At 44.9% G+C, this 115,343-nt stretch carries 97 protein-coding genes, 8 tRNA genes, 3 rRNA genes and 1 other annotated feature (2 of these 109 running past the window's edge); of the genes, 15 read left to right on the plus strand and 93 right to left on the minus strand.

All coding sequences use genetic code 11. The annotated features are described in order from the left end of the window. Window positions 1-621, plus strand: partial view of a tyrosine-type recombinase/integrase gene (locus MKZ16_RS25355; RefSeq protein ID WP_076105453.1) — the 3' portion only. Its footprint begins 600 nt before the window's first position; 621 of the gene's 1,221 nt are visible here — the last part of the coding sequence; the start codon falls outside the window, past its left edge; it ends in the stop codon at window positions 619-621. Window positions 622-688: 67 nt separating this feature from the next. On the opposite strand, the gene MKZ16_RS25360 is transcribed toward MKZ16_RS25355, so the two are convergent. Then, complete coding sequence (locus tag MKZ16_RS25360; protein WP_036677599.1) at window positions 689-1,108, minus strand: Rrf2 family transcriptional regulator; 420 nt, start codon at window positions 1,106-1,108, stop codon at window positions 689-691. 294 nt (window positions 1,109-1,402) lie between these two features. Between MKZ16_RS25360 and mnmA the strand changes: the two genes are divergently transcribed. Next, complete coding sequence (gene mnmA / locus MKZ16_RS25365) at window positions 1,403-2,524, plus strand: tRNA 2-thiouridine(34) synthase MnmA (protein WP_076105478.1); 1,122 nt, start codon at window positions 1,403-1,405, stop codon at window positions 2,522-2,524. 363 nt (window positions 2,525-2,887) lie between these two features. Here the strand turns inward: mnmA and MKZ16_RS25370 are convergent, their stop codons facing one another. The 20 genes from MKZ16_RS25370 to MKZ16_RS25465 form a co-directional block, all read right to left on the minus strand. After that, entirely contained in the window at window positions 2,888-5,872 is a 2,985-nt protein-coding gene (locus MKZ16_RS25370) for a glycoside hydrolase family 48 protein (protein WP_081393423.1), read from the minus strand. 32 nt (window positions 5,873-5,904) lie between these two features. Continuing rightward, window positions 5,905-8,637: a glycoside hydrolase family 9 protein gene (locus MKZ16_RS25375; protein ID WP_076105452.1), complete on the minus strand. Its 2,733-nt coding sequence runs from the start codon at window positions 8,635-8,637 to the stop codon at window positions 5,905-5,907. Window positions 8,638-8,929: 292 nt separating this feature from the next. Then, window positions 8,930-10,780, minus strand: a complete 1,851-nt coding sequence (locus MKZ16_RS25380) for an oligopeptide ABC transporter substrate-binding protein (RefSeq protein WP_036677608.1) — start codon at window positions 10,778-10,780, stop codon at window positions 8,930-8,932. Window positions 10,781-10,799: 19 nt separating this feature from the next. Then, on the minus strand, window positions 10,800-11,705 hold the full coding sequence (locus tag MKZ16_RS25385) for an ABC transporter permease (protein ID WP_051490985.1): 906 nt from the start codon (window positions 11,703-11,705) through the stop codon (window positions 10,800-10,802). Between the two features lie 27 nt (window positions 11,706-11,732). Then, window positions 11,733-12,695: an oligopeptide ABC transporter permease gene (gene opp4B / locus MKZ16_RS25390; RefSeq protein ID WP_036677612.1), complete on the minus strand. Its 963-nt coding sequence runs from the start codon at window positions 12,693-12,695 to the stop codon at window positions 11,733-11,735. Between the two features lie 4 nt (window positions 12,696-12,699). Continuing rightward, complete coding sequence (locus MKZ16_RS25395) at window positions 12,700-13,635, minus strand: ATP-binding cassette domain-containing protein (protein WP_036677615.1); 936 nt, start codon at window positions 13,633-13,635, stop codon at window positions 12,700-12,702. After that, on the minus strand, window positions 13,622-14,638 hold the full coding sequence (locus MKZ16_RS25400; RefSeq protein WP_036677618.1) for an ABC transporter ATP-binding protein: 1,017 nt from the start codon (window positions 14,636-14,638) through the stop codon (window positions 13,622-13,624). Before MKZ16_RS25400 ends, MKZ16_RS25395 begins: the two co-directional genes overlap by 14 nt. A 380-nt stretch (window positions 14,639-15,018) precedes the next feature. Then, on the minus strand, window positions 15,019-16,323 hold the full coding sequence (locus MKZ16_RS25405) for a replication-associated recombination protein A (protein WP_076105451.1): 1,305 nt from the start codon (window positions 16,321-16,323) through the stop codon (window positions 15,019-15,021). A 295-nt stretch (window positions 16,324-16,618) separates the two neighbouring features. Continuing rightward, on the minus strand, window positions 16,619-16,900 hold the full coding sequence (locus MKZ16_RS25410) for a CD3324 family protein (protein ID WP_036677625.1): 282 nt from the start codon (window positions 16,898-16,900) through the stop codon (window positions 16,619-16,621). A gap of 391 nt (window positions 16,901-17,291) precedes the next feature. Then, a complete protein-coding gene (locus MKZ16_RS25415; RefSeq protein ID WP_076105450.1) occupies window positions 17,292-19,475 on the minus strand; it encodes a UvrD-helicase domain-containing protein in 2,184 nt (727 codons plus the stop codon). Between the two features lie 957 nt (window positions 19,476-20,432). Beyond that, entirely contained in the window at window positions 20,433-21,731 is a 1,299-nt protein-coding gene (locus MKZ16_RS25420) for an NCS2 family permease (RefSeq protein ID WP_076105449.1), read from the minus strand. A 239-nt stretch (window positions 21,732-21,970) separates the two neighbouring features. Further along, a complete protein-coding gene (locus MKZ16_RS25425) occupies window positions 21,971-22,726 on the minus strand; it encodes a tRNA threonylcarbamoyladenosine dehydratase (protein ID WP_036677632.1) in 756 nt (251 codons plus the stop codon). 61 nt (window positions 22,727-22,787) lie between these two features. Further along, on the minus strand, window positions 22,788-24,572 hold the full coding sequence (gene aspS, locus MKZ16_RS25430; RefSeq protein WP_038572979.1) for an aspartate--tRNA ligase: 1,785 nt from the start codon (window positions 24,570-24,572) through the stop codon (window positions 22,788-22,790). Between the two features lie 55 nt (window positions 24,573-24,627). Beyond that, window positions 24,628-25,881 carry a histidine--tRNA ligase gene (hisS, locus tag MKZ16_RS25435; protein WP_036677635.1) on the minus strand — a complete coding sequence of 418 codons (1,254 nt, stop codon included), beginning with the start codon at window positions 25,879-25,881 and terminating at the stop codon, window positions 24,628-24,630. Between the two features lie 192 nt (window positions 25,882-26,073). Further along, window positions 26,074-26,211: a hypothetical protein gene (locus tag MKZ16_RS25440; protein WP_155288182.1), complete on the minus strand. Its 138-nt coding sequence runs from the start codon at window positions 26,209-26,211 to the stop codon at window positions 26,074-26,076. A 367-nt stretch (window positions 26,212-26,578) separates the two neighbouring features. Next, window positions 26,579-27,028 carry a hypothetical protein gene (locus tag MKZ16_RS25445; RefSeq protein ID WP_036677637.1) on the minus strand — a complete coding sequence of 150 codons (450 nt, stop codon included), beginning with the start codon at window positions 27,026-27,028 and terminating at the stop codon, window positions 26,579-26,581. Between the two features lie 48 nt (window positions 27,029-27,076). Beyond that, on the minus strand, window positions 27,077-27,586 hold the full coding sequence (locus tag MKZ16_RS25450; RefSeq protein WP_076105448.1) for a type 1 glutamine amidotransferase domain-containing protein: 510 nt from the start codon (window positions 27,584-27,586) through the stop codon (window positions 27,077-27,079). Between the two features lie 150 nt (window positions 27,587-27,736). Beyond that, window positions 27,737-27,892, minus strand: coding sequence for a hypothetical protein (locus MKZ16_RS25455; protein WP_155986531.1), 156 nt, complete (start codon window positions 27,890-27,892; stop codon window positions 27,737-27,739). A 132-nt stretch (window positions 27,893-28,024) separates the two neighbouring features. Further along, window positions 28,025-28,468: a D-aminoacyl-tRNA deacylase gene (gene dtd / locus MKZ16_RS25460; RefSeq protein ID WP_036677641.1), complete on the minus strand. Its 444-nt coding sequence runs from the start codon at window positions 28,466-28,468 to the stop codon at window positions 28,025-28,027. Window positions 28,469-28,489: 21 nt separating this feature from the next. Continuing rightward, on the minus strand, window positions 28,490-30,670 hold the full coding sequence (locus MKZ16_RS25465) for a bifunctional (p)ppGpp synthetase/guanosine-3',5'-bis(diphosphate) 3'-pyrophosphohydrolase (RefSeq protein WP_036677643.1): 2,181 nt from the start codon (window positions 30,668-30,670) through the stop codon (window positions 28,490-28,492). Between the two features lie 313 nt (window positions 30,671-30,983). Here MKZ16_RS25465 and uraA point away from each other — a divergent pair, with 313 nt between their 5' ends. After that, entirely contained in the window at window positions 30,984-32,297 is a 1,314-nt protein-coding gene (uraA, locus tag MKZ16_RS25470; RefSeq protein WP_038572987.1) for a uracil permease, read from the plus strand. A 242-nt stretch (window positions 32,298-32,539) separates the two neighbouring features. Here the strand turns inward: uraA and MKZ16_RS25475 are convergent, their stop codons facing one another. From MKZ16_RS25475 to MKZ16_RS25500, 6 genes are all read right to left on the minus strand, one after another. Then, window positions 32,540-33,058 carry an adenine phosphoribosyltransferase gene (locus MKZ16_RS25475; protein ID WP_036677647.1) on the minus strand — a complete coding sequence of 173 codons (519 nt, stop codon included), beginning with the start codon at window positions 33,056-33,058 and terminating at the stop codon, window positions 32,540-32,542. Window positions 33,059-33,202: 144 nt separating this feature from the next. Next, the gene (gene recJ / locus MKZ16_RS25480) at window positions 33,203-35,605 is read right to left on the minus strand and encodes a single-stranded-DNA-specific exonuclease RecJ (protein ID WP_076105446.1); all 2,403 of its coding nucleotides are present in this window, start codon (window positions 35,603-35,605) and stop codon (window positions 33,203-33,205) included. A gap of 29 nt (window positions 35,606-35,634) precedes the next feature. After that, the gene (locus MKZ16_RS25485; RefSeq protein ID WP_036677651.1) at window positions 35,635-36,585 is read right to left on the minus strand and encodes a cation diffusion facilitator family transporter; all 951 of its coding nucleotides are present in this window, start codon (window positions 36,583-36,585) and stop codon (window positions 35,635-35,637) included. Between the two features lie 143 nt (window positions 36,586-36,728). Further along, entirely contained in the window at window positions 36,729-37,631 is a 903-nt protein-coding gene (secF, locus tag MKZ16_RS25490) for a protein translocase subunit SecF (protein ID WP_052097271.1), read from the minus strand. After that, window positions 37,621-38,871 (minus strand): protein translocase subunit SecD, encoded by a 1,251-nt coding sequence (secD, locus tag MKZ16_RS25495; RefSeq protein WP_036677653.1) that lies wholly within the window; start codon window positions 38,869-38,871, stop codon window positions 37,621-37,623. Before secD ends, secF begins: the two co-directional genes overlap by 11 nt. Window positions 38,872-39,092: 221 nt before the next feature. Beyond that, on the minus strand, window positions 39,093-39,344 hold the full coding sequence (locus MKZ16_RS25500; RefSeq protein ID WP_036677655.1) for a post-transcriptional regulator: 252 nt from the start codon (window positions 39,342-39,344) through the stop codon (window positions 39,093-39,095). 196 nt (window positions 39,345-39,540) lie between these two features. Between MKZ16_RS25500 and spoVB the strand changes: the two genes are divergently transcribed. Continuing rightward, window positions 39,541-41,139 carry a stage V sporulation protein B gene (gene spoVB / locus MKZ16_RS25505; RefSeq protein WP_076105445.1) on the plus strand — a complete coding sequence of 533 codons (1,599 nt, stop codon included), beginning with the start codon at window positions 39,541-39,543 and terminating at the stop codon, window positions 41,137-41,139. A 4-nt stretch (window positions 41,140-41,143) separates the two neighbouring features. Here the strand turns inward: spoVB and MKZ16_RS25510 are convergent, their stop codons facing one another. Further along, on the minus strand, window positions 41,144-41,908 hold the full coding sequence (locus MKZ16_RS25510; RefSeq protein WP_076105444.1) for a DUF421 domain-containing protein: 765 nt from the start codon (window positions 41,906-41,908) through the stop codon (window positions 41,144-41,146). 226 nt (window positions 41,909-42,134) lie between these two features. Between MKZ16_RS25510 and MKZ16_RS25515 the strand changes: the two genes are divergently transcribed. Next, window positions 42,135-42,527 (plus strand): TIGR04086 family membrane protein, encoded by a 393-nt coding sequence (locus MKZ16_RS25515; protein ID WP_036677660.1) that lies wholly within the window; start codon window positions 42,135-42,137, stop codon window positions 42,525-42,527. Window positions 42,528-42,636: 109 nt separating this feature from the next. After that, window positions 42,637-43,461, plus strand: coding sequence for a phosphatase PAP2 family protein (locus MKZ16_RS25520; protein WP_038572997.1), 825 nt, complete (start codon window positions 42,637-42,639; stop codon window positions 43,459-43,461). Window positions 43,462-43,556: 95 nt separating this feature from the next. Here MKZ16_RS25520 and yajC read toward each other — a convergent pair whose 3' ends face one another. The 11 genes from yajC to MKZ16_RS25575 all read right to left on the minus strand — a co-directional run bounded on the left by yajC (window position 43,557) and on the right by MKZ16_RS25575 (window position 56,421). Beyond that, the gene (yajC, locus tag MKZ16_RS25525) at window positions 43,557-43,877 is read right to left on the minus strand and encodes a preprotein translocase subunit YajC (RefSeq protein WP_036677664.1); all 321 of its coding nucleotides are present in this window, start codon (window positions 43,875-43,877) and stop codon (window positions 43,557-43,559) included. A gap of 50 nt (window positions 43,878-43,927) precedes the next feature. Continuing rightward, window positions 43,928-45,064: a tRNA guanosine(34) transglycosylase Tgt gene (tgt, locus tag MKZ16_RS25530; protein WP_036677666.1), complete on the minus strand. Its 1,137-nt coding sequence runs from the start codon at window positions 45,062-45,064 to the stop codon at window positions 43,928-43,930. 21 nt (window positions 45,065-45,085) lie between these two features. Then, on the minus strand, window positions 45,086-46,114 hold the full coding sequence (gene queA, locus MKZ16_RS25535) for a tRNA preQ1(34) S-adenosylmethionine ribosyltransferase-isomerase QueA (protein ID WP_076105443.1): 1,029 nt from the start codon (window positions 46,112-46,114) through the stop codon (window positions 45,086-45,088). A gap of 9 nt (window positions 46,115-46,123) precedes the next feature. Continuing rightward, entirely contained in the window at window positions 46,124-48,223 is a 2,100-nt protein-coding gene (locus MKZ16_RS25540; RefSeq protein ID WP_076105442.1) for a SpoIID/LytB domain-containing protein, read from the minus strand. Between the two features lie 32 nt (window positions 48,224-48,255). Next, window positions 48,256-49,263: a Holliday junction branch migration DNA helicase RuvB gene (gene ruvB, locus MKZ16_RS25545; RefSeq protein ID WP_036677672.1), complete on the minus strand. Its 1,008-nt coding sequence runs from the start codon at window positions 49,261-49,263 to the stop codon at window positions 48,256-48,258. A 36-nt stretch (window positions 49,264-49,299) separates the two neighbouring features. Beyond that, window positions 49,300-49,917: a Holliday junction branch migration protein RuvA gene (gene ruvA / locus MKZ16_RS25550; RefSeq protein ID WP_036677675.1), complete on the minus strand. Its 618-nt coding sequence runs from the start codon at window positions 49,915-49,917 to the stop codon at window positions 49,300-49,302. Continuing rightward, window positions 49,914-50,417, minus strand: coding sequence for a crossover junction endodeoxyribonuclease RuvC (gene ruvC / locus MKZ16_RS25555; RefSeq protein WP_036677679.1), 504 nt, complete (start codon window positions 50,415-50,417; stop codon window positions 49,914-49,916). The genes ruvA and ruvC overlap by 4 nt, the downstream gene beginning before the upstream one ends. Before the next feature lie 244 nt (window positions 50,418-50,661). Beyond that, complete coding sequence (locus tag MKZ16_RS25560; RefSeq protein ID WP_036677682.1) at window positions 50,662-51,387, minus strand: BofC C-terminal domain-containing protein; 726 nt, start codon at window positions 51,385-51,387, stop codon at window positions 50,662-50,664. Window positions 51,388-52,133: 746 nt separating this feature from the next. Next, window positions 52,134-54,260 carry a CocE/NonD family hydrolase gene (locus MKZ16_RS25565; RefSeq protein ID WP_081393420.1) on the minus strand — a complete coding sequence of 709 codons (2,127 nt, stop codon included), beginning with the start codon at window positions 54,258-54,260 and terminating at the stop codon, window positions 52,134-52,136. A gap of 11 nt (window positions 54,261-54,271) precedes the next feature. Further along, window positions 54,272-55,432, minus strand: a complete 1,161-nt coding sequence (locus MKZ16_RS25570) for a membrane dipeptidase (protein WP_076105441.1) — start codon at window positions 55,430-55,432, stop codon at window positions 54,272-54,274. Between the two features lie 14 nt (window positions 55,433-55,446). Continuing rightward, complete coding sequence (locus MKZ16_RS25575; protein WP_076105440.1) at window positions 55,447-56,421, minus strand: ornithine cyclodeaminase family protein; 975 nt, start codon at window positions 56,419-56,421, stop codon at window positions 55,447-55,449. Window positions 56,422-56,604: 183 nt separating this feature from the next. Between MKZ16_RS25575 and MKZ16_RS25580 the strand changes: the two genes are divergently transcribed. Beyond that, window positions 56,605-57,540, plus strand: a complete 936-nt coding sequence (locus tag MKZ16_RS25580) for an aldo/keto reductase (RefSeq protein ID WP_076105439.1) — start codon at window positions 56,605-56,607, stop codon at window positions 57,538-57,540. 448 nt (window positions 57,541-57,988) lie between these two features. Here the strand turns inward: MKZ16_RS25580 and MKZ16_RS25585 are convergent, their stop codons facing one another. Further along, window positions 57,989-58,915 (minus strand): IS3 family transposase, encoded by a 927-nt coding sequence (locus tag MKZ16_RS25585; protein ID WP_143766647.1) that lies wholly within the window; start codon window positions 58,913-58,915, stop codon window positions 57,989-57,991. Then, complete coding sequence (locus MKZ16_RS25590; RefSeq protein WP_036683594.1) at window positions 58,864-59,181, minus strand: transposase; 318 nt, start codon at window positions 59,179-59,181, stop codon at window positions 58,864-58,866. Before MKZ16_RS25590 ends, MKZ16_RS25585 begins: the two co-directional genes overlap by 52 nt. Before the next feature lie 173 nt (window positions 59,182-59,354). On the opposite strand from MKZ16_RS25590, the gene fabV reads away from it, so the two are divergent. Both fabV and MKZ16_RS25600 read left to right on the plus strand, forming a co-directional pair. After that, a complete protein-coding gene (fabV, locus tag MKZ16_RS25595; protein WP_036687496.1) occupies window positions 59,355-60,545 on the plus strand; it encodes an enoyl-ACP reductase FabV in 1,191 nt (396 codons plus the stop codon). 162 nt (window positions 60,546-60,707) lie between these two features. Then, window positions 60,708-61,628, plus strand: a complete 921-nt coding sequence (locus MKZ16_RS25600) for an aldo/keto reductase (protein WP_038573011.1) — start codon at window positions 60,708-60,710, stop codon at window positions 61,626-61,628. A 210-nt stretch (window positions 61,629-61,838) separates the two neighbouring features. Here the strand turns inward: MKZ16_RS25600 and MKZ16_RS25605 are convergent, their stop codons facing one another. Together MKZ16_RS25605 and MKZ16_RS25610 are read right to left on the minus strand one after the other, a co-directional pair. Next, window positions 61,839-62,621 (minus strand): hypothetical protein, encoded by a 783-nt coding sequence (locus tag MKZ16_RS25605; protein ID WP_076106581.1) that lies wholly within the window; start codon window positions 62,619-62,621, stop codon window positions 61,839-61,841. Next, the gene (locus MKZ16_RS25610; RefSeq protein WP_179090041.1) at window positions 62,618-63,559 is read right to left on the minus strand and encodes an ABC transporter ATP-binding protein; all 942 of its coding nucleotides are present in this window, start codon (window positions 63,557-63,559) and stop codon (window positions 62,618-62,620) included. The genes MKZ16_RS25605 and MKZ16_RS25610 overlap by 4 nt, the downstream gene beginning before the upstream one ends. Before the next feature lie 156 nt (window positions 63,560-63,715). Between MKZ16_RS25610 and MKZ16_RS25615 the strand changes: the two genes are divergently transcribed. From MKZ16_RS25615 to MKZ16_RS25625, 3 genes are all read left to right on the plus strand, one after another. Continuing rightward, window positions 63,716-64,453 (plus strand): LytTR family DNA-binding domain-containing protein, encoded by a 738-nt coding sequence (locus MKZ16_RS25615; RefSeq protein ID WP_076106576.1) that lies wholly within the window; start codon window positions 63,716-63,718, stop codon window positions 64,451-64,453. After that, a complete protein-coding gene (locus MKZ16_RS25620) occupies window positions 64,446-65,735 on the plus strand; it encodes a sensor histidine kinase (protein WP_076106574.1) in 1,290 nt (429 codons plus the stop codon). Before MKZ16_RS25615 ends, MKZ16_RS25620 begins: the two co-directional genes overlap by 8 nt. Before the next feature lie 400 nt (window positions 65,736-66,135). Continuing rightward, entirely contained in the window at window positions 66,136-66,765 is a 630-nt protein-coding gene (locus MKZ16_RS25625) for a glycoside hydrolase domain-containing protein (RefSeq protein WP_076098986.1), read from the plus strand. A 364-nt stretch (window positions 66,766-67,129) separates the two neighbouring features. On the opposite strand, the gene MKZ16_RS25630 is transcribed toward MKZ16_RS25625, so the two are convergent. The 35 genes from MKZ16_RS25630 to MKZ16_RS25800 form a co-directional block, all read right to left on the minus strand. Next, window positions 67,130-68,932, minus strand: coding sequence for a M56 family metallopeptidase (locus MKZ16_RS25630; RefSeq protein WP_339192193.1), 1,803 nt, complete (start codon window positions 68,930-68,932; stop codon window positions 67,130-67,132). Window positions 68,933-68,949: 17 nt separating this feature from the next. Next, window positions 68,950-69,339: a BlaI/MecI/CopY family transcriptional regulator gene (locus MKZ16_RS25635; RefSeq protein WP_076106572.1), complete on the minus strand. Its 390-nt coding sequence runs from the start codon at window positions 69,337-69,339 to the stop codon at window positions 68,950-68,952. 344 nt (window positions 69,340-69,683) lie between these two features. Next, window positions 69,684-70,691, minus strand: coding sequence for an iron ABC transporter permease (locus MKZ16_RS25640; protein WP_076098983.1), 1,008 nt, complete (start codon window positions 70,689-70,691; stop codon window positions 69,684-69,686). Further along, entirely contained in the window at window positions 70,688-71,737 is a 1,050-nt protein-coding gene (locus MKZ16_RS25645) for an iron ABC transporter permease (RefSeq protein WP_081382417.1), read from the minus strand. The genes MKZ16_RS25640 and MKZ16_RS25645 overlap by 4 nt, the downstream gene beginning before the upstream one ends. Continuing rightward, window positions 71,724-73,709 (minus strand): AraC family transcriptional regulator, encoded by a 1,986-nt coding sequence (locus MKZ16_RS25650; RefSeq protein ID WP_076106570.1) that lies wholly within the window; start codon window positions 73,707-73,709, stop codon window positions 71,724-71,726. Before MKZ16_RS25650 ends, MKZ16_RS25645 begins: the two co-directional genes overlap by 14 nt. A 345-nt stretch (window positions 73,710-74,054) precedes the next feature. Beyond that, window positions 74,055-74,136: transfer RNA gene (locus MKZ16_RS25655), tRNA-Leu, on the minus strand. Between the two features lie 19 nt (window positions 74,137-74,155). Further along, window positions 74,156-74,232: transfer RNA gene (locus MKZ16_RS25660), tRNA-Arg, on the minus strand. A 10-nt stretch (window positions 74,233-74,242) separates the two neighbouring features. Next, window positions 74,243-74,317: transfer RNA gene (locus MKZ16_RS25665), tRNA-Gly, on the minus strand. 36 nt (window positions 74,318-74,353) lie between these two features. Then, a tRNA-Lys gene (locus tag MKZ16_RS25670) sits at window positions 74,354-74,426 on the minus strand. Window positions 74,427-74,440: 14 nt separating this feature from the next. Then, window positions 74,441-74,518: transfer RNA gene (locus MKZ16_RS25675), tRNA-Asp, on the minus strand. A gap of 25 nt (window positions 74,519-74,543) precedes the next feature. Then, window positions 74,544-74,620 (minus strand) — tRNA-Met (locus MKZ16_RS25680). Between the two features lie 89 nt (window positions 74,621-74,709). Further along, window positions 74,710-74,785, minus strand: a tRNA-Val gene (locus tag MKZ16_RS25685). Window positions 74,786-74,874: 89 nt separating this feature from the next. Beyond that, window positions 74,875-74,949, minus strand: a tRNA-Glu gene (locus MKZ16_RS25690). 619 nt (window positions 74,950-75,568) lie between these two features. Beyond that, a 5S ribosomal RNA gene (rrf, locus tag MKZ16_RS25695) occupies window positions 75,569-75,685 on the minus strand. A 129-nt stretch (window positions 75,686-75,814) separates the two neighbouring features. Next, window positions 75,815-78,740: ribosomal RNA gene (locus MKZ16_RS25700) — 23S ribosomal RNA — on the minus strand. A 262-nt stretch (window positions 78,741-79,002) separates the two neighbouring features. Continuing rightward, window positions 79,003-80,560, minus strand: a 16S ribosomal RNA gene (locus MKZ16_RS25705). Together the 16S, 23S and 5S rRNA genes form the textbook arrangement of a ribosomal RNA operon. 453 nt (window positions 80,561-81,013) lie before the next feature. Beyond that, the gene (locus MKZ16_RS25710) at window positions 81,014-82,702 is read right to left on the minus strand and encodes a LysM peptidoglycan-binding domain-containing protein (protein ID WP_076105517.1); all 1,689 of its coding nucleotides are present in this window, start codon (window positions 82,700-82,702) and stop codon (window positions 81,014-81,016) included. A 304-nt stretch (window positions 82,703-83,006) separates the two neighbouring features. Beyond that, window positions 83,007-83,888: a branched-chain-amino-acid transaminase gene (ilvE, locus tag MKZ16_RS25715; protein WP_036685189.1), complete on the minus strand. Its 882-nt coding sequence runs from the start codon at window positions 83,886-83,888 to the stop codon at window positions 83,007-83,009. Window positions 83,889-83,892: 4 nt separating this feature from the next. Then, the gene (gene pheA, locus MKZ16_RS25720) at window positions 83,893-84,780 is read right to left on the minus strand and encodes a prephenate dehydratase (RefSeq protein ID WP_076105518.1); all 888 of its coding nucleotides are present in this window, start codon (window positions 84,778-84,780) and stop codon (window positions 83,893-83,895) included. Continuing rightward, the gene (thrB, locus tag MKZ16_RS25725) at window positions 84,777-85,754 is read right to left on the minus strand and encodes a homoserine kinase (RefSeq protein ID WP_036685186.1); all 978 of its coding nucleotides are present in this window, start codon (window positions 85,752-85,754) and stop codon (window positions 84,777-84,779) included. Before thrB ends, pheA begins: the two co-directional genes overlap by 4 nt. A gap of 59 nt (window positions 85,755-85,813) precedes the next feature. Continuing rightward, window positions 85,814-87,100 carry a homoserine dehydrogenase gene (locus MKZ16_RS25730; protein WP_036685184.1) on the minus strand — a complete coding sequence of 429 codons (1,287 nt, stop codon included), beginning with the start codon at window positions 87,098-87,100 and terminating at the stop codon, window positions 85,814-85,816. Window positions 87,101-87,133: 33 nt separating this feature from the next. Further along, window positions 87,134-87,571: an ACT domain-containing protein gene (locus MKZ16_RS25735; RefSeq protein ID WP_036685183.1), complete on the minus strand. Its 438-nt coding sequence runs from the start codon at window positions 87,569-87,571 to the stop codon at window positions 87,134-87,136. A gap of 158 nt (window positions 87,572-87,729) precedes the next feature. Next, a complete protein-coding gene (locus tag MKZ16_RS25740) occupies window positions 87,730-89,091 on the minus strand; it encodes a hypothetical protein (protein ID WP_076105519.1) in 1,362 nt (453 codons plus the stop codon). Between the two features lie 66 nt (window positions 89,092-89,157). Continuing rightward, window positions 89,158-89,934, minus strand: coding sequence for a hypothetical protein (locus MKZ16_RS25745; RefSeq protein ID WP_076100998.1), 777 nt, complete (start codon window positions 89,932-89,934; stop codon window positions 89,158-89,160). A 14-nt stretch (window positions 89,935-89,948) separates the two neighbouring features. Then, window positions 89,949-90,695 carry a hypothetical protein gene (locus MKZ16_RS25750; RefSeq protein WP_076105520.1) on the minus strand — a complete coding sequence of 249 codons (747 nt, stop codon included), beginning with the start codon at window positions 90,693-90,695 and terminating at the stop codon, window positions 89,949-89,951. 10 nt (window positions 90,696-90,705) lie between these two features. Further along, on the minus strand, window positions 90,706-92,028 hold the full coding sequence (locus tag MKZ16_RS25755) for an SPFH domain-containing protein (protein ID WP_076100995.1): 1,323 nt from the start codon (window positions 92,026-92,028) through the stop codon (window positions 90,706-90,708). A 210-nt stretch (window positions 92,029-92,238) separates the two neighbouring features. Beyond that, window positions 92,239-93,549 (minus strand): GTPase ObgE, encoded by a 1,311-nt coding sequence (gene obgE, locus MKZ16_RS25760; protein ID WP_076105521.1) that lies wholly within the window; start codon window positions 93,547-93,549, stop codon window positions 92,239-92,241. Window positions 93,550-93,564: 15 nt separating this feature from the next. Next, window positions 93,565-94,305 carry a Spo0B domain-containing protein gene (locus tag MKZ16_RS25765; protein WP_076105522.1) on the minus strand — a complete coding sequence of 247 codons (741 nt, stop codon included), beginning with the start codon at window positions 94,303-94,305 and terminating at the stop codon, window positions 93,565-93,567. A gap of 243 nt (window positions 94,306-94,548) precedes the next feature. Next, complete coding sequence (rpmA, locus tag MKZ16_RS25770; protein ID WP_036685171.1) at window positions 94,549-94,860, minus strand: 50S ribosomal protein L27; 312 nt, start codon at window positions 94,858-94,860, stop codon at window positions 94,549-94,551. Between the two features lie 17 nt (window positions 94,861-94,877). Continuing rightward, a complete protein-coding gene (locus MKZ16_RS25775) occupies window positions 94,878-95,213 on the minus strand; it encodes a ribosomal-processing cysteine protease Prp (RefSeq protein WP_036685168.1) in 336 nt (111 codons plus the stop codon). A gap of 12 nt (window positions 95,214-95,225) precedes the next feature. Further along, window positions 95,226-95,537: a 50S ribosomal protein L21 gene (gene rplU / locus MKZ16_RS25780; protein WP_036685166.1), complete on the minus strand. Its 312-nt coding sequence runs from the start codon at window positions 95,535-95,537 to the stop codon at window positions 95,226-95,228. A gap of 14 nt (window positions 95,538-95,551) precedes the next feature. After that, window positions 95,552-95,638 (minus strand) — a sequence feature (ribosomal protein L21 leader region). Further along, a complete protein-coding gene (locus MKZ16_RS25785; protein ID WP_155288184.1) occupies window positions 95,553-95,720 on the minus strand; it encodes a hypothetical protein in 168 nt (55 codons plus the stop codon). It overlaps the preceding feature by 86 nt. Next, window positions 95,701-96,942: an Rne/Rng family ribonuclease gene (locus tag MKZ16_RS25790; RefSeq protein WP_038573035.1), complete on the minus strand. Its 1,242-nt coding sequence runs from the start codon at window positions 96,940-96,942 to the stop codon at window positions 95,701-95,703. The genes MKZ16_RS25785 and MKZ16_RS25790 overlap by 20 nt, the downstream gene beginning before the upstream one ends. 54 nt (window positions 96,943-96,996) lie before the next feature. Then, entirely contained in the window at window positions 96,997-97,839 is an 843-nt protein-coding gene (locus tag MKZ16_RS25795) for a M50 family metallopeptidase (protein WP_076105523.1), read from the minus strand. Next, window positions 97,832-98,728 (minus strand): M23 family metallopeptidase, encoded by an 897-nt coding sequence (locus MKZ16_RS25800; RefSeq protein ID WP_076105524.1) that lies wholly within the window; start codon window positions 98,726-98,728, stop codon window positions 97,832-97,834. The genes MKZ16_RS25795 and MKZ16_RS25800 overlap by 8 nt, the downstream gene beginning before the upstream one ends. Window positions 98,729-99,042: 314 nt before the next feature. Here MKZ16_RS25800 and MKZ16_RS25805 point away from each other — a divergent pair, with 314 nt between their 5' ends. Together MKZ16_RS25805 and MKZ16_RS25810 are read left to right on the plus strand one after the other, a co-directional pair. Further along, window positions 99,043-99,426: a transposase gene (locus tag MKZ16_RS25805; protein WP_076105525.1), complete on the plus strand. Its 384-nt coding sequence runs from the start codon at window positions 99,043-99,045 to the stop codon at window positions 99,424-99,426. A 244-nt stretch (window positions 99,427-99,670) separates the two neighbouring features. After that, on the plus strand, window positions 99,671-100,195 hold the full coding sequence (locus MKZ16_RS25810) for a hypothetical protein (RefSeq protein WP_076105526.1): 525 nt from the start codon (window positions 99,671-99,673) through the stop codon (window positions 100,193-100,195). A 950-nt stretch (window positions 100,196-101,145) separates the two neighbouring features. On the opposite strand, the gene MKZ16_RS25815 is transcribed toward MKZ16_RS25810, so the two are convergent. From MKZ16_RS25815 to MKZ16_RS25865, 11 genes are all read right to left on the minus strand, one after another. Next, window positions 101,146-101,364 carry a transposase gene (locus MKZ16_RS25815; protein ID WP_081393425.1) on the minus strand — a complete coding sequence of 73 codons (219 nt, stop codon included), beginning with the start codon at window positions 101,362-101,364 and terminating at the stop codon, window positions 101,146-101,148. 271 nt (window positions 101,365-101,635) lie between these two features. Then, on the minus strand, window positions 101,636-102,106 hold the full coding sequence (locus tag MKZ16_RS25820) for a transposase zinc-binding domain-containing protein (protein WP_076105528.1): 471 nt from the start codon (window positions 102,104-102,106) through the stop codon (window positions 101,636-101,638). 144 nt (window positions 102,107-102,250) lie between these two features. Further along, window positions 102,251-103,045: a septum site-determining protein MinD gene (gene minD, locus MKZ16_RS25825; protein ID WP_036685156.1), complete on the minus strand. Its 795-nt coding sequence runs from the start codon at window positions 103,043-103,045 to the stop codon at window positions 102,251-102,253. Between the two features lie 5 nt (window positions 103,046-103,050). Beyond that, window positions 103,051-103,710, minus strand: coding sequence for a septum site-determining protein MinC (gene minC / locus MKZ16_RS25830; protein ID WP_036685154.1), 660 nt, complete (start codon window positions 103,708-103,710; stop codon window positions 103,051-103,053). Between the two features lie 79 nt (window positions 103,711-103,789). Then, window positions 103,790-104,320, minus strand: coding sequence for a rod shape-determining protein MreD (mreD, locus tag MKZ16_RS25835; RefSeq protein WP_080742577.1), 531 nt, complete (start codon window positions 104,318-104,320; stop codon window positions 103,790-103,792). Next, a complete protein-coding gene (gene mreC / locus MKZ16_RS25840; RefSeq protein ID WP_036685152.1) occupies window positions 104,320-105,198 on the minus strand; it encodes a rod shape-determining protein MreC in 879 nt (292 codons plus the stop codon). The genes mreD and mreC overlap by 1 nt, the downstream gene beginning before the upstream one ends. 62 nt (window positions 105,199-105,260) lie before the next feature. Next, complete coding sequence (locus MKZ16_RS25845; protein ID WP_036685150.1) at window positions 105,261-106,295, minus strand: rod shape-determining protein; 1,035 nt, start codon at window positions 106,293-106,295, stop codon at window positions 105,261-105,263. 38 nt (window positions 106,296-106,333) lie between these two features. Next, complete coding sequence (gene radC, locus MKZ16_RS25850; RefSeq protein ID WP_036685147.1) at window positions 106,334-107,023, minus strand: DNA repair protein RadC; 690 nt, start codon at window positions 107,021-107,023, stop codon at window positions 106,334-106,336. Between the two features lie 25 nt (window positions 107,024-107,048). Further along, complete coding sequence (locus tag MKZ16_RS25855; protein ID WP_036685146.1) at window positions 107,049-107,645, minus strand: Maf family protein; 597 nt, start codon at window positions 107,643-107,645, stop codon at window positions 107,049-107,051. 34 nt (window positions 107,646-107,679) lie between these two features. After that, the gene (locus MKZ16_RS25860) at window positions 107,680-107,925 is read right to left on the minus strand and encodes a DUF4321 domain-containing protein (RefSeq protein WP_036685144.1); all 246 of its coding nucleotides are present in this window, start codon (window positions 107,923-107,925) and stop codon (window positions 107,680-107,682) included. Window positions 107,926-108,124: 199 nt separating this feature from the next. After that, the gene (locus tag MKZ16_RS25865) at window positions 108,125-109,363 is read right to left on the minus strand and encodes an SPOR domain-containing protein (RefSeq protein ID WP_076105529.1); all 1,239 of its coding nucleotides are present in this window, start codon (window positions 109,361-109,363) and stop codon (window positions 108,125-108,127) included. 216 nt (window positions 109,364-109,579) lie between these two features. On the opposite strand from MKZ16_RS25865, the gene MKZ16_RS25870 reads away from it, so the two are divergent. Continuing rightward, the gene (locus MKZ16_RS25870; RefSeq protein ID WP_038573038.1) at window positions 109,580-110,566 is read left to right on the plus strand and encodes a diaminopimelate dehydrogenase; all 987 of its coding nucleotides are present in this window, start codon (window positions 109,580-109,582) and stop codon (window positions 110,564-110,566) included. Window positions 110,567-110,658: 92 nt separating this feature from the next. Here MKZ16_RS25870 and MKZ16_RS25875 read toward each other — a convergent pair whose 3' ends face one another. The 4 genes from MKZ16_RS25875 to murC form a co-directional block, all read right to left on the minus strand. Beyond that, the gene (locus MKZ16_RS25875; protein ID WP_036685141.1) at window positions 110,659-111,846 is read right to left on the minus strand and encodes a glycosyltransferase; all 1,188 of its coding nucleotides are present in this window, start codon (window positions 111,844-111,846) and stop codon (window positions 110,659-110,661) included. A gap of 338 nt (window positions 111,847-112,184) precedes the next feature. Then, window positions 112,185-113,342, minus strand: coding sequence for a GGDEF domain-containing protein (locus MKZ16_RS25880; protein WP_076105530.1), 1,158 nt, complete (start codon window positions 113,340-113,342; stop codon window positions 112,185-112,187). Window positions 113,343-113,375: 33 nt separating this feature from the next. Continuing rightward, window positions 113,376-114,542 carry a GGDEF domain-containing protein gene (locus MKZ16_RS25885; protein WP_036685138.1) on the minus strand — a complete coding sequence of 389 codons (1,167 nt, stop codon included), beginning with the start codon at window positions 114,540-114,542 and terminating at the stop codon, window positions 113,376-113,378. Between the two features lie 208 nt (window positions 114,543-114,750). Next, a protein-coding gene (murC, locus tag MKZ16_RS25890) for a UDP-N-acetylmuramate--L-alanine ligase (protein ID WP_036685137.1) crosses the window boundary here: on the minus strand, window positions 114,751-115,343 show its end. Its footprint extends 784 nt past the window's final position; 593 of the gene's 1,377 nt are visible here — the last part of the coding sequence; its start codon lies off the right edge, out of view — the gene reads right to left on this strand; its stop codon occupies window positions 114,751-114,753.

A 115,343-nucleotide genomic window follows, 5' to 3' on the forward strand; every position in this document is an offset into this window, starting at 1 on the left:
GAGTTGAAAGCTTTTCTTCAATTGTGTCGGTTCATACTCACTATTAACTTTTGGGCCTTGTTCGTCGTATTGGCCTATACTGGATTGCGGATCAGCGAAGCCGGAGGTCTTCAGTGGGAAGACATCGACATGGATAAGCGAACAATTGATATAAACAAGCAGATTTATGGTACAAGCGTCCGTACCTACATCTTTATACCCCCAAAGAATGACCAAAGTGAAAGGGTAATAAGTTTTGGAGATACCGTGGCTAAAGCTCTTGAGTTGCTGAGAGGTTGGCAGCGCGAAGAAAGAATTTCTGCTAAGAATTTTAATCCAAATGATGATTTTGTCTTCTGGTGCTCAACTATGCCAGGATATCCAATCCAAATTACGTCCATTCCTAGAATAATGAAAGCAGTACTCGAACAAGCCGGGCTACCTACCCAACTTACGCCTCATAGTCTACGTCATACACATGTTTCCCTACTCGCATCTAATCCGCGTGTAGGATTGACTGAGATCCAAGCCCGTATTGGTCACAAAAGCAATTCCAAAGTAACCGAGTTGATCTATCTCCATGTAACAAAGCAACGACAATACGAAATTGCAGATGACTTCGAATGGGCAATGAATCAATAAAGTACGGGTAATTTGCGGGTAACAATTTTCAAAAATCCCTTTGAAATCAACGGAACTTTAGCTCCTGTTAAATATAGAACATGTAATTGTCAGCCAAACTCTCTTCTTTGTAGTTAATCAAATCATAAAGTGTTGTGGAATCCAGCACATCGGCAATGCTGTCACGAATACGCAACCATAAATCCCGTTTCGCTGCATCGTCCTCTTCCGTGAAGTCTACAGGAGAGATAGGGCCCTCCAGCACACGGATGATATCACCGGCAGTGATAGCGTTCGCCTCACGCGACAAAATGTATCCGCCATATGCTCCACGAATACTTTTTACAAGCCCTGCATTGCGCAGAGGAGCAATTAGTTGCTCCAGATAATGCTCGGAAAGACCATTTTTCTCAGCGATACTCTTAAGTGAAGTTGGTCCTTCACCAAATTTCAGTGCAAGCTCCATCATAATTGTTAGTCCGTAACGACCTTTGGTTGATATTTTCAAAGGGGCACCTCTTTCAGTTTAATGTCTGATTATTGTATACTATTGATTCGGCAAGTCATTTTGATTGTCATATCAAGGTATTCCGATAATTACTCTCAGTTTATGTTATCATATCCGAAGTCACAAATGAAATGGTAAACGAAACATTTTACGAGAATGTTCACCCCAGGTGGACATTTTGTTGTTTCCAGTCTCTTATTTCAGAGGTTTAGAGTAGACAGGTATGTTATAATACATTTTGAGCCGGGTGTTCCATGAATGACCGGTATTTTGGGTACAGAAATGGTGATTACGATGACAAAAGCAAAACAAGACACCCGTGTCGTCGTCGGCATGTCCGGAGGGGTCGATTCCTCCGTCACGGCGCTTCTGCTCAAGCAGCAGGGCTATGACGTCATCGGCATCTTCATGAAGAACTGGGACGATACCGACGAATTCGGAGTATGTACGGCCGAAAGCGATGCAGAGGATGTTCGCCGCGTATGCGAGCAGATTGATATTCCTTACTATACCGTTAATTTCGAGAAGGAATACTTTGATAAGGTATTTTCTTATTTTCTCGATGAATATAAGGCCGGCCGGACGCCAAATCCTGACGTCATGTGCAACCGCGAGATTAAGTTTGGAGAATTTTTGAACAAAGCTCTTCAGCTTGGTGCCGATTATGTCGCAACTGGACATTACGCACGTGTTATAGAAGAAGATGGTGTGTACAAGCTGCTCCGCGGCGTAGACAACAATAAGGATCAAACCTATTTCCTGAATGCACTGGGGCAACATCAACTCTCTAAAACAATGTTCCCTATTGGACATCTGCCGAAACCTGAAGTGCGGAGAATTGCTGAAGAAGCAGGACTTTACACTGCCAAGAAAAAAGATAGCACAGGCGTCTGCTTTATCGGCGAGCGCAACTTCCGCGAATTCCTCAGTCAATATCTCCCGGCACAAGCTGGCGATATGGTTGACATAGTAACTGGAGAGATCAAAGGCCGCCACGACGGACTTATGTATTACACGTTAGGCCAACGCCAAGGCCTTGGTATTGGTGGCTCTGGCAACGGCGAACCGTGGTTTGTAGCTGAGAAAGACCTTAGCCGCAACATTCTTTATGTAGTACAAGGAGACAAGCACCATAGCCTGTACTCTACTAGCCTGATTGCTTCCGGTGTTAACTGGATTGACGGTCAAGAGCTTGGGCAAGAGCCGCTGAAATGCACCGCCAAGTTCCGGTATCGCCAGCCAGATCAAGGCGTGACCCTTACAGCGCGTGAAGATGGAACAATAAATGTAGCCTTTGATGTTCCACAAAAAGCTATCACACCTGGTCAAGCCGTTGTCTTCTATCTCGGCGAGCAATGTCTCGGCGGCGGAACGATAGAATACGCGGAGAAGGTTGTTCCTTCAGCACAAGTGTGAATGTAAGCCAAGCTTCTATAAAAGCCTATCTACAAGTAATCGTAGTAACTCACAATATCTAACTAACATACCAAAAGCACGAAATAGTTGTATTTAATACAGCTATTTCGTGCTTTTTTATTTCTTTTTGGGTTTTAGTTGTATATTGTACAGTTAAACTGAGCTTATACCTCAATAAATACCCATATACTGATAAATAGTTGTATGAAGTGCAACTAAATTACGTTGGCGCGGCTAGGGTGTATTTTAGTTGTAAAAAATACAATTAAAATGGATATGAAGCCACATTTAGTCGCAGTCGCTAACTAGCCAATTACTAAAAAAAGCCCCAGCCAAATGGCTAGGGCTTCCCTTATTTAGACTTTAAGGCTCAAGTCCCCATGCTAGATCACCATTCAAATACAACGGCACATGATTCCATTCCGTGTACGATGTTTTGGCAGGATCATAAGAGTAGTCTCCAACCTCGTTGTAATTGCTCCAATCCGTTTTGTTGACCCGGATCTGGATATCACCCGTGTTGGCTCCCGGTGCAAGACTGCCTGCACCTGCGCCGAAGGAGATTTCTAAATAATAATCCGCTCCAGTTTTGGCAGGGTCCACCTTCACGAATGTTCCCTGTATATTACTTCCACCGATGTTAGCATAGTCAACATTAAATTGTTGAGGTTTATCGCCATCAATCGTGTAATAATACCGCAGCTTTACATCGCTAAGCGCTACAGCCGTATCCCCATTGTTAACAATTTGCAGCTGCGGGCGGAACTGATTATCTCCCGGATTGGTATCACTTGTCCGGTATTTCACCAGCAAATCTCCTTGTACCGGAATCGGCACATCAATAGGCTTGGCGTGAACCTCAAGCGAATTTGGGCTCTCTCCAACCACGTTGGAAGCACTAACTACGTAGTAGTAATCCGTACCGTTAACCACTGAAGCGTCATTGTAAGTCGCCTGAGTGACAACAGCCACATCGCTGTAAGGGCCACCAGTTGTCGCAGCTCTTTTCACAGTGTAGCTAGTAGCTCCAGTTACGTTGTTCCAACTAAGATCTACAACTTTGTTACCAGCGACCACACTTGGTTTGGAAGGTGCTTTTGGAGCTACTGGCTCAGTAGGCACACTGCTGTTGATCAGTCGATCGTATTCAGCATAAGCAGTTGCCATATCTACTTGCGACCAGAAGCGATGATAGGTAAATTCAGGGGCTCCATTGTCCCAAGTTTTAGTCACTTTATTAAAAGAAGTATTGTATTTGTCCAGCAAATATTGCCACTTGGAGTCATTCACGATATTTGGACGGATATCGGTATAGCTTGCGTATACCCCGTTTCCGCCTTTAGCTGGATCGGAAGGCACTGTAGATGAACCAGGGATCGTATTTCCTTGGCCGAATGTACCTGTCCAACCGCTTGGAAAATAGACTTCTTTAGTGAAATAGCGAGAATAATCTCCACGGCTTTCGGTAGTTGCAATACCAATTCCATCGTTATAACCCCATGCCGTGTCTAACAAAGATTTAGCCAGTACCTGAGCCTCTCCTCCCAGAGTACTGTAGCTGCCATGTTCAGCTTTGGTGCCAGCCGCATAGAAGGTAAGTGCCTTAATATAGCTGCCCAGTACACCTGTATCTTGGCTTGGACTCTTAGTTACGGCTTTCAGGTTACTGTTTGCTGCAGAACCACTGAAGCCATTCCACGTATTAGGTTGTCCTGTCCATTCCACATTACCTGGAATCCAGAACTCTCCTGGTGCAGAGACTGTTGCCACTTGTGGGTTGTCTCCTCCAAGAATTCGATTACCTTGACTGTTCAGGTAGTAACCTTCAGCATCCGTAACTGGACGTTTGTTGGCAAAGGCATAATCTTTAGACCAATCTACCCAATTTTCTATAACTTGTTTTGCCATTTGAAAGTTTTCAGATGTAGTGTCTCCGTTAGAAGCAAGGATATAGTACAGCTCTGCTACCCGCTCCACACTCCATGCCTGCATCCCGAACCAGTTATTGGATGGAGGATCGTGGTAGACTGGAGCTTCGTCATATGCCATGCCATAAAAAGTACTGGTTCCGGCTGGATAAGCCTTGTAGGCGCCTTGATAACTATTGGTCGCTCCTCCGGCAATTGCCCCTTCAGAGGACTGCAGCCAAGTATAGAATTCCAATTGACGTTTCAGAGAATTTTCCCAATCCTGTCCAGCTGTAGCTGATGACGGGATCAGACCACCATCCGAATCAGAAAGTGCGTAGGCAGCCACGACATTCTGATACCCTTGGTGGGCATGGCTCGCCCCGATTCTCCAAGCCCAGTTTCCTGTAGCTCCAAGTCCACCGCCCCATGCGGTATACCAAGCCAGAAGATATTGATTGGAATCTTTGCCAGTCCCGGCATCAGGTGTGCCGTCAGTAGCTGCACTTCCTACTTTTTGGAAGTATTTATCATACATACCGTACCGCAGGAAATCGCCCATTTTCTTAGCTTTATTCAAATACACTGTATTGTTGTAGCCGAGCTCTTTAGCCCAGTACATTGCTTGTACTGCCCGTGCATCGGCATCTGTAGCATTCGTGTAACGCCATTGAGCGGAAGGCACGTTAGCTTCTTTTGTGAACAGGCTCATGAAGCCTTCGTTTGCTTTTCCGAACGTTTTGTCATCTTGAGACGGGTGAGGGACCGCCTCCCAAACGGACTCTTGTTCACCCCGTTGGAATGTATTCACATAAGCGGCTGTATGCGTAGGATTCAGCAAGTTGCCGAAGCCGTACCAGTTGTCCACGTCTACCAGCCAGTGCATCAAGTAGGTCTGGTTGTTGCCATACGTCGCCTTCAATTCAGCATCTAGCGGATCTTTACCTGCTGCATACTGGCCACCTAGCTGACTTGGATACTGATCCGGCTGAGCATGCTCCGCTGCATACGTAGCCGGGCTGTTCGGATTGTAATAACTCATGGTTGGCTGCTCTTCCTTGCCATCACCTTCGTTAATAGGGATGATATACTTCTCCATGTTGTCCCAAGCTGATTCCAGCTTAGTCCAGTCCCCTGTGTGATAACCATAGAGTACCTCAAGCCACATCCAATAACTGTAAGCTTCTGAGGTCGTCATATGTCCGTAATCAGGGGCTTCACTCATCAAGGTCTCTACCGCATGATAAGGTACTCCTTCAGCAGAGAAATAACCATTTGCGGGGTCTTTTAGCTGCGCATATAATTGCAGAAATCGCGTCTGCTCCGTAGTAGAAGCGTGAGCAGTCTGAGGTCTAAAATTAAATAGACCGGTCTTGAGTGAGAGAAACAGGACTGCGGCCATCATTACAGAAACAGGCTTCTTTATTAAGCTCAATTTCATCATCTTAGGCAAGCTCCCTCTCTTGGATATATTTATGGTTCTAAGCCCCATACAAGTGTTTCACCTTGATAAAGTGTAACTTTATTCCAATCGGCAAATGTCTGCTGAACCGCGCTGTAGGAATAATCATCCGTTTCATTGTAAGCCGTCCAGTCCGTCTTATTGGTGCGAGCCTGAATCTCGCCGCTATCTCCACCAGGCGCTACGCTTCCAGCCCCTGCACCAAAAGAAATCTCCAGATAATAATCCGCGCCCGTACTGGCGGGATTCAGCTTAACAAAACTGCCGCTTAAATTACCACTGCCCACTACAGCATAATCACAATGAAACTGTTGTGGTTTATCCCCATCCACAGTGAAATAATAACGCAGCTTCAAGCCGCTAAGTGCCACAGACTCGGTTCCTGTATTCATAATTCGGAACTGAGGGCGCAGCTGTCCATCACTGGCATTCGTATCATTCGTACGATATTGCACCTTCAAATTCCCCGTTGTGGGCTGTGTTGTTTCTTGGGGTTTGGCACTAACCTGTATAGATGGCAAGCTCTCCCCTACACTATTCGTGGCAGTGATCACATAATAATAAGTGGTTCCGTTCACCCGTCCACTATCCATGTAATCCGTTCCCATGACATTCTCAAGCACCGTATACGGGCCTCCACTCACTTCACTGCGTTTAACGGTATATTCACTAACCCCGCTAATGGCATTCCAAGTCAAATGGACAGTCCCATTACCTGCTACTGCCTGAACATTAGTCGGACGTGCAGGGACTTGAGGTTCTCCAGGTTGTCCACCACCCGCTGGAAGTTCTCCATACATGTGCACACCTGCATCAAACACCGGAATGTTCGCTGTTTTAACAGGAGTTGCTCCTTGAGCTGCCACACCTTGGAATGAAAAATCATTAGCATTATTCCAGAAGTTAGTGTTCAGCGGGGCTGCAATTCGGAATTGAATCTCCTTACGATGAGCAGATTGTCCACCCGGATAAATTAAAGTACCTGTAAAATCAACCTTAGTATAGTAGATATGGTTAGCTGCATCGTAAGGCTGAAGTGCAGACACCGTTCCACCCTGATTGTAGCCTCCCGCCGTAACCGTAATATCCTCAGGAGCATAACCAGCCGCTATCGCTTCACTAAGATCCACATAGTAGTTAAAAGACATCTCTTTACTGGCCCGTGCCGGCCAGCCCGTACGGTTATTCAGCAATGCTCGAATCTCTACGAAGTTGCTGCCACTAGCATTCACAGAGGCTTCGACAAACATCTCATCTTCACGTGTCTCTGCAGGTGGAAATTGTGCAAGCGGCTGTTGCCCTTGTCCATGCAGCAGCACCATTTTTGCAATAGCTCCTGTAAAAGCTGCATTGTAATCGGTTGCAACTTCATTCGAGACATAATCGTTAATGGAGTCGGTGTAGCTGTCTGTTTTGGACGGGCCTCCAACTAGCGCTCCGTACAAGACATGGCGATGATTTACCGGAACGGTCTGACTATCATTCCATGATCCATGTGAGGTTCGATGATGGGGATGCTGAGGAGAATTATTACCATAACCGATAACATAACTGCTGTTTCGTGGATTGTCGCCAAGCATATACGTAATTTGTCTCTCCGCGAAAGAACGCGCCGTATCTTTCTTCACCGGATCGCTCACCCAGTCCGAGTAAACGAAGGCCATAAAAGCCTGATTGGCTGCATAACGCAATGCGCCCCATTGATCCAGATGGGCTAGTCCGCCAGGTGTATAGGCAACACGGTCACTTGTTCCACCCACTCCAGTCGTCCAATACTGCATATTCCGTTCAGTGGATTGAATGAACTTGGTCTGCCCGGTGATTCGTGCCAACAGTAATTGAGCGCCATAATGCTTGTCGTCCCAAGACTGCGTCCACTGATAACCCCAGTTTCCAGCCTGATTCGTTCCCCATTGATCACTTGCTGCAATAGCCTTATTGAGATACTGCTGATCGTTAGTCGCCAAATACAACCAGACAGCCCCCCAGCTCAATTCATCCGCATAACCGCTCCAAGAATTATAATATTGTTTGGCATCGGTAATGCTGTCGGAATAGGAGCCGCGGTAAGTGTCAGCAAAATTGTAAAGCTGTTTAGCATGCAGCAGCAGCTTGTCCGCATATACGGCATCCGTATCCCTGAAAATAATGGATGCTGAAGCTAACGCTGCAGCTGTTTCTGCGGCAAGATCTGATCCGGGATGAGTGGCATCAATTTTGTAGGAAGGTCTCTGCATCTGCATGACTTCTGCGGGTCCCCACCAATTATGATCGGTTGTTCCGTTACCAACTTGTCCCCACAGCTCGTTAGGAGCGGTATGAGCTTTTACAAAATAATCGGTTGCCCAGCGAATATTGTCTAATATTTCCTCCAGCTGCCCAGACCCCTCATATCCTTGCTTGTACTCATAAACCGACCACGCCAGCATCGTCGTAGAATAAGCCATAGGCAGACCGAATTTAACGTGATCACCGGCATCATACCAACCACCAGTCAGATCATGTCCCACATCCGCCCCGTCCAAAAGACCGGAATCGCCCCGCCATTCCACCCGATTGTTATCTGACAATTCACCAGACCGCTGGGTTTCGTAGAAATAAATAGATTTTTGAAGAACCTCCGCATAGTTATAGTCTCCGGCCGCCGCCTCTGCTATCGCCGGTTGAAATGCAGCATTTGAACAAAATGTAAGCGCAAACAACAAACTGAACACCAGTCCTTGTTTCCTATACCTCTTGATCATTTCTACTGCCCCTCTCTTCAGTGAATGCCACAAGAAAGATTACACCTCAGTCCCGTAACACCTCCCTCACTTGAATCAGGTACCCGTCATTGCGATCATCCATTCACCTCTCTCTAAGAGCTATATTTAAGCGAAAGTTTCGCTCTCACCCAAAATATACCATATCTTTCATTAAAACACTATATTTTTACAGTAAATAATGCACAAAATATAGGAATTATTGTTAATTTAATGAAAAATAAAAAACAGCAGCTCAGGATCTCTCCTTGAACTGCTGTTCATTAATACCCTCTTACTGAGCTACCGCAGCTTTATCTGCAGAAACCGCAATGTCGTTATAATAGATTTCAACTCCATCACCAACAGCCCAATAATTCAGGACGCGGTTATTAACCGGCACTATTACAGCACGATAAAGTGTTGGGAATACTGGAATCTCATCAACCATAAATTGTTGCCACTCTTTATAGATTTCTTTACGTTTGTCTACATCAAATGCAGCCTCGGAGATCCCTTCGGCGAGCAAACGATCGTTCTCTGCACTCGAGTAACGCGGGAAGTTATAGATTGCATCTTTGCCATACAGACCTGATGGGTCAACGTCAATCCCTACACCCCAAGCGCCTTGGTACACATCAACAGTAGGATCATCCTCACCATTTTGACCTATGCGATCATAGAAGGTATTAAACTCTACCATTTCCAAAGTTACATTCAGACCAATCGCTTTCCAGGATTGTACATAATATTGAGCCAGCGGCTCAGCAATGTCTCCACCAGTCATCGAAATAAAATTAATCTTCAGCTCGCTGCCATCTGGATTCGTTCTAAATTCACCGTTTAGTTTGTAACCAGCGTCATCCAGGATCTTCTTAGCTGCTTCTGGATCATAAGCTACACCTGGATTGGAAGCATCATGGAATTCAGGATGGGAAGGTGGGATCAACGTAGTCGCATTCCAGCGAAGTCCATTATAAAACTTCTTACCGACAGTATCATTATCTACGGCAGCCCACATGGCTTTACGCAGATTTACATCCGCCATTTTAGCTTTAGGATCTGTTGCAACAACCTTTTTCTCTGCATCCCATTTACCAAGCTTAAAGCCTATATACGTATAAGCACGATCAACCGCACCCAGGAATTCAACGTTTGACATCTTTGCATTATCCGGGAATTGATCAATAGGGAAGGAATCCACCAAGTCAACTCCGCCAGATTTCAGTTCTTGTACAATCGTTGTTGGGTTGATAACCTTCAAAATTACTTTATCCAGTTTTGGGGCTCCGCGCCAGTAATCTTCATTCTTAACAAATACTACAGACTCACCAGGAACGATGCTCTCTACTTTAAAAGCTCCGAAGCCAATTGGCTTTTGGCGGACTTCAGGGGAAGAGGAGATTTTGGCAACATCCATGCCGCCAAAGATATGTTTGGCTAATGGATAAATCCATACGCTACCCGTTAACAAGGAAGGTGTAGATTGCTTATAAGTAATCTGCAGTTTCTTATCACCCAGCACTTTAATCCCGGATATGGTCTTGGCTTTACCGGAATGGTACTCATCCATGCCTTCAATATTAGTGAAGTCAGAACCATAACGAGGACCATCATAAGCAGGATTACCAATAACTTCATGGGCGAACAACCAGTCTTCAGCCGTTACTGGCTTACCATCCTGCCAGTTTACATTGTCGCGAATCGTAAAGGTAAAGGTCCGTCCATCTTCTGCAACTTCATAAGTAGCCGCACCATCATTAGTATATACATAGTCTTTATCCCAAGTTAACAAACCTTCATCAAACCAGTTCAGAACTTGAGCATCTGGATCTCCAGAATAGAAGTTCCAGTTCAAAGTACCTTCAAATGGACTATCGGAAACAAGTCCAAATGTAATTGTCCCTCCGTCAATAGCTTCACCTTGGTTAGTCTTAACGTTACTAAAATCTTTAATGTTATAAAGTCCGTCTTCTGCCTCAGGCGCGGCCGTTGCTTCTGCAGTTGCCGCAGGTGCGCTGGCGCTAGGAGCTGCTGTTGATTCAGCCGCTTCGTTGTTGTTCTTGGAGCCGCAAGCCGCAAGAGCGAACAACATTACAAACATTAATGAAACTAGTAAAGCTTTTGAACGAATGGCTTTTCTCATTTAATCATTTCCTCCCTTATTATCCTTTTCTTTGTCTTGCGTCGGTCGCACGTTTAAGCGCTTGACCCACATTATTTATACTCAACATCAATACCAGGATCAGCAATGATGCGGGTAACCAGATCCACCATCTGAACTCAAGGGTCTGCGGATTTCTCGCATAGCTTACTAGAGTACCCAGACTGGGTGTACTTTCTGGAAAACCAAAACCTAGAAAGGATAGGCCTGATTCCAATCCAATATTAGCTGCCAGATTCAAGGTCATCGTTACGATAATGATAGAGCTTAAGTTCGGCAGAACTTGCGTGAACATAATTTTTAGATTGGAGGAGCCTAGGGTCTTAGATGCCTGAACATAATCCAATTCCTTCTCTTGCAATGTCTTGGAACGAATTAGCCTGGCAATCCCCATCCAAAGAAATGCTGTCATGATAAAGGAGAAGGTCAATGTATTGTACTTAGGCACTGCGCTGACAAAAGCTATAACAATCATTAGAAAAGGTAGAATCATGAAGAAATCCACAATACGCATCGCGACATTATCTACCGTTCCCCCAAAGTAACCTGAGACTAAACCTACCAGAATACCGATAATTCCCGTAAAAAAAGTAACCATAAAGGCAATAGACATGGAATTTCGTGTTCCTATAATTAATTGACCGAATACATCCCGTCCTCCATAATCAGTCCCCAGCCAATGCACAGCCGAAGGCTTCTCATATAGGGCGAACAAGTCAACCGTGACAATTTCTTTCTGATCTAAAAATAAGGAGATCCCATATACAGCAGCAATAATCGTAAATAGGAAAATCAATGAGATCAGTGCCAGCTTATCCCGCACCATCTCCCGCCAAACAATTTTGAAGCCCGATGGACTTTTATCAGTTTCCTGCAGCAGAGCTATCTCTGCGCTCGTCTTTGCCATTTCATTCACCCCAAAGTGTTCATCTTCTTATTTAATCCGGATACGAGGATCTACGATACTTAAAATAATGTCTGATAACAACGCACCGACGATGGAAGCAACCCCATACAGAAGAACAAGAGCTGTTACCACGCTGAAATCCCGAATCGTTATCGAACTTAGAAACAGCAAACCCATTCCTGGATAGCTGAAGATCGTTTCAACGAACACCGTACCACCGATTAGCCCAGTGATCTCATATCCAAAAAATGCAGCGATCGGCAGCAAGGAGTTTCTCAAAATATGACGATTGTATACGCGTGACTCCGAAGCCCCTTTAGCTCTAGCAGTGAGAATGAAATCTTTTTGCTTCGTATCAATGATCTCATTTCTCAGATATTGTACGGTCCCAACCGTTGCAATTAGCGCCATAGATAGCGCAGGCAGAAGCAGATGGTAGAATTTACTCCAGAAGTGACTTAGTGTACCTGGAACTTCCCCGGGACTGACACTGCCGCTGGTAGGAAACCAATGAAAATGAAATCCGAAAACCCATACCATTAAGAGTGCAAAAATAAACAACGGTGCAGCAAATCCAATATAGGTATAGCCAGTTATCAAGCGATCCAGCCACGAATCGTTATAACGTCCGCTGGTAATACCAAGCGGGATAGCAATAAGGTATGTAAGAATCAGCGTAACAATGGCCAGCCAAAGGGTATTCATCAGGCGTTGACCGATTAGCTCTGAGACCGGCATTTTGAAACGGAAGGACTGGCCGAAATCCCCTTGTATCGCTTTAGTGATCCAATCCCAGTACTGGATGTACCATGGATCATTTAAACCGAGCTTTTCTCTCATCGCATCAATGGCCGCCGGGTCAATATTCGGATCAAGCATTCCTGAAAGTGCGTCACCTGGCATCGCCTTCGCCATAAGAAAAACAAGAATACTTAATAGAACTACTTGAGGGATCATTATAAGAATTCTACGAACGATAATCTTCCACATATTCTCAACCTTTCTCAGGCAAGGCTACCAGATGAGTCTCGGAAATTGATTTTAATGGATAAGCCATGCCTTCTTCATCAAAATAATTCCGGTGCGCTTGTTCATATTCCTTGCTTACTGATTTTCTAAACTCCGTCTGCTTTTCTCTCTGTTTCGGATCAATATCAGGAATGGCGGCAATGAGTCGTTTGGTATAAATATGCTGAGGATTGTCAAAAATATCTTTAGCAGTCCCTTGCTCCACATGTCGTCCTTTATACATAATCCCTATGTGATCGCACATATGCCTGATGATCCCGAGATCATGACTGATAAATAGAAAAGTAAGATTCAGCTCTTTTTGAATGTCCTGCATGAAGTTAAGCACTTGTGCCTGTACTGAGACATCTAGCGCAGATACCGGCTCGTCAGCAATAATAAGCTTTGGCTTGAGTGCAATTGCTCTGGCAATTCCGATCCGCTGCCGCTGGCCGCCAGAAAATTCATGCGGATATTTCAGGATGTTCTCAGGACTTAAGCCTACCTGTAAAAGCAATTCCTGCACCCGGCGTTTTTCTTCCCCTGGAGACATTTTTTCGAAATTACGCAACGGTTCTGCAATAATATCGAGTACACGCTTCTTAGGATTTAAGGAAGAGTACGGATCCTGAAAGATCATCTGAATGTCTTTGCGGACATTTCTTTGCTTACGTACACCCCTCAAGGCCAAATCTTGCCCTTCAAAAATCACGCTGCCGCTAGTAATAGAATTAAGACCTATAATCGCGCGACCCGTTGTCGTCTTCCCGGAACCAGATTCACCAACCAGACCATAGGTTTGCCCAGCTTCAATGGTAAAATTAACATTATCGACAGCCTTAACTACGCCAACTTCCCTTCGAAAAACACCGCCGTGGATCGGAAAATGTACTGCTAAATTTTTAACCTCAAGAAGTCCCATTGTGGATTGCCTCCTCGTTAGTATCAGGGAAATGGAAATTGTTATAACAGGTGCAGCGAACGAAATGTCCGGGTGCGACTTCATGCAGCTGTGGGTTCTCCTCATGCTCCGATTCAGGAATCCAAGGCGTCCGTGCCGAGAAACGGCAGCCCTTACGCGGAAGGTTTTGCAGTGGTGGAACAATCCCCTGAATCACATGCAATCTGGATTTCTCTTCTTTTGCTGTTGGAATGGAGTTTAATAAGGATCTCGTATACGGATGTTTCGGATTAGACGTCAACGTAAAAATATCTGCGATTTCGACGATTTGTCCGGCATACATCACCGCAACACGGTCAGCCATTTCGCTTACAACCCCTAAGTCATGAGTGATTAAGATAATGCCTGCTTCCATATCGTTTTTTAATTTTTTAATAAGTTCAAGGATTTGTAATTGGATAGTCACATCTAGTGCTGTAGTAGGTTCGTCGGCGATCAAAAGCTTGGGTCCATTGGCTATCGCAATGGCGATAACCACCCGCTGCCTCATGCCACCGGATAATTCGTGGGGGTACTGCTGATATGTATGCTCGGGACGGGAAATTCCAACCTTGGTCAAAAGATCAATGACCTTCTCTTTTCTCTGTTTCTTAGAAAGCTTGGAATCGTGTAGGATAAGTACTTCTTCAATCTGTGAGCCGATGATCATTAGCGGGTTTAAAGCGGATAAAGGATCTTGAAAAATCATAGACATTTCTTGGCCGCGCAGCTTGTTTAGTGCAGCAGGAGACATGGTAACGATGTCCTGGCCCTTGTATTTGATTTGTCCGTCAATTTTGGCTCTGGTGTGCAGCCCCATAATTGAAAAGGCGAGCGCACTTTTTCCTGAACCAGACTCTCCAACGATAGCCAGAATTTCATTTTTGCGAACAGACAGGGTAACATCATCAACCGCAGCATAATAGTCGTCTGCAATTCTGAACGATGTCGACAAATTTTTGATTTCTAGTAGTTCTTCGCCCATATTCATCACCCTAACGACAAGGATTTCAAAATTAACACAATGAAAATATTATGTAAATTTTGATATAAATAGTGTTGATTTTCATGAAACATTTTGAAATAACCAATGTGATGATAATTAACACCATTAAGAATACTACCAGTAGTTCAATCGGAAATAAAAATGAACATCTCGTAACTTTGTAGTTCATTTTAATTAACTTATGGTAAATTATCAATCTTTTCCTATAAAAAATTTTCAATCGATGTGATTAAAAGTAACGTAGGCAACAAAAAAACGGCTCTAGGCCGCCTTTTTTTGGGAATTATTTAGTTCGTCTGAAAGTTAAAATCTTTTGCTTTCCAGCATGAAATTGGAAGGTATTACAGTCGCTAGCTGGGTTACTGCTCCCGCCGAAGCTTTTGATTATGACGAATCTTAATCTCGTTGCCTTGCTCAGTTGCTTGATAAAAAACACGCTGAGAAATCTCCTTAGGCAAATACTCCTGCTTTACATAATGCCCCGGAAAATTGTGCGGATATTGATATCCTTCATGCCCTAACGCAGTTGCGCCTTTATAGTGCGTATCACGCAGATGCAGCGGTACCTCCGCTGATTTGATCTCATCCATACTTGCCATTGCATTGGAAATAGCCATAACCACAGCATTAGACTTCGGACTCTCCACGGCAAAAAGAATAGCTTGGGCAATGTTCAGCTTCGCCTCTGGCCAACCATTGTTTCGATAAGCATCCAGCGCACTCACCGCTTGAACCATAGCTTGGGGATTAGCCAGGCCGATATCCTCACTGCTGGCTGCAATCAGGCGCCGAATAAAAGTCATAGGGTCCATTCCAAGCTTTTCTACCGCATACAGAAACCAAAACAACGCGGCGTCGCTGGAACCGCGGATACTTTTATGAAAAGCGGATAGCACATCATACTGCGTAGATTCATCAGCCTTCACAATGGGGCGCCGAATGGATTCCTCCGCCACCTCCAGCGTAATATGAACACTTCCATCAACTTGCGGCGCGGTAGTCAGGGCTGCCAGCTCCAGCGCATTTAGTGCCCGGCGAATGTCTCCATTAGCCATAGTTGCAATATGCAACAAAGCCTCTTCATCGACCTGAAGCTCCATAAATCCAAGACCTTTATCTTTGTCCGCCAAGGCTCTGCGCATCGCGATCAGACTGTGTTCACTCGTTAATGCCTCCAGCTGAAATAAGGTGGAGCGGCTCATAAGCGCCCCATTAACATAATGGAACGGGTTCTCTGTAGTCGCTCCAATGAAGGTGATGGTCCCTTTTTCTACCGCTGGCAAAAGCGCATCCTGGCGTGAGCTATTAAATCGATGCACCTCGTCCAGGAACAGGATCGTCTTTGTGCCGTACAATGTTTGATTGTTCTGAGCTCGCTCAATAACCTCCCGTACATCCTTCACGGTAGCTTCCACCGCATTCAGACGTACGAATTCCCCTTGTGTGTGATGAGAAATAATATGCGCGAGTGTCGTCTTACCGCATCCCGGGGGACCATAGAGCAAAATCGAAGAGACTTGATCCGCCCCAATCGCTCTTCGCAGCAGCTTCCCCCGACCTATGATATGCTCTTGACCAATATATTCATCAAGATTCTCCGGTCTCATCCGGTCCGCAAGCAGCCGTCCGCCCCCGGTGTCCTCTCCGAAAGAAAATAAATCCATAACTCCACTTCCTTGCTATATTCTTGTAAAAGCTCAATATAAATCCCTCTCTATCATACCATATCACAGGGAAGGATTAGGATGTCCTGCCGGTTCAAGGTAACAGTATCAGCATAGACTTATTTTACGCCAAAATAAAAAGAGCATGATCTCGTCTTAGAAAGGCGGGAGCCATGCTCTTTTTTCAAAATATAAGAAAGTATAGGTTTCACGCTATACTTTATCCTTATGATTTCTCGCATAACGCTTACCGTCCTTATAGGGACGCCAAAGGCGTTTATGCTTGAATTGCAAGCTAGCAATTTACTGCCAGCCGCATTTTTGATATGATTTTACGAATGCTTTCTTCCGATAGATGGTACTTCTTCTGAAGTTCCGCTACGGAATCACCGCTTCGATGACAACTGAAAATTTCCTTGTTCCGGTTCGCTATTTCTTTCCTCGAACCGCTGTTCTCGCCCCATCGAACCCGCTCTTCCGTCCTCTTTGGGATGTAGAGCAGTTCACCTTGGATGTATCCCTGAAGCTCTTCGAGCAAGCCAGGGGGGAGCACATCCTTCCCATTTACATAACTCAACTTGCATTTCCTCCTTCAACAGGTGTGTCCCTATGCGTCGGTCAACTAAGTTTTTAGTTATAATCACGTCACCTGCCTCCTTTCTTCTCCTCATATTTGGAAAAATCCGTAATTTCATTATATAAAAACCTTTTGGTAGCGTCTACATTCGATTTCATAAATTTCGTTCTTATGGATAAGTGTGGTACTTCTTATGTTAGTAATAAGGAGGCCATAAGGCCTCCTCGCTTTAAGCAGGTTTCCGTCTTAAACGGAAACCACCTCGTATACTGAAATCATTTCAATCAGCCTCCTTCCAGAAGTGTTCTTGCCCGGCCGGACACTTATTATTAAGCCATACCTATGGGGGAGTTACAAGACCAAGAACAGTTATAACCATTCTCCACCAGTCTTACTCCCCCTCAGAATCGCTTCCAGCCGCCGTTTGCACATAGGAAGGAACTTCCCCATTATGGAGCAGCCACAGCTCATGGAGAGCACGTGTACAGCCGACATACATCAGCTTCGCGTCCCAAGCCGTCGCTCCGTAATGGTCTTGATCGGCATCTGCTAAGATCACTGCATCGAACTCCAAACCTTTTGATAAATAGACAGGCAGCACCGATAGCCCACCCTGATATTGCGTCATACTGCCATCAATCAGATGAATATCTTCAAAATGCTGTGACAGCTCCGCATATAGTTCTGCAGCCTCATGAAGATTTCTTGTTAGGACAGCCACCGTACGGTATTCCCTTCCTGACAGAGACTTCAGTGCAGAGGTTATTGTCCGCAAGCGAGCTTGCTCATCAGCCACCAGTTCCCCGTTATCCTCACCGTAGGCGATCATACGCACGGGATCTCCACTACGAAACACAGGAACAGCCAGCAATGAGCTCTCCACACCTGAAGATAGAATTCCATTAGCGAAGTCTATAATTTCCATAGTAGAACGATAGCTGCGTGTCAGCGCGTGATAAGCCGTGTTCTCAGGGGCAAACAACGTCTGCATCTCTTCCCACGCGTGTACGCCTTTATAGGCATGTATACCCTGCGAGAGGTCACCCAGGATCGTAAAGGAATGGCCTCGCACATATAAATCCAGAACGGCAATTTGGAAAGGTGAAAAATCCTGAGCCTCATCGATTACTACATGGTCAAAGCGAGTAACGCCCTCATCACCGTTCAAAAGATAATGGATATACAGCAGCGGAGGTAAATCCTCTTCACGTATGATGCCTTTTTTCAGCTCTTTTGCCGTTTCCTTCAGTACAGCTGCCGGAATTTCCTCAGGCGGTTCAATCGGCCAATCCTCAGGAAGTTTAGCTGCTCGGAAAATTTGCTTATAGATCGTTAATGGATCATATTTAGGCCATTTGGCACTATAAGCCTTCTCTCGCTGCGCGCCTTTTTTCTTGCGATCCTTCATAGCAGCAGCTGAAGGGCTCTTCTTCAGTTCCATCTCAATCCAGCGATGAATCCGCGCCATTACCCGTTCCTTGCGCTTAGCTGGAGGATAGGGAGCATACTCCTCATTATGCCAGCGCAAAATCATAGAACGGCGTAGCACCGCACCCTCCCACGGGCTAAAATCACCCTCAGGTACAGAGCTGCTTTCCAATAGCTTGATGCTGGACTCTATGATTCCCATCAGCACCGTGGAACCCTTGAAGCGCCCTGGTGTCTCTTCTGTAATTACCGGCATGCCGCCAGGGGTTTCGAACCAGCGGTTCATCGTCTCCGTCGCATCCTGTTCCGGCAATTCCAGTCCTAGTACATTAGCTGCCCAATCCGGAAATGTACTTTGAGCAATATTACCTACCCCGAGCTCAGGCAATACATCCGAGATGTAATCTAAAAACATCCGGTTTGGTGCAAAAATGATCATTTTTTCCGCAGAAACCTGATCCTTGTATTGATACAGCAGAAAAGCAAGCCTGTGCAGTGCAACGGTTGTTTTACCGCTTCCTGCCACGCCCTGAATGATCAGCGCTGTATTCTTGGCAGCACGGATAATCTTGTCCTGCTCCTCTTGTATGGTCGATACGATATCCCGTAGGCGATTATCCTTATTCTCCCCAAGTCGATAGACGAGAAACTCATCTGATACTATCGGTGCATCGCTTTCCCGATTGTACGTATCCGCGACCCGCTCCAGAATTTGCTTCCGAATCACGACGTTGCGTTTGAGGTATACCAGCCCCTCTATCAATCCCTCAGGAGCTTCATAGGAGGCTGGCTCGGTACCGCCGGTAAACGAATAGAACAGGCTTGCTACCGGTGCGCGCCAGTCGATGACTAGCGGACGGTCGCTTACCTGCTCACGGTCTACGCCGATTTTGCCTATATAGAGTGCCTTCCGTTCATTCTCATCATTGCCTTGAAAATCAAGCCGTCCGAAATAAGGCTCCTGCCTAAGCTTGGCAAGATCTTTGCGCTTCTGATCACGGTTCGCTTCCAGCACCTGTTCCGTATAGTCATGTCCCGTGTACACTGGTGTCTGCTGGAGCTTCTCCAGCAAAGTGTCAATTTCAGTAAGCGCTTGATTCAGCCTGTCTTCTTCCTCTTGATAGGCACTTTGAAAGTTGTCTTCCAATTTCAGTTACCTCCTAAAAGTTTATCGAGCTTAAATTTTCATGCTCCTACGCCCATTTCTCACGCAAAAGGATACCCATTGTAGCACAATCAGCGCTTAAATACCAAATCTTTCAAATGATTTGACTAAACTTATAAGTTCTCCAACCTAAAACCCTTTGGTGCTCCTTAGCTCGCACAAGCGTCGAATATTTAGGACACACCAAAGGTGTTTTTGCCTTTGGTTTCGGCGCTTACATACATTTAGCTCGGATCAAAGGCATTTTTGCCTTTGGTTTCGGCGTACACGCACATTTAGCTCCAATCAACGGTGTTTATACCTTTGATTTCAGCGTTCGCTCACGTTCGGCTCCAATCAACGGTGTTTATACCTTTGATTTCGGCGTACACGCACATTTAGCTCGAATCAGCGGTATTTATACCTTTGATTTCGTCGTCTACGCGCTTTTAGCTCCAATCAACGGTATTTATACCTTTGATTTCGGCGTCTATGCGCTTTTAGCTCCAATCTACGGTATTTATACCTTTGATTTCGGCGTACACGCGCATTTAGCTCCAATCAACGGTATTTATACCTTTGATTTCGTCGTCTACGCGTATTCGGCTCGAATCTACGGTATTTATACCTTTGATTTCGACTTCTACGCGCATTTAGCTCCAATCTACGGTATTTATACCTTTGATTTCGTCGTCTACGCGCATTGAGCTCCAATCTACGGTATTTATACCTTTGATTTCGTCGTCTACGCGCATTTAGCTCCAATCAACGGTATCTATACCTTTGATTTCGACATCTACGCGTATTCGGCTCGAATCAACGGTATTTATACCTTTAATTTCGGCGTCTTCGCGTATTTAGCTCCAATCAACGGTATCTATACCTTTGATTTCAACGCTGGCTAATAGAGCTGATTAGTGAACAACAGTTCCCTCGCAATCAAAGAAACTGGATGCCGCACTATAGCACAGCCTGCAAAATAAAGTTAGCTACAAACAAACCAGCAATCCCATACAGCGCAGGTGGCACTTCCTTCCCTTTGCCCAGCGCCAGCTTCACAATTGGGTAGGTAATAAAACCAAAAGCCATACCATCCACAATGCTATAGGTGAATGGAATCATAACCATGATTAGAAAAGACGGGAACAGCTCGGTCAAATCACTCAAGTCCATCTCACGCACATTCTGTACCATAAGTCCGCCGATCACAATCAGGATCGGTGCGATCGCACTATCGGGAATATAGGATAACAACGGAAGGAATAAGAAGGTCGCCCCGAATAGAAGCCCTGTCACCAGCGAGGTGAGACCCGAACGCCCGCCCGCAGCTATTCCTGCATTGGATTCTGCAGCGGCCACGACTGGACTGCTTCCGAAAAGACCCGCGGCGATATTGGCAAGCGAGAGCGCACGCAGGCTGCTTTTGAAGCGTTCTGGACGGCCTGCCATCATCGTCTGTGAGGCTACAAGACCGATATTTTCAAATACAACGATTAACAATAACAGGAATACAGCAATCCAGAACACAAGGCTCACAATACCGCTCCAGTCCATTCCGAAAAATAGGCCTCCATAACCTGAGAATACATGCCCTGAAGCTTGTTTTTCCGGTGCATGTGCAGCTCCCAGAAGATAGGCTAGTCCTGTACCAACCAGCATACTTATCAGCAGGCCGCCGTTAGTTCCCCGGATAAATAACACTAAACCCAGCAATAAAGTCACACAGGATGTAATAACTGCAGGATCACTAAAATGTCCTATGGCAACAAAAGTAGTCTGATGGGCAATCACTATCCCGCTCTTTTGCAGCCCTATAAAAGTCAGAAACAGCCCTATACCGACTGTAATGGCATGCTGCAGGTTTTGGGGAATTGCCTCACTAAGAATACGATAAAGTGATGTAAAGGCCACGATAGCGAATAACACGCCTGTTATAACGACTACAGTAAGCGCCTCTCTCCAGTCCAGCTTCATGGAATGAACAAGCGTATAAGTGAAAAATGCGTTAATCCCCATCCCGGGAACCACGATGATAGGCGTCTTCCCGCCAAAAGCCATCAGCAGACAGCCGGTAATAGCAGTCAACAGTGTAGCCACCATTGCAGGTCTAAGCGGCATCCCCGCGTCATGGAGAATCGTCGCATTCACCATAACAATATAAACTGAAGCAAAATAGGAGAGAATCCCTGCAGCCCATTCCCGTTTCCAGTCATTCTCAGGCGCAAGCCCCACACTATTTCGCCAAAAATTCGATTTCATGTACAAAAACCTCCACTGATATTAAGTTCCGCAGGCGGATATTACCCGGATTATAAATCTAATAATCAGCCGTTCATCCCGGTTCAGCTATTATGCCTATTTGTGGCCTGCTTCTTGCAGAACCCGCCTGTTTAACGACAACAAAAGGGCGTACGCAGCCGGATTCCAGCTACTCGCCCTTTTGTCCATTACTCTAATCCTATATCTATAATTGAAACAGCCTCAGCTCAGCGATTCACTTACAAGCTGACGCCTCCAGCCTCAAGCAAATCACGCACGGCAACGCTGACCATGATTAGGCCGGCTACCGGTGGAACAAATGAATTGCTGGCTGGCGGTTGTTTCGCTTTACGTCGATCCGGCGCATTCTCCGGAACAATCTTGTCCGTAACATCCTGACGTGGCTTCATTGGCGGCTCCGTAGAGAAGACCACCTTCACGCCTTTCTTAATCCCATCCTTACGCAGCTTCTGGCGAATGACACGGGCAATCGGATCATACGTTGTCTTGGAAATGTCCGCTACCTGGAATCTTGTAGGATCCATTTTGTTGGCAGCGCCCATGCTTGAGATCATAGGAATTCCACGTGACAGACATTCTTTAATCAAATGGACCTTGTAGATAATCGTATCCGAGGCATCAATCACATAATCCGGTTTCAGCTTGAACAGTTCCTCATAGGTTTCTTCCGTATAGAACATGTTCAGCGCAATCGCTTCACATTCCGGATTAATCAGCTTCACGCGATCCACCATCAGTTCGGCCTTCTTTTGCCCAACCGTAGTAGTAAGTGCGTGAATCTGCCGATTCACATTGGTAATGTCGACAGAATCCTTATCAATCAGAATCAGTCTGCCGATCCCGCTACGAGCCAATGCCTCAACAGCCATACCGCCAACACCGCCGATACCAAGTACCGCTACTGTGCTGTTCTTCATAATCTCCAGACCTTCCGGTCCGATCGCCAGTTCCGTACGTGAGAACTGATGCAGCATGAGGTCAGCCTCCTTCAAAAGCTATGGCGAAGCAGAAATCTGCCTCGCCCGCTTTATTTAATTATTCTTTTTCTTTTTCTTTCTTTGGTTTAAGAGCCAGCTTAATGTGCAGTTGCTCCAATTGTGAACCGTCTACTGGTGCAGGTGCATCCATAAGCAGATCCGTTGCACTTGCCGTTTTCGGGAATGCGATGGTTTCGCGCAGATTTGTACGGCCCGCCAGCAGCATGATTAGACGATCTAAACCGAAGGCGATACCACCGTGTGGAGGTGTACCATATTCGAACGCATCCATCAGGTAACCGAACTTCTCGTAAGCAACCTCTTCTGTGAAGCCGAGAGCTTGGAACATTTTTTCCTGTACTTCACGTTTGTAAATCCGCATGGAGCCGCCGCCTACTTCATAACCGTTCAGAACGATATCGTAGGCTTGTGCACGAATTGCACCTGGATCTGTGTCAAACAGATGCAGATCCTCTTCACGCGGACGAGTGAACGGATGGTGTTCTGCTACATAACGTTTCTGATCTTCATCATAACCAAGCAATGGGAAGTCAGTCACCCAAGCGAACTTGAACACATTATCGTCGATCAGACCCAGCTGACGTCCGATTTTGACACGAAGGGCGCCTAGAACGTCCGCTACAACCTTTTTGGTATCAGCGGAGAACAACAGTAGGTCGCCTTCTTCAGCGCCTGTACGCTCCTTCACAGCGGCAATTTCTTCTTCAGTGAAGAATTTGACAATCGGTCCTTTGAACTCGCCGTCTTTCACTTGAATCCAAGCCAGACCTTTCGCTCCATAACGCGCAGCATAAGGTCCGAGATCATCGATTTCTTTACGAGTCCAAGTCCCGCAGCCTTTAGCATTTAGACATTTCACTTCTCCGCCCTTTTCGATCACAGAAGCAAATACCTTTACGCCACTTGTTGCAACAATATCGTTCATTTCTACAAGCTCTAATCCAAAACGCAGGTCAGGTTTGTCTGAACCGTATTTGCCCATTGCCTCAGCATAAGTCAAACGTTGGAATGGAAGCTGAATATCCGCTCCTACAGTTTCTTTGAACAAACGCTGCATTAGGTTCTCCATCATGCCAAGCAGCTCATCTTGAGACAGGAATGAAGTCTCGATGTCCACTTGTGTAAATTCCGGCTGGCGGTCAGCACGCAAATCTTCATCACGGAAACAACGAGCAATTTGATAATAGCGTTCAACGCCACCCACCATCAAAAGCTGCTTGTAGATTTGTGGAGATTGAGGCAATGCGAAAAATTCGCCTTCATGCACACGGCTTGGCACCAAATAATCACGCGCACCTTCCGGTGAGCTCTTAGTTAGGATTGGTGTCTCTACGTCAATAAATCCTTCACTGTCAAGGAAATCGCGGAAAATCTTAGAAGCTTTCGAGCGTAGCAACAGTGTTTTTTGCATCTCCGGACGACGCAGATCCAGGTAACGATATTTCAGACGAAGAGATTCGTCTACTTCCACTCCATCTTCGATGAAGAATGGAGGAGTCTTAGCAGCGTTCAGCACTTCGATATCTGTAATTTGAACTTCAATCTCACCTGTTGGCAGATTGCGGTTAATGGTTTCTTCATCACGTTTAACCACTTTTCCTTTGACAGCCAAAACATACTCACTGCGAACCTTATCCGCAATTTGCAGTGCTTCGCCGGAGTAGTCCGGGTTGAATACAACTTGCACAATACCGCTTCTGTCACGCAGGTCAATAAAAAGTACGCCCCCAAGGTCGCGGCGGGTCTGGACCCATCCGTTTAAGGTTACCGTTTGTCCAATATGTTCTGGTGTTAATTGCCCACAGTTATGACTTCTTTGCATAATTCACCATTCCCCTTTTTATTTAAAAATACATTTCTACTTAAAAAGTCTTCTTCTATACCAACGCCTGAGCCAGCTCTTCGAGCTTCACAGTCTGCTGTTCCCCTGTGCTCATCGACTTCAGCGCAATTACACCATTCTTCAGCTCGTCTTCGCCAAGAATCGCAGTATAACGTGCCGACATACGGTCAGCTGACTTCATCTGCGCCTTCATCTTCCGGCCGAGGTAGTCGCGTTCTGCCGAGAACCCTTGGCTACGCAGAAAGTATAGCTGCTTGGAGATTTCAATGTCAGCCTCTTCGCCAAGAGCTACAAAATACACATCCAGTGGCTTCGCAGTCTCCAGCTCTACCTTCTGATCCTCCAGAATAAGAAGAATACGCTCCAGCCCGATCCCAAAACCAATACCCGGTTGATCGGGTCCACCGATTTCTTCAACCAAACCGTTGTACCGGCCTCCGCCGCCTACGGTATCAATAGAGCCAATGCCAGCTGCTTTATATTCAAACGCAGTATGCGTGTAATAATCCAAACCACGTACAAGACGAGGATTAATCGTGAACTCTACACCCATAATGTCGAGATGCATCTTAACCTTCTCAAAATGAGTTATGCATTCATCATCCAAACTGTCCAAAATAGAAGGGGCATCTGTAAATTTATCCTGATCCACCTTGCAATCCAGCACACGAAGCGGATTACGCTCGATTCGACGCTGACAGTCACTACAGAGGTTATCCTTCATCGGTCTAAGGAATCCCAGCAACTTCTCCCGGTAAGCCGCACGGCTTGGTGCATTACCCACGGAATTAAGCTCCACTCTTACATCCTTAAGACCTAGATCCTTATAGAATTGATAGCCCATAGAGATTACTTCTGCATCAATAGCCGGATCCACGGCCCCAAACGCCTCAATCCCAAACTGATGGAACTGGCGATATCTTCCGGCCTGCGGACGCTCATAACGGAACATAGGTCCGATATAATACAGCTTGCTTACATCAGGTTCACCGTATAGCTTGTTCTGAACGTAAGCCCGCACGACACCAGCCGTTCCTTCTGGACGAAGAGCCAAATCACGGTCGCCTTTGTCCTTGAACGTATACATTTCGCCTTCCACAATATCCGTTGTTTCGCCTACTCCACGTTCGAATAACCCTGTGTGCTCAAACATAGGTGTGCGAATTTCCCGGTAGTTAAAACGGCGGCATAAATCTCTGGCCTTCCCCTCAATATACTGCCATTTCTCCACAGCACCCGGAAGCACGTCCTGCGTTCCTGTTGGTTTCTCGAATCTTTCTTTAGCCACAGTCTATCCCTCCTAAAAAATAACCCCTCTAAAGCTGTTCTCTTCATCTGTTTCTATTGCAGAAAAAGCAAAAAATCCCTCGCCCTGTTTTATAAAAAAACAGGGACGAGGGATTATCATAACCAATAATACACCACGTGGTACCACCCACATTCCGGATCAGTAAAAATATACTGAAGCCGCTCAAAGCGGTTAACGCCCGCCTACGCGTAAACGGCTACTGATCGCGGCAATCAACACTGCCCACTTTCGCCGTACGTTCTCGGGGAGGTCATTCATTCGCTCATCAACAGAATCCTTGCAGCCAAGCGATACCGGTTCATCATCCACTTAAGTAGATGTCATCCGAATCGACAAGGGATTCTTCTCTGGAGTTGTGGGTTCTCGAATTACTTGGTCCCGTCATCAAAACCATATGATAAAATCGTATATTGTTAATATTCTACTGAACTACTGCATTAAAGTCAAGGTAGTAAAAAGGATGCTTAGTATAAATTTTGACAGCTTCCGAGTTTTTTATTCAGCAATTATATTGTAACAAAAAAAATGACCTGCAGCCGAATGCTGCAGGTCCATCATCATATATTATTAAAAAGGGGGTCATGCCTTTATTATAAACACGCTATATTAAGGAATCATGTACGTAATATTACGATTATATTACATTCCATGAAAGCGGTTTATTTTTAATAGAATACTATTCGAATTGTTCAACATAAGCCCCTTTGCCCCGGAGGATTTCCACAACTTCATTATAATTCTCTTCTGCTATACTTAGCTCCATCACATAACGAAGTTCACTTAAATCCCCATCTTCGAGATCTCCTTCTGCCACGTTCGCACTAACCTGATCTTCATTCACACTATAATGCGTTTCAGGGTCAGCACGAGTGTCGGAAGCGGCAATGCCAGGAACCAGCATAGCTCCAGCTGCAGGCGTGCTAGCCGTTCCAAGCGTTCCAGTTGTGCCTGCGACTACAGATGCACTATCCAGTGGAATGATTGGAAACAGAATATTACGATCATTGCCGATAGGGTCTGTGAGCGGCCAAACCTCCAAGCCATCCACCTTGTAGCTAATCAATGCTGTTTTTGCGCCTTCTGCTTCATTTTCAGTTCTGAAATATGCTTGGATTTTTCTGCTCATTGCCATTACCTCCTTGGATTATAAGACTCTAATTTAAATATTGCTTATTTATTTCAGGACCTTCAATATTTCACGAACAAATGCAGGCTCATCTTTTGGTGTACGCGAAGTAATGTAATTGCGATCAACCACTACTTCCTCATCCTTAAACTCCGCACCGGCATTCACAACATCATCCTTCAGCGGAGGATAAGAGGTAATGGTGCGTCCCTTAAGCAAGTCTGCACTGATCAGAATTTGCGGTCCGTGGCAAATAGAGGCGATAGGCTTGCCTGCTTCATTTGCTTCTTTTACAAACTTCAAAATATCTGCATTTTGCCGTAAATTCTCAGGGGAAGAACCACCCGGGATGACAATCGCATCATAATCACTTGCTTGAACATCGGCGATCGCCTTGTCTGCTGCGTAGGAGACTTCTTTCTTTTTACCTAGCAGGGTCTCCCCTTTTTTCAAACCAATAATGTCAGCTTGATGTCCTGCCTTTATAATTTCATCATAAGGAACCTTCATTTCAGAATCTTCAAAATCATTAGCCAGTAAGAAAGCAACGTTACTCATGTAATAGTTTCTCCTCTCTGTCTTTAGCAATTAATGATGTTCTAAATATTCTTTCTTGTGGTCTATTACCCTTATGAGGATGCTTTCTAACCTTTAAACTGAAAATAGGCTTCCTACACAACACCGAAAAAGCCGCCTCTTCCACCCGCTTCAGGTACGCGGCAAGAGATTGCGGCTTCTTCCTTTGATCACTAGTGGTTCGGTCTCGCCGTCTAGCTTTTTGGCTAATGCACAGGCTTCCATAGGACTCCCAGCCGGTAGTGCCGGGATACTTCTCCATACCCATGCCTTCTGTGATTGTCTCATTCTTAAACTCCTGCCTTATGCGTGATATCTGCCTGCATTTAGTTTATCCAGCCCAAAGAAGCTCTATCCGCATAAAAAAAAGATGTCGAAAGTAGCTCCGGCCAGAAGCAAACTTCGACATCCTCTATTTCGTTAGCTGCGGCTATCCAGAATGAGAGTAACCGGGCCCCAATTGGTCAGCGACACATCCATCATCGCTCCAAATATGCCCGTCTCCACCTGAAGACCTCCAGCTCTAAGCTCTTGATTAAAATAATCATAAAGACGCTCGGCCTCCGCAGGAGCTGCAGCTCCCATGAAATTCGGCCGTCTTCCCTTACGGCAATCTCCGTATAAGGTAAACTGTGACACTGAAAGAATAGCTCCGTTAGTATCCGTGACACTATAGTTCATTTTGCCAGCATCATCTTCAAAAATACGCAGTCCAGCTATTTTATCCGCTAAATATTTGGCATCCTTCTCTGTATCTTCATGGGTAACGCCGACAAGCAGCATCAGGCCATTGCCAATCGCTCCGGTCACTGTCTCATCCACGGTTACTTTGGCGTCCTTACAACGCTGTACTACAACTCTCATCGCACTACTTCGCTCCTTGCCTTATTGCATGATCCGATTCACTGTATATACATCCTTGACTCGCTTCACTTTATCTACAACGGATTGCAGATGCTCCGTATTACGAATAAGGATGGTCATATGAATCATTGCCATCTTATTCTTGTCAGAGCGCCCAGTGACCGCTGAAATGTTTGTTTTGCTCTCGGACACAGCCTGCAGTACTTCATTGAGCAGTCCATTGCGATCATGGCCTGTAATCTCAATATCCACACTGTAGTTTGCTTCCATCGTGCCTTCCCATTCCACTTCAATCACTCTAGCTGCTTCTTCTCCGTCACCTTCACCCGGAATGTTAGGACAATCCTGGCGGTGTACAGATACGCCCCGGCCCCGTGTAACATAACCTACAATGTCGTCACCCGGAACCGGGTTGCAACATCGTGCAAAACGAACAAGTAAGTTTTCAATTCCTTTTACACTAACGCCATTGGTAGGTTGATTACGTCTCTCGCCGGATGACTTGATCTCCTTCATCTCTGAAGTAAGCTCCAAGTGATTAGCAGCTTCTTCCTGCTCCTTGCGCAGCTTCTCCGTCAAACGGGAGGCAATCTGCGAAGCGGTAATCCCACCAAAACCAACGGCAGACAACATATCCTCTACATCATTAAAAGCGAATTTTTTCGCTGCTTCCAACAGTTTTTCATCAGAAATCCACTCAGAAACTTCAACATTCAGGCGCTTCAGCTCACGTTCAATTGCTTCGCGACCTTTTTCGACATTTTCCTCACGTTTTTCTTTTTTGAACCATTGCTTAATTTTGCTTCTTGCGTGAGAGGATTGTGCAATTTTGAGCCAGTCACGGCTAGGTCCGTAAGAATGCTTAGACGTCAAAATCTCAACAATATCGCCCGTCTTCAGCTTGTGATCAAGCGGCACGATCCGCCCGTTCACCTTGGAACCAATTGTACGATTGCCCACTTCTGTATGAATGCGGAACGCGAAATCAAGAGGCACAGAACCGGCAGGAAGCTCGATAACCTCACCTTTAGGAGTAAATACAAACACCAGGTCTGAGAAAAAATCCATTTTCAGTGATTTTACGAACTCTTCGGCATCCTTAGCTTCATGCTGCAGCTCCAATATTTCGCGAAAGAAAGGCATCCGATTCTCCGGATTAGCATTATTACTGCTGCCTTCTTTGTATGCCCAGTGTGCGGCTATCCCGTATTCTGCCGTGCGGTGCATTTCCCAGGTGCGAATTTGCACCTCAGTAGGCTCTCCGCCTGGTCCTACCACAGTAGTATGCAGAGATTGATACATATTGGCTTTTGGCATAGCTATATAATCTTTAAAACGCCCCGGCATTGGCTTCCATAAGGTATGAATAATCCCAAGGGTTGCATAACAGTCCTTGATATTATCCACAATGATACGAATGGCCAGCAGGTCATAAATTTCATTAAACTGCTTGTTTTTTGTGCTCATTTTGTTATAAACACTGTAAATATGCTTCGGGCGGCCGGAAAGATCACCTTCAATGCCCATTTCATCCAGCTTGGCACGAATACGGCCAATTACGCTGTCGATAAATTGCTCACGCTCGGCCCGCTTCTTATGCACCAGATTAGCAATCCGGTAATACTGCTGCGGGTTCAAGTAACGAAGCGCAATATCCTCCATCTCCCACTTAATCGCGGAAATCCCCAGCCGGTCAGCTACAGGACAGAAAATCTCCAACGTCTCATAAGAAATACGGCGCTGGCTCTCTTCAGATTGGTATTTTAACGTTCGCATATTATGCAGACGGTCCGCCAGTTTAATGACAATGACCCGGATATCCTGAGCCATAGCAATAAACATTTTGCGGTAATTCTCGTTCTGCTGCTCTTCCTTTGAGCGAAAGCGAATGCGTTCCAGCTTCGTTAAGCCGTCAACAAGCATTGCGCAGGTATCGCCAAATTTAGCGCGGATTTGTTCCAGTGAGACCGTCGTATCTTCCACCACATCATGCAAAAGCGCTGCAACAATAGATATAACATCCATTTGCATATTGACGACAATATCTGCCACCGCCAGCGGATGCAGAATGTATGGCTCCCCCGACTTGCGGATCTGCCCGTGATGAGCCTGATCGGCAAATTCATAAGCTTCCCGGATGCGGAGAAGATCTTTATCTTTTATATAGGCGCCAGCCTTATCAATTAATCGCTCAATGCCCATTCTCGTCGTATCCGATTCCTTTCTATAATAAAATGAACCCGCAACTGTTCAAAAATCTGCAGGTTCCAATCATTTCATTTGTCCAAGCTTACTTACGCCCTTATTCAAAGTTGTCTATAATTATGAGGCTTAAGGAGGATTACGTCAACACTTGCCATCTCATGGGATTCCAGAAGTAAAAGTAATTAAATTCGGACAAATTAATAACACTTGTGAAAATGTTGTTGTAAAAAAGCCAAGTTCTATTTAATCTAGTAAAGGCGGATTTTCGCCGGACAACATAATATCAGATAAGAAAGAGGAGTGAACTCCATTGCAACGCGAAATTCAAGTTAACGAAAAACTTCCATGGGGCCCAGGCTTTCTATTAAGTCTCCAGCATTTGTTTGCCATGTTTGGCAGTACAGTGCTAGTGCCTAACTTGTTCGGGGTCGACCCTGGAATGATTTTGCTTATGAATGGTATCGGTACATTGCTGTACATTTGGATCTGTCGCGGTAAAATCCCTGCGTACCTTGGTTCCAGCTTTGCCTTTATTGCACCGGTATTATCAGTACTCAGTCGTTACCCAAATGATCACATGAAAGGATACTCGCTTGCTTTGGGTGCTTTTATCGTCACTGGTATTATATTCGTGCTCGTGGCATTGATCATTCGTTATGCAGGAACCAAATGGATTGATGTTGTTTTCCCTCCAGCAGTAATGGGAGCTATCGTAGCTACGATCGGACTTGAACTTGTACCTGTTGCCGCACGAATGGCAGGACTTATTGCTCCTGAAGGCGTTGCAGTTGCAGACTGGACGCCAGATGGCAAAACAATCGCACTTTCTATGGTGACGCTTGGTGTAACTGTAATTGGAGCTGTACTCTTCCGCGGTTTTCCAAAAATCATTCACATCCTTATTGGTATCGTCACTGGTTATGGTTTAGCATATATTTTGAAAATGGTGGATACCGCTGCTATCTCTAATGCAAAATTTTTAGCGCATCCTTCCATTGTTACTCCTTCATTTGATTGGAATGTAATATTCACTATTATCCCGGTATCATTAGTTGTTATCGTTGAGCATATTGGGCATTTACTTGTAACAAGCAATATTGTTGGCAGAGACTTGGCTAAAGATCCTGGACTTGACCGCTCCCTGATGGGGAACGGGATATCTACAATTATCTCCGGTTTTATCGGTTCTACTCCAAATACAACCTACGGTGAAAATATCGGGGTTATGGCGTTGACTAAAGTATATTCGGTATATGTAATCGGCGGCGCAGCGGTGATCGCTATTCTGCTTTCATTCTCTGGTACTTTCTCCTCTGTTATCGCTAATATTCCAACCCCTGTAATGGGCGGTGTATCCCTGCTGCTGTTCGGTGTAATTGCGGCTTCCGGATTACGTATTTTCGTTGAGCAAAAAGTTGATTTTTCCAAAGCTACTAACATGATCATGGCTACGTTGGTACTCGTTGTCGGAATCAGTGGTACAACCCTTACCATGGGCAACGTTAAACTTAGTGGTATGGCGCTGGCTACAATTGTTGGTATCGTATTGGCACTGTTCTTCAAACTCATTGAAGTGCTTGGACTGTCTAATGATGGCGGAGAAAGTGATAAAACTGCCCATTAATCGGTTATAAAAAATAGAATTTAAAAAAAGCTGCTCCAACGTCCATTTATGGACTTGGGCAGCTTTTTTTATTGATTCAGATACAAAACAGCAACTCTCCGCCAAAAGGCAGACAGCTGCTGTTATTATCTTACATTTTCCAATTAATGTTTAACTTCCACACTTTGCGTCTTTGCACTTTTCAGCATAATTCGAGAGCCGAATCCCCGTTTATTTCCCGGGAAAAGACAAACTTTACAAGATTAATCCTCGTAATTCACCAAGGAAAGAACTTCAACTCCAGAAAGCTTATTACGTCCAGCAAGCTCAACCAGCTCAATCAGAAAAGCAGCACCTACCACTTTACCGCCAAGCTGTTCTACAAGGTTAACCGAAGTAGCAATGGTTCCACCAGTAGCCAATAAATCATCAGCGATCAATACTTTTTGACCAGGCTTGATAGCATCCGTGTGAACAGCAAGTGTGTCCTTGCCATACTCAAGATCATAACCTACCTCTATAGTCTCATATGGAAGCTTGCCGCTTTTACGAATCGGCACAAAACCTACTCCCATCGCATAAGCAAGAGGTGCTCCAACTACGAAGCCACGTGCTTCTGGTCCAGCGATAACGTCGATTTCCAAGTGCGCTACGAGAGCTTTCAACGCGTCAATCGCTTGGCGGTAAGCCTCCCCGTCTTTAAGCAATGTGGTGATATCTTTAAAACTAATACCTTCTTTAGGGAAATCAGGAATCACACGAATACTATCTTTAAAATCCAAATTTATCATCTCCTATAAGTTTTGTTAGCATAGCTGCTTTGATTCAGATCGGCAAAACTTGCTTCGTAAGCATACGCTTTGTTATATTGAGCGTTGCATTTTTATACACCGTTGGGTACGCTCAGCAGCTCATATTTGCATGGATTATGATACGCCTAAACGACGCGATAACATCCAGTCCTGTAACTCTGACAGGCTGCCCTCCATGAAGTATTGCTCCATCTCCGCCATCTGTCCCAGTCGGACAAAATGACTCGATGCTGTCAGACTTTTAGCTACTGGCTGAGTAATAAATGCCACACTTCCCTGACTTCTTTTAATAAAATCAAGCTCCTCAAACACATCAAGCATGTTGTTAAGCATGCGGATACTTAACGAGGACTGGCGGCTTAACCGCAGCAAAACTTCGTTCTCAGGCGTTGCAACTGAGGTGATCGAAGCCAACAGTTTATATAGTATTTTGAAATGATCCCGTGTCGGAGTAATAAGTCGTTCTCGGCCATCCTTGATAGAATGCAATAACGCAATATTATCAGCATTAGGGAAGGTTTCGAGCAGCGCATCCAGTTGTTCAGGAGTCTCCGGCATATCCAGTAAGCATAACAGGGAGACATGCCCTGATTCCTGAAGAGGCTCATCCTTAACAGCAGCGCTAATGCCAGCTTCTTTATCATATACCCATAAAGACATTCCTATCAATTCACTTGCAGGCGTACTACGTCCGTTCTGAAACACTGCAGCAGCTCGATACGGACCCGCACCGCTATAAGGAAGAAGTAGTTCTCTAATATGTGCGGCTTGCCGTACGGCGTCAGCAGCACCACGAAGATCGAATAACTGAGCATCCTGCACAGATAAATCCTGCAGCATCAGCTGTGATTTGCGTGAGCCATTCCATTCATTGATCGACAGCTCAGCTAACACGTTGATCGTAGTACCCGCCGGTAGCAGCCTGGATAAAGCGCCTTTACCAAACGCCAAGACTTCAATGCTGTTTTTCCCCTGCTGCAATACAATCTTCAGGTGTTTTCCATCTTGACCCATTGTACGAGTCTCTTTCACGGTAGCCCCACGAATAATAAACTTTGGCAACGGATTAGACATTCCGAAAGGTGCAAGCCTTTCCAATTCTAACGCGGTCTGCAGTGATAAATCTGAGATTGACACCTCGGCATCAGCGGAAGCAACAGGAACGAAATGCTCTGGCGTTAACACCCCGGACGCATATTCATTTAATGCTGCAGCAAAGGCTTCTAATCCATCCCGATGCAGGCTCATTCCCGCAGCGGCTGGATGACCTCCAAAATGATCCATTAAATCAGAACAAGAAGAAAGTGCAGCGTAGATATCAAGTCCAGGTATGGAGCGAGCAGAACCTTTGCACATTCCGGTCTCTGGATGTATATCCAGAATGATCACTGGCCGATAATAACGCTCCAGCAGTTTGGAAGCCACTATACCTACCACACCTACATTCCAGCCATGATCAGCAAGAACAATGATGTCTGGGATTTCGCCCCCCTGTGTCATCTGCTCCAGCTTGGTAGTGGCCTCAACAACAATTCTTTCTACCACCAATTGGCGTTCTTTGTTAAGCAGGTCCAGCTCTCCAGCTAGCTGCTCTGCCTCAGCCGCATGCTCGGTAGTGAGGAGGGACACAGCCCGTCCAGCATGGTCCAGGCGACCACTGGCATTGATGCGCGGCGCCATGCCAAAAGCGATATTGACCGCACTCACAGTGCTCATGTTCACACCGCTGACAGCGAGTAAGGCACGAATCCCCGGGAAACTTGAATGCCGCATACTTTCCAAGCCATTTCTAACAATCTCACGGTTTTCGCCAAGCAGCGGCATTAAATCCGCAACCGTTCCTATCGCTGCAATCTCTGCCCATTCTGTGGGAGTTTCTTCCCCTAGAATAGCCTGAGCAAGCTTATAAGCCACACCTACACCCGCTAATCCTTTGAACGGATAAGGGCAGTCTGGCAGCTTGGGATTAATAAGCGTATAGGCCTCTGGCAAAAGCTCAGGGGGTTCATGGTGATCCGTAACGATCACATCGATCCCCAGTTCATTAGCGTAAGCAACCTGATGATAAGCGCTAATGCCAGTATCTACTGTAATGATTAAGGAGACACCTTGCTGTAAAGCCCAATCCAGGGCATGATTATGCAGCCCATAACCCTCATTAGAGCGGTGTGGGATATAAATATCAAAGGAAGCGCCTAAATAGCGCAGCAGATGAATCATAAGTGCTGTGCTGGACACCCCGTCGGCATCATAATCGCCATAAATAAGAATATGTTCTTCATCTTTTAAAGCCTTTCTAATTCTAGGAACCGCTTCAGCCATTCCTTTGAGTAGGAACGGATCATGCTGTTCTTCCTCACTGCCATCCATGAAGCTTAGAGCTTCATGAGGCGTGTTCATTCCTCTATTTACTAATAGTGAGGATAAGAGTGGAGAAATAGAAAGGCTCCGGGCCATATCCCTAACTGTGTCGGGATTGGCTGCCGGAGATTGCCATCTTGTTTTTGAATAAAGCAATAGAACTCACCTTTCTCTCACCTTGCAAACTACTGAAGCAACGTAGGAATATCATTATCCGGCAATTCATAATTGCTTTTGTACGGATAGCCGGGATCATAAGGAACAACGTCCATATGCACCTCACCGACATGAACAAACCGGTGCTGCAGCAGCTTCCTAGCGCATTCCGAAATATCCTGTGCTTCCATCACCGTAATCCGCGGATTCACACTGATTTTCACTTGAAGATTCACATAATTCCCTTGCTCAAGTGCCTTCAGATGTTCTACGCGAATGACGCCATGAACACGTTGCACCGTTTCAATAAAATTAGCGGCTTCCTCCGAAGGAAGCTCCTGCGCATTTTTAGTGTTAATAGAGCTAGCAATGAGTGAATAACCTTTACGAAGAATTAAAACTCCGGTTAAGAGTGCGGCAATAGGATCCATATAAGATAGAGGATGCCAATAGGTGCCACCCATGGATAACGAAATTCCGACTAATACTGTGATAGATGTATATAAGCTGAAACGATGACTATTAACATATGCAGCGTGACTGCCATCACCTATTTTTTTAAAGTAGCGATATTGATATTGAAATACAGCTTCTTTAAAAACTATAGATACTAAGACGGTTACAAACGCCAGCTGTCCGTGTGTAGATGATTTTCCATCCGTTAAGTCGCGGATTGCAGAGAATGCGATCTGCAGTCCCCCCATAAGAATAAATACCGAAAAAAGTATAGCCAACAGCGGCTCCTTAGTGCCCCGCCGTTCTTCGATCCGTTGCTTACTCTTTCTCCCTTGCTCAGAGCGCCACGGAAGAATATCCGCCAGTTTGGCTGCTGCGTCTGCTCCGGAATACAAAGCATCCCCCATTAATGCCTTGCTCCCTGAAATATAGCCAAAACTCCCCTTAGCTACTGCCAAAGTAACATCGCTAATGATCCCTGTCCAAGCAACCGTCTCGCTTTGCGGTGATCGTTCTTTATTCATACGAGGCCCTCCTTACCAATAGCAAGTAATCTCATGATGATTCAATACACATGACATGACCCTAAAGATTTCGAAAGCCGCGTCGCATTTGACGCGGCTTTCTTAAACGTATAAGAAAAGTAGAACTTCGATGCTAATTTCTTCTAACCTTTATTCGGGCTGCTTTTCACTTTAACCTTCTCACGCTTTTTAAGCACTAACCAGAGTGGACTGGCAATAAAGATGGAAGAGTAAGCTCCGAAGAGCAAGCCGATTACCATCGCAAGCGAGAACATCTTAATCGACTCGCCTCCGAACAATAACAGGAAGAACGCCGCAATAAATACGGTAAATGCGGTATAGAGAGAACGCATGAGCGTTTGAGCCACACTTTTATTCACAAGGTGTTTCAAGTCTTCATAAGTTTTCTGTTTACCAAAACGTAAATTCTCACGGATCCGGTCAAAGATAACGATCGTATCATTGATGGAATAACCGATGATCGTAAGCACCGCTACAATGAACGTCAAATCCACTTCCAAGCGGAAGATAGAGAAGAGCGCGACTACGATAAAGGCATCATGGAGCAAGGCCACAATCGATGCCACGGCGAAACGCCATTCAAAACGAATACTTACATAAATAATAATCCCCAGACAAGAAATCAGAACTGCATAAATAGCATTACGTGCCAATTCTTTTGCCATTTCAGTGTCCACGGTATTAATTTCAAATGATGCTTTGTCATCCAGCTTAAGGATTTCAGCTTTTAGGGCTTCATCTTGAGCCTCATCAAGAACTTCGTCATAGCGGATATTCACACGCTGATCACCAAACGAGATCGTTGGTTCATGATCGACATCGATTGCACTAGTTGCAGTCTTAACCTGATCCAAGTTCAAATTCTTGGAAAGGGAGATGTCCACATTAGATCCAGCTTTAAAGTCAACGCTGTAATTCAGGCCAAATGTCGCCAGGAAAATCAATCCTGCTACTGTCAATGCGATAGAGAAAATATAGAAATATTTACTCAAATGTACGAAATCAAGCTCTTTCTTAAAGCGCACGGATTTCACTCTCCTTAACACCGAAGCTCTTCGGTTTGTTCAGCTTACCCGCTTTGACAAGCTGGCTAAGCAACCAGTGGGAGAAATAAAGATTCGTGGCGATACTCAGCACGATTTCTACAATCAGCACCAATGCAAAGCCTTTGACCGCACCTGTACCGAAGGCAAACATAACTGCTGCCACAATAATAGTAGTCACATTGGAGTCCATTACTGTCCGGAAAGAGGATTTATTCCCTGCTTTAACGGAGGACAGTATACTTTTTCCACTGCGCATTTCTTCCCGTATCCGTTCGTTGGTAATGATATTGGCATCGACCGCCATACCTATACCCAGAATAAATGCGGCTATACCAGGCAGTGTCAAGGTAAAGTCTGCGAAGACGAAGACCGCAATTAGCGCCCATGTATGCAAGAGCAATGCAAAACTAGCCAAAAGACCTGGCAAACGATACATTCCGATCATAAAAATAAGGATAATCACAGAAGCCAGCAGACCTGCTCGAATCGTTTGATCAAGCGATTGCTTACCCAGGGTAGCACCCACACTTTGGGAATATTTCTCCGTCAGCTTCAGTGGCAATGCACCTAGGTTAATAGTGTCTGCAAGTTCACGTGCTTCCTTAATTGTATAGTTACCTGAAATAGAAGCACTGCCATCGGTAAGTACTGCTTGTACCGTAGGGTCAGATAGTTTGTTCTCATCCAAGTAAATCGCGAGATTCTTTCCTAAGAGACGTTTAGTAATCTCTGCAAATTTGTCCTTGTCCTTAATCTTGATGCTGATGATTGGCTGATTCAGGTTATCCCGTCCAACTTCTGCAGCACCTTCAACAAAATCACTACCTACCAGTTCGATTTTGCTGTAAGTTCCCTCAGCGTCACCTTCAGCAGCACTACGGAAAGTCAGAACTGCAGGTTCCTTCATTTTTTTACGAACCTCGGCTTCATCCGTTACGCCCGCAATTTTCAAACGGATACGGTCCGTACCTTCAGTAGTTACCTCTGGTTCACTTGTTCCGAGCGCATTCGCCCGTTTTTCTAAGCTTTCCGCTGTCTTCAGCAGAGAAGCTCGGGACAATGCTGCTCCCGCTTCCATAGGCTCAGCATGATACAAAATCTCAAATCCGCCTTTCAGGTCAAGACCAAGTCTAACCTTGTCCAGCAGTCCAGGAGTAGTAAATGCCATAACGCCTGTCAAAACGAGCACGGTAATAAAAAAGCCCATTAGTCTCTTCATGCTCTAGCTAGTTCCCCTTTCATTAACTCAATATTCCTATTATAGCTACACGCGAAATGACCGTCAATTCACAGCATTGATAGAGCTATACTCACACAAAGAAACGGCCGCCCCTGCTTAAATCAGCAAGACATCCGTTTTAATAGGAGATGTGGAGTTATTATTCTCTTACTTTACTGCTTTATCAGGCAGTTCGCAAAAAGAAATATGTGGTTTATTGTTCAGTTCAACCCCCGATAGGCCGCAATAGTCAAATAATTCATGTAACTATTGGCTTTCAAGGAATAAATGTCGTTTACCAGCTTATGTAGGGGAGGCAAGCCTTCCTTATCATAATTACGGCTGATGCAATCCCAGATATCCTTGCTGGTTACATACTCATAGCCGAGGAGCCGGAATTCTTCAGCTTTGCTGCGGCACATGGCTTCGATTTCTTCACTATGTTGATCATGATTCCACTGTTCCGATTCCACGTGTTGACACCTCCAAAGATCGCTCATGTTCGTATGCTCACCATAGATATTCGACTCTTGTTCTTCGCTTTCCTTCTTCCTTCACAAAAAGTTAAAGCTACTAAAACAAGGCATGCCGAGATAGGGGTATAGCATATCCATAAGAATAGACAAGTTCGCCAGCGTTTTATTTCATTTTGGGAAGAAGGCGTGACCTTTGAAGAAACAGAGCTTTATACAAGGAACTTTAATCTTGCTAGCCGCCGGCATCATTAATCGGATGCTTGGATTTATTCCCCGGATTGCTTTACCACGTATTATCGGAGCAGAAGGTGTGGGACTGTATCAGCTCGCATATCCTTTTTTTCTCGTGCTGGTTACTGTGATTACAGGCGGGATTCCACTGGCGATAGCCAAGATGGTAGCGGAAGCAGAAGGAGAGAATCGGCCAGAAAAATCACGGCTGATTTTACGTACTGGACTTGCCCTTAGTGTTGGACTTGCAATCTTCTTTACATTGGTTGCTATGATAAGCGCCTCATGGGTCTCTAATGTTATCTTAACAGACCATAGAGTTTATTATACGTTTATTGCAATGATCCCAATGATTGGGATCGTCGCCGTATCTGCAATCTACCGTGGTTATTTCCAAGGAAAGCAAAACATGATTCCATCGGCGCTCTCCTCTATCTTCGAATCTTTAGTTCGAATATTCTTTATGCTCTGGTTCTCCTGGTTGTTGCTTCCCAAGGGTATTGCTATGGCGGCGGCTGGAGCGATGTTAGGTGTGACGGTAGGAGAAATTGGCGGAATGTTAGCGATTCTGTGGCAATATTATGTCATTACTAAAAAAGATAAAAAGCAGACAAATCCGACTCCAGAGCAACCCGTTCTTGAGTCAGAGGTTATCCCATCTGATCCAGAAGGTGTGAAAGCCAACATCCCCATATTACGGCGCTTATTAGGCATATCCATTCCCGTTACAGCAAGTCGGCTTGTGGGCTCTTTTTCATATCTGCTGGAATCTATTATTACAGTGCGCAGTCTCGCCTTGGCAGGTATAGCCACTGCTGCCGCTACAGCCCAGTATGGGTCTTTACAAGGGATGGTTATTCCCTTATTGCTGCTGCCCGGGGCATTAACCTCTTCACTTGCTGTGTCTCTGGTTCCTTCCATATCAGAAGCTGCCGCAAGAAAGGACTTGCCTACCATTCACAAGCGTATGCATCAAGCGTTGCGGCTTGCGCTGGTAACAGGTGCCCCATTTGCTGTTCTTATGTATATCCTGGCGGTCCCGCTTTGCAATTTGTTATATGGCAACGCGGATACAGCCCCTATGCTGAAGCTTATGGCTCCGTTCGCCTTGTTCATCTATGTTCAAGCTCCCTTACAAGCTGCGCTGCAAGCTATGGATCGACCGGGCAGGGCACTCATCAACACCTTGATTGGAGCAGTAGTCAAAATCATTCTGATTGTAATACTGGCATCCCAACCTGAATATGGAATTTACGGCGCTATCATAGCCATTATTGTGAACAGCATTTTGGTTACGTTACTACACGGATACAGTGTAGTCAGTCTCATTTCATTATCTTTAAGAGTAACCGAAACCATAAAAACCTTATGTGCAATGCTCATTATGGGAGCGGGCGTGCATTATGTATACACTTCCATTCCCATTGCAGATGTACAATGGATTCAATTTTTATTTGCCTCTGCGATAGGAATGGTCCTGTATTTTGGAATCAGTCTGTTAGCTGGCCTTATCTCACTGCGTGATTTGGACCGTCTGCCGTTTATCAAACGCAGGCTCTAAAAGGTTATCTGTTGTCCAAACGGTCGACATAAATTCTGCCCTTATGATCTATGGAGCATAGAAATACATCTTTGAAATCAGATACTCCCTTTTGGCGAATTTGAGTTCTTAGCCAAAATCTGGTTTTTCCAATCATCTCTAAATTCTGATCCTGCACCTTTCCATCCATAATCAGAGGGATTGGAAGTCCTTCATACCTGATCTTATTCTTCGGCAGTTCTATCTTACGGTTCTTGTTCCCTTTATTATCGTCACTCTTTTTATGCTCAGCAGCTGCACTGCTATTGCCTGATGGGTTAGAGGATGAACTCCCCTTCTCTTTCTCGAATACGGTTAGCTGTCCACTAGGCTCCAGGATCGCAAATTCCACGTCAGCAGGACTGGCGATGTTCTGTCCACGCAATTGCTGCAGCAGATCATCAATATTATATCTCTGCCTACGCATTTCGCCCCGGTGCAGCTTGCCTCCAGAAATGAGTATGCTCGGTTTGCCGTCCATTAAAAGTCTGAGCTTTCTGCTCTTAAGACTGAGTTGAGCCACAATTACCTGTATCAACACCAATGTTGCCATCGGAACGACTCCTTCATAGATCGGCCGATTGATATCCTCAAGCACAAATACAGCAATCTCGGCAATCATGATGGAGATCGTTAAATCAAATACAGACAGCTTACCTATTTCCCTCTTCCCCATGATGCGCATACACAGGAATATGAAGAAATACATCAGCACGGTCAAGAAAATATGGGTAGAGATATGCTGGAACATATAGCTTCGCTCCCCTCCATTCTCACCCGCAGACTTGTTTCCTCGGGTGGATTAATGTAACCCTATTCTGACCGCTCTGTGCAGGGAACATTCGGAAGCCGGCATATTAATTAATGGTAAAAAGGCTGCAATGCCCTTTCTTGTACTATTGGGGCAAGCCATCCCATACAATGAATAATAACTATGTTGATTCTTTTTTCTCAAAAAAACTTTAGGAGGTTGTACCATGTATTTAATCCGGCGCATGTTCTCGTGGAGAATAGCCAATCCTGTGTTATCTGGCCTATGTCGATCATTCCTTTGGATGCTGATGGGTGCGTTTGTCCTCTCTCTTTTGTTATGGGGCAGCAGTCTGAAGGAGCAGGATCTCTCAATGTACACATACATTGTGCACGGCATAGCTGCAGCATTCGGAGGACTAACCGCCGGTCGCAGAGCCACGAGCAAAGGCTGGTATCAAGGAAGTCTTACAGGAGCATTTTATGGGATTATCGTTCTGTTAATCGGTTTTTTGGCACTGGATAGCGCACCATCTGGCGTAGATCTGCTATGGGTTCTCGCAGCTGCAGCAATTGGCGCTCTCGGCGGAATGTTTGGCGTTAATTTACAAAAAAGCTAAAATTATAATTCCATTAAATTCGAAACATTCCTTGAAAATATGTTAAACTGTGATCATCTGACTTCATTAAGAGATCAAGGAGGCTTCGATTGCTTTGTTTTACCAATCAATGAACCATATTGTTTTGTACACAGTTGCATTAGTAGTGATATTAGTATGGATTGGCTCTAAACGTAATCCAATCATGGCATTGGTTGAAATTGGGAAAGAGATGCTGCGATCTTATAAGTTTTTGTTGCTGATTGCAGGAATGTTTGGCGTATTAGCCATAAATAAATATGAACTGCAAATTGAACAAAAAATGCATCTTACCTCTGATTATACGCCATTTATATTTGGCCTAGAGGGTCATTTTGTCCAAGCCGTTCAGGATATATTCTACAGTCCATGGTTAACACCGATTATCGTCTTTTTCTACATTTTCATGCTTCAATCCGTTCTAGCAGCTTCATTAGGGGTCTATCTGTTAGATAAAAACCGGGTGATGTTATACGCAACCTGTTATGCTATTATTATCAACTATGCCTTGGCGATTCCATTCTATCTTTACTTCCCGGTAAACGAGGTATGGTCCTATCTGCCGGCAGGCGTCAAATTTACTATGCTGGATGTATTTCCGAAATTCGAACAGGAATATAGACCGCTATCCGGTCTCAATAACTGCTTCCCGAGTCTACATACGTCCATATCTGTTACAATGGCACTTCTGGCCTTCCGTTCAGGGAACCGCCGCTGGATGGTCATCACTAGCATTTCTGCAGTTGTAATCGTCTTTGGAATCTTCTATCTGGGCATTCATTGGCTTACAGATATGATTGGTGGAACCTTGCTAGCTGTGCTAGCCTCTACAGTTGGCGTTCAACTCGCCAAATTAACTTTGCGGGGACGTGAAGAATCGCTTACCGTTCCGAGCCGCGTAACAAATGTACGTTAAAGTTAAACTGCTAAATCGTAATAACCTTAAAGATCAAAAAAGCGGTGTCCTCTCCAATGAGAAGACACCGCTTTTTATGTACTTAAATAACAAGTCTATACTTTCTCTTCGACATCCGTCGCCACAGCGTGGCTGATGGAACCGCGATCAAAAGTCAGCTTAGTTACATCGTTGACCCGCAGAACCACAATATCATCGGAAATCTCCATGATCGTACCGTGAAGTCCTCCAATAGTAACGATTTTATCGCCCTTTTTCAGAGCTTTCAACATTGCGTTACGAGTTTTGGTCTTCTTTTGTTGCGGACGAATCAGCAAGAAGTAGAATACTACAAACATAAGGACAAAGGGACCTACCAGGCCTAGTATGCTACCTCCACCACCTGCGCCAGTTGCATATTGAAACGATTGAATCATATTTCTCCCCCCTTTCAAAGTACATTAAAGCATGACTCATAAATCAAACCCTAAAAGCCTTTAAGATTATCATATAATCCGTATTTGGCAAAAAACTCATCGCGAAAATCAAGCAGCCGATCTTCCTTGATGGCTTCACGCACTTTACGCATTAAATCCAACAAGAAGTGCAAATTGTGGTATGTCGTCAATCTAAGTCCGAAGGTTTCATCGGCTTTGATTAGATGGCGCAAATAAGCGCGGGAATAATTCCGGCATGTATAGCAATTGCACTCCGGATCAAGCGGCCCAAAATCACGGGCATACTTAGCGTTGCGTACAACGAGTCTTCCCTGACTGGTCATCGTTGTTCCATTACGGGCAATACGAGTAGGCAAGACACAGTCGAACATGTCCACTCCTCGGATTGATCCTTCCAGCAGCGCATCCGGTGAACCCACGCCCATCAAATAGCGAGGTTTGCCTTGTGGCAGCAGGGGAACTGTATAATCCAGCACTTCATACATTAGCTGCTTGGACTCTCCGACGCTGAGCCCCCCAATAGCATACCCCGGGAAATCCATGGAAGTCAAATCAGCCGCGCTCTGACGGCGCAGATCTTCATACATGCCCCCTTGCACGATAGCAAAAAGACCCTGATCGTTAGGACGAGCATGACTTTTCAGGCAACGTTCTGCCCAGCGCGTGGTGCGCTCCAGTGATTTTTTCACATAATCATACTCAGCCGGGAATGGAGGACATTCATCAAATGCCATCATTATATCTGAACCCAGGGAGTTCTGAACCTCCATCGCTACTTCCGGAGACAGGAATTTCTTATCCCCATTTAGATGGGAACGGAAATGAACTCCTTCTTCCGTAATCTTGCGCATGTCGCTTAACGAGAATACTTGAAACCCGCCGCTGTCTGTCAGAATCGGACGATCCCAGTTCATGAACTTGTGCAGTCCACCAGCTTCACGAACAATATCATGGCCTGGTCTTAGAAACAGATGGTAAGTATTGCTCAAAATAATATGGGCATCCATCTCTTTCAGCTCTTCAGGACTCATAGTCTTGACTGTAGCTTGTGTGCCGACTGGCATAAATGCTGGTGTCTCAATCACACCATGTGGAGTGTGGACTCTTCCAAGTCTGGCTCCGGATTGTTTGCACGTTTTGATGTGCTCATAAGTAATTGCTGCCATAAGTTAACCCATCCTCTTACCTTAATAAATAAACATTGCATCTCCAAAGCTAAAGAATCGGTACTTCTGCTCTATCGCTTCTTCATAAGCAGCTAGAATATGTTCCCGACCTGCCAAAGCGCTAACCAACATAACCAAAGTAGACTTTGGCAGGTGGAAATTGGTAATTAGCGCATTTACTACACTGAACTTATACCCTGGATAGATAAAAATATCCGTCCAGCCACTGCATTCCACAAGCGGACCAACTTCACATTGTCTTCCGACCGTTTCAAGTGTCCGACAAGACGTTGTGCCAACTGCAATAATACGGCCGCCTCGTGCCTTAGTAGCATTTATGGTATCTGCCGTCTCTTGAGACATTACGAAGTACTCAGAATGCATAACATGCTCTTCAACCTTCTCTACAGACATCGGACGAAAAGTACCGAGACCTACATGAAGGGTGATATAAGCGATATTTACACCCTTAGCCTCAATCTGTTCCAGCAATTCTCGGGTAAAATGAAGCCCTGCGGTAGGCGCAGCGGCCGATCCCTCATGCCGAGCATACACAGTCTGATATCGTTCACGATCATCCAGTGTTTCCTTAATATAAGGTGGCAACGGCATCGTTCCCAGCCTGTCCAGAATCTCCTGAAAAATACCCTGATATATGAAACGAAGCGTACGGCCGCCCATATCAGCTTCGTCCTCGATAACGGCACGAAGCTCATCGCTAAAGATGATCACCGCGCCTGTCTTGAGCTTTTTCCCTGGCTTTACAAGTGCTTCCCAGCGATCATCCCCAAGATTCTTCAGGAGGAGCACTTCCGCCTTAGCACCAGTATCTTCTTTCACTCCAAACAATCTCGCTGGAATGACTCTCGTATCATTTAGAACAAGCGTGTCTCCGGGATTAAAATAATCAATAATATCGGTAAAATGCCGGTGAGCCAGCTCTCCATCCTCCTTATTCACTAGAAGCAGTCTAGAAGCACTGCGATCAGCGAGAGGTGTCTGGGCAATCAATTCTTCCGGCAAATGAAAATCATAAGCATCTACATTCATGGTCTGTCTTCATTCCTTAACTATAGTAACGTTCTTATAATAGTGTTGCAATATTTGCTTGTAATCATACCCGCTGTCTGCCATGCCTTTCACGCCCCACTGCGACATGCCTAGACCATGGCCGTTGCCTTGTCCAATGAACAGAAAGCCCGAGCTGTTAGTGATCACTCTGGCTGCAGAATCTCCACCCATCACTACAGTTCCACTGCCATTTACATTAACCTTCCCCGATGCGGAAAGCACACCAGCACTCTGCGAGCTGCTAATTGTGGCGGTAGCGCCGTCAGCGCCTAATACAGTATAACTTCCGGGTGCCACAATATCAAACAAAGTACTAGGTAATCCATTAAACGCGGAGCGGAACATATCAGGATATTTCACATTCAGAGCCTGACCATTAGCTTTCACCTGAATCGCTCTTCCAGAAGGACCGCGCTGAGTAACTTGCAGGTTAGAGATGCTGGAAGGGAGCGTGCTTGTTGTTTTGCCCTGCAAGCTTTTTAGAAGTTCAGCAGAGGTATACGGCCCTTTGATCCAGCTATAGCTGCCGGACTCATATACTTTATCCAGAGCCACAGCGTTCTCACCCGGATTCAGCTTTCCGACCGCACTAACACTGCTCTCAATAACTGGCAGAGGACGTATATTCACATCTTTGGTTGTAGCCGTAACTATATCGAGTCCGGCAGCAGTTTTGCTGCCGGTTAATTTAATATTATCTTCACGTGCATAACCAGAGGTACCATTCGCAAGCAGAACATAATACCACTTCTTAGCAGCAGCCGCCGAAACATCTTCAACGCTTGGAACACTAGCAAATACATCGCCACCATTCGCCCAAACCTCTGAAGGGTCAGCTGTCACACCACCACTATTGGAAGAAAATACAGCCTCAACAACTTTACCACCGCTCATCAGCACTTCACCAGCAGTAGTATCTACAGCTTTGATAATGGAGGGAGCTTCAGACCCGATTCCGTTATATACCTGACTAAGAGTAGTATCTACTACATTCGCTACATCAAAACGGTTGCCTTGCGACAGCGCATAGCTGCGGGCGGCGACAGCCTGAGCTTTTAGCGCTTCTTCCGGCCAGCTGGAGGAAACCTCTCCTCCCACTACGGCATACAAGTATTGCTCCAGCGGCACTACATTAATTACAGCCAGCGATCCGCTCAAATTGCTCAGTTCCAAATTTCCGCGATATGTACGCTTGGATCTTTCCACTAACTGAATCCCAGCCTCGCTGCCTGCCGCAAGAAATTTAGCATTGCTTCCAGAAACCAGATAATGATCGGCTTGAGTTTCACTGCTAAAATCCAGCCCGGCATCCTTACGCAGTATTAATCCGGGCGAGGTGGCCACAGAAACCGTAAATTGTGGTGCCGCCGTAGACACAGCGGCCTGAACAGCTGTTAAATCACTATCGTTGGCAGCTTCGCCTACCCATACCTCTACTTGTGCACTGCCGTCGTTTCCTGCCAGAAACACCTTCCAAGCATCTAAACCAGCTGCAGTGAGGCTATTAAGCGCCACATCTGCTTCCTGCTCCGAAGAATAGCGGCCAGCTGATAAATGTTTATTGCCTTTCACCGCTGGGGTTTGGTCAGCAGGAATGCTCAGCCCTGCTTTGACTACACGGGTAAGCCCATCCTTGGCAGCTGCTTCACTAGCATAGACGCCCGTGTACAACTGATACACAGTCGCTCCATTTCTGGAGATTGCAAAAATCTGCGGTTTATCGGAGGTGGATTGGAGCTTTTTAGCTGCATCCGCTGCTGTCTGCCAGCTTGAAGCCTCCATCACCTTAACTCTATATCCGTCCAGACTTATACGAATTTGCTTCTGTCCTGGGACAGATACCAAAGGAGCACTTCCTGCTTGATCCGACAGCAAAGTAAAGCTTTGCGTTGATTGCAGTGTTACTGCTGGCACAGTGGATTTATATTTACTTCCAATATCAGCATAAAGAGCAACTCGTATCGTGCTATTAGAATCGGCATGACTGGCACCCGCAGGGATCAGGAAACTTCCTACAGCAAGCGCAGCCGCAAGCAATCCTTTGCTTAGCGGGGCGACCCCTCTCCATTTCCTCTTCGTATGCTTCATCCAGCATCCTCCTTTATAATTGTAGTGACGAACTAGTGCTGCTCCGGAGGGAGCGGAAGCCCTAAATGATGATAAGCGGCCGGGGTTACAATTCTTCCACGCGGACTCCGCTGCAAGAAACCTATCTGCAGCAGGTACGGCTCATATACGTCCTCAATCGTCTGACTTTCCTCACCAATCGTAGCTGCAATCGTATCCAGTCCTACAGGACCGCCGCGAAAGCTTGAAATCATAGCACTTAACATCTTGTGGTCAATACTGTCCAGCCCACGCGGGTCCACCTGAAGCATCTTCAATGCTTCCCCAGAAATTTCAGGAGTTATAATTCCATCTCCGCGCACTTGAGCAAAATCACGGACCCGCTTCAATAAGCGGTTGGCAATCCGCGGCGTTCCCCGCGAACGAAGTGCAATCTCTTCTGCTGCATCGCCAACAATCTCAATGCCTAGAAGATCCGCATTTCGAGATACAATGTAACTCAGCTCATCTATGTTATAGAATTCCAGGCGACTGACCACTCCGAAACGATCACGCAGTGGCGCAGACAATAGTCCTGCCCGGGTTGTGGCACCTATCAGTGTGAACGGCGGCAAATCCAATCGTACCGAACGGGCACTTGGCCCTTTGCCGATCATGATATCCAGCGCGAAATCCTCCATCGCAGGATACATAACCTCCTCGACCGTGCGGTGCAAACGGTGAATCTCATCGATGAAAAGCACGTCGCCTTCCTGCAGATTCGTCAGCAGAGCGGCAAGATCGCCTGGACGCTCTATCGCAGGGCCGGAAGTTGTTCGCAGGTTCACACCCAGCTCATTGGCGATAATATTAGCGAGCGTTGTTTTGCCGAGACCCGGAGGTCCGTACAGCAGCACATGATCCAGCGCTTCGCTTCTCATTTTGGCCGCTTCTATATATACTTTCAGGTTTTCTTTCACCTGAGTCTGGCCGATATATTCTCCCAGATAACGAGGGCGCAAGCTTAGTTCTACCGCCTGCTCATCCATCATCAAATTCGCGGATATAATCCGGTCATCCATTTCCTATCGCTCCCTTTCTTTAGGATGTGTACGGCTTTACTTAGCTATATATAGCAGCCCTAGTGCTTTCTTCATCAGCACATCTACAGTTCCTGTTTCTGCTCCCTCTTTCTTCAAAGCGAGCCACACGCGGTCCAATTCGCTTTCGGTATAACCCAGCCCCTTAAGCGCATCCCGCGCCTCTTGCCAGGCCAAACCATCCGTTGCCTCTTCCGTTGGCACTGCAAACAATCCCGTTTGCATTGAAGCCATACTGAGTCCGTCCAGCTTGTCCTTCAAATCAAGGATCATGCGCTGTGCTGTCTTTTTGCCAATGCCCGGCAGTTTCGTTAAGAACGTTATATTCTCTTGATAAATCGCTGAAATCAACTGATCCGGTGTTCCACCTGTCAGGATTCCAAGCGCAACCCTAGGACCGATGCCAGATACCTCTATCAGCTTGCGGAACAATTTTTGTTCCTCACGAGTCGGGAACCCAAATAATAGCGTAGCGTCCTCACGTGTTTGGTAATGAATATAGATCGTTACAGGTCCTTCTACTTTGGCAAAAGCATAAGGATTCGGGCAGAATACCCGGTATCCTACTCCCTGCACATCCAGCACCACATATTCCGACTCCAAATGAACAACGGGTCCTCTTAAGAAATCTATCATTTTCGCAATACCTCATTTAATTTAGAATTAAGACTGCTCGAATGGGCATGACATACCGCTACCGCCAGCGCATCCGCCACATCATCGGGTTTCGGAATCGCCGATAGCTTCAGCAGCAGCTTCACCATTTCCTGGACCTGCCGTTTCTCAGCCTTACCATAACCCACAACAGCCTGCTTTACCATCATAGGTGTATATTCCGAGACGGGGAGACCCCGCTGTACTGCAGCTAATATAGTCACACCGCGGGCCTGCGCCACTGGCAATGCTGTAGTAACGTTGCGAGCGAAAAACAGCTTTTCTATCGCCACAGCATCGGGTTTATATTTATCAATGAGCTGACCCATGCCTTCATAGACATGCAGCAGTCGTTCTTCCTCAGGCGTATGAGCCTCAGTCTGAATACAACCATATTGGACGGGGGTCAGTTTATGTCCTTCCTTATCTACAAAGCCAAAGCCGACGATCGCCAGCCCCGGATCAATTCCCAAAATACGCAAACATGATCTCTCCTCTATAACAGGCAGATTATTCCACCGTTTTCATCCATTCCTCCGCCATGAAGCGAACATATGTATTCCTTCTAACCATTATAGCAAAAATCCCCCTTGCGGGAGAAAAAAAGTTTACCGTTTGCAGCGAAATGGCAACTTTAGGCCTACAGCTTAGACTCTTCCCCGTTTCATTTCACACAAAAAAGCTGCCCTCAGCCATTAATAATGACTTTTGGACAGCTTATCAAATCTATTGCTTGTTCTGCATGACATGCTCAGCAGCTTCGCGGGCATAATCACTGAAGGTAGACAGCACACTGTTGTACTCTTCAATATCCTGAACACGAATCCCCTCGTGAAGCTCTTTCCAAATATTTTCCGGCAATGAGGATTTCAGGGAACCCATATCCATTTGAAAAAAAGTCTTCAGTACCTTTTCCTGAACTGGCGGACCTTTAAACAAGGTCAAATTCCCAAACGCATCTACACCAATATAGGCTTCTTTTTTTATCATTGTCGATAAATCATTCACTTTTTGTTCCAGCCACAAATCCCCTTCTGAACTAATCCAACCGCTCCATTCAGGGTGTTCATTGATTATAGTCTTCAGCTGAAGCGGGTTCTTTACGCCTGGCAACGTCTGAATCTCTTCTCCGGACACATAGGTTGTTTTTAAATGAACGGTTCTGCTGAGCCCACTTTGGGAGATGGTTTGCAGCAGTTGTTCGTTATTTAAAGTGCCCTTCTCTTTTGCCTCATCACTGTCCTCGCCTACTTTAAAGACAGCTGCGGCTAACTCACTATCGGCACTATCCGCCCAGCTAGAATTCGTCAGCAGTCCACTGATTTCCTCAGGTACCTGCATACTGCGCCAAGCCAGTACAGTAAAAGCTATACAAGCAGCTCCTACCCAAAGCGCCTTTTTCCAACGTCTCCATCGCCGCCAAAGTTGTTTTTTTAAGCGAAACGCGTTCACGTTAATCCCTTCATTCTGGTTTTTCCCTATTGTGACCTAAGAAGGGAGCATTTATGCGCTTTTCTGTGAATAATCGACATTTCTCCAAAAATACAAGGTTGACCTTGCAGTATGGTTCAAGGTTTATGGTGTAAGTCTGGAAGGGCGATTCTGGGGAGAGGTTTCACATACCGGCCTTAGGTGATACCTATTTCATTACGATCGACCATTTTTTCCACCAAAACTTTTGCTTTGCCAATAGACTATTTAGTTCTTAGTGTGCTATGCCATTGAATTGGGCGTTTGGGATGGTAGCGATGTAGGCGTTCTGCGTTTGCGTGATGGGGGGATGCGTTCTACGTTTGCGCGTTGTGCGGAGTGGATCTAAAACTAATTAGGGAAAAACTCCCTGAAAATAGCATATATTCGCTCTAAATGAACGAAATCAGGGAATTACTCCCTAATAAATAAGCTGTTTTCCTTAATTCCCGGGAATCAGACATATATTAGGGAGTTTTTCCCCCATTATATGTCTGACGACCAGAATCCTAAGAATTTCAGGGAGAAATTCCCTAATCGCTCTATAAGTGTTTTACTTTTCGCTTCAATTGAAGCATAAGTTCATTCTTCACTTTTTTTACCTAGACCTCAATCGGTGCTCACTCGGTACGTCACTTGAAGCATCATTGGTCATCAAATGCTGCCTCAGCTTCAAGTGGTAATTTCTTTTACCTTTGTTCAGCATCTTCTTCGTATTAAAGTCATATTTAAGCGTTAGGAACCACCGGCAGCTTCACATGGCTCGGATACTCACGATTATGGTAAACGGTCTGCAGCACAGTAATCGCTTCTGAATCTTCATATGGATTATTACCTGTATTTGTATTAGGGAAAGCAACGAATTTGCTGGACGAAGTAACCGAGAACCGAATTCGGTGTCCAACAGCAAATCTATGGGCTATATTCGGCATGAAAATATCATATTTCTCCACCTGCCCAGGAATCAGCAGCTCAGGTGCTTCCAATCCATGACGGTATTTAGCTCTGACAATATAATTCGATAACCGGATGGAGTCCCCTTGTCCATTCACATCACTAAGCGTAACTACCCAATCCGTATCCTTGCCAGTACTGGTAGCATAGATAACCGCAGACAATTCTCCGGCCACAGTCAGCTCTTCCGTCAGAATATCACTAGTGTAGACAAGGATATCATTGCGCAGCTCGTATTTCCGCAAATTTTCAGGCTCTCGTTCACCGCTATCATTCATAGGATCATGAGGATTATAGACATAAGTATCTTCAGGAGAATGTTCCTCAGGCGCTGCGAGCAGTTGCCCATCCCCATGTCCTGAATTCGCTCGCCCACCGCTGGAAAGGTAGAAGGAAGAAACTGTGGCTTCGGCAGGTGTCCAATCCGCGGACGTTCTCCACTGATTTTCACCAACAACATAATAAGAGGCTCTAGGCTCCTGATCTATTCCATTTGGAATGCCTTTGAGGAAGCGGTCGAACCAGCGCAGCACAGAAACATCGTAATCATAGACTACGGCATCATTGCCGAAGCTCACACCTTCATAGTCTCTGGCTCTGTTCGGCCCGTGCTCCCAAGCGCCCAGACGGATTTTGCGATTAGGCACATCATGTTCTGTCAGCATTCTCCAAGTCTCCGATACGCCGGCGCTATCGCCGTCATACCAGCCTGAGATGACATACATAGGCACCTGCACCTGATCTCCGCGCTCGGTAAAAGTACAGTTTTTCCAGAAATCATCATACTCGGGATGCTGGCTCCACAGATCCCATGGACCTGATGTTTTGCCAATCATTTGCTGAGGGATCTCTTTAATCGGTCTTGCATCAACGGCTGCTTCCGGATTCACCGTAATGCCTCCAAAGATATCAAAATCCGTCCGAGTACCCACAGATTGAGCAAGAGTCCAAGAGAGCAACGGCCAAGAACAAAGAGTTCCCCCTTTGCGAACGGTATCAACAAATGGAGAGCCTACATTCACTTCATCCACAACCGCCTTCAGATTCGGGTGCCCACTGGTGGCCGCCGCCACAACAACAAAGCCTAGATAGGATGCGCCCCACATGCCGACGTTGCCATCCGACCAGTCCTGAGCAATAATCCAATCAATCGTATCATAGCCATCCTCCCGTTCATTGTAAAAAGGAATCAGTTCGCCTTCCGAATCCGCCCGACCTCTAACATCCTGCGATACTACTGCATAACCTTTATTGGCCCATCTCATAAAAATCTCTTTTTTTCCGTTGCGGTCATAACATGTTCTTACGAGAATTGTCGGCAGCTTAGTTCCCGGCTTAATACCCTCTGGTAAAAAAACATCTGTGGCCAGCTTCACCCCATCGCGCATCGGAATCAGATCAGTGCCCAGATCGTTTACACCATATTCTACCTTGGATAGAAGAGGATCATCGTAGACCACTAACGGAGTCAGCTTCTCATAACCCGCTTTAACCATAAGCTCAATACCATACCGATTCGGCGTTAAAAAAGCGATAATCTCCCCGTCCAAAGTCACAATGTCCAGAGCCGTCTCTTTGCGCAGCGCCCATACTTGTGAGGTCAGTTCGCGGCCTTCAATCCGCGCCTGATACTGGATATGCTTTTGATAGATATCGCCATTACTCAGCACTATCTCGTCTTCTGCCCATTCTGCTTTAGCGTAAGCATCCAAATGTTTGTGGATTTTTTGAAGTGGAAGCACAGTTTTGAACTGTCCATCCAGCACATTGTCTTGCATTTGCGTTCTTCTGCGCGGATCGACCTTAGCGAGCATGATCTGTTGCTCTGTAAAATGAATTTTGCCTGTATAAACACCAGAAAAGTAGACGTTAAATGTAGTTGTGTGTAAGTAGGTTGTCATCTGTTTATCCCCTATCCGCAAATTTCTTCAAATACGCGCAGCCAGTTGCCGCCCATGATCTTAGCAATATCTGCATCCGCATAACCGCGGGCAACCAAACCTCTAGTAAAGTTAATAAAATAACTATATTTCTCAAGTCCAGCAACGGTTTCTGTAGAAGGTCCGTCTCCTTTGGCGAATCCAAGCTTGGGTGCGATATGTTCTTTAAAATAAACCAATGACCAGAGCACATCGCTCATCGGCCAATCCGTTCCAATTCCGACATGATCCACGCCTACAAGCCGGATTACATATTCGATATGATCCAGCACATGGTCAATAGTTGTATGTTTAGGGTCTTCATGAACAAACCAAGGCATAGCAAAAATACCAATGACTCCACCCGTCTTGGCTATCGCGATAATCTCCTCATCACTTTTACAGCGCATATGCGGATAGATCGCCTCTACACCCGTATGTGAAGCAATCACCGGAGTTGTGGAATAAGCGCAGGTATCTAACGTAGTCTGTTTCCCGCAATGCCCCGTATCTACAATGATCCCCAGCTTGTTCAAGCGCGCAATGAATCTTTTTCCAAAATTAGTGACACCGGCGTTCGATTGTTCTGCGCAGCCCGCCCCAATCTGGTTCTGATTGTTGTAGGTCAATTGTAGAATTCTTAAACCGAAGTTATAAAGTACATCTACTTGATCGAGATTCGTGCCCAGACCATCCGTTTCTTGTGCTGTGATAATGCCCGCTTTATGACCATTACGCTTGGCAGCACGTATGTCTTCGGCAGTTAAGGCTTTGATTAACCAATCTGCGGAATCGAACTGCAGTTGCACCTCTGCCATGCTTGTAATGATGCTGTCTAAGGATTCTAAATGAAGTTCGCGGTTCCCTGCTGTAATTCCGGACTTGTACCACTCTTCCTTATACTCGGGAATCTCTCCGCTCGCAGATAGCTTTGTGATGATTTTTGCAGGCATACTGCTGTATACCATTGGCTCATCTTTATAAGGCTCACATAATTCTTTGATTCTGTCAGAGATAGAGTCTGGAATCGCGCTTGGAGATAAGGGGCCTTGAAACAGCAAATCGATAATAATGTTCTGCTCATGCAAGCGTTTAGCCCGCTCCTCCTCTTGCTCCGTCAACTTGAAATCATACAGACCTTCATAAGTGCTCATCGTGTAGTCGCTCCTTAGAATGCAATTTCAGTGCCTTTATGTAATCTAACAGCTTCATTATATATAAAATTAGCTGCTGCTAAATCCTCTATGGCCAGCCCTAATCCTTTAAAAAGAGTAATTTCAGCCGCGGACCTTCTACCCTCGATAGTGCCGCTGATCAGCTCACCAATCTCCCCGACAATATGATCTGCTGTGATTTTGCCTTCGTTCAGCGGAATTAAATAATCCCCAGATTCATTCTGAGCGGATTCCAGCCGATCTACATATAACTTAGCTAAATGGACGGTCTCCGAATCCAGCTCACGGTCATTGGGTCTACATGCGCCGACTGCATTGATATGTACACCCGGTTTCAGCCATTCTCCCTTGAGCACAGGTTCAGTGGATGCTGTCACGGTACAAATGATATCCGCTGCGCTGACTGCCGCTTGAACTGTCTCAGCAACAATGATCTGTACATTATATTTTTGGCTCATCTCCGTTTGGAAATCCTGCGCCTTTGCGAGTGTTCTGCTCCATACTTTTACCTCACGGATGGGTCGAACCCGCAACATCGCTTCCAGATGACTTTTTGCTTGTTCCCCAGTTCCAAGAAGAGCAAGGATTTCGGCATCCTCTCTGGCCAGATATCGGGTTGCTGCTGCACTGACTGCCGCCGTACGAATGGCTGTAATCTTTTGTCCATCCACTATAGCTTTCAGAACACCCGTAGATGAATCGAATAGAGTAACAAGACCTTGATGAGAAGGCAGGCCTGAACCGTGATTGCTGGGAAATACACTGATGATTTTGGCACCAGCTACCTCTTCATGCTGCAAATATCCCGGCATTAAGCCGAGCAGATTGCTCTTTTGTAAAGGAAGCACTTGTCTTAAGCTTTGCACGGCTTGTCCAGCAGACAGATCCTTCAAAACAGACTCCATAACAGAGATGCAAGATTCCATAGCTAATAGTTCAGCCACTTCATTTTGATTAATGACTAGCATAAGACGGACCTCCTTCTCCTCATCATGATTGCACGAACGCGAATATAAAATTTTCTTACTATCATAACTTATCCGGTTTAAATATTCATGTATAAAGCTGGAAGGCGAAAATTTGTCCTGACCTCAGTTATTCTCTATACTTAATATAGTACGTATTATATTTTAAGGAGCTGACTATTGATTATGGCTAATAAAATAACTTTAGGAAAAACCAATCTGCAGGTTCTCCCACTGGGTCTGGGTGCCAATGCTGTTGGCGGGCATAATTTATTTCCGGGTTTAAATGATGAAACCGGCAGAAATATCGTGCGCAGCGCTCTGGATCATGGGATTAATTTTATTGATTCCGCCTTTATTTATGGACCAGGAAGATCCGAGGAACTGATTGGCGAAGTGCTGAAGGAAAGAGGCGGCCGCGACAATGTGGTCATTGCTACTAAAGGCGCTCACGTGATTACCGGTGACAAGATTACACTCGACAACTCTCCAGCTTTTCTAAGACAGTCTGTGGAAGACAGCTTGAAACGCCTCCAGACCGATTATATTGATCTTTACTATATTCATTTCCCTGATGAAAACACACCTAAGGACGAAGCTGTAGGTGAACTTAAGAAGCTGAAGGATGAAGGAAAGATTAGAGCCATCGGGGTGTCTAACTTCTCCATTGATCAGCTGAAAGAAGCCAACAAAGACGGTCATGTGGATGTTCTTCAATCCCACTACAATCTGCTGCATCGTGATGCGGAACAAGATTTGCTGCCTTATACGCAGGAGCATGGCATTTCTTTCGTGCCCTATTTCCCACTTGCGTCGGGCCTGCTGGGCGGCAAATATAAGCAAGGCGATACATTCAGCGACATTAGAAAAAATGACCCGCTATTTCAAGGGGAGACCTTTGCCAAGAATCTGGAGAAGGTGGACAAGGTCCGCCAGATTGCCAATGCTAAAGGTGTCGAAGTCGCACATGTCGTACTTGCCTGGTATTTGACCGTACCTTCCATCGATGTGCTTATTCCGGGCGCCAAACGTCCTGAGCAGATCGTTTCCAACTTAGAGACGCTGAAGGTGCAGCTGACCCCAGAAGAGATCAAAACTATAGATTCTATATTTAAGGTGTAATCTAGCCTCATTAGATTAAGGGGTTGTCCCATGGCCACGAAATGGCTGCTGGGGCAGCCCCTTTTGTGCTTTGGTTCATCCGATGATTCAGGTTAGATAGTTCGATTGCCATGATTCGTAAGATTCGTCATTCGTTCGTTTTATTTCCTTCGTACGTTCGTTCGATCGACCTATCACAGCTCCCCGCACAATGCCCTATCGGACACAGTTGACCCGTAACGCAGTATTATTGCACATTTGGAATTCCAACGGACCTCATATCCTCTATTGGCACAAAATACACCTAATATGAACCTTTTTCTAAGCAATAACGTCTCTGGGGTCCGAAACCCTGCTGAAAAGGCGATAAATTTGCATATAACGTCATCTGGGTCCGTAAGCGGCAGCGGATGGCAGTCGATCGTAGTGGAGAGCAGTCATTCTGGACCTCTGTCAAGAAAGTGGACAGTCACGCAACAGACATTCTAGTCAATTGCTCAGCAAAACGAACTGGAGAAAGATACCCCAGCGCGCCATGCATTCGCTTGCGGTTATAATAAAACTCAATATATTGAAAAAGTGTCTGGTAGGCTTGCTCCTTAGTTTTGAATCGTGGATTACAATAAATGAGCTCCTTTTTCAAAATGCTGTGCCACGACTCGATACAGGCGTTATCATAACAGTTACCTCTGCGGCTCATGCTGGACTCCATGCCATACGCTTTCAACTGCTTCGTGTATTCATGAGAAGTATATTGAGAACCTCTATCGGAGTGATGTAATAGACCCTTTTCCGGTTGTTTAGCTTCGTAAGCATCTTGTAAGGCGCCCGAAATTAAGCTAGTTTCCATATGGTTCTCCAAGCGCCACCCCACGATTTCACGCGTGCAAAGGTCCATCACACTAGCCAGGTACAAGCGCCCTCCCCGGCAAGGAATGTACGTAATGTCGGTAACCCATACTGAATTGGGTTTGAGTATTTTAAATTGCTGGTTCAGCGTATTCGGGGCAATCGGATGGTCATGATTGGAGTCGGTGGTCTGTACGCGATACGTTTTGGAGACAATGGAGCGAAGCTTCATATGTCGCATGTACACACTCACCGTGCGTTCGGTAACGGTATAACCTTCTTGATGCAACAGGCGGGTGATCTTCGGACTCCCATACCGCTTTTGATGGTCTGCAAAATGATACTGAATTCGCTTCATTATCGCAGCCTTACGAAGCATATGCGTACTGGTTTTTTCTGTCCGCCACTTGTAGTACCCGCTCCGTGACACATGTAGGGTCATGCACATCTTCTCCAAGAGAAACTCGGAGCGATGTTTTTCAATAAACTGGAATCTCAGTTCCTTGGTTTGCTGAAGATGTGCACTGCTTTTTTTACGATCGCTAATTCCTCTTCCACATCAGCAATCTTGTTATCTTTTTCTTGAAGTTGACGGCTCATTTCTTTCAACTGTGCCTCGAGTTCCCGTACTCGATCCACGCTAGCTGCCGGTTCATTCTTTAGTTCTCGATACTGGCTCATCCATTGATGCAGGGTACTTTTTGGGATGTTGAGCTCTTCCGCCAAGTCGCCCACTGTCTTTGTTTGCTCTTGAATGAACTGCACTGTCTGTTTTTTAAATTCTTCGTTGTACCGTTGTCGATGTTCTCCCATGTGAACACACCTCCGTGGACTCATTATCGCCAGTCTGTTAACTACTGTCCACTTTTTATTCTAGCTTCATTCTTCTCCAATATCCTAAATTCTTTGTATTAGTAAATATTGTTTGCTATACTTTCTCTGAAGTAACATTGGACTTTAATTATTATAAAAAGGGGAATTCCTTGATGATTATTCAACCTAAAACTCGCGGATTTATATGTACAACAGCCCATCCAGAGGGATGCGCCAAACAAATACAACAACAAATTGAATATGTAAAAGCACAAAAGAAAATTGAGGGACCCGCTAATGTACTAGTCATTGGTGCTTCTACCGGATACGGACTAGCTTCCAGAATTTCAGCCGCTTTCGGTGCTGGAGCCAACACTATTGGTGTTTTCTTTGATAAAGCTGCTGAAGGTCAACGTACAGCTTCTGCTGGCTGGTACAACTCCGCAGCTTTTGAACAACAAGCAGCGCAGCTTGGACTTAAATCTCACAGCATAGTTGGCGATGCCTTCTCCGATGCTATCAAAGAGAAGACCATTGAATTGATTAAAGCTGAATATGGCACAGTTGATTTAGTTGTCTATAGTGTCGCTTCACCACGCCGCACTCATCCGGTAACAGGAGAAACCTTCTCTTCCGTCATTAAACCGGTGGGAACCGCTTATTCGAACAAAACCTTGAACTTCCACACAGGTGAAGTTTCCATGACCACTATTGAGCCTGCCTCAGAAGAGGAAGTACGTCAGACCATCGCAGTTATGGGCGGCGAAGACTGGAGAATGTGGATCGATCAGCTTCAAGCAGCTGGCGTGCTTGCCGATGGAGCTACAACCGTTGCTTACTCCTACATCGGGCCTGAAATCACTCACCCTATCTATCGCGACGGAACGATTGGTCAAGCCAAACATGATCTGGAACAAACAGCGATCCAATTGAATGATCGCCTGTCCACTCAAGGTGGACGTGCTTTTGTTTCCGTGAACAAAGCTCTGGTAACCCAATCCAGCTCCGCAATTCCTGTAGTCCCGCTTTATATCTCTGCATTGTATGAAGTTATGAAGGAAAAAGGGCTGCACGAGAACTGTATTGAACAAATGTACCGTTTATTCTCTGAGCATCTTTACAGTGGGGGCGAAGCTACTGCTGACGGGGGCTGCTTGATCCGAATTGATGACTGGGAAATGCGTGAGGATGTTCAGACTGAGGTTATGAAACGTTGGGACGAGCTGACAACCGACAATGCAGGTGAGCTTGCTGATCTTGAAGGCTACCGCCAAGATTTCTTTAACCTGTTTGGTTTTAGAACAGAGGGTGTAGATTACGAAGCTGACATTGATCCTAATGTCGACATTCCAAATATGTATTAATAACTGACCTATAGACAAATGAGGTTGTCTCTGAAGTAGTGAATTCTACTGATGAGATAACCTCTTTCTCTTTTAGACAGACATTGGCTTACCTCCCCTCTTTATGATATGGTTTGATTGAATACTGCATGTTCTACTAACATTCAAAGGAGTGAGTCACTTTTGGTTAAAAAAATTAGTGTAGCAAACGGCGCACTTGAGGTGTCACAAATTTCGCTTGGCTGTATGCGGATTGCTGATCTATCTGCAAAAGAAGCAGATACACATGTACATAGTGCCCTAGAGCTCGGAATAGACTTTTTTGACCACGCTGACATCTACGCAGCTGGCAAAGCCGAAGAAGTATTCGCAGGTGTACTGGAGAACAATCCGGGTATGCGTGATAAAATGATGATCCAAACCAAATGCGGAATCCGCAACGGTTTTTTTGATTTCTCCAAGGAACATATCCTGCAATCCGTTGAAGGCAGCCTTAAGCGCTTGAAAACAGACTATATCGACGTCCTACTGCTTCACCGGCCTGATACGCTGTTCGAGCCAGAAGAAGTCGCTGAGGCTTTTGATATTCTGGAAAGCAAAGGTATGGTCAAACACTTTGGTGTCAGCAACCAGAACCCGTTGCAAATCGAGCTGCTGAAGAAAAATGTAAAGCAACCGCTGCTGTTCAACCAGCTGCAATTGAGCATTATGGTCACTGGCATGATTGATACAGGTTTCAATGTGAATATGACTAACTCCGGTTCAGTTGTCCATGATGGCGGGATTTTGGAGTACAGTCGCCTGCATGACATGACCATTCAGCCTTGGTCGCCTTTCCAATATGGCTTCTTTGAAGGCGTATTCTTAGATAACGATAAGTTCCCTGAATTGAACGAGGTCATTAACCGCTTAGCAGCTGAAAAAGACGTAACCAATACAGCTATTGCCATCGCATGGATTCTCAGACATCCGGCAAATATGCAGCCTGTCGTTGGCACAACTAATACACAGCGCTTGCGTGATATTGCCAAAGCTTCCGATATAACTCTCACTCGGCAAGAATGGTATGAAATCTACCGTGCTGCCGGCAATGTCCTTCCATAAACACTTAAAGCCACGAGGTACGTTATTAACGTACGCCGTGGCTTTTTTGCCAGAGAGCGATTCAATCTTCACGTTCTAGTTAAACTAGATAGACAGCGTCAAGATATTCGTATACTCACAAAAAGAACACAAAAAATTATAACTACTACCGAAATACTTAAGATCACAGTTGTTCTTTTGTTATGCTTTTTCATAATCCATCCTTCCTCTCTATAGATGCACATCTCTCTTTTCAAAAGAAATTAAAGCAACGCTCAAGCAAACCCCTATGATTACAACAGGAATTAGGATCATACGAATACCCTCGTTTAGGGTATATATCTCATGTGAATTTACAGCAGAGAATTTAAAAATTTGCGTCGTTAGCGTATTTTCAGAAATCACTCGCAGATATACATACGAAGAGTCTTTAAGATAACCACTGAGCAGAAAATCGCCAAATACAAAAACAAACGTGGCAATGACAGCAATAGCCGATTTTTTCATCAATACTCCTAACAACAGCACGACAGCGGAATAAGCTGCGAGATACAAAATATTGAATCCAATAGCCCCCATCGCAACGATAAACTTCCCCTGTAAGCTTTCATCTCCGATATGGGAACCGGTAACAAGCGCTGCCAGCATATACAATACATAAAAAAGACCAAAGAATTGAATTACCCACCATACAACAACTTTTAATTCGGTCAGATATTTTCCCAGCAAATATAATGACCTGCGCTGACCCGAAGCGATAATGGTTTGAACCGACCCATACTCAAATCCCTCGGTAGCAAAAAAACAAACGTAAATCGGAATGATGAAATACAGAAAAAAAGATAACTGAATGCTAGTGATTAAAGGCTCTAAAGGACCATCTATATCAAATCCTACTTGTACCCCCATCCAAACCAGTAATAAGGCACTTCCAAACAGCAAAAGAAGACTTATCCCCTTGAACATAGGATCTTTGGTTACATAATAAGCTTCAGCCTTAAGAAAATTCCTCATTCGTTACCTCCAGCAATTAGATCCATATAATAGTTCTCAAGATTTGGAGCCGACAGGTTAATCCCTTCAATATGGATGCCCCGCTTTAGAAAAAAAGACATCAGCTCTTCCAGATTTGTATTCTCTTTAGGAATTTGAATTTCTCCAGCTTCGGTGATCGTAATGGTTTCTAGTTGGAGTTCACTTTTTAAAATCTGAAGCGTCGCTGCGGGATCAGCCGTTCGAATACAGATCTTAGTTTCCGCCGTATGTAAGAGTTCCTCCGCAGAAGCTTCTTTGATTAACCTTCCTTTATGAATAAAACCGTATTGGGTCGCTAGTAGCTGTAACTCACTTAAAATATGACTGGAGATTAGTATAGTCACTCCTTGTTCTTTAGATAGCTTCTCCAGGATCTTTCGCACTTCTACAATGCCTGACGGATCAAGACCATTAATAGGCTCGTCCAATACCAGAAATTTTGGATCGTTAAGTAGAGCAATAGCCAGACCTAAACGTTGTTTCATCCCAAGGGAGTATTCTGAGGTTAGCTTAGAACCGGCATCTGCCAGAGAAACTGCCTGCAATACTTCTGCCATTCTGCTCTTATCCTTAATCCCAAACGCATGGCAATAAAACGTAAGATTTTGCTTCGCATTTAGATTAGGATAAAGCGCTGGCCTTTCAATTAGAAATCCAACCTTTCGCCTTGCCTCGTGAACAGCTTTTGTGTCCTTTTTTTCAAAAAGAGAGATTTCACCGTGTGTCGGATGTACCAATCCGCCTATTATTTTCATTAATGTAGTTTTACCTGCCCCATTTTCGCCAACAAACCCATAAATATCTCCTACCCCAATCGTCATATAGACATCCTGAAGTGCAAAAGACTCTCCGTATTGTTTGCTTAAACCTTTGGCCTCAAAGATCGTTTGCGTCAAATCAAACACTCCTCTTTTCACTTTTCCACATCCTAACATGTTGCCATGAACTCTACATTCAAACTGTAACAATCAAGTTAGTTAATGTAATTATTAAGAAGGATTTGTATAATGTGACTTATATGGTCGACAAATTCCCGGATATTTTGGACAATTCTTGTCGAAAGGAATGATAAAGTGATACGTATTGCTGTCTGTGATGATGACTTTCCCACTACTGAATTAATAGAGAGACTTATTCTGGAGACTCAACCTAATTTCACAAGGAAAATAGAGGTGTCGATCTTTTATTCCGGAGAAAGCTTCACTAAGGCCATTCAAGAGGCCTGCGCGTTTGATATTATTTTTATGGACATTGAAATGGCGGATATGGATGGAATAAAAGCTGGGTATGTACTGCGGGGAAATGATGAAAATGATCTAGTGCAGCTTATCTATGTCTCTAGTCATGATGAATATCATCTGCAACTCTTCGATGTTCAGCCCTCGGGATTTATAAAGAAACCTATCGATTCAGAGATATTTAAGCAAAAACTGATTTCTACGATTGAAAAAGTAATTCGCAAGCTCCAGCAAGGCAAAAAAAACTTCTTATCACTACAGCAAAAAGGAAAAGAAATTCTAATCCCCTATCGAAATATCATCTATCTGGAAAGCAACCGGCGGAGAATTATTCTTTATTCCTGCAACGATCAACTCGACTACTACAGTACACTAAACGAGGAAGAGCAGAAGCTTCCTGTGAGCGATTTTGTCCGAATCCATCAATCCTACATCGTTAACTTTTACTTTATTAAAGAAATCAGTAACCAGGGAGTAATTCTCCTAAATGGCGCAGCCTTACCCATTAGTGCAAAATACAGTGCCGATTTTAAGAAAAAATATCTGAAATTCAGGGGGAGTCTTGTTGGATAATATCTTTCTGGAGGAGTTATTTTATCTAGTAACGCTTCCACTTTTACCTATCATCATTCATTACTTCTACAGCCATTGTTTCGTTAGCCGACTTACCACCAAAGCCAATCTTGTTATCGTGTACTCTCTATATTTCCTCTGTATTGTCTTTCTGCACTATAGCTCACTGCCAGGCTCAATCCTACTCACACTCAATATTGGCCTGATTGCTCTCTTATCTTTTTTTTACAATGGAAATATCAAATGGCGGATCGTTGCCGCTCTTTTTCTGGTTGCGCTTATTACGCTTAGTGAGTTATCACTACCCCTATTTTATTCGACAAAGGGATATATTCTGAACCAGTTTCTTTCCAAGCTGCTGATGTTTATATTAGCTTTTGTATCCGTGCGCGTAGCTAAAGCCTTTGGAAATGGCGGGTTATCTAAATGGTATTGGGTTCTATTATTTATTTGCCCTTCTATAAGCACACTAGGGATCTACAGCTTCGCATCCAGCCTTTATATGCAGTCCTTCCCTACCCTTGTTCCAATCCTATCCACAGGACTACTCATTATAAATTTATTGATATTTATCTTATGTGACCGTATGTTAGTTATCCAATCTGCGCAGAACCAAAGTTATTTACTTGAGCAACAAAATGCTTACTATGTAAATCAATATCTTTTGACAAAAGAAATACAGGAAGAATCTTTTAAGTTCCAGCATGATATTAAAAATATTCTCATAGGTTTACGCGCAAAGGTACAATCCGGTGAAGCTGCCAATCTGAATGAGTTGGACAACTTACTGGGGCAAATAGACAATCCAATAGGCGTTAGTAATAGCGGGAATACGATTATTGATTCCATTATCAACTACAAGCAACAGGTCGCTGAGAAGCATCAGATCCCCTTCAAGTTAGACTTGAACATCCCTGCACAGCTGACGCTCGACACCACAGTTATCAGTGTGATTTTAGGAAATGCACTGGACAATGCCATTGAAGCTTGTTGCGATAAAAGAAATGAAGAGTGCTATATAACCATACATATGCATTATCTTAATGAAAGCTTGTTCATCCAGATTCAGAATCCTTATGTGAATGAAATTCATACGAATCGTTTTGGCGACATCTGCTCCACAAAAACTAATAAATCCGGTCATGGTATAGGCTTAAAAAGTATCCAGAAGGTCGTAGAGGATAGTAATGGCTTAGTAGATATTTCATATAACAATAATCTATTTCAAGTCGAAATTGTTCTTTTTATGGTCGCCTGTAAAAAAAGGAACAGCCTATCGTAAGTACAATAGGTTGTTCTTTTTTAGTTAACAGTGAGATGAATCGAACCTCCACAGTTGGACATTAGAAAGAGAACGAAATGCACTAGGAGAAAACCAACTCTCCCCTAACAAACTTAAGCGAAATTTAATAAAAATCTCAATAAAAATGCAGATCTGTTCTTCTTTTTCTAAATTAGATTTATAAATATGCTAGTTACTCCTCAAACAATGAATCTAGCACGGTTGTACCTCATATCCAACTAAAGTCAATTGCCTCTTTTATATCTACTAATTTATTCCCCCAAGAACTTGTGAACTATTTCTCATATACTATTTTAGGTTGGCGCCAATCTTTCTCATAGAGGTCTTATGAATGCAGTTTAAAGAAATCTATCTAATAATTTGAAAGAAGGAAACCACATTGGTACTGGGTTGTGATACTGCAACAAACGTTACTTCAGCAAGATTGATGACACTTCAAAATAATAACTTTACATTTGTTGGACGATACCTGAACCGTGTAGAAGGTTCTCATGACGGACTTACAGATGCTGAGATTACACGAATTTCTAATGCTGGGCTGTTCATAGTATCCCTTTATGAAAACAAAGGTGGAACAACTGTCAGTTACTTTACGAATGCACAGGGTGTTAGTGATGCGAAAGATGCTGTGGAATTGGCAAATGACTTCGGACAAACGAATGCCACTCCGATTTATTTCGCCGTGGATCGCGATATGACCACTACTCAAATTACTGGAAATGTTGTGCCTTATTTCCAAGGGATAATGTCAGTTCTAAACAGCAGCACTCAAAATCCTAACGGTTATAAAGTGGGAATCTACGGTTCAAGAGCTGTTTGTGCCTACATCCGCGGCTCCTTCTCAGCTACGACACGTTATACTTTTATCGTCGATAATAGCTGGGCAGGGACTTTCAATGATTGGAACTTACGTCAATATAATTTTAACACCACGCTTGGCTCAGGCAACGGTCAGATTAAGATTGATTACGTAGAGTCATCTTCTCATGGAGGAGGGGGTTGGAAATAGTAACCTATTTTATTCAAATTGAGAAACAAATAGAAGGGATCCTTTAGCCTCCGAATTTTCTCACTGCTGCATGTACCGCTTGATACCCTATAATATCCTATAAGAAGTTGCATCTGTAATACAACATATTAATTCATTGGATTCATGTTATTTTTTAATCAATGAACGTTGCAAAATTGGATCCCTTACAATTCGCTAATACTCTTTTCGAATATTTCTCTCATAGGCTTCTATCCTTAGGCATACTTTAGGATAGAAGCCTTTTTGACTTTAGTTCGGGAATTAGTATTCATCGTATCTATTTTCCCATTATCTGAGATCCCATTGGACAATCAAAAAGCGGCCATTCCAATGGCCGCTTTTTTTAAGGATTTAGAAGCTTATCATAAGCTTCATCATAAACCCAAGTGATTCCTTCATCTTTACTGGTAAGATATATAGTTCCTGCCACACCGGTATCTTGATCAATTAACGAGATAGGGAACAGTCCTTCCTTTCTATTAAAGATAGGAGAAAGAGGATTTTTTTTATATTTATCAAACTTTTCTGGAAGCGATACAGCAAGCCTTTCCCAAGTTTGCCCCTGATCTTTGGTCCAATAAATTACAGGACCCTCATCCATATAATATCTGTACCCTAAAAACCCGATATCCGAACTAGAAAATCCCACGCCGGTCAAATGTTCCGAATAAATATCATTTGGATTGCCTATCTCTTTCCACGTCTTACCTCCGTCAGAGGTTTGATATACATAATTCAGCGCACTCCCAACTCCTTGTGAAGCACCACTGACCAGCCAACCATCATTTTTATTCGTGAAACCGATAAATTTTGTTTCATATCCCATTGCTCCAGGAATAGGATAGTCATTCCATGTCTGTCCCTTATCATTACTGATTAAAACATGCAGCGGCAATGATTTTCCATCTGCAAAACCATAAACAATAGCTGTTTTATCCTCGGATATAAAATAACCGGTGTTCTCTTGCCCCATTCCCAGAACCCCTCCGGTCGTATCCAATTTTAATGGCACATTTGCTTTAACATCTCCATTCCGATATGAAACAGAAACATTCCCCTCTGCATCTATGGAGTACGAATTGCCAGCATCATTAACAACAACTTGCTCCCCATCAAAGCCAATGGAATAGATCGTGCCGGGTTTGATGAATTCGGTGCCTTTTATATTAGTGCACGACGCCAACACGCTGATTACCCCGATCAAAAGCAGGACGGTATAAAATAGAGTGATGCCGTTTCGTTTTTTCTTCGTATTAAGAATAGATATAAATCGCTCTTTCATAGAAATTTCCCCTCCTGAAAAGTTAGTTGATAAAGCCAAAAAGCGGGGATCCGAATTCTGTATGACAGATAAGATAGCCTCACAATATTTTTTACGGTAAGATAAGCTTCGTGTACCCACTACCGTCTCATCACAGTAAATTTCAATTTCACGTCCTGCTTGGCGTACCATGAACCACACGAAAGGATTAAACCAATGAATTGCATGTACAATTAAGAGGAGTATCTTATATATAATGTCATGTCTCTTATAATGAACTAACTCATGCTTGAAGATAAATTCAAGCTCTTCATCGTTATATTGATCATGCGGCAAGAAGAGAATCGGCTTGTAAAAACCAACTAACATTGGATTTGGAACCTTTTCACTAATTAAAACGGTGATGGATAATTTTATTTTCATTTCTTTATAAACTTGGTTTATTTTCAATACCATCTGGTCACTTAAAAGAGAATTACTCCAACGAAGAGACTGTTTTCTGAAAAAGTAGTAACTGGTAAAATGATAAAGCAAAAAAAGTACGAACCCGGAAAACCAGAGCCAAGTTAAGATGTCCATAAGAGATGGTATATGATTTAACGATGCGGCCTGCTGAACAGGATGAGAAATCCCTGACACATCAATTTGTATGCTGTTGGAGGGAATGTCTTGAAACACTGTACTTATCTTTGAGCTATCAGGAAGCGGAATCCGTACGACATTATTGGCAAACGAAATGTTAAATGGAAGTAGCAAGCGTATAGTCAAAATCATCCATATCCAATATTTCCATTTTGCCGAATAGTTTTTGCTTAACCATGGAGACAAGAACATTAAAATGAAAATCATTAGACTTGTCGTTACTGAAATTATTAAAAAATCCAAAAAAAGGCTGGTCATTATCAGGAATCCTCTCTTTCTACCCGGTCAAGCATTTCACGCAGTTCTGCAAGATCATTTTTATCGATAGCCTTGCCATTGTACAGCGACATCACCATATCTTGAATAGAATTACCGAATAGTTTTTCAAGAGTAGATTTCCCTTCACATTCCTTATAATCCGTTTCTGAGATGGCTGCACGATAACTATTGCTCCGTCCCTCCTTTTCACAATACAGAAATCCTTTATCAACGAGTCGCGAAAGTACCGTCATTAAAGTAGCCAAAGCCCAATTTCGTTTATTACGTAATTGATCCGATATGTAGGAAGAACTCACTGGATTCCCAGTTTTCCAAATGACAAGCATAATTTCTAACTCTGCATCAGGTAGCTTCTTAATTTCATTAATCATGAATCAACCTCCATATTATACAGTTGTATAACTGCTTCTATTATACAACTGTATAAATAAAATGCAAGTCATCTTTTCTTTTGTTTCTATAAATTAGAGACGTTGAAAAGTAGGAAAAGGTTTGCACTTTATAGTATCAATGCTAAATCATCGAATGCGAAGCTAACGGTATACACTAGAACTTTGGAAATAGGGTAATTCAGAAGTAGTAGTAGAGGAAAACCTAATGCTCCTATTAGAAATTCAATAAGCTCTGAAAATGAAAAAGGTCTATAAAATCGCTTATTAAGCAATTTTATAGACCTTTTTAGTATACCGGTGAGAGGAATGGAACCTATCGATATTTATTTTGAACGCATCAATAGATATAGGAAGTAAGGCACACTCAGCATTGTTACAATAATTCCTGCGGGAATATCTGACTTAAAGCTGACCGTTCGAGCAATCGTATCCGCTACAAGCAGCAATAGCGCACCAATAAGCGCTGAAGTAGGTAGAAGAACTTTGTAGTCGTGACCTACCAGCTTGCGAGCCACATGCGGACTAATCAATCCAATAAAGAAGATCGAGCCCCCGAGCGCTACACAGCCAGAAGCTATGCCTACAGCCGCAATTGCCAAGCGCAAAAATTTCTTCTTTACAGCGACTCCTAATCCTATCGAAATTTCGTTGCCTAGCACCAAGACGTTCAATGTCCTGAAATTAGAAAGAATATATGCGAATAGCAGCAATACCCAAGGTGCCAACAAGCTGATATAAGACCACTTGTCCCCCCATAAATATCCTGCTTGCCAACGCTGCGCAAACTCATACTTCTGGTCATCAAGCTTTAAAGTCAGGAATAGCGACAGCGCACTAAACCCCATATTGATTGCAACACCAGTCAAGACAAGTCGTGTAGAAGAAATCATACGACGTTTTCTATAGGCTAGAACATAGATCAGAGCTGCTGCCAGCAGACCGCCTAAGAATGCCATAGACGGCAGTAATAATGTTATAGCGGCGCCTTGAATGCTTACCGTTGAGATAATCAGCAACACCATAAGACCTGAACCTGAGCTAATACCAAGCATGCCGGGATCAGCCAGATCATTGCGCAGCAAAGCCTGCATAACTGCACCTGCCAGTGCCATCCCAAATCCAACAAGTATCGCTAATACGATCCGAGGAAGACGAAACTTATAAACAACGAGATTATGCTCCTCTGGACCTTGTCCAAGCAATACTTGAAATACTTCAAGTGGATTGAGGGACACCTTTCCCATATTAAGACTAAGAATAGCTCCTGCAATAAGCAGTATTAAAAGAGATAGAATCCATATTGTAGCCTTATGCGATTTAACAACATTCATTTGAAGGCTCTCCTCTCTTTGCTCGCAATTAGCAAGAAGAAAGGAACACCAATCATTGCAAAAATAATGCCCAGTGCTGTCTCTGCCGGACGATTAATCAGCCTTCCAGCGATATCCGCTACAACCATAAGTGCGCCGCCGTAAATGGCTGATGCCGGAATAATATAACGATAATCTACACCTACAAAAAAACGCATAATATGCGGAATAATTAACCCTACAAAGCCGATTGGCCCTACAAGTGCAACAGCTACACCCGCTAGTAAAAGGACCGCAAGCGTAGCTATCATCTTAACGAGAACGATCCGTTGCCCGAAGCCTTTCGCGATCTCTTCCCCCAAGTTTAAAATAGTGATAGAGCGTGCAATGAATAGTGACAAAGCCAGTCCACCTAAGAACCAAGGTATAACTAGCCTAATTTCCACCCATGTTGCTCCAGCCACACTACCCGAAGTCCAATAAGCAAGGGCACGACCAATTCCATAGTTTAATGAGATAAATGACCCCACAGCTCCAAATAGCATTGTAATTGATATTCCAGCTAGCACCAGTCGTTGAGGTGTCATTCCTGAACGATTCAATGAAGCGGCAAGATACGTTAATCCTGCTCCAAGTCCTGCGCCAATAAAGCTAACCAGCAGGGTTGTTGTCTGCAGTTGCCCTGGAAGAAAAACCAGTGTAACGGCCATTGCAAGAGCTGCTCCTGCATTCACTCCCATTAATCCGGAATCTGCTAAGGGATTTCGCGTATAGCCCTGCATAACCGCTCCTGCTACCGCGAGACACATCCCCGCAATAATATCAGCTGCTGTACGCGGAATACGAAGGGCATGAATAATCTGATGCTCGGTCAGTTCAGGATCAAAATTAAAAATCGCTGTCCATGCCATCTTCAGGCTCATGGAAGCAGAGCCAAATGAGATAGAAGCTGCTACTGAAAGCAGCAGCAGCAGTATCCCTAGGAGTAGAAACAGACCGAAATACGATTTCCCTCTTAAATCAGGGATAACGGTTGTTCTATCATCTAGCCTTCTATTTTTTTTCATACGCTGACACTAGCTTCTCTACTACAAAATCTAGTTGCTTATCAAGAGAGTAGATATCGGAATAATATGAAAAATCAAACCCAATTTCGATCAATCTACCTTCTTTAATTGCTGGAATGCTGTTCCAAATTGGATTGTCCGACAAATCATCAGCACCATCCCATACAGAGCGGAACACGAAGTCTCCTATATACTCTGGTAACACCTCTAAGGAAACAAACCCTCCAGTAGCCTTCTCTCTGCCATCAATCTTTTTCTGAAGAATCTCTGGTGCTTTTAGCCCTAAATATTCATAAATGATCTGAGAGCCCCTTCCATAAAGCTTGCTATCGATCACCGCCATCTCTTTTTTGCCGCCTTCGATAATGGTTACTGTCTTATCCAAAATTCCAAGTTCATCAAGCTGCTGCTTGCTCTTCTCCAACTTCTCGTGGAAATTATCTAATAGAGCTTGTGCCTCCTGCTCCTTGCCAAATACCTCGCCAATCTTCATTACACGTTCATCCGTCGCCATTTTTTCATAAGGAATTGGAACGGTCGGTGCAATATCCTTAAGGATTTCGTAAGTTTCTTCTGAAGCAGCTATGATCAAGTCCGGCTTTACTGCCATAATAGCCTCTGGATTAGGCTCATACCATGAACCTAGATCTTCAATCCCCCCCAGCTCTTCTGCAAAGGCCGCTCCTTCAAAAACACTCGAAGTACCTACTGGCTTAATGCCGAGGGCCACAAGATCCCCTTGAAGGTATAACACGACAACCCTCTTTGGATTAGCTGGAACAACAATATCTCCCTTTATTGTAGAGATAGTTCTTGTCTGAGCCTCCTTATTGACATTGTCAGCTGCAATTGAATTATTTGCTGGTGATGATGTAACTTCAGAAGCTTTGGATCCATTAGAATTTGTGGCATTAGAACCAACGCTTGCAGATCCACATGCACTTAAAAGCAAGGTAAAGCTAAGCAGCATCGCAACAATAAAACTTGACGTCTTTGTTAATCTCATAGGTGAAGACCCTCCGGTTATTTCATTTTGGTAATAGTAATGATAATGATTATCATACTCAATAACATTATATCGGGAGGATATGTGCTCGCCAATGGAGAATTTGGCGGTGGTAAATGGACGATTGTCCGATGAACTCACCTGCCTGCTTTCCTTGCGGAACCGGATGGGAGATTGACCATTGTATTTACTGAACATACGACTGAAGTAATATACATCGCTATATCCAACTTCTTCTGCAATATCGCGAAGTGGAGCATCGGTACATCGTAATAGCTCTTCTGCATGTTTAAGCCGGAATCGTATCAAATATTCAATCAAGCTAAACCCTGTCTCCCCTTTAAAGCGGGTTGATAAATGACGAGGGCTATAATTAAATTGCTCCGCTATAGATTCTAGTGATAAATTATGACGATAATGCTCCTCAATATAACGGACAACCTGCCCAATGACATCCGGTTGCCTGAGGTTAATTTCATCCTTTGTGAACTGCTTTAATAACTCATGTATAAACTGATAGAACAAGCCTTTAACTTGAATTCTTTCCAATTGGCTTCCTTGTGCCCAAAGTTGTTCCATTGCCATTAGTTGATAGTGCAGTGGTAATGGCTCCAAAGACTCGAAGCTATACTGCATCCGAAATGGATTGCTGCGTTCTAAAAGTCTTGCTAAATCCTTTCTTCCTGGCAAGGAGGCTCTATAGAATAATAAATAGTATTCAAACAACTTCCCTGTCTCTATACTTAGTCTCATGCCCTTGCCACCATGCACAATAAAGTGACGGTCTGCGTCGTAATCTATGCCGTTGAGATTCAAGCTGGCCGTACCCCGCACACAGTAGATAAATCCGCATGCTGGTAATATATAGCCTTGCAGATTGTCCCCAGGCTCCATCACAGCATGTCGAATATCAAGTACTTTAACAGCAGCATAATTCCATGCGAAAATATGATCTTCCAGCTTCATCTTTGCTATACACTCCGATCTGCTCCACAATCTATTTGAATTAAATATATTCCACAACAATGATAATGATTATCAATTAGTATTAGGTAGTTCCTCTATTTTGTCAATCGCTGTTTAGTATCATGCTTGCTTATAGCTTTCGAAGTGGAGCTTCCTCAGGAATGCCTCTATCTCATTCACATATCCTCTTACATTAATCTTTCTCGGTACAACTAAGTCCAATTTCTTATTCACACTTGAAGGATGTATCAAAAGTTTTCCGGCACAGGCATGAACGGAATTGTAAAAAAACAAACAAAAAAGTTCATCAGATATAGTATCTAATGAACTTTGAGTTGATTTAGTTGGTACCGGTGAGAGGACTCGAACCTCCACGGTTTCCCTCTCGATTTTGAGTCGAGCGCGTCTGCCATTCCGCCACACCGGCAAAGTATTAAGTTAAAATATGGCGCGCCCTGAGAGATTCGAACTCCCGGCCTTTTGATTCGTAGTCAAACGCTCTATCCAGCTGAGCTAAGGGCGCAAAATTTATATGGAGCGGACGACGGGAATCGAACCCGCGACCCTCGCCTTGGCAAGGCGATGCTCTACCGCTGAGCCACGTCCGCACACGGTATGTATTGATGTCCGACTCACTAAAGAAGTGAGCCATGAAGGACTCGAACCTTCGACACCCTGATTAAAAGTCAGGTGCTCTACCAACTGAGCTAATGGCTCATAAAGCAAGAAAATGGCGGAACCGACGGGATTCGAACCCGCGGTCTCCTGCGTGACAGGCAGGCATGTTAGGCCAACTACACCACGGTTCCAGAAGAATAATTGCTTAATGAAAATTGGTTGCGGGGGCAGGATTTGAACCTGCGACCTTCGGGTTATGAGCCCGACGAGCTACCGGGCTGCTCCACCCCGCGTCAGTAAAAAAGTATTAATTTCCTTTGATTCCCCGGAAAGTATCCGGAATCCTCAGTGAAGCATTAACTTCACTTTTGGGGATGTGTTATGGTGGAGGCTGAGGGGATCGAACCCCCGACCCTCTGCTTGTAAGGCAGATGCTCTCCCAGCTGAGCTAAGCCTCCATGTAAAGAAGCAACTTAATTATCATAACATAATCAAATCTGTAATGCAACCATTTTTTCTAGAAGTCTAATGCCGTTTCAAGAAGAAATGGTGACCCGTATGGGATTCGAACCCATGTTACCTCCGTGAAAGGGAGGTGTCTTAACCCCTTGACCAACGGGCCGTTTTAAAAACAAATTGTTTTGACAACAAAAAAGATTATATCATGTATTATTAAGTATAGCAATACCTAAACTAATTATTTTTCTTTCTACTCTTCACTAGGTAATAGATTGATATGAAGCTTTTGAGCTATTATCTCAACAATTTCACCCGTAGTTCTATCATTCGTGTCTAGATGCTGCTTAAACACCTCGTGATCAAGCCCTGTGATGCACCTGTCGATCTGCTGAGCAGCCCAAGAGTCTTTTCATTCACCTCTCGCTTAATCTCTTAAGCAAGGTCTCTCGGGAGGCACACAAACTAAAATGATAAAGCTTTATACCTCCATCCATTAACTTGCCGATGATTTCCCTGCAATAATCCGGATTCATTAGGGTCATAGGCACGATAATTATTCCATCATATTCGCTAGCTATGTTTTTCTTCGATACATTTCATATGCGGTTTGTGTCTTCCCTGAACCAAAAGCACCATTGATCCATATAATCATGATCATTTGCCTCCGTGAACTAATTTTCATTCGAAGAAATCACTCACAATGATTGCCTATCCTTATAATAAGCGGATAAATATCATACAACAAAAAGACCACTGTCGATTACTCAACAGTGGTCTTGTGTGCTTGGCAACGTCCTACTCTCCCAGGACCCTTCGGTCCAAGTACCATCGGCGCTGGAGGGCTTAACGGTCGTGTTCGGGATGGGTACGCGTGGAACCCCTCCGCTATCGCCACCAAACATGCGTCTGTGAAACAGACGCTGCCGCGTGAAATTCGGTTCATCACCAGAAGTGACAATGAATTTCTAAGCGTGTTACAGGCTTAATCGCCTGAAAACTGAATCCGAAACGAATCTGCATTCTAAGTATAGGATAAGCCCTCGACCGATTAGTATTGGTCAGCTCCATGCATTGCTGCACTTCCACCTCCAACCTATCTACCTCGTCGTCTTCAAGGGGTCTTACTAATTGGGAAATCTCATCTTGAGGGGGGCTTCACGCTTAGATGCTTTCAGCGCTTATCCCGTCCGTACGTAGCTACCCAGCCATGCTCCTGGCGGAACAACTGGTGCACCAGCGGTACGTCCATCCCGGTCCTCTCGTACTAAGGACAGCTCCTCTCAAATTTCCTGCGCCCACGACAGATAGGGACCGAACTGTCTCACGACGTTCTGAACCCAGCTCGCGTACCGCTTTAATGGGCGAACAGCCCAACCCTTGGGACCTACTTCAGCCCCAGGATGCGATGAGCCGACATCGAGGTGCCAAACCTCCCCGTCGATGTGGACTCTTGGGGGAGATAAGCCTGTTATCCCCAGGGTAGCTTTTATCCGTTGAGCGATGGCCCTTCCATGCGGTACCACCGGATCACTAAGTCCGACTTTCGTCCCTGCTCGACTTGTAGGTCTCGCAGTCAAGCTCCCTTATGCCTTTGCACTCTGCGAATGATTTCCAACCATTCTGAGGGAACCTTGGAACGCCTCCGTTACTCTTTAGGAGGCGACCGCCCCAGTCAAACTGCCCGCCTGACACGGTCCCCGTACCCGGTAAGGGTACTAGGTTAGAACCTAGATACGATCAGGGTGGTATCCCAACGGCGCCTCCACCGAAGCTTGCGCTCCGATTTCTACGGCTCCCACCTATCCTGTACAGATCGTACCCAAATTCAATATCAAGCTGCAGTAAAGCTCCATGGGGTCTTTCCGTCTTGTCGCGGGTAACCTGCATCTTCACAGGTATTAAAATTTCACCGGATCTCTCGTTGAGACAGCGCCCAAGTCGTTACGCCATTCGTGCGGGTCAGAATTTACCTGACAAGGAATTTCGCTACCTTAGGACCGTTATAGTTACGGCCGCCGTTTACTGGGGCTTCGGTTCATAGCTTCGGGTTACCCCTAACCACTCCCCTTAACCTTCCAGCACCGGGCAGGCGTCAGCCCGTATACTTCGCCTTGCGGCTTCGCACAGACCTGTGTTTTTGCTAAACAGTCGCTTGGGCCTTTTCACTGCGGCCCCCTCGTGCTATTCACACTACCGGGGCACCCCTTCTCCCGAAGTTACGGGGTCATTTTGCCGAGTTCCTTAACGAGAGTTCTTCCGCGCGCCTTAGAATTCTCTTCTCGCCTACCTGTGTCGGTTTGCGGTACGGGCACCTTCTCCTGGCTAGAGGCTTTTCTTGGCAGTGTGAGATCATGACCTTCGCTACTATAATTTTCGCTCCCCATCACAGCCCAGCCTTAATGATGTGCGGATTTGCCTACACATCAGCCTCACTGCTTAGACGGACATCCATCAGTCCGCGTCACTACCCTCCTGCGTCACCCCATCGCTCATAGCGGATTACGGTGGTACAGTAATTTCAAACTGTTGTCCTTCGACTACGCCTTTCGGCCTCGCCTTAGGTCCCGACTTACCCTGAGCGGACGAGCCTTCCTCAGGAAACCTTGGGCTTTCGGCGGATCAGATTCTCACTGATCTTTTCGTTACTCATACCGGCATTCTCACTTGTGTAGTGTCCAGCGCTCTTTTCAGTACACCTTCAACCCCTACACAACGCTCCCCTACCCCAGATACATAGTATCTAGCCATAGCTTCGGTGGTGTGTTTAGCCCCGTTACATTTTCGGCGCAGAGTCACTCGACCAGTGAGCTATTACGCACTCTTTCAATGGTGGCTGCTTCTAAGCCAACATCCTGGTTGTCTGTGCAACTCCACATCCTTTCCCACTTAACACACACTTGGGGACCTTAGCTGATGGTCTGGGCTGTTTCCCTTTTGACAATGGATCTTAGCACTCACTGTCTGACTCCCGGCAATAAGTATATGGCATTCGGAGTTTGACTGAGCTTGGTAATCCTTGCGGACCCCGCACCCAATCAGTGCTCTACCTCCACTACTCTTATACCGAGGCTAGCCCTAAAGCTATTTCGGGGAGAACCAGCTATCTCCGAGTTCGATTGGAATTTCTCCGCTACCCCCACCTCATCCCCGCACTTTTCAACGTACGTGGGTTCGGGCCTCCAGTGCGTGTTACCGCACCTTCACCCTGGACAGGGGTAGATCACACGGTTTCGGGTCTACGTCCACATACTAAATCGCCCTATTCAGACTCGCTTTCGCTGCGGCTCCACCTTCTCGGCTTAACCTTGCATGTTAAACGTAACTCGCCGGTTCATTCTACAAAAGGCACGCCATCACCCATAGATCGGGCTCTGACTTTTTGTAAGCACACGGTTTCAGGTTCTATTTCACTCCCCTTCCGGGGTGCTTTTCACCTTTCCCTCACGGTACTGTTTCACTATCGGTCGCCAGGTAGTATTTAGCCTTAGCAGATGGTCCTGCTGGATTCATACGGGGTTTCACGTGCCCCGCACTACTCGGGATCCGTCTCGGAGAGAATACAGTTTAGGTTACAGGGCTTTTACCTCTATCGCGGGCCTTTCCAGACCTCTTCACCTACCATATTCCTTTGTAACTCCATGTGAGACGTCCCACAACCCCAAGAGGCAAGCCCCTTGGTTTAGGCTGTTCCGCGTTCGCTCGCCGCTACTGACGGAATCACTATTGTTTTCTCTTCCTCAGGGTACTTAGATGTTTCAGTTCCCCTGGTCTGCCTCTACACACCCTATGTATTCAGGTATGAGTAACTGCGAATTACCACAGCTGGGTTTCCCCATTCGGACACCCCCGGATCAAAGCTTGCTTACAGCTCCCCGAGGCAGTTTCGTTGTTCGCCACGTCCTTCGTCGGCTCCTGGCGCCTAGGCATCCTCCGTGTGCTCTTATTAGCTTAACCTTGATTTTTCCGCAGGAAAATATCATACGATGATATTCTCTTTGGAATCATCTCACTAATAACATTTACTTGTTTGCACAAGTTGCTAAAAGATGTTCTAAAACGCAAATTCGTTTCGGTATCCAGTTTTCAAGGATCAAGTCTTACTTGAGAGCTTAAACTCTCAAAACTGAGCAACGAGTGAGTAACAGGCCTAAACCTGAGTTTTGGAAGCTAAGCTTCCGATTTGAATGTTCTCATTGCAGAGAACGATTCTCCATAGAAAGGAGGTGATCCAGCCGCACCTTCCGATACGGCTACCTTGTTACGACTTCACCCCAATCATCTACCCCACCTTCGGCGGCTGGCTCCCTTGCGGGTTACCCCACCGACTTCGGGTGTTGTAAACTCTCGTGGTGTGACGGGCGGTGTGTACAAGACCCGGGAACGTATTCACCGCGGCATGCTGATCCGCGATTACTAGCAATTCCGACTTCATGCAGGCGAGTTGCAGCCTGCAATCCGAACTGAGACCGGCTTTGATGGGATTGGCTCCACCTCGCGGCTTCGCTTCCCGTTGTACCGGCCATTGTAGTACGTGTGTAGCCCAGGTCATAAGGGGCATGATGATTTGACGTCATCCCCACCTTCCTCCGGTTTGTCACCGGCAGTCACTCTAGAGTGCCCAACATTACTTGCTGGCAACTAAAGTTAAGGGTTGCGCTCGTTGCGGGACTTAACCCAACATCTCACGACACGAGCTGACGACAACCATGCACCACCTGTCTCCTCTGTCCCGAAGGCCGCCACTATCTCTAGTGGATTCAGAGGGATGTCAAGACCTGGTAAGGTTCTTCGCGTTGCTTCGAATTAAACCACATACTCCACTGCTTGTGCGGGTCCCCGTCAATTCCTTTGAGTTTCAGTCTTGCGACCGTACTCCCCAGGCGGAGTGCTTACTGTGTTAACTTCGGCACCAAGGGTATCGAAACCCCTAACACCTAGCACTCATCGTTTACGGCGTGGACTACCAGGGTATCTAATCCTGTTTGCTCCCCACGCTTTCGCGCCTCAGCGTCAGTTACAGCCCAGAAAGTCGCCTTCGCCACTGGTGTTCCTCCACATATCTACGCATTTCACCGCTACACGTGGAATTCCACTTTCCTCTTCTGTACTCAAGCCACCCAGTTTCCAGTGCGACCTCAGGTTGAGCCCAAGGTTTAAACACCAGACTTAAATAGCCGCCTGCGCGCGCTTTACGCCCAATAATTCCGGACAACGCTTGCCCCCTACGTATTACCGCGGCTGCTGGCACGTAGTTAGCCGGGGCTTTCTTCTCAGGTACCGTCACTCCGGTAGCAGTTACTCTACCGGACGTTCTTCCCTGGCAACAGAGCTTTACGATCCGAAAACCTTCATCACTCACGCGGCGTTGCTCCGTCAGGCTTTCGCCCATTGCGGAAGATTCCCTACTGCTGCCTCCCGTAGGAGTCTGGGCCGTGTCTCAGTCCCAGTGTGGCCGTTCACCCTCTCAGGTCGGCTACGCATCGTCGCCTTGGTGGGCCGTTACCCCACCAACTAGCTAATGCGCCGCAGGCCCATCCCTCAGTGACAGATTGCTCCGTCTTTCATTCTTCTCTCAGGAGAAAAAAGAAATTATCCGGTATTAGCTACCGTTTCCGGTAGTTATCCCAGTCTGAAGGGCAGGTTGCCTACGTGTTACTCACCCGTCCGCCGCTAAGTTACTTTGAAAGCAAGCTTTCAAAGTAACTCCGCTCGACTTGCATGTATTAGGCACGCCGCCAGCGTTCGTCCTGAGCCAGGATCAAACTCTCCAATTAGTATTGAAAAGAGCGATATGCTCATTTTGAAACATCTGACGAGAAAATTAATTCTCTAATTTTGGATATCACTTGCGTGATTTCCTACTCACTCGTTGTTCAGTTTTCAAAGATCAAGTTCTCGTTGACGCCGCTTAATGTCTCAGCAGCAACTCTTATAATATATCATGCTTTCTGATTTATTGCAACTCTTTTTTTCAAAGTTCTTTGCAATCTAATTCAGATTAACATTCACCAACCGAAAGCTTTATAGATCCTCTTTGCGACTGGATTTATAATGTACCATATATCCCTATATAAAAACAATACTTAAAAATTTATATTTTATAAATAAGTGCTTTTGCCCCACTTTATTTAACATCTTTTATCGCTATTTACCTATAAAAAACGTGTAGATTCTAAGGATACAGAATCTACACGTGTGTCCGGACAGCGGCTTGTTATATAAATTTATTAGTTTGAAATCCAAGGATTTCTACGTTTTTTAGTACTCGCTGCTGAACCTTGAGATTTCGTAGCAGCTTTGCTTTTCTTGCTGCTAGGTTGACCTGAGGTCTTTGCTTTTTTGCCTGTTGCTGTTTCCTTTGCTACACTCCCCTTATTCTTGAGAGAAGCGTTAGAAGTTAACTCATCAGTCTCTGTTCTAGCCGCTTCAGGAGATTCCTGCACGAACGCTTCAGGTTCTTGAATTTCCGGCACCCGATTATGCTGCGAATAATTACCTATCCCTGGATACTGCGGATTGGATGGAATATTAGAGTTATCCTGTCCGCCAAATGCTCCAAGCGTAGAAGTAGGAACCATTCCCTGATTAGGCATTCCTGCTCCATATGCAGAAAAAGCGTTTGGATTCCCATATTCAGGATAGGTGTTGTATACAGGCATGTCATATGAATAAGTTTGCACTGGTTGAATATGCACGCCTCCGCACCCACAAGTTGGCCAAGGAAGGTTCGGCGTCTGTCCTCCATATTGAGGAACAGCATACGGGGAGAAATCCCCGCCTACGTTCATGCCAGCAACATTAGCCTCCATCGGATTCCACTGTCCTGGACTCATATTAGGGGCAGCATTGGGACTCCATTGTTCTGGGCTTATGTTAGGCGCTGCATTGGGATTCCATTGTTCTGGGCTTATGTTTGGCGCGGCATTGGGATTCCACTGTTCCGGGCTTATGTTTGGCGCGGCATTGGGATTCCACTGTTCTGGGCTCATATTAGAATACATATTGCCCGAAAAATAACATGGGGAAATACATTCTGGTGCATAAGCCATTGGCTGAACATAACTTGGTGCCCAGTTCATGTTCATATTAGGGCTATTTTGATATGAATCATAGAGATAAGGATTTCCTCCCAAGCCCGGGTATCCGTTGGAATTATCCCATGAGCAATCATTGTCTGCTTTCTTCTCAGCTTTAGGTGCTTCTTGTTGAGCAACCGGTTCTTGATTTGGAACCGTAATCTGAACAAATAAACTCTGCATTTCAATTTCTTGCACTGGAGCAACTTCCATTTGCATATTAGGCGCAGGATTTGGTGCAATATTTTGTGTATTAATAGGGGCGATGTTTAGCGATGGGTGTGGTGCAGAATTAGATTCAGGTGAGATATTTGTCACTGGTTTAGGTGCTGGTTTAGCTTCTGGCTTTATTTCTGGTTTGGTCTCTGGTTTAGTTTCCGGTTTAGGTGCAGGCACTACTTCAGCAGCAGGCTGTTCTTTGGGACCTGTATATTCCTTGCCACCCACTTGTGTTTTCTCTGAGGCGTTAGAAGGTGTATACCCAGGCTGTGTGGGTGAGGTATTGGATACTTTTTTAGGAATATTAACTACTTCCCCTAGCATAAGTACATTTGGATTCTTTAATTGGGGATTGGCCTCAACCATATCCTTTAAAGGAATTCCCCAGGCTTTAGATAATTTCCACAAGGTATCTCCTTGTTTAACGGTGTGCTTGTAGTAAACTTCACTGTTCTCCGGTACGGATACTGGGGCCGTAGGTATTTTTACTTTGTCTCCAACCGCTAATACGTTCGGATTACTGATCTGCGGGTTAGCTTCAATAAGTTTTTGTAACGGCACTCCGTACTTTTGCGATAATGCATACAAACTATCGCCTTGTTTGACAATGTGTATTTTCACGTAGCATTAACCTCCTAAAAGTTTTGTGGAGTATTGCTTTCTTTACAGCTACACAGCAAAACTGACTTCGAAAGCAAACACCCTTTTCATGGAACATTGCTCTCTTACAAAGTTATATGCGGTACAGCCGCCTCCTTCGTTACTACATCTTATGCAGCCCATGGGCGAATGACATCCCCGAAATAAAAAAAATCCTTTCATGATCCATGAAAAGATTAACCGGAGACTCCCGTTTTCTTCTGCATGTATGCATAAAAGGACTTCTGATGCGTATTCAATGCTATTTACGTTGTATGATTAGTCTTTATTCCCAAACCTTATAGCCATCTTTATCAACCACATTACGGAACTCTTCGAGCAGCTTCAAAGTGATTGGACCCGCTTGTCCTTCACCAATGATCCGGCCGTCAATTTCACGTGCAGCAATAACTTCAGCAGCTGTGCCAGTGAAGAACACCTCGTCCGCTATATAAACATCATGCATTGTGAACGGTTCTTCTTTCAGTTTAATACCTAATTTCTCACAAAGCTCAATGATCGCCAGACGGGTAATTCCTTCAAGGGCTCCCAAGTAACATGGAGGAGTGAAAACTACACCATTTTTGATGATGAATATGTTATCGCCCGATCCCTCAGTAACATAACCTTGAGCGTTCATCATGATTGCTTCGTCGGCTTCTGCCAAGTTGGATTGGATTTTTACTAGGATATTGTTTAGGTAATTAAGCGATTTGATCTTTGGATTGAGTGCATCCGGAATATTACGGCGCTGGGATACAGAAACTGCACGAAGTCCGTTCAAATACGCTTGTTCTGGGTAAATAGCCAGTTGCTCAACGATAATAATTACACTAGCTTTTGGACAACGGCGCGGATCAAGACCTAAGTTCCCTGGTCCCCGGGAGACGATCAGTCGAATATAGCCGTTACGCATGTCGTTAAGACGAATCGTTTCAGCCATAGCTTCCAGCATCTCATCATACGTTAGCGGAATGTCCAGCATGATCGATTTTGCCGAATCATACAGTCTGTCCAAATGCTCTTTACATTTAAAAATATTGCCGTTATAGATACGGATACCTTCAAAAATACCGTCTCCATACAAAAAACCGTGATCAAAAACGGATACCTTTGCATTTTCCTTCGTTACGTGTTGTCCATCCAAATAGATCCATTGCTCAGCCATGAATTTACTGCACCTCCGCTTTCTCTTCCTCATAGGTGTATGTGGGATACGAGCCCAGAATCCTTACCTGACAGCCTAAAGCACTAATTTCTTCAATAGCCCCTGGCAGCAGAACAGATTCTATCGGTTCCAGCACATCAATATAAAAATAATAAGTACCCAGCTTCTTCTTCGTTGGTCGTGATTCAATCCGCGATAAATTCAGTTTCCGCCAGGAAAAAGCAGCAAGCACCTGATGCAAGGCACCTGGAAAATCCTCTGGCAGCGTTACTAGAACACTCGTCTTTACTCCTGTGCTGCTCCGCGGAAGATCTATCTTCTGTGGACCAACCAGGACAAACCGTGTGTAGTTGTTGTTGTGATCTGTGATTTGCCGATCTACAATCTCCAGCCCATGAGTAGCGGCGCCAAGAGCGGTACCGATAGCAGCCCAGCCCTTACCGGGATTGTTTTTGACGATTTCCACAGCTTCAGAGGTACTTCCGACCGACTCCAGTTCAGCCCAAGGGGCATGCTTACGAACAAATTGCATGCATTGTGCCATTGCTACTGGATGCGAAAGGATTTTTACCATCTTGGTGAAATCCCTGTTGCCGTCTGTATCTGTGAATTCCCTTGGGTTACCGATAAGATTCTGTATCGATGGAAAAATCCATTCCGTCTGCATTGGCAGATCCACTTCATTGATGAGCCAATCGATGTGAAGACTAACTGAGCCTTCAATGGTATTTTCAATCGGAATCACGCTGTAATCGGTGGTACCATTCGCCGTAGAGAGAAATACATCGGAAATTAACTTGTGATGCACAAGCTTTACAGGTTCACCGTTAAACAAATGCAGCAGAGCTTCGTGGGATACCGAGCCCTGCGGCAATACCGCTATTGATTTCATGACCGTACTCCTTTTATCATATCCAAAAATGATACGTTTTGCATCTCGTTTATTTCGAGCAGCTCTGTAGTAACTCCAGAAGCACAAGGTGTTAACCAGCAGGTCCGAGCGGAAATGCCATGTTCCTGCATCGTATTCTTCAAGAAGGCCTCAAGCTCACTCTTGCGGGTCTCTTGGCGATCCACTAAACATAGCAGAGTCGGTCCAGCACCGCTAAGTGCGATCCCTAAAGCACCGTGTTCAGGAGCTTCTGCAAGCAGCTTCTCCATGCCCGGTATAAGCGGTGCACGATACGGCTGATGCAGGCGATCCTGCATCGCTCTGCTAAGCAGATCAAGCCGACCTGATGCCAGCGAAGCCGTCAATAGAGAGGTTCTGCTGATGTTGTACACAGCATCACTAACTGAGATTTCTGTTGGAAGCAATCCCCGCGCTTTTGTGGTTTCCAGTTCGAATTCAGGAATAACCACCAGCACCTCAAGATTTTGTGGTGGTTCTAGCCGAACATAATCCGCATGTTCACCATCCCACACAGCAGTAATAATGCCGCCAAACAAGGAGGCACCCACATTATCGGGATGTTTCTCAAGCTGGGTAGCCATATCAAACAGCTTGCCATTATCCAGCGGAGAGCCAATCATTGTATTTGCTGCGGCCATTCCGCCAATAATAGCTGAGGCACTGCTGCCGAGTCCACGCGTAAGCGGAATCTCCGAGTACATCGATATCGATAATTCAGGCACCGTAACGCCTGCCTCTGCAAATACCATTTGAGCGACCTTATAGAGTAAATTGCTCTTATCCTGAGCCACTCCATTCATCTCATCACCATATAGATGAAAAACAGTCTCCTCTGCTTCCTCCATCTCAATCCAGGCATATAGCGGCAAAGCCATACCTAGAGTATCGAAGCCCGGACCAAGATTGGCAGTACTAGCAGGCACTTTAACCCTAGCTCTTCCGTAAATACTCATAACAGGTACAATCTCCTTACTATGTTTTGAAATATGAAAGTATTAGTTCAGTGACGTGGTTAACCTTCCACTCGATAATGGCTCTTGATCCGGCGGATGACTTTCAGCTCCTCGAAATGGCGCAGCACTTTGTTCATGCTTGCTTTACTAGCGTTATGAGTGACAATAATGATCTCCGCATCAGGATTATTGGGATTGGCTTGCTGAACTACTGAATCCAAACTTACATCATATTCGGCAAACACTTGAGTAATCTTAGCCAATACCCCTGCTTTATCATCAACATGCAGAAGCAAAAAGTTTTTATAAAAAATAGCTTCATCACTCTTAAGCTTTTTCTGCTTGTAAGGTACTTTTTGCTTCAATCCATTAACACCTAGTTTAAGGTTCTTAATGACAGCTACCAAATCAGCTACCACTGAGGTTGCAGTTGGCATAGCGCCCGCACCCGCACCGTAGAACATAGTCTCTCCCACTGCTTCCCCGTATACGTAAACTGCGTTGAACACGCCATTGACGGAAGCCAAGGGATGACTAGCCCGAATCAAGGTTGGCTGAACACTGATGCTGAATTCTTCATCCTGACGTTCAGCGATGCCTAACAGCTTAATTTCATATCCGAGACGTTTCGCAAAGGCGATATCCGCCTTACTCACCTGAGAAATCCCACTCACACTTACATCATGCAGCTCCACGTTAGTACGGAAACCTAAGGTTCCGAGAATCGCCATTTTGCGGGCTGCATCCAGTCCTTCCACATCCGAGGTTGGATCAGACTCTGCGTATCCCAGATCCTGCGCTTCTTTTAACACATCATTATAGGATGCGCCTTCTTGGCTCATTTTGGTTAGTATGTAATTAGTCGTTCCATTCACGATACCTATAATTTTCATAATCTTATCCGAGGAAAAGCCCTCGATAAGTGTGCGGATAATCGGAATGCCTCCTGCAACGCTAGCCTCATAAAAGACATCACATTGCTTCTCCTGCGCCTTAGCAAGAATCTCTGATCCGTGCAGCGCCATCAAATCCTTGTTCGCAGTCACGACATGTTTACCGCGTTCCAAAGCTTCAAGAATATATTCTTTAGTTCCCGCGATTCCCCCCATAACTTCAACGATGACATCAATTTCAGGATCACGAATAACATCCCATGGATCTGTCGTTATTTTAGCAGGATCAACCTCGATTTCGCGTGGTTTATTAGAATTATTCACAGCTATACGTTCAATGACAATTGAAGAGCCTACCTGGCTGCTTAAATCCTCTTGATTCCCTTCCACGATACGAACTACACCTGTGCCTACTGTTCCCAGGCCCAGCAACCCCACTTTAACCGGCTTCATCTGTCTCCTCCTAAAAGTTTACGAATATAGTTCCTATCCCTGTCCAACGATTAAAGCACGCTTCACTCCTGGAATCTCTTTCAGACTATCCAGCATCTCTCCGAGTTCCTCATTTAAGTGTGAAATTTCTACGGAGATCACCACATTTGCCCGCCCTTGCAGCGGAATACTCTGGTGAATCGTCAGCACATTAGCCCCATGTCCCGCTACAGAACCTAGTACCTTGGAAAGCATTCCAGATTCGTGCTCCAAATCCATGGAAATCGTAACGATCCGCTCCCGTTCGAGCTGATGGATCAAATGAATTCCATCCTTGTATTTATAAAAAGCGCTTCGGCTTAATCCCACCTGCTCTACACCTTCATTTACGGTCTTCGCATCCCCGGCCTCAAGCAATTGTTTAACCTGCATAGTCTTAAGTACAGCATCAGGTAATATGTCCTCCCGGACCAAATAATAGCGTTCTTTCACGAACGTCCTCACCTCAAAGACTTTTGTGTTTTCTTAGTGGACATTATATCGGAAAAAGCCTGTAAATTGCAATAACTTTATCTGGATACTCTGAGGTCGGGGAGTTAGACGCAATAAAACCCCCGGATTCCCGGGGGCAGTTGGCAATCGTATGTACACTAACTGTATGGAATCGTCGTCCCGCAATAGTCACAGATCTTATCCTGCCTTGGAAGTACTCTACTCTTAGCACCGCAACTCGGACAAACGATGGATTTCGGCAGTTGGACAGGTGGTTTAGGCCTATTCTCCGGCAATGACTGCCGCCCAGATGATGGCTGGTTCTCTGATGCCGCGGAGGGCTGTGCCCGGTCAGGATGCACAAGATTGGGCGGTTGTTTATCTAAGAGCTTAACACGTCCTTCATAATAGACAAGATCAGAAGCAAGTAACCCCCATCTCACTAAATACCGTAGGTCTCTACGTACATCATCTTCACTTTGTTTCGTGATATCAGCTAAATTACCGATATGTCTAACATCATCCACTATGATCAGCATGAGATACTTCTTGCACAGAAAATCAAAGTTTTCTGTTGCGAAGGTAGCCCTCCCTGCAAAGCTGTCCGCCGGAATTATAAAGATCAAGTAGAGGACCACCAGAATGATCAATAAAGTGAACCACTTAAAATCCCCTTTGTAGGTCCCCACGGCGAAGAGGACGGCAAGTTCCATAAAAGCTCCCATACATACATGATAGAGCAATTTATAGTTAAATGATTTCCGCTCATTCTTATAATGAGTGCTTACAAAACGAAGCATCGCAAGTACAAACCCAAGCGGAGCAAACAAATAGGCAATCGCCATGATGATTCGATCAAACACTGTCCGGTCTCGCTTGTTACGATAGCGAAGGTTATTCTCAGGCGCACGCACCAGTGCTTGTGCCCGTTTAGAATAAATAAGCTTCGGCGGCAATTTTACAAATGGGTTATCTACACGTCCTTCATAATAAACAATATCTGGAGAAAGTACTCCCTGATCTTTTAAATATTCCAAAACCTCGCGGACGTTCTCTTCACTGAATCCGCGAATATCGGATAGGCTGCCGATATGCCTTATGCCGTCCACAAGAACCAATGCGATATAGTCATTGCAAAGATAGGTGAATCCCTCTCTCCATCCTACGGCCCTAACGGATAATTTAATGGCGGGAATTCTAAACAATGCGTAGGTAATCACCAGCCTGATCAAGAGTGCGACATAATCGATTTGACCGAGTAGCTTGCTAATAATGAAATAGATCGCCAATTCTACAAAGGCACCCATAAACGCATGATAAAACAGGTTAATATTGCTTGCTTTGCGCTGTCTCTTGGAATGTGTAGATAATAACCGGATGGCAGCCAATATAAAGCCAACCGGAGCAAATACATACGCAAACACAATAGTCGTATAATCAAACGCCGTCCGCTCATATTCATGCTTGTACACGGGTTTTCCCGATGTCGGCGGCTGTCTGCGTATATCCAATCCACTCATTTTGTCTTTAATCCCCTTATTTATGTAATCCTATATGCGATGCAGCTAATCTGTTGGTTGACGGCATTAATTGTACGGGATCTTCGTTCCACAGTAATCACAGCTTTTAGATTGGCTTGGGAGCACAGTATTCTGGGCTCCGCACCCCGGACAACGGATAGACTTAGGCAGTTGCGGCGGAGACTGAGGCTGCACAGGTATCTGCTGCCCCGATGCTTGGGTTCTCCCCGTTCCTTCGAAGCCCGAAGTACTTCCAGGGTAACCTTGATTAGCTGCTGATGACTCTGGCGTCTGGCGCCCTTCGGATAATGCAATATCAATATTAAGCAGCCCTTTATCCTTCAGATACTGGACATCTCTTCGTACATCACTTTCACTTTGGCCTATTCGTTCAGATATACTGCCAATATGCCGGATATTCTTATTTTGAATCAGCTCTATATAAGAAGTGTTAAGCTTAGAAAGGGTATATTTAGCTTTCGCTGTCACACTGGCCAGTATAAAAGCTGGAGTCAAAAACATGATTGCAATTAAAATAAGCGTTGATACTAATTCAGAAGTTCCAAATTCCCCATTGAGCGCACTAGAAAACATGGCAATAGAAAGTTCAACAAACCCACCAATAAATACATGCATCAGCAGGTTGAGGTTAGTCGGTCTGCGGTAATTTTTGTAATGCGTTGTCATCAAACGCAACAAGGCAAGTACAAGTCCAACGGGCATCAGCAGATAAGCCGCCGCGAGAATAACATAATCAAACCCGGTACGTTCGTATTTAAGCCGGGGAACGGCTGCATTTCCTCCCGGGAGCGGTGACGGCTCTTGTAGGTTCAAACTGTTCATGTAGTAAACTCCTCCTATTTAAGTGCCGCTAATTCACGGTTACGCCGCTGAAGTGTAGACTTTATACTCTCTGACATCGCATTTATTTCTACCTGCCAGCCCTCATGTGGCTCTTGGGTCGCCAGCAGTAGCTTCACGTGATCATGTAACAGGGAAATCTGCTGCTGGAGAATATCCTCTGTAGCATATAAAGACGGTTCTGATATCGGATCACTGTACTTAAATTTTTCCTCCAACATATCTAACACGTTCACTAGCTGCTCGGATTCGGAATTCTTCCAGCTACTAGCCAGCTCACTCATTTCAGTTAATTCGTTCTGATACCGCCGAAACTTTTGTAAAGACTTATTAGCTTGCTGTTCCCCTGTCCCAGCATTCCACCCGTAAAGCCCTATCGCGGCCAAAGTGATCGCCCCTAACACAAGAATCAGCAGTTGTTCAGCTGCGTACCACAAGGCGGGTAACTCCAGCAGCCAATCGAAGAGTAAGGCCGATACAAATACGATGACTGCATAGATTCCCGTAATGATTGCACCGCTGATAAGAACAGGCGGAGTCTGCTGAATGCTACTTGCAGTTCGGAGCCATAAAATACAATAGCCATAGATTACACTCTCTGCTAGCAGAACCGCGGATAAAGAAATTGTGAACCGAAACAGTGAGTCGGAGAAACCTAATCCAATAAACGAGAACACTGTCAGTACTATAGCTACCGCATAAATGACGGTAATAATGTATATATATCTCCTGCTTTTGTTCATTAGGTCCTCCTTAGCCTGCTTTTGTTCCGCACTCTGCACAGAATTTTTGTCCAGCTTTCAGCTCATGTCCACAGCCGCTGCATTTAATCACCATGCTGTCTCCACAATGAGGACAGAATTTCACCCCTGGCGCTACCATAGTCCCACATTTACCGCAAGCTTTAGGCATTTCTTTTCCACAGGAGACACAAGAAGCCGCTCCCTCAGGATTATCTGCTTTACAGGATGGGCAAGGACGATAAGGATTCCCGCAACCTGGACAGAACTTAGCTCCCGCATTTAGTTCATGCCCGCATTCAAAACATTTAATCTTGTTCGCAGAGGGAGAACCTTGCGGGTTGCCTCCAAGTGCCTGCCCACAACCGCTGCAGAACCGTCCCTCTACTGGATTCATAACACCACACTTAGAGCAGGAACGCTGCTCTTGACGTATAACTGTAGTCCCTGAATCCAAGTTCATCCCTCTAGTCATACGGTTCACCATATCCATAGCGGGTCCAGCAAATCCCATTCCAAGTCCAAGCCCCATCCCGGTGTTCATCATGCCCACTCCAAGATTGCCGGGATTACCTGCCGCTTCTTCCATCGTGTCAAAACCACGCTCCTGCTGATAGGTGAATCCGATGATATCCATTTCTGCTTTTTTAGCCAAAGCTTCCTTCAAACGAATCGTTGCCGGATCATCCTCTGGAATATTGATCGAATCAATATAGAAATTATTCAGCTCAATGCCATTATCCAAGAAAGCCGAGGCTAGTCGGCCCTGAATATGTTTGGAGATCTCTGCAACATAAGCATTAATCTCCAGTATGCTGATTTGCTTGTGCACAAGGTAAGAAGAAATAAGTTCATTTATATTCGACATCAGCAGTCCGCGGAAATAACTGATAAGCGTTTCATGATCAAACTGCGGGAGTGTCCCTACGAGCTTCAGCAAGAATTTTCGCGGATCATCGATTTTTACACCAAACTGCCCAAAAGAGCGAACAGAAATCATAATTTTGTATTTAGGATCCTGAAGCTGTAAAGGCGAGCTTGTTCCCCATTTGACATTCATCGAATTCGTCTTATTCACATACCATACTTCAGCCGTAAATGGTGATTTTCCACCAAAAGGAAGATTAACGATATTGGATAAAATAGGTATATTAGCGGTACTTAGAGTGTGCCGCCCAGCTGTAAAGGAATCAAGCGCTTGTCCGCCCTTGAATAGAATCGCTTCCTGGGATTCATTAACGATTAGTTGTGTCCATGTTCCCAGCTCCTGGTTAGGATATTTCCATGCAAATATACCTGGAGGACCGTCATACTTCACCACTTCTATAATTGCCATCTGCTATTCCTTCTTTCATTATCTTATATATAAATAACGTGTATGCTCCCAAATGGGAATTAGTGTATTTCGATATTTATTGTATACGATATATATCGTGTTTTGGGTTCTTTTATTGAAAAAAATTACTGATCTCCTCACAAAAAAAGCGCCAACTATGCCATCCCTTTACAGGAAAACCATAGTTGGCGCTTCATAGTCAGCTAAATATTAATAGTAGCTGCTGTTCTCAACGAATTCGAATTCGAAATCAGCGATACGGACAATTGTTCCTTCTACAGCACCGCGTTTACGAAGCTCTGCATCTACACCCATATGACGCAAAGTCCGTGCCAGCTTGAGAATCGCATCATGTGTGCTAAGCTGCATGCGCTTCAGCATACGTTCGATACGTGGGCTTGTGACCACAAATGCCTCGTTATCACGTGTAATAGTAAACGAATTATCCTCTTCTGCTTCCAGCTTATACACCTTACGTTCAGTAGTTTCAGCAACTTCCTCAACCACCGGAGCAACCGGAATACTGTCGAGAATATCCGTTGCACGATATAAGAGCTCCTGAACACCCTGACGGGTAAGGGATGAAACTGGCATGATTTCTAAATCCGGCCGCACCTCAGCTACGCGTTCACGGAAAGAAATAAGATTCTCTTCTGATTCAGGCATATCCATCTTATTCGCCGCCACAATCTGCGGACGATCGATTAGACTAGCATTGTACTGCTTCAGCTCATCATTAATTAGAACCCAATCCTCGAAGGGATCACGACCCTCAGAGCCAGACATATCAACTACATGAATGATGATACGCGTACGTTCAACGTGACGCAGGAATTCGTGACCCAGACCTATGCCTTCACTAGCTCCCTCGATTAATCCTGGCAGATCCGCCATCACAAAGCTTCGGCCATCCCCAACATCCACTACCCCTAAATTCGGTGTAATTGTTGTGAAATGGTAAGCTCCGATTTTGGGCTGAGCTGCGGACACAACCGACAGCAACGTAGATTTACCCACACTCGGGAAGCCTACAAGCCCTACATCAGCCATTACCTTAAGTTCCATAACCACATAACGCTCTTGGCCTTCTTCACCGTTCTCCGCAAGCTCTGGTGCAGTATTATTAGCTGTGGCAAAACGGGTGTTACCCCGGCCTCCACGGCCTCCACGTGCAACTACAACCTGTTGTCCATGACGCGTCATATCGGCAATGATCTCTTGCGTATCATCGTCAATCAGAATGGTTCCTGGCGGAATACGAACGATCATATGATCCGCATTCGCTCCATGTTGGCTTTTGTTCCGTCCTTTAATCCCTTTGTCAGCTTTGAAGTGGCGCTGATAACGGAAATCCATCAACGTGCGCAGTCCCTCATCTACACGGAAAATAACGTCGCCTCCACGGCCTCCGTCACCACCGGCAGGACCACCCTCCGGTACATATTTCTCCCGGCGAAACGCAACGAGACCATCCCCGCCGTCACCGCCTTTAACATAAATCTTAGCTTTATCTACGAACATAAATGTTCACCTTCCTCACATTTCAAGCGGTAATCGCAGCTCTACATAAGCCCTGCTAGGCTTAAACTGCTCTGCTTTCATGATTTTTCCTTGTACTATATTATAAATTTGCCCTTTGAGCAGCTCGGGATTGCCATGCTCCCCCTCGCCTTCGAAGGAGATAAGAATGTCTCCTCCATCCTGAAAAAAGCCAAGGCGCAGCTTGCGCGTCTCCCCCTGAGGAGCCAGCCCGTTGTACTGATAAGCCCGTATGGTCTGCATAATCACTGAAGTCAGCTCATCTCCTGCTTCTGGATTTAGCTTGTCCTCTAGCTGCAACCCTTCCTCCACCTGAACTTCCAATTCCAGACTAGACCTGTTAGTTCGGAAGGATTGGATATAGAAAACCAATGAAGGAATGCCCAACTTAGCGATACGACTATCAAGTGCTATGCGTTCCTTTATTCTTTCCACACACTCCACGGATTTATTAGGCTTTCCAAGCTGAATATATCCGTATAGAATCTGCAAATCGTTCATCCAATCATGTCGATGATGATTCAGTGTCCGAATCGCCGCCTGTTGCAGAGTGTTCTCTTGTATACGCAGCTCCCGTTCATAATGACGCTGGCTCCAGATAAAACTGAAAGCAACGATTGCCACTACCCAGACTCCGAGTAATAGACACGTCAGAAGAGAAGTATGCCAATACAAAAGACCTAAAGGAAGCATTACGGATAACATGACTGCCCAGATTGCACTTTTCCAGGATTTCATTCTTTCTCCCCGTCCCTCAGTTCGCAAAATTCATGACTTCGTTTAGATTATTTGTTTTGTTAGTATCATTTACCATTTCCTAGTATAACACACGCGTTCACTGTAGTTCACCAGAGATAATAACGAGATTTTCACATCTATCTAACCCTTCCAACTTTGCAACACAAATAATTATGAATATTCTACAAAAAAGCCTCCGGCACTCATGCCGGAGGCTTCTACTTGCTCATATGGTCCGTAAGCTTACGCTTCCAGTGCCGCTGCTACCGGAGCGACATCAACTGGGTACACGCTCACTTTTTTACGATCGCGGCCCCAACGTTCGAACTTCACTACGCCATCCACCATTGCGAACAAAGTATCATCTTTACCGATGCCTACGTTAGTTCCTGGGTGAATTTTTGTTCCGCGTTGACGAACCAAGATGTTACCGCCGGTTACTGCTTGACCGTCAGCACGTTTCACGCCAAGACGTTTGGAATGGGAATCCCGTCCGTTTTTTGTGGAACCTACACCTTTTTTCGATGCGAACAATTGAAGATTCAATTTCAACATGTTGTCAACCTCCTTCTTTAAATATTTACTTGCTGTATTTGAATATACTTCCCGTATGATTCTGCGATATCATTCAGCATCACGACCATGGATTCGAGCAGCAATTGTACCTTCGCGGAAGTATCGAAATCTTCAACAGAACTTAATGTTCCACTTAAGAATCCGTTCTTCATGGACGTGTCCATGGAGATTCCGGTCAAGGTCTCAATCGAATTGACGGTTCCAACTGTTACAGCGGATACCCCGGCACATACGATATCTTCGCCACGCTTCGCATAACCCGCATGCCCCTTAACCTCAAAGCCAACGATAGTTCCTAGATCCGATAATCGTGTAATCCGCACGCTAATCATTAACGCACCTTCTTACGCTTGAATCTTCTCGATAGTTACTTTCGTGTACGGTTGACGATGACCTTGTTTCTTGTGGTAGTTCTTCTTAGGTTTGTATTTGTAAACTACAACCTTAGCGCCTTTACCATGTTTCTCGACTTTAGCTGTTACAGACGCACCGCTTACTAGCGGAGTTCCTGCAGTCAGACCACCATCGTTAGAAACAGCCAATACACGGTCAAAAGTTACACTTGCGCCGTCTTCAGCTTCCAACTTTTCAATGAACAAAACGTCGCCCTCTTGGACTTTGTATTGTTTACCACCAGTTTCGATAATTGCATACATTTTACTTGCACCTCCTCATGTCTCAGACTCGCCTAGTCTAGGTGGCAGAATTCCCGTAGGAACTGCGCTTATGTACCCGATCGGAGCGGTTACAGCATGTGCAGGATCAACTGCATCAAACACATACTTGAAGATAGTATCATACTTATGACTTATCGTCAACTCATTCCAGCCATTCTCCAACTTTTCCGGTTCCCCCGCAGCACTGGCAAATCACAGGCGCAAAGCTGGCTGAATCATGCCTTGCCTTCTTTCTGGTCATCTCGAGCAGCCCGAGTCTTGTCCACCCCAAAATATGTGTTTTGGTGCGATCCTTGCAGATCACTTTCTCTAATCGCTCTGTGACCATCTTGCGGTGAAGCTCTTGTTCCATATCAATAAAATCGACAATAATGATTCCACCAGTATCGCGTAACCGGATCAAACGACCGATCTCCTCAGCTGCGAGCAAATTCGTATTGGTAACCGTTTCTTCAAGCGATGCTCCGCCAATGTATTGAGCGGTGTTGACATCAATTACGGTTAACGCCTCTGTCTCATCCCAGATCATTGTTGCTCCGCCCTCCAGCGTGATTTTGCGGCTGAAGCTCTTGAGCAATTGATCCTGAATACCATAAGCAGCGAAAATAGACTCCGCTCCATTATAAAGACAGACTGGCTTGTACCCTTCAGGAGCCATATCGTCCAGAAAGGCTGTTGCTTCTCTAGCTGCGGCAGATGAATCAATAATCAACTGATCCCGTTGCGGATTAAAGGCATCTCTTATAAAGCGTTGGACAATACTAAGATCACGATGTAGTAAAGCGGGAGCCTCTACCGTCTGTGCTTTACGTGTAATATTCTCCCATTGGGCACGCAGAAAGGAAAGATCGCCCTCCACAGCTTCATGTGGCTCGTCCTGAGAAACTGTCCGCATGATAAGCCCTTCTTCTTTCATTCGCAGACGTTCTCCGATTCCTTTGAGACGGCTGCGCTCTGCTTCCCGGCTTATTTTTTTGGAGACACCGACGTATTCTGCAAAGGGCATGTACACCATCCAGCGCCCGGGCAACGTATAATGAGTCGTTACACGCGCGCCTTTTCCGCCGCTTGGCTCTTTCCGCACTTGAACAACAATATCCTGTCCCGGCTGCAAAAGCGTCTCGATAGAGGGCTTCACATCAGGCTGTTTATCCAAATTAGGGTGCAATACATCATCAACATATAAAAAAGCATTCTTCTTCTGTCCGATATCAACAAAAGCAGCCTGCATACCTGGAAGTACGTTAATCACACGGCCTTTGTAATAACTGCCGACCAACCCTTGCTGCTGATCGCGTTCAGCCGCGTACTCCACCAGCCTTCCGTTTTCCAGAAGAGCCATTCGGGTAATGTGCTGCGTGCAGTGAACGATCATCTGTTTCATGGCTTCACCTCTGGTTTCGTTCGTTCATTCCTTCACATTCTCTGCATAAATACACTATATTCCGAAGTAGGTTGATATTAAGCGCTGTTCCGGCACAACAGCAACAACATTTCCTTTACCGTTTAACACATAGATAAAATGATATTGATTACGTTTAAATAGACGCAATATATCATCTAAAGGTTTCGCAGATAATGCAACTATTGGACGAGCTACGCTTCCTGTTCGCAAATGATACTCATAAACAGCCTCCCGATTCATCAAAAAAGCAACAAACCGGTACGGTAAATTACGATGGTCGGTAAAATTCGAATACAGCAAAAAAGCTCCGATCATGACCATATTCAGCCTAAGGCCTCCACCTGCTCCAAGAGGCAGCACCGCATATATAATCACAAGGACACTTGCGGCTACACTCACCCGTCCAGTCCATAACAAAGTGTAGTAATAAGGAAGCACTAAACTAATAGTGGCCTGAAGCACTTTACCTCCGTCAAGCGGCAGCACTGGCACTAGATTAAAAAGTCCAATCATGGCATTGGCATGAATAAAATAGGTCAGAAATTCCTGATTGCCATAACCGGCTTGTTGAAGTCCCAAAGCAATTACAATCATAATTCCATTTTGCAGTGGACCGGCAAGGGCAATTCCGATCTCACGACTAGCTGTAAGCCGCCCATGATCTTCAATAACAGCCACTCCGCCAAACGGAAGAAGCTGAACCGACTTAACTGTAACACCAGCCATAAGAGCCGCAACGACATGTCCCATTTCATGAATGAAGACAATCGTAAATAAGGTGAGCAGCTCTAGAAATTGTCCCGTGATCACGGAGAATAACATAATGATCACGAACAGTGGATGTAGTGACAGTTCGATACCAAAGATCCTAATCAAACGATACCACTTCTGTAGGATCAATATAAGTCTTGTCTTTCATCACTGCGAAAAACAGTGTGGAAGCTGAGGATACGTCCTTCTCCATCATCCAACCGAGTGAATCCCCGCTCTGCACCCAGTCATCAACCTCCAGCTTGGTGCCGCTCAAATGTCCGTATTCTGCGGTGACACCGCCTGAATGCTGAACAGCAATTCGAATGCCCCCTTCCAGCTCTTTAGAGATGGAGAGAATACGTCCCATGTCTATACTTTTCACCGTCACATTTAAGGTTGAATCGATTTGAGGCATAATTTCCACCCCTTTTAGCGTAGAAGCAAAAGGCTGGACAATGCTCCCAGCAATCGGCGCAGTGAGTTGATGATGAGCGGCCACTTTTTGAGCAGGCTCATCTTTATCCCCAAATATCGGAATGAACGCTGGAGCTCCGTTAAAGTTCTCCTCATACCAAACTCTCACAGCCGTGAAATCCATGTCATTGCTTAACGCATCACTAATAAAAGCTTGCATCTTATACGACCATGGCTGATGTACCGCAAAGACCCCCCACACTGCTCCAAACACAAGAACACTAGCAACAAAGCGCCGAATAAAACCGGCAGCAAAATTCGAGCCTCCACCGCCATCATCCTCCCAGCCTCCACGACTCTTTTTCCACATCACCTCTGGATCGGGCTCTACAGAGAATTGATCCGCATTCTTAAATCCTGTTCCCCATTCCTTAAAGCTCGTACTCTTATCCGGCATAATAAATAAAGGGGGAGTCTCCGCTATTTCTAGTTCTTGGACTTCTGAAACTCCTGAGACTGCTGAGACTTCCGGGAGTTCCTCCAATAAACTACGAATACGCTCCTTGCGGCGATTCTTGATATCTGATTTCTGATCCATATTTATCCCTCCGGACGGGCTTGTTTTACTTCCATTTTATGAAGCACGGAAGTCTCTTTAGAACAAGCCCCTCCAAGGTAGGCCATATAAATACCGGAAAGTACTAGCATGAGCTAAGCTTTTAAGCAAGAAATATAAGACTGGCTATTATTGTGTTCCTTAAGTTCACATTATTAAGGCAAAATATGTAACCGTCAAACCCGGCGTCATCTGAATCTTCCCACAGATCTTCTACTGATTGACTCGACTACGGTCACGGCGGCAAACTCCCGAGTGCCTTGGGCCCCATACAAAAATTCAGAGGGGGCATTAAGTTGCATGGCGCCTGGACTCATGACCAGCGCATACCTCTGAACGTGGAGGAATCGATCGCAAAGCGACATCGGGTCGTTGAATTTGAAAATAACCGGGGTGAAATTGTGCGGGTTGTGACCGATGTGAGAAAAGCTTCTCCTCACGTTATCGCTAAGAATTATAAGACATGCTGGCAAATTGAAGTCTTTTTCCGGTGGATTAAACAGCATCTGAATGTGCCTTATCTATTTGGAACGACAGAAAATGCGGTATATAGTCAATTATTTGTGGCCCTTGCCGTCTATGTGCTCCAGAAATACATTTTTGATGAAATTCATTCCAGCGTGCCTATCTTTACTCAACTGACCTTTTTGGGAATTTGTGCGGTATTTGCGCATGTTTAATCTTCCATTGGAGCGGCTGGTTCAGCTTAGCCTGCTCTGGAATAAATGGAATTCCGGAATATCTGCCATCCCATAATGTGGTAAACTATCATGATTGAAAAATAAGACGAAAATCGACATGATTTTTTTGGATAAATATTATGTAGGAAAAAGGTATCAATTTACTTATTAACCATTCACTTCTATATGAGTATTTGATATGGTAATTAAGAACAAAAAATATATATTGGAGGAACAACATCTTATGAAAAAAATCTCTAGTTTATTTCTTTTAACGGCTGCTATTTCTTTAGTGAGTGCAGTTCCAACGTTTGCTGCGAATGAATCTAGTACTAACGCAAGCCCTTCTTCGTTTGACTCTATTGCACCTTTTGTAGCGGGGGAAGCTACGTTTTCTGCGAATGAATCTAGTGCTAACACAAGCCCTTCTTCGATTGACTCTATTGCACCTTTTGTAGCGGGAGAAGCTACGAGTGTTGTTGTAGCTCCTGTTACCTATCAATTCTCAAATCCCATTAATGGAGCTGGCCAGTACGGAAAAATTACACTTGAATCAGCTGGAAAAGCTTCATTATATGTTTACTACAATACAGGTAATGGAGTATGGACCTCGATGAATATTCATGATCCAGGAACCAGTTTTATTTTATTAGATGCAGGCCAAGGCTCAGACTCACTTACTTTCTACATGAATTTAGGTTGGCAATATAAAGTTTACGTATTTGCGGAGACTCATACAGCAAAAGGATATATTAGAAACTACCAATAATCACTAAATGTAATAATTTTATTTTGGGGCATTTACCGAAATCCAATTAAACAGCGACAGTCTAGGACTTTATTTTATTTTCTCGTCCTTTGCTGTCGCTGTTTAATTTGCTAGGTGAAGTAAAAAACATATTTTATAAAGTATGACAGTATGACAATTGGGATACTCGCGTGGAATATAGCATCGAGTCTAACCCTTATTTTTTTACTGACAGTACTCGCTGTAGGAGCGGAAGCAGGTAACGCTTGTACTGTTTGATCCAGTGTAGGATGTTAAGGTGTGAGGCATGGTGCTTAAGGTGGGCCGACAGTTGAGGTAAATTAAATCTCAACTCGAAGAGGATTATGGCTGGATAAAGATAGGTGATGTTATTGACGCAATCACAGAACAAAACCACCCTACGGGTGAATAAGCTTACTAGCCAGCGATCATTTGTCTGCTGGCTAGTAAGCTTATTCACAAAGGTTCCGTTACAAGCTGGACAGAAAAACTCTAGAAATTCTCCGGCTTCCAGCTCATATGAGCACTTTGCCACTATAAATTCGGGTACAGGGTCTACCATCCCTCATTCCACACAGACATAATCTATCCATACTTCAGGCCCCATATCTTCCTCCTATGGACTCCATAGGGACAGTTCCTTTTCCTTATCCTGTTCCCTCTTTTGACCTTCCTCTTTTTTCATTCCTTAGTATTACTCATTTCTTTTGGTTTTTATATTCTCACTTCTCGTCATAATAATAAATCCGTCCATATTCTGTATGCCAAATGACCACAAGCAACATTCGGTGCTTACAGCATGAACAGCATATCGGGTCTGCCCAGTAACTCTCTATCATCTGTTCACGGTAACTTTTCTTCTTTCATTTTTCCATAGGGAAGGTCATCCCAATTTGTTTATGTACCATGAACCGCCACAGATTAATTACTTTTTGCGACTCTTTTCTTCCTCAGCTATATAGACCATAACGCCCTACCATCTGAAAATGCTTCGGAGGAATGTGCTGTACCAGATCAAAGATAAATTTCATCACCGGAGACACCACATCTACACGTAAACCTGTTCGGTGGTCCTCGTACCAATAATGTACCTTGTGAAAGTCATAACTTACGACTCGGTATTCTGCAATCGCCGGACGTGCCAATAGCAACCTATATATCTCGCGCATCCTTCATCCGTTGCTCTGCATTTACGCAAAATCCTTGAGGATAGCGCTGGTATAGCTCATTCACCAATTTTTTCACTCGATCTTTCTTCGGATACCATTTCATCATCTAATCAAGTAGCAACTTCTGCCATAATTTCTGCAAATACTCATACGAGATGTATTTAACCTTTTTCCATTCTTTATTTATGTCTAGCACACCTTCTGTAATGAGTGCGTGAATATGCGGATTAAACTTTAGGTCACGCCCAAACGTATGTATGACCGTAATCACTCAGACTTCGTATTTCTTGCTCTTATTTTTCCGTCGGTAATAATACTGGATAACCATTGCCACCTGATTGCTTAGTTCATTTAACTTGCGTCGATCTTGAAAAAATACGTTGCGTAATTCTTGAGGTACCGTAAAGACCATATGACGATGGGTTACATTTAGGATTCGTTCCTGTTGCTTCTCTGCCCATTCATCTGTATATTTCTTCCCACACCCATGACAAAAACGACTTTTACAGGTGAAGCAGATGAATACGGGCTCTGGGTTTCCTTGTGTACATCCTTTACACTCATATTTCGCATAACCCATATCTCTTGTCATGCAGCGAATTGCTTTGTTTACGGTCTCCGTTATTGAGGTATGCAAATTCTCGGGTAATTGATGACTGTGCATTTCCATGAATCTATGGAAGTGGTCTTTTAGAATCTTCCTGATAATTCCTCGTTTCTTCCATGTCTCCTGATTTTTCACATTCATCCCTCCTACCTTTTTATCGGAGTTTTCCACAATTTTTTGCATTGTATCATTGCCTATTATAATACAAAAAATCCCACCGTAGATTTCTCTATGGATGGGATCAATTATGTTTTTATAGTAAAATCGCTAGACTTAAGACTAGGCCATGCCGAAAAATTTCTTAAGTTTCTTAAATGCTCCCGGTTTGCGGTCAAGCTGCATCAGGGGTACAGCATCACCTAAAATTCGGCGTGCAATATTGCGATAGGCAATAGCAGCTGAAGAATCGGGATTCATAACTGTAGGTTCTCCGTTATTTGCGGCTTTAATGACTAGTTCATCATCCGGAACAATTCCGATAAGATCAATGTTCAGCACCTGTAATATATCCTCAATATCAAGCATATCCCCAGACTTCACAAGACCTGGGCGAATACGGTTTACCACCAATTTCGGCGATTCCACACTCGACTGTTCTAATAGTCCGATAATACGATCGGCATCCCGCACAGCGGCATGCTCTGGTGTGGTAACCACAATCGCTTTATCCGCACCGGCAATCGCATTGCGGAAGCCGTGCTCGATTCCTGCCGGACAATCGATCAGAACATACTCATATTCCTTCTTTAGTTCAAGAATGATATCTCTTACTTGTTCAGGAGAGACAGCCGTTTTATCCTTTGTTTGAGCTGCAGGCAGCATATACAATTCATCAAAGCGCTTGTCTTTAACGAGCGCTTGATTAAGGCGGCAACGTCCTTCCGCTACATCCACAAGATCATAAATAATACGATTCTCAAGCCCCATAACTACATCCAGATTACGCAGTCCAATGTCGGTATCGACGAGACATACTTTTTTGCCCTGCAGTGCAAGTGCGGTTCCAATGTTGGCTGTTGTGGTTGTTTTGCCAACTCCGCCTTTGCCCGAGGTTACGACTATCGCTTCTCCCATGGAGGCTACACCCCTTTAAACACATTTAAATCCTGACGTAATTTGACCAAATTATGAATCTTATCGATCTGCATAGCTCCGTTTGTTAAATATGCAAATTCCATACTGCTTTCACGAGTTTCCCATTCATCGGGCGGACGACTAATAATATCGGCAATTCGCAACTGCGTTGGAGACATTAAAGAAGCAGCTATAATTGCTTCCTCATTCCCGTCTACTCCAGCATGCGCCATCCCTCTTAGCGAACCTAGTATATAAATATCGCCTGAACAGGTTATGGTCCCCCCCGGGTTCACATCCCCCAGATATAGAAGATTTCCGTTATGGTGCAGCACCTGACCGGAACGTAGAATTCCACTCATCAAAAACAATGCGTCATTATCCTCACTGCCGGGCGCTGGAAGCGCCTCTATAGATCGAATCAACAGATTTCCCTGTCCCTTAAGAATCTCCAGCACAGCTTCCTTGTCTTCCTCAGTTACGGTACGATTGCCCAGCTTTATGTCCACATGTACAATCGGTCCAGTTAAAATATTTTGATGGCTGTGCTCCAGCTTATAGCGAAGCTCGCTCAGAAGATCTTCAAAGGGACATTTGTCGTCTAGCAGGAATATCAGGCCATCCTTGATGCCCTTAATCCTTACATGCTTGGATTTTACTGTCATATGCCTGGCCCCCTATCCTCATTCATTCGTGCCGGGCCCCTTAAATTCCTGCTTTGTATAGAAAGAAAATAGAAGCTATTTAAGCCGCTTCTTCTTTATTCGTTTCTTTCTTGATTAGCTCAAGCTGGCGCCGAACCGGTATGTAGAAGAGTAGCCCGATGGCAAAATGGAAAAGCATCGTCGGCAGCATGTGATTCAAAATCGCCCAGCTATAAGGTTCTTGATTAAGATTAAATACACTATAGATACCAAATAGTATACTATCCTCAAGTAGACTTCCAAGCAGAACCACAGTCATCATAAGGGGTAGCGGAGCACGTGGAATCTGAAATAAAAGGCCGATTAAATAAGCCGACAATCCCATCGCAAAAGAGTGTGCTCCAAGAATTCTGCCGTAAAAAACGACATCATGCAGCATTCCAAAACACAATCCCAATATAAGTGCTGTATGCCGATGATGATATATAGTCACGAACAATAACACTACAAAAACCAGATTCGGAATGATTCGCATCTGCCAAACATCTGGAATCAGCCAAGGTAAAATGGTCCCCTCCACAATAAATAAGAGGAACAGTAACAGAACAAGAACTGATCTGCGCATATTCACTATTCAGCACGCTCCTCCGTAAACACAACAATCAACTGCTTCCAGTCCTGAAATTCTGCTGAAGGCTTAATCACTGCTGTGGAGGTTAATCCAAATTCACCAACATCGACGCTTTCAACTGTGCCTATTGTCAATCCCCTTGGATACAATCCTCCAATACCGGAAGACAGAATAGTATCCTTCGCTGCAATAGGATCACCCGGAGGTATCTTAGTCATCAGCAGTCTGTTCGTCTCTGGATTATAACTCTCAATCATCCCAAAGGATTTACCCTCTTTATTTAAGGCAGTTGCCGCAATAGGCGGCTGGGAATTAGGATCATTGGTGTCCATCATTGTCATCAGCTTCACCGTGGAGGTGAAATTGCTCACCTTACTGATAACACCAACTAGACCATCCACTGAAATCACGGACATATTAGGTCTAACCCCATCTTTGGAGCCCAAATCGATAACAATCGTACTATTGCTTGGCTCTGTTGTCTGGCTAATTACCTGTGCAATACGATATTCATATTTATACAAATTTTTCTGTTCTTCAGTGAAATTCCAATTTCTCTCCAACTCGTCATTCCGCGCCTTGACGAAATTATACTGGGCTTTATCACGTGCATACTGGGCAGCCATAATTTTAAGCTGTTCATTTTCTTTAGCAAGATCACTCAGATTTCCAATATCTTCAAACAAGCCCGCTACATATCCAGCGGGCTTGTAGAACATTTTTTGCACGAAACCAGTCGAATCTCTGAGAAAGTTCTCCGGCCAGGACAAGCCTTTCCTTGTTGCCAAGCTGAAGCCCATTACCACAATGAACAGCACCAGTGTAATCAACAGAATAAACAGACGTTTATTGCTTAAGAGTTTAAACAGTTTCAACACCCTCTAACAACAGTATTTCTCCCATAACAGGGGTTGACTTACACAAGTGGTAGAACATCATCTTATCTCTTCGAACGAAGACTGGATCCGCTGCGGCTCTTGAACAAATGAATGTTCTCAAGTGCCTTACCGGTTCCAATAGCTACACAGTCCAGTGGATTCTCAGCAACAATAACCGGCATTCCCGTCTCACGTGCAAGCAGCTTATCCAAGTTGCGAAGCAAGGCTCCCCCACCTGTCAAAACAATTCCACGATCCATAATATCTGCTGCAAGCTCTGGCGGACATTTTTCCAATGTTACTTTAACCGCTTCAATAATAGCATTCACTGTGTCAGACAAAGCTTCACAGATTTCATCAGAAGTAATTGTAAGTGTTTTTGGCAGACCTGTTACGAGATCACGGCCGCGAATTTCCATGGTTTCAGCCTTTTCAAGAGGAAGGGCAGAGCCAACATCCATTTTGAGCTGCTCCGAAGTACGTTCACCGATCATCAGATTGTATTGACGTTTGATGTATTGAATGATGGACTCATCCGCTTCATCACCTGCAACACGCACTGAACGGCTAGTAACAATACCGCCGAGCGAGATTACGGCAACTTCAGTTGTACCTCCACCGATATCTACAACCATACTACCTGTAGGCTCCCATACTGGCAGATCCGCACCGATAGCAGCAGCAAAAGGCTCTTCGATAATGTAAGCTTCTCGAGCGCCAGCTTGTTTGGTAGCATCTTCTACCGCACGTTGCTCTACAGCAGTAATACCAGATGGCACGCAGACCATTACATTAGGGTGACGCTGGAACATAGAACGCTGTTTCTGTGCTTGACGAATAAAATATTTAATCATCGTAGCCGTTGTATCAAAATCAGCGATAACGCCATCTTTCATCGGGCGGATCGCACGGATATTTCCAGGAGTACGACCGATCATTTTTTTGGCGGATTCACCCACGGCTTCAATCGTCTTAGTATCAGTGTTAATGGCTACAACGGAAGGCTCTCTTACAACAACGCCCTTACCGCGTACGTAGACAAGCGTATTCGCTGTCCCCAAGTCAATTCCTAAATCTTTTGTGAAACCACCCAACATGCTAATTTCTCCTTTTCCTAAGTAAATCTACATTTATATTACATATGTCCTTTTTCTTTCAAGCTTACGAAACTGCTATCTCCGATAATTAGATGATCCAGCACATCTATTCCGATAATCTCACCTGCCTGAAGCAATCTAGCAGTTAGGGAAATATCTTCTGGACTAGGTGTTGGATCACCACTAGGATGATTGTGCGCGCATATAATAGAGGCGCTACTGCATTTTATAGCTGCTCTGAATACCTCACGAGGATGAACGATCGAAGCATTCAGGCTGCCCATGGACAATGTTTCTTGTCCAATCACATGATTCTTCGTGTTCAGAAACAGACAGACAAAATGCTCCTTTTGCAAATAACGCAATTGCTCAGTCAGAATCTCTGCAGCGTCCCCAGGACAGCGGATAATGACCGGCATATTGAACCTGGAATTCGCAAGGCGCCTTCCCAGTTCGATGCCTGCTTTTAGTTGTACGGCCTTGGCAGGACCGATACCGTTGATTTTGGTCAGTTCTTCGATGCTAAGGTCAACTAGCCCACGCAGGCCACCGATCTTCCCCAGCATCTGCTGTGCAATATGAATAGCCGACTCGCGGCGTGTTCCCGTACGCAGCAGAATGGCTAACAACTCCGCTTGACTTAATGATTCCGCCCCATAATGCATCATGCGCTCTCTAGGTCGTTCTTCATGGGGGAGGTCCCGCAGCATAATTGGTTGCGACTCCATCCCTATCCCTCTTTCCCCAGGCTTCCTACCGGCTCAATACCGTTATACCGAACTCGGATAGCATTTCGCCAAGAAGCGACAAAGGCAATCCGACTACATTGAAATAACAGCCTTCAATTCGTTCCACCAAAATGGACCCAAGCCCTTGTATCGCATATGAGCCAGCCTTATCAGCAGGCTCTCCCGTAGCAATATAAGCAGCAATTTCCTCTTCAGTCATTGCCCTCATCGTTACGGAAGTAACACGGTGCTCCACTATAGTCTTCCCATTCGGGAGTCCGAGGCAGGCTACACCCGTGTATACCTTATGAGTTCGGCCCTGAAGTCTGGTAAGCATCGCTTTGCTGTCCAGCTTGTCCACCGGTTTGCCTAGCACAGTATTATCTAATACAACAATTGTGTCGCTTCCTATAATGACTGCGTTACGCTCTCCGGCCGCAGCTACTACGGCTTCTGCTTTTCGCAAAGCTAGACTGCGCACGATTCTCTCCGGCGTCCAATCCGGCGGTGTGCTCTCATCAGCTTCGCTGGTAATGACCTCAAAGGGCAAACCCAGTAAGGATAACAGCTCACGTCGACGCGGTGAACCTGAGGCTAGAATAATGAGTGGTGAGTTGTCCACGTTGTAAACGTCCCTTCTTGCTCAGTAACGAGAGTTACAGTCTGCGGTACAGCCATACAGCTGTAATAATACCGGCGAGACTAAGCATGCACAATTTCAAATGAATAGTGATGTCATAGGTTATGATGTCTAAATCGGCTCGCGGAGACCATTTGAGCACAGTCGATGTTGTTAGAAAAGACAGAGCCTTTACGGGCTGCAGCAGCTTGGCGATCCAGGCTCCAGCCAGCCAGCCTAGAATTAGAAATAACAGCAGTGTTCCTACATTTTTCTTCTTCATCTCAGTCTTCCCTCGCCATTTTTTGACACCCTAATTATTATACGGTGAAACGGTGATCAATACAAACGTAAAATCCCCTACGGTAATGTTTACCACCTTTTGCCCTAAAAGTTGCGGAACGATACCCCTCTCCGAAAAAAACAACAAGCCCCCAATTCCCCGGAGACTTGCTGTTATTTTGAATCCGCAATCCAAGCATTCAATTCATAGCAGACAGCAGCTGTTTTTGACTGGTCAAGAAGCTCAGCATGGATTCCTGCACTTCCCAAAGCAGGGCTTGCGCCTTGTTCTTGTTATATTCACTCAGTGCTGAAATTCCTTGGCTCATAGATTTCTCTAGCGCTGCGCAAATGCTTTTGGCTTCAGGCGTTATGCCTTGCTCCAGAGCTTTAACAGCTTCACTCCATTGGAGATGAAGATCACTCACAGCTGAGGTATTAGCTGCCGCATCCGTTTGTCCTCCGCTGAGTAAAGAAGCGGATTGACTGCTTAGTTCACTGAGCAGCTGTCCACTCACCGCAAAATAACTATTCACAGCCTCCGCATTTCCGGCAAACCCTAATCGTTCCACTCCGGGAAGCTCCACCTCTCTTACATAAAGCTCAATCCCTTGATTCTTCAGACCACTGCTGAGCAGCTTAGCTTGTTCACGGTCAGAGGACATTCCGGCATATACACGATTTCCGTCAGCAGGGTCCAAGCCCGCAGCTAAGCCAGCGTCCAACAGCTCTTGTCTAGCTTGTTCCGCGCCTGCCGGCGTACTGAATACGCCATACTGCAGCAGGTAGTAGCTTTGCGCAGCCACTTGAACAGGAATACTGTTTTTGCCGGTATCAGCTGTGCCCGTAACCGGCAATCCCGAGGTTCCTACACCTGCTGGATCATTAGCTCCGGAAGTCTGCCCTGAAGTAGCCAACGTATCTGTTATCCCGGTTCCTGAACTACTGTCCATGTTTCCTCCATAAAAAAAGGAAAGTGCCGCATATCCTAATAGTAGACCCGTGCCGATCGCCCCCACCACAGACAGGGATAATTTCCACCAATACGATGGGCGACGAGTATGGTATGAGCCCCCATAACCTCCCGTGTAAACCTCTGCTGATTTATCTCTGTCATCCAGTACCAAATCTGAAAGCAGATACGATTGCTGCGTATTTCTGAAATCTCTATCCTGTTCGTCCCATTCTTGCTGGCGTGGATCTACAGTTCCTGAGTAGTAGTCGTAAGCATCCTCCGGTGGTGCCTCACGCGTAGAGCGTAAATTAGGTTCATGCACCCAAGTATGCTGCTGTGCTGGACCGACCTCCTTGCGCAACTCCTCTGCATATTCTTCAGCTGTGCCCAGTCCGCCACTGGACCAGCGCTCCACTACCTGCGGTTTTGGCTTAGGCTCGTCCTTATTCACGTCAAATCGGAATGTCATTCTTCCGTTATTCAACAGTAACACCTCACCTCATCTAATCTATATGGAAATATATGATAGACAATAGAGAGATATGCTATTTTTATAGCCAAATGAATAATGAAAGTTATACGGATTCAGTTTACATTACATGTAACTTTTATATACTATATAAAAAGAGCTAAAAGTGTGCACTATACTAGTTAAGCTAGAAATAGGATTTTAGTTCATTACAGTTTAGGAGGGCTTTTTCTGAAACAAAAAATTCAAGCAGCAATTGTGGGCTACGGTAATTTAGGAAAAGGTGTACGTAAGGCTATTAACCAAAGTGAAGATATCGAGCTGGTTGCGATCTTTACGCGCAGAGAGCCTGGACAACTGGAAGCCGGTGAAACCGGTGTGAAATTCGAGCATATCTCTGCCGTCGAACAATATAAGGGAAAAGTGGATGTTATGATTCTGTGCGGAGGATCGGCTACCGACCTGCCAGAACAGACACCAGCTATTGCCCGGATGTTTAATACCGTGGACAGCTTTGACACTCACGCCAAAATCCCTGAGTTCTTTGCGACCGTTGATGCCGCAGCTAAACAAGGCGGAACACTCAGCGTAATTTCTACGGGCTGGGATCCAGGCCTGTTCTCCATGAACCGTCTGCTAGCTGAAGCTATTCTTCCACAAGGTAAAGAATATACTTTCTGGGGTAAAGGCGTCAGCCAAGGTCACTCCGATGCCATTCGCAGAGTAGAAGGCGTTAAAGGTGGCGTGCAATATACGGTTCCAGTACAAGAGGTTATCGAGGCTATCCGTGCGGGTGAAACACCAGAACTTACTACTCGTGAAAAACATCTTAGAGAGTGTTTTGTAGTAGCTGAGGCAGGTGCAGATCAAGAGCGCATTCGCGAAGAAATCGTGAATATGCCGAACTATTTTGCAGATTATGATACTACGGTTACTTTCATCACTGAAGAAGAACTGGCAGCTCAGCATAGCGGTATTCCGCACGGCGGGTTTGTTATTCGCAGTGGTGTAACAGGAGAAGGCACGAAACAAATCGTTGAATTCGGCCTGAAGCTGGAGAGCAATCCTGAATTTACGGCTAGTGTGCTTGTGGCTTATGCCAGAGCTGCTCAGCGTATGAGTCAAGAAGGTCAAAGCGGAGCGCGTACTGTATTCGATATTCCACTTGGAATGTTGTCTCCGAAATCACCAGAAGAACTGCGCCGCAACTTGCTCTAAAATCCTGTCAACAAATAACCCGCGTAGGACTTTTAATGGTCCTCGCGGGTTATTTGTTGTCCAGAGCAGCAAGCATCTTGTCAGACAACCTTCTATACAAGACTAAGAATCTTACTCTTAACATGATTCATTTCGTAATTTTTCAACAAAGTCTCATGCGCACGATCCGCAATAATAGCGCCAAGCTCAGGATTTTTCAGTAAATTCAATACACTTCCAACAACCTCAACCGAGGTATTAGCCAGCAAAATATTTCGGTTATGCTCACAATTCAGCTTCTCACACATGATAGAGCTAGTAACCACCGGCGTTTTAAGCGCCCAGGATTCCAGTATATTTCTAGAAACTTCGCAGCCTTCAAGGATAGGCACCAGAACAGCTTTAGACCGTCGTATGTATTCAGTAGAGGAATTTACTGGTCCAGTGACTATGACCGATTCATCTTCCTTAATCAAAGTCATGACCTCCGGGTGAACCTCTGAGCTGATAATATAACTTTTGATATCTGGCACTTGCTCCTTAATCATGGGATAGGTTTTTTTAAAGAATACTCGGGCTGCATCTATTCCCAGTCTCATATTCATATTCCAGTGCAGCACAATTGAATTTTCTTTAGTCACAGGCTCTGCAAAAGTCTCATACTCATTCATCTTGATGAAATGGGGGACAACATGAACCTTACGGGCATCTGCAAATGATAGAGATTTGAACGCTAGTGCATCCCATTCCGAGGTTGCTAAAAGCAGACCCGTTTTATTCATTAATCGCCGTTTATTCCTACGATCCCATGCAGCATTGAGTTTATTATAAGGATTCTTCCTGCTTAACTTCCCTGTCTCTCCGGAAGATCCTCCGCTTCCGTTTGCAAAACTATAGGTATCTGTGATCACACTGGCTTCTGGAAGCAAGTTCCTCACCATATCAATACATTTTCCCAGTAGGACATGCGATATAAATACATGCTTATAATTATTGGAACGGCAAAGCTCCAAAATAGTGTTTTTCATATCTTTATCTATATGACTTAAATTTGAGAAATTCCGCAGTTTATGTAAGGGGCGCAACATTGGCCTCCAGGTCGTATAATCTTCGTTAATGTTATGAACCGTAAGTGCCGTCCGCTCATTTATAGACACGGTTTGGTTGGCACTTCCGTACGTCAGCAAATCTATATCAAATTTCCCAAGCAAAATCTCGAGAATACTCCCTGTTCTCATTTCTCCTTCTAGATCCTCTGCGCTTTGATTCTGGGCTGATAGGAACAGCATTCTTTCTCGCATGACTCTGGCTCCTTGTATTTTGTAATAAAAACCCCCATCTACCAACTGAAACTTTAGATGCAGTTCAATAGTAACTCATTTCACTTAAAAGTTTTGTCGATTTATAGGGGAAGTCTAAATTTTTTTAAGTTTTTTTCTAGTTCCTCAGAATTCTATTACAATTTTCCCTTATAAACCGCCGCTTTTTCTAAAAAACAGACTCCCCCCCCCTTTTTTCACGACATACATAATCATGAATTGCTCTATTGATAGAAGTTGTAATCGTTAGGTATTATGTACTAATCCTCTTTGCATACAAAAAAAGCGTCTCCCTCGTATAATGTCGAAAGGAAGACACTTTAGTTGTCGTAGCTTCTAACTACACAGTTCCGGCCCTTTTTCTTAGCCTGATACAATGCAATGTCACTAAGTTTGTAAAGAGTGCTCAATGAGTATCGTTCACCTGAATCCACCGTGATGACTCCAATACTTATCGTGTAATGCAGGGGGACACCATGAATGACCGCCCCTGTAACCGCTGTGCGCATCCGCTCTGCAATCATATCACTGTTTTGTTCATCGGCTCTATGCAGCAGCACAGTGAACTCCTCACCGCCGAATCTTCCGAACAGATCGCCATTGCCAAGCTGCTGTTTTATTTTATGAGCCAGATCCTTCAGAACGTGGTCGCCGGTATTGTGGCCGTAGGTATCGTTTATACGTTTAAAGTGATCAACATCCAGCAGTAAAAAAGAATATGGCAGCTTCTTCATCGCTGAGGCAGCTATTAAAGGTCGGACACGCTGAACAAAGGATCTGCGATTCAAAATACCTGTCAGCACATCATAAGTGGCCACCCGCTCCAATTCTGTAAAGGAATCCTCTCTATATAGCAGCATGATTCCCGCAGTTCCTAAAAACATAAGCAAATAAATCCCCAGATAAAAAAATATCTGCAGCCAGTGAGAGGTCAGTGCATTCAGTCCTAACATCGAATAAAACGGTTCAAGTCCCTTGCCAACCAGCGTTAAAATTACAACACCGTACAACAATCCCATGGTTTGCTGGAGAGAGGTCTCTCTAATCTTCACAGCTAATATGTAAGCAGGTAAAGCTATGATCATAATCCCAAATAGACAAGTTGCAGCCATAACGAACCGCTCATCTGGCATAATTAAATGCAGTAGGACTACAACGACAATGGACACTCCGAACAGGATCGTATAATATCGTTCAACCCAGCTCTCATAAACCCTGAGAAGCATCAGAAGCGCTAAGCTTTCCAGCGTACCTCCAGCTAAAGCAAGCAGCATACTGATTGGAATGGGAAGTCGCGAGTCTGTGAAATCGTTCAGCAAAAGGAGAATTAAAGCTGCCAGCTGCAAATATTTTGCCGTGACAAACAAGGTAGAAGTCCGTTCCTGCGCGTAACGCAAACGATAGACAACAATAAGCAATACCGTGAATGATTGCCACATAAAGAGGCAGACCAGCAGTGTCTTGAGATCCAGATGCATGTTAGTGAATTTCACCCCCTGTATTCTCTAAGCTCAATAAATATAATTGTATCTGACCACTCGGTTTCTTCCTTCTTGTTTGGCTTGGTATAACGCTTTATCGCTCAGCTTGTACAGCTTATTTATCCAGATCTCCTGATCCGGCATGATCGTAATTACACCTATACTAACTGTATAACCTTGTGAGAGTTTTTGTGTGGACGTCTTCATTACTGCCTCTCGTAACGCTTCAGCTTTCCGGTCACAGCTAGCTTCATCAAGCCCGCAAAGTATAACTGCAAATTCCTCGCCGCCAAGCCTGCCGAATAAATCGCTGTTTTCGAGGTTGTCCTTAATCGTCAATGCGAATTCTTCCAGAACAACATCACCGGTATCATGGCCGTATGTATCATTGATTTCTTTGAAGTGATCCAAATCCAGCAGCATAAACGAAAAGTACTCCTGCTCAGCAACTGCCTTCTCAAGCCGTACCTCAGCTTCCTGAAGAAATGCTCCACGGTTAAGGATTCCAGTCAGATCATCGTAGCTAGCGATTCGTTTCAGTTTTACAAAGGAATGCTCGTTAGAAAGTAGAATAAAGCCTGCGGCTCCCACAATCAATAATAAATACATCCCCAGGTAATATAAATACTGCGAAAGATTAGTTGTGAACACGTTCATCTCTGGCTCCCAGATCAGTGCAACAATCGCGCGGAGCAGCATAATCCCTGCAAAAGCGTAAAATAATATTCCGAGTATCTTCTGAAGAGGGGTGCCTTTGGGGTTCACCGTGAGGTGGTAAGCTGGATAGACAATAAAAAGTATCGACCATAGTGAGGTGCAGGCTATGCGCCAGCTGGAATGATGGAAGAAGACGGCAACAATACTAAAAGTAATCGAACTAAGTATGGAAAGCGTTATGTAATACAACTTTATCCGCTGCCCAAGGATGCCCATCATCAGCAGTAAAGCAATAATCTCCAGACAGCAGCCTAGAAGAATCAAAGCGTTGCTAAGTGGAATGGATAAAGCGCGGGGAATATGGCCCCATAATAATAATGAACACCAGAAGAGCAGCTGCACCGCCTTAGAGCGTATGAATAAGGTGGATGCCCTGTCTTTAGGAGCGCTCCTCCGGTAATTGGTTATCAGCACCAATATAAATAGGTTTCCAAAAATAAATAAATACACTAACGTTTTGATATCAAGCTGGGAGTCCATGAGTCACCACCTACACGGAAAAATTGATCCTCTACTGACAGCACTATAGCACTCAATGGCCGGTTCAGCAAATACCCTATTTATTTCATTTTTTAGAATGTACATACACCGCTTAAGTATACAAAAAAGCACTTCCCCCTGCACGGAGCTCGGGGGAAGTGCTATGGTCAAGAGAATATGAATATTCTCGTGTAGGCCTGTGTTTGTATTAACGCTTCTTCAAGCCGTCCGCCAATGCGTATCCAACCTTCCAGATATCGCCTGCGCCCATCGTAATCACCAGGTCACCTGGGGCAATACGAGGTTTCAGATCAGCAAGCACATCTTCTTTGGTTGGCAGATGTCTTGCGCCAGCGTTACTGTTCTGCACAATAAGCTCAACCAGCTTCGCAGATGTAACCCCCTCAATCTGCTTCTCACCTGCCGGAGAGTAGATGTCGGTAATGATCACTTCATCTGCTTCGCTAAAGGCGCGGCTGAAGGCATCTAGCAGGAAGAACGTACGTGTATACCGCTGAGGCTGGAATACGGCAATAATCCGTTTCCCCGTTGCCTTAGCAGCACTGATTGTCGCCTGAATTTCAGTTGGGTGATGCGCATAATCATCGATGACCAGAATGTCATCGACTTCTCCGAGCACTTGAAAACGGCGCTTCGCACCATGGAATTTCACAATCGCTTCAGCGATTTTCTCAAAAGAGATTCCTGATTTCAGACAAGCGATAACCGCAGCCATTGAGTTATACAGATTGTACTGACCTGGCACGGACAGTTCAATTTGTCCCAATACTACGCCATTAT

It is taken from the genome of Paenibacillus sp. FSL R5-0928, assembly GCF_037970385.1.
GTDB classification, from domain to species: domain Bacteria; phylum Bacillota; class Bacilli; order Paenibacillales; family Paenibacillaceae; genus Paenibacillus_AQ; species Paenibacillus_AQ odorifer.

Bases quoted from the DNA above. Each gene is read 5' to 3' on its own strand.
- MKZ16_RS25645 (WP_081382417.1), bottom strand. From the start codon at position 71,737: ATGAAAAAAAATAGAAGGCTAGATGATAGAACAACCGTTATCCCTGAT.
- MKZ16_RS25465 (WP_036677643.1), bottom strand. From the start codon at position 30,670: ATGGGCATTGAGCGATTAATTGATAAGGCTGGCGCCTATATAAAAGAT.
- MKZ16_RS25590 (WP_036683594.1), bottom strand. From the start codon at position 59,181: ATGGGAGAACATCGACAACGGTACAACGAAGAATTTAAAAAACAGACA.
- tgt (WP_036677666.1), bottom strand. From the start codon at position 45,064: ATGGCAGCAATTACTTATGAGCACATCAAAACGTGCAAACAATCCGGA.
- dtd (WP_036677641.1), bottom strand. From the start codon at position 28,468: ATGAGAGTTGTAGTACAGCGTTGTAAGGACGCCAAAGTAACCGTGGAT.
- MKZ16_RS25520 (WP_038572997.1), top strand. From the start codon at position 42,637: ATGAACCATATTGTTTTGTACACAGTTGCATTAGTAGTGATATTAGTA.
- MKZ16_RS25740 (WP_076105519.1), bottom strand. From the start codon at position 89,091: ATGAGTGGATTGGATATACGCAGACAGCCGCCGACATCGGGAAAACCC.
- MKZ16_RS25580 (WP_076105439.1), top strand. From the start codon at position 56,605: ATGGCTAATAAAATAACTTTAGGAAAAACCAATCTGCAGGTTCTCCCA.
- MKZ16_RS25395 (WP_036677615.1), bottom strand. From the start codon at position 13,635: ATGGGACTTCTTGAGGTTAAAAATTTAGCAGTACATTTTCCGATCCAC.
- MKZ16_RS25745 (WP_076100998.1), bottom strand. From the start codon at position 89,934: ATGAACAGTTTGAACCTACAAGAGCCGTCACCGCTCCCGGGAGGAAAT.
- MKZ16_RS25845 (WP_036685150.1), bottom strand. From the start codon at position 106,295: ATGTTGGGTGGTTTCACAAAAGATTTAGGAATTGACTTGGGGACAGCG.
- MKZ16_RS25790 (WP_038573035.1), bottom strand. From the start codon at position 96,942: ATGAAACAGATGATCGTTCACTGCACGCAGCACATTACCCGAATGGCT.
- MKZ16_RS25400 (WP_036677618.1), bottom strand. From the start codon at position 14,638: ATGGGCGAAGAACTACTAGAAATCAAAAATTTGTCGACATCGTTCAGA.
- MKZ16_RS25755 (WP_076100995.1), bottom strand. From the start codon at position 92,028: ATGGCAATTATAGAAGTGGTGAAGTATGACGGTCCTCCAGGTATATTT.
- MKZ16_RS25875 (WP_036685141.1), bottom strand. From the start codon at position 111,846: ATGCGAGAAAGAATGCTGTTCCTATCAGCCCAGAATCAAAGCGCAGAG.
- MKZ16_RS25455 (WP_155986531.1), bottom strand. From the start codon at position 27,892: ATGAGACAATCACAGAAGGCATGGGTATGGAGAAGTATCCCGGCACTA.
- radC (WP_036685147.1), bottom strand. From the start codon at position 107,023: ATGGAGTCGCAACCAATTATGCTGCGGGACCTCCCCCATGAAGAACGA.
- MKZ16_RS25485 (WP_036677651.1), bottom strand. From the start codon at position 36,585: ATGAATAAAGAACGATCACCGCAAAGCGAGACGGTTGCTTGGACAGGG.
- MKZ16_RS25765 (WP_076105522.1), bottom strand. From the start codon at position 94,305: ATGAAATCCTGGAAAAGTGCAATCTGGGCAGTCATGTTATCCGTAATG.
- MKZ16_RS25650 (WP_076106570.1), bottom strand. From the start codon at position 73,709: ATGAAGCTGGAAGATCATATTTTCGCATGGAATTATGCTGCTGTTAAA.
- MKZ16_RS25800 (WP_076105524.1), bottom strand. From the start codon at position 98,728: ATGGATCAGAAATCAGATATCAAGAATCGCCGCAAGGAGCGTATTCGT.
- MKZ16_RS25815 (WP_081393425.1), bottom strand. From the start codon at position 101,364: ATGCGCGAGATATATAGGTTGCTATTGGCACGTCCGGCGATTGCAGAA.
- MKZ16_RS25775 (WP_036685168.1), bottom strand. From the start codon at position 95,213: ATGATTAGCGTGCGGATTACACGATTATCGGATCTAGGAACTATCGTT.
- MKZ16_RS25405 (WP_076105451.1), bottom strand. From the start codon at position 16,323: ATGGATTTATTTTCTTTCGGAGAGGACACCGGGGGCGGACGGCTGCTT.
- MKZ16_RS25385 (WP_051490985.1), bottom strand. From the start codon at position 11,705: ATGGCAAAGACGAGCGCAGAGATAGCTCTGCTGCAGGAAACTGATAAA.
- MKZ16_RS25540 (WP_076105442.1), bottom strand. From the start codon at position 48,223: ATGAAGCATACGAAGAGGAAATGGAGAGGGGTCGCCCCGCTAAGCAAA.
- obgE (WP_076105521.1), bottom strand. From the start codon at position 93,549: ATGTTCGTAGATAAAGCTAAGATTTATGTTAAAGGCGGTGACGGCGGG.
- MKZ16_RS25860 (WP_036685144.1), bottom strand. From the start codon at position 107,925: ATGAAGAAGAAAAATGTAGGAACACTGCTGTTATTTCTAATTCTAGGC.
- rpmA (WP_036685171.1), bottom strand. From the start codon at position 94,860: ATGTTGAAATTGAATCTTCAATTGTTCGCATCGAAAAAAGGTGTAGGT.
- secD (WP_036677653.1), bottom strand. From the start codon at position 38,871: ATGAAGAGACTAATGGGCTTTTTTATTACCGTGCTCGTTTTGACAGGC.
- MKZ16_RS25565 (WP_081393420.1), bottom strand. From the start codon at position 54,260: ATGACAACCTACTTACACACAACTACATTTAACGTCTACTTTTCTGGT.
- MKZ16_RS25750 (WP_076105520.1), bottom strand. From the start codon at position 90,695: ATGAACAAAAGCAGGAGATATATATACATTATTACCGTCATTTATGCG.
- ruvA (WP_036677675.1), bottom strand. From the start codon at position 49,917: ATGATAGATTTCTTAAGAGGACCCGTTGTTCATTTGGAGTCGGAATAT.
- MKZ16_RS25370 (WP_081393423.1), bottom strand. From the start codon at position 5,872: ATGAAATTGAGCTTAATAAAGAAGCCTGTTTCTGTAATGATGGCCGCA.
- MKZ16_RS25375 (WP_076105452.1), bottom strand. From the start codon at position 8,637: ATGATCAAGAGGTATAGGAAACAAGGACTGGTGTTCAGTTTGTTGTTT.
- fabV (WP_036687496.1), top strand. From the start codon at position 59,355: ATGATTATTCAACCTAAAACTCGCGGATTTATATGTACAACAGCCCAT.
- opp4B (WP_036677612.1), bottom strand. From the start codon at position 12,695: ATGTGGAAGATTATCGTTCGTAGAATTCTTATAATGATCCCTCAAGTA.
- queA (WP_076105443.1), bottom strand. From the start codon at position 46,114: ATGAATGTAGATGCTTATGATTTTCATTTGCCGGAAGAATTGATTGCC.
- MKZ16_RS25605 (WP_076106581.1), bottom strand. From the start codon at position 62,621: ATGAGGAATTTTCTTAAGGCTGAAGCTTATTATGTAACCAAAGATCCT.
- yajC (WP_036677664.1), bottom strand. From the start codon at position 43,877: ATGATTCAATCGTTTCAATATGCAACTGGCGCAGGTGGTGGAGGTAGC.
- aspS (WP_038572979.1), bottom strand. From the start codon at position 24,572: ATGCAAAGAAGTCATAACTGTGGGCAATTAACACCAGAACATATTGGA.
- MKZ16_RS25450 (WP_076105448.1), bottom strand. From the start codon at position 27,586: ATGAGTAACGTTGCTTTCTTACTGGCTAATGATTTTGAAGATTCTGAA.
- rplU (WP_036685166.1), bottom strand. From the start codon at position 95,537: ATGTATGCAATTATCGAAACTGGTGGTAAACAATACAAAGTCCAAGAG.
- MKZ16_RS25510 (WP_076105444.1), bottom strand. From the start codon at position 41,908: ATGTTCCAGCATATCTCTACCCATATTTTCTTGACCGTGCTGATGTAT.
- MKZ16_RS25640 (WP_076098983.1), bottom strand. From the start codon at position 70,691: ATGAATGTTGTTAAATCGCATAAGGCTACAATATGGATTCTATCTCTT.
- MKZ16_RS25635 (WP_076106572.1), bottom strand. From the start codon at position 69,339: ATGATTAATGAAATTAAGAAGCTACCTGATGCAGAGTTAGAAATTATG.
- MKZ16_RS25445 (WP_036677637.1), bottom strand. From the start codon at position 27,028: ATGAGCAGAAAAATCCAAGCATATTTCAGAACTGAAAATGAAGCAGAA.
- MKZ16_RS25575 (WP_076105440.1), bottom strand. From the start codon at position 56,421: ATGCTAGTCATTAATCAAAATGAAGTGGCTGAACTATTAGCTATGGAA.
- mnmA (WP_076105478.1), top strand. From the start codon at position 1,403: ATGACAAAAGCAAAACAAGACACCCGTGTCGTCGTCGGCATGTCCGGA.
- minD (WP_036685156.1), bottom strand. From the start codon at position 103,045: ATGGGAGAAGCGATAGTCGTAACCTCGGGCAAAGGCGGAGTTGGCAAA.
- MKZ16_RS25730 (WP_036685184.1), bottom strand. From the start codon at position 87,100: ATGAAGCCGGTTAAAGTGGGGTTGCTGGGCCTGGGAACAGTAGGCACA.
- MKZ16_RS25570 (WP_076105441.1), bottom strand. From the start codon at position 55,432: ATGAGCACTTATGAAGGTCTGTATGATTTCAAGTTGACGGAGCAAGAG.
- MKZ16_RS25885 (WP_036685138.1), bottom strand. From the start codon at position 114,542: ATGGACTCCCAGCTTGATATCAAAACGTTAGTGTATTTATTTATTTTT.
- MKZ16_RS25880 (WP_076105530.1), bottom strand. From the start codon at position 113,342: ATGCATCTGGATCTCAAGACACTGCTGGTCTGCCTCTTTATGTGGCAA.
- ruvB (WP_036677672.1), bottom strand. From the start codon at position 49,263: ATGGATGACCGGATTATATCCGCGAATTTGATGATGGATGAGCAGGCG.
- pheA (WP_076105518.1), bottom strand. From the start codon at position 84,780: ATGAAATCAATAGCGGTATTGCCGCAGGGCTCGGTATCCCACGAAGCT.
- MKZ16_RS25515 (WP_036677660.1), top strand. From the start codon at position 42,135: ATGTATTTAATCCGGCGCATGTTCTCGTGGAGAATAGCCAATCCTGTG.
- MKZ16_RS25810 (WP_076105526.1), top strand. From the start codon at position 99,671: ATGAAAAAAATCTCTAGTTTATTTCTTTTAACGGCTGCTATTTCTTTA.
- MKZ16_RS25420 (WP_076105449.1), bottom strand. From the start codon at position 21,731: ATGAAATCGAATTTTTGGCGAAATAGTGTGGGGCTTGCGCCTGAGAAT.
- minC (WP_036685154.1), bottom strand. From the start codon at position 103,710: ATGACAGTAAAATCCAAGCATGTAAGGATTAAGGGCATCAAGGATGGC.
- MKZ16_RS25425 (WP_036677632.1), bottom strand. From the start codon at position 22,726: ATGCTGCATCAGTTCTCACGTACGGAACTGGCGATCGGACCGGAAGGT.
- thrB (WP_036685186.1), bottom strand. From the start codon at position 85,754: ATGAGTATTTACGGAAGAGCTAGGGTTAAAGTGCCTGCTAGTACTGCC.
- MKZ16_RS25380 (WP_036677608.1), bottom strand. From the start codon at position 10,780: ATGAGAAAAGCCATTCGTTCAAAAGCTTTACTAGTTTCATTAATGTTT.
- ilvE (WP_036685189.1), bottom strand. From the start codon at position 83,888: ATGGCTGAGCAATGGATCTATTTGGATGGACAACACGTAACGAAGGAA.